The 90,075-nt window shown below is 70.5% G+C and carries 72 protein-coding genes (1 of these 72 cut by a window edge); 32 read left to right on the top strand and 40 right to left on the bottom strand.

From position 1 onward, the window contains the following. Positions 1 to 120, bottom strand: a 120-nt coding sequence (locus BLP38_RS14365) for a hypothetical protein (protein WP_172824713.1), incomplete at its 3' end; no start/stop codon positions are given. A gap of 101 nt (positions 121 to 221) precedes the next feature. Between BLP38_RS14365 and BLP38_RS14165 the strand changes: the two genes are divergently transcribed. After that, on the top strand, positions 222 to 1,391 hold the full coding sequence (locus BLP38_RS14165; RefSeq protein WP_091359332.1) for a diacylglycerol/lipid kinase family protein: 1,170 nt from the start codon (positions 222 to 224) through the stop codon (positions 1,389 to 1,391). A gap of 74 nt (positions 1,392 to 1,465) precedes the next feature. Then, complete coding sequence (locus BLP38_RS14160) at positions 1,466 to 2,830, top strand: cryptochrome/photolyase family protein (RefSeq protein WP_091359329.1); 1,365 nt, start codon at positions 1,466 to 1,468, stop codon at positions 2,828 to 2,830. A 111-nt stretch (positions 2,831 to 2,941) separates the two neighbouring features. On the opposite strand, the gene BLP38_RS14155 is transcribed toward BLP38_RS14160, so the two are convergent. The 4 genes from BLP38_RS14155 to BLP38_RS14140 all read right to left on the bottom strand — a co-directional run bounded on the left by BLP38_RS14155 (position 2,942) and on the right by BLP38_RS14140 (position 8,203). Further along, positions 2,942 to 4,279 carry an ABC transporter substrate-binding protein gene (locus tag BLP38_RS14155; protein WP_091359325.1) on the bottom strand — a complete coding sequence of 446 codons (1,338 nt, stop codon included), beginning with the start codon at positions 4,277 to 4,279 and terminating at the stop codon, positions 2,942 to 2,944. A gap of 80 nt (positions 4,280 to 4,359) precedes the next feature. Then, positions 4,360 to 5,259 (bottom strand): carbohydrate ABC transporter permease, encoded by a 900-nt coding sequence (locus BLP38_RS14150; protein ID WP_091359321.1) that lies wholly within the window; start codon positions 5,257 to 5,259, stop codon positions 4,360 to 4,362. Then, complete coding sequence (locus BLP38_RS14145; protein ID WP_091359318.1) at positions 5,256 to 6,191, bottom strand: carbohydrate ABC transporter permease; 936 nt, start codon at positions 6,189 to 6,191, stop codon at positions 5,256 to 5,258. Before BLP38_RS14145 ends, BLP38_RS14150 begins: the two co-directional genes overlap by 4 nt. Continuing rightward, a complete protein-coding gene (locus BLP38_RS14140; RefSeq protein ID WP_091359315.1) occupies positions 6,188 to 8,203 on the bottom strand; it encodes a beta-galactosidase in 2,016 nt (671 codons plus the stop codon). Before BLP38_RS14140 ends, BLP38_RS14145 begins: the two co-directional genes overlap by 4 nt. A 225-nt stretch (positions 8,204 to 8,428) precedes the next feature. On the opposite strand from BLP38_RS14140, the gene BLP38_RS14135 reads away from it, so the two are divergent. The 3 genes from BLP38_RS14135 (at position 8,429) to BLP38_RS14125 (ending at position 13,225) form a co-directional block, all read left to right on the top strand. Further along, positions 8,429 to 9,463 (top strand): LacI family DNA-binding transcriptional regulator, encoded by a 1,035-nt coding sequence (locus tag BLP38_RS14135; protein ID WP_091359311.1) that lies wholly within the window; start codon positions 8,429 to 8,431, stop codon positions 9,461 to 9,463. A gap of 182 nt (positions 9,464 to 9,645) precedes the next feature. After that, the gene (locus tag BLP38_RS14130) at positions 9,646 to 12,129 is read left to right on the top strand and encodes an alpha/beta hydrolase-fold protein (RefSeq protein WP_091359307.1); all 2,484 of its coding nucleotides are present in this window, start codon (positions 9,646 to 9,648) and stop codon (positions 12,127 to 12,129) included. Between the two features lie 52 nt (positions 12,130 to 12,181). Continuing rightward, complete coding sequence (locus tag BLP38_RS14125) at positions 12,182 to 13,225, top strand: LLM class flavin-dependent oxidoreductase (RefSeq protein ID WP_091359304.1); 1,044 nt, start codon at positions 12,182 to 12,184, stop codon at positions 13,223 to 13,225. A 118-nt stretch (positions 13,226 to 13,343) separates the two neighbouring features. Here the strand turns inward: BLP38_RS14125 and pheA are convergent, their stop codons facing one another. Further along, positions 13,344 to 14,306, bottom strand: a complete 963-nt coding sequence (gene pheA, locus BLP38_RS14120; RefSeq protein WP_091359300.1) for a prephenate dehydratase — start codon at positions 14,304 to 14,306, stop codon at positions 13,344 to 13,346. Further along, positions 14,303 to 15,235, bottom strand: a complete 933-nt coding sequence (locus BLP38_RS14115) for an EamA family transporter (RefSeq protein WP_231916527.1) — start codon at positions 15,233 to 15,235, stop codon at positions 14,303 to 14,305. Before BLP38_RS14115 ends, pheA begins: the two co-directional genes overlap by 4 nt. Before the next feature lie 64 nt (positions 15,236 to 15,299). Here BLP38_RS14115 and BLP38_RS14110 point away from each other — a divergent pair, with 64 nt between their 5' ends. The 3 genes from BLP38_RS14110 (at position 15,300) to galE (ending at position 19,001) form a co-directional block, all read left to right on the top strand. Continuing rightward, on the top strand, positions 15,300 to 16,235 hold the full coding sequence (locus BLP38_RS14110; RefSeq protein ID WP_091359296.1) for a LysR family transcriptional regulator: 936 nt from the start codon (positions 15,300 to 15,302) through the stop codon (positions 16,233 to 16,235). Positions 16,236 to 16,298: 63 nt separating this feature from the next. After that, positions 16,299 to 17,939 carry a phosphoglucomutase (alpha-D-glucose-1,6-bisphosphate-dependent) gene (gene pgm / locus BLP38_RS14105; RefSeq protein WP_091359293.1) on the top strand — a complete coding sequence of 547 codons (1,641 nt, stop codon included), beginning with the start codon at positions 16,299 to 16,301 and terminating at the stop codon, positions 17,937 to 17,939. A gap of 84 nt (positions 17,940 to 18,023) precedes the next feature. Then, complete coding sequence (gene galE / locus BLP38_RS14100) at positions 18,024 to 19,001, top strand: UDP-glucose 4-epimerase GalE (protein ID WP_091359289.1); 978 nt, start codon at positions 18,024 to 18,026, stop codon at positions 18,999 to 19,001. A gap of 83 nt (positions 19,002 to 19,084) precedes the next feature. Here galE and BLP38_RS14095 read toward each other — a convergent pair whose 3' ends face one another. After that, the gene (locus BLP38_RS14095; RefSeq protein ID WP_091359946.1) at positions 19,085 to 20,023 is read right to left on the bottom strand and encodes a LacI family DNA-binding transcriptional regulator; all 939 of its coding nucleotides are present in this window, start codon (positions 20,021 to 20,023) and stop codon (positions 19,085 to 19,087) included. 120 nt (positions 20,024 to 20,143) lie between these two features. Here BLP38_RS14095 and galT point away from each other — a divergent pair, with 120 nt between their 5' ends. The 3 genes from galT (at position 20,144) to BLP38_RS14080 (ending at position 24,245) form a co-directional block, all read left to right on the top strand. After that, the gene (gene galT, locus BLP38_RS14090; RefSeq protein WP_091359284.1) at positions 20,144 to 21,328 is read left to right on the top strand and encodes a galactose-1-phosphate uridylyltransferase; all 1,185 of its coding nucleotides are present in this window, start codon (positions 20,144 to 20,146) and stop codon (positions 21,326 to 21,328) included. Continuing rightward, on the top strand, positions 21,325 to 22,503 hold the full coding sequence (gene galK, locus BLP38_RS14085) for a galactokinase (RefSeq protein WP_091359280.1): 1,179 nt from the start codon (positions 21,325 to 21,327) through the stop codon (positions 22,501 to 22,503). The genes galT and galK overlap by 4 nt, the downstream gene beginning before the upstream one ends. A gap of 80 nt (positions 22,504 to 22,583) precedes the next feature. Beyond that, on the top strand, positions 22,584 to 24,245 hold the full coding sequence (locus tag BLP38_RS14080) for an ABC transporter ATP-binding protein (protein WP_091359276.1): 1,662 nt from the start codon (positions 22,584 to 22,586) through the stop codon (positions 24,243 to 24,245). A 270-nt stretch (positions 24,246 to 24,515) separates the two neighbouring features. Here the strand turns inward: BLP38_RS14080 and BLP38_RS14075 are convergent, their stop codons facing one another. The 3 genes from BLP38_RS14075 to BLP38_RS14065 form a co-directional block, all read right to left on the bottom strand. Next, positions 24,516 to 25,475, bottom strand: coding sequence for an ABC transporter permease (locus BLP38_RS14075; protein ID WP_091359274.1), 960 nt, complete (start codon positions 25,473 to 25,475; stop codon positions 24,516 to 24,518). After that, positions 25,472 to 26,476 carry an ABC transporter permease gene (locus BLP38_RS14070; RefSeq protein ID WP_091359270.1) on the bottom strand — a complete coding sequence of 335 codons (1,005 nt, stop codon included), beginning with the start codon at positions 26,474 to 26,476 and terminating at the stop codon, positions 25,472 to 25,474. The genes BLP38_RS14075 and BLP38_RS14070 overlap by 4 nt, the downstream gene beginning before the upstream one ends. 85 nt (positions 26,477 to 26,561) lie before the next feature. After that, positions 26,562 to 28,232: an ABC transporter substrate-binding protein gene (locus BLP38_RS14065; protein ID WP_172824712.1), complete on the bottom strand. Its 1,671-nt coding sequence runs from the start codon at positions 28,230 to 28,232 to the stop codon at positions 26,562 to 26,564. 148 nt (positions 28,233 to 28,380) lie between these two features. On the opposite strand from BLP38_RS14065, the gene BLP38_RS14060 reads away from it, so the two are divergent. The 3 genes from BLP38_RS14060 to BLP38_RS14050 all read left to right on the top strand — a co-directional run bounded on the left by BLP38_RS14060 (position 28,381) and on the right by BLP38_RS14050 (position 30,392). Further along, positions 28,381 to 29,244, top strand: coding sequence for a spermidine synthase (locus BLP38_RS14060; protein WP_091359266.1), 864 nt, complete (start codon positions 28,381 to 28,383; stop codon positions 29,242 to 29,244). An 88-nt stretch (positions 29,245 to 29,332) separates the two neighbouring features. Then, entirely contained in the window at positions 29,333 to 29,860 is a 528-nt protein-coding gene (locus BLP38_RS14055; RefSeq protein WP_091359263.1) for a hypothetical protein, read from the top strand. A 43-nt stretch (positions 29,861 to 29,903) separates the two neighbouring features. Next, a complete protein-coding gene (locus tag BLP38_RS14050; RefSeq protein WP_091359260.1) occupies positions 29,904 to 30,392 on the top strand; it encodes a SprT-like domain-containing protein in 489 nt (162 codons plus the stop codon). On the opposite strand, the gene BLP38_RS14045 is transcribed toward BLP38_RS14050, so the two are convergent. Both BLP38_RS14045 and BLP38_RS14040 read right to left on the bottom strand, forming a co-directional pair. After that, a complete protein-coding gene (locus BLP38_RS14045; protein ID WP_091359256.1) occupies positions 30,379 to 31,038 on the bottom strand; it encodes a 2-phosphosulfolactate phosphatase in 660 nt (219 codons plus the stop codon). The genes BLP38_RS14050 and BLP38_RS14045 overlap by 14 nt on opposite strands. Further along, positions 31,035 to 33,494, bottom strand: a complete 2,460-nt coding sequence (locus BLP38_RS14040) for a beta-glucosidase (RefSeq protein ID WP_091359253.1) — start codon at positions 33,492 to 33,494, stop codon at positions 31,035 to 31,037. Before BLP38_RS14040 ends, BLP38_RS14045 begins: the two co-directional genes overlap by 4 nt. 91 nt (positions 33,495 to 33,585) lie before the next feature. On the opposite strand from BLP38_RS14040, the gene BLP38_RS14035 reads away from it, so the two are divergent. Then, complete coding sequence (locus BLP38_RS14035) at positions 33,586 to 34,092, top strand: hypothetical protein (RefSeq protein ID WP_091359250.1); 507 nt, start codon at positions 33,586 to 33,588, stop codon at positions 34,090 to 34,092. A 51-nt stretch (positions 34,093 to 34,143) separates the two neighbouring features. Here the strand turns inward: BLP38_RS14035 and BLP38_RS14030 are convergent, their stop codons facing one another. From BLP38_RS14030 to BLP38_RS14005, 6 genes are all read right to left on the bottom strand, one after another. Further along, complete coding sequence (locus tag BLP38_RS14030; protein WP_091359246.1) at positions 34,144 to 35,610, bottom strand: ABC transporter permease; 1,467 nt, start codon at positions 35,608 to 35,610, stop codon at positions 34,144 to 34,146. Further along, positions 35,607 to 36,368 (bottom strand): ABC transporter ATP-binding protein, encoded by a 762-nt coding sequence (locus tag BLP38_RS14025; RefSeq protein WP_091359243.1) that lies wholly within the window; start codon positions 36,366 to 36,368, stop codon positions 35,607 to 35,609. The genes BLP38_RS14030 and BLP38_RS14025 overlap by 4 nt, the downstream gene beginning before the upstream one ends. A gap of 89 nt (positions 36,369 to 36,457) precedes the next feature. Further along, positions 36,458 to 37,039, bottom strand: coding sequence for a response regulator (locus BLP38_RS14020; protein WP_231916620.1), 582 nt, complete (start codon positions 37,037 to 37,039; stop codon positions 36,458 to 36,460). Positions 37,040 to 37,095: 56 nt separating this feature from the next. Further along, positions 37,096 to 38,295, bottom strand: a complete 1,200-nt coding sequence (locus tag BLP38_RS14015; protein WP_091359238.1) for a sensor histidine kinase — start codon at positions 38,293 to 38,295, stop codon at positions 37,096 to 37,098. 71 nt (positions 38,296 to 38,366) lie between these two features. Then, the gene (locus BLP38_RS14010; protein ID WP_091359235.1) at positions 38,367 to 39,311 is read right to left on the bottom strand and encodes a diacylglycerol/lipid kinase family protein; all 945 of its coding nucleotides are present in this window, start codon (positions 39,309 to 39,311) and stop codon (positions 38,367 to 38,369) included. A gap of 301 nt (positions 39,312 to 39,612) precedes the next feature. After that, on the bottom strand, positions 39,613 to 40,071 hold the full coding sequence (locus tag BLP38_RS14005) for an Lrp/AsnC family transcriptional regulator (protein ID WP_091359232.1): 459 nt from the start codon (positions 40,069 to 40,071) through the stop codon (positions 39,613 to 39,615). A gap of 117 nt (positions 40,072 to 40,188) precedes the next feature. Here BLP38_RS14005 and BLP38_RS14000 point away from each other — a divergent pair, with 117 nt between their 5' ends. Then, positions 40,189 to 41,598, top strand: a complete 1,410-nt coding sequence (locus tag BLP38_RS14000) for a DUF6421 family protein (RefSeq protein ID WP_091359229.1) — start codon at positions 40,189 to 40,191, stop codon at positions 41,596 to 41,598. A gap of 71 nt (positions 41,599 to 41,669) precedes the next feature. On the opposite strand, the gene BLP38_RS13995 is transcribed toward BLP38_RS14000, so the two are convergent. Continuing rightward, a complete protein-coding gene (locus BLP38_RS13995) occupies positions 41,670 to 43,091 on the bottom strand; it encodes an MFS transporter (protein ID WP_091359226.1) in 1,422 nt (473 codons plus the stop codon). A 65-nt stretch (positions 43,092 to 43,156) separates the two neighbouring features. On the opposite strand from BLP38_RS13995, the gene BLP38_RS13990 reads away from it, so the two are divergent. Further along, positions 43,157 to 44,224, top strand: coding sequence for a threonine aldolase family protein (locus BLP38_RS13990; protein WP_091359223.1), 1,068 nt, complete (start codon positions 43,157 to 43,159; stop codon positions 44,222 to 44,224). A gap of 37 nt (positions 44,225 to 44,261) precedes the next feature. Here the strand turns inward: BLP38_RS13990 and BLP38_RS13985 are convergent, their stop codons facing one another. After that, positions 44,262 to 44,888 carry an NUDIX hydrolase family protein gene (locus BLP38_RS13985; RefSeq protein ID WP_091359221.1) on the bottom strand — a complete coding sequence of 209 codons (627 nt, stop codon included), beginning with the start codon at positions 44,886 to 44,888 and terminating at the stop codon, positions 44,262 to 44,264. Positions 44,889 to 44,987: 99 nt separating this feature from the next. Here BLP38_RS13985 and BLP38_RS13980 point away from each other — a divergent pair, with 99 nt between their 5' ends. From BLP38_RS13980 to BLP38_RS13965, 4 genes are all read left to right on the top strand, one after another. Further along, positions 44,988 to 45,647 (top strand): alpha/beta hydrolase, encoded by a 660-nt coding sequence (locus BLP38_RS13980; protein WP_172824711.1) that lies wholly within the window; start codon positions 44,988 to 44,990, stop codon positions 45,645 to 45,647. Between the two features lie 280 nt (positions 45,648 to 45,927). Continuing rightward, positions 45,928 to 47,604 carry an ABC-F family ATP-binding cassette domain-containing protein gene (locus tag BLP38_RS13975; RefSeq protein ID WP_091359218.1) on the top strand — a complete coding sequence of 559 codons (1,677 nt, stop codon included), beginning with the start codon at positions 45,928 to 45,930 and terminating at the stop codon, positions 47,602 to 47,604. A 59-nt stretch (positions 47,605 to 47,663) separates the two neighbouring features. Beyond that, positions 47,664 to 52,430: an ATP-dependent helicase gene (locus BLP38_RS13970; protein ID WP_091359216.1), complete on the top strand. Its 4,767-nt coding sequence runs from the start codon at positions 47,664 to 47,666 to the stop codon at positions 52,428 to 52,430. A gap of 14 nt (positions 52,431 to 52,444) precedes the next feature. Then, positions 52,445 to 53,218, top strand: a complete 774-nt coding sequence (locus tag BLP38_RS13965) for a DNA-formamidopyrimidine glycosylase family protein (RefSeq protein WP_091359213.1) — start codon at positions 52,445 to 52,447, stop codon at positions 53,216 to 53,218. 12 nt (positions 53,219 to 53,230) lie between these two features. On the opposite strand, the gene BLP38_RS13960 is transcribed toward BLP38_RS13965, so the two are convergent. Continuing rightward, positions 53,231 to 53,533, bottom strand: coding sequence for a putative quinol monooxygenase (locus BLP38_RS13960; protein WP_231916526.1), 303 nt, complete (start codon positions 53,531 to 53,533; stop codon positions 53,231 to 53,233). Beyond that, a complete protein-coding gene (locus BLP38_RS13955; RefSeq protein ID WP_231916525.1) occupies positions 53,533 to 54,198 on the bottom strand; it encodes a YitT family protein in 666 nt (221 codons plus the stop codon). Before BLP38_RS13955 ends, BLP38_RS13960 begins: the two co-directional genes overlap by 1 nt. Before the next feature lie 98 nt (positions 54,199 to 54,296). Here BLP38_RS13955 and BLP38_RS13950 point away from each other — a divergent pair, with 98 nt between their 5' ends. The 4 genes from BLP38_RS13950 (at position 54,297) to BLP38_RS13935 (ending at position 56,831) form a co-directional block, all read left to right on the top strand. Then, positions 54,297 to 54,704 (top strand): transferase, encoded by a 408-nt coding sequence (locus BLP38_RS13950; RefSeq protein WP_091359210.1) that lies wholly within the window; start codon positions 54,297 to 54,299, stop codon positions 54,702 to 54,704. Positions 54,705 to 54,785: 81 nt separating this feature from the next. Further along, complete coding sequence (locus BLP38_RS13945; protein ID WP_091359207.1) at positions 54,786 to 55,298, top strand: thermonuclease family protein; 513 nt, start codon at positions 54,786 to 54,788, stop codon at positions 55,296 to 55,298. 48 nt (positions 55,299 to 55,346) lie between these two features. After that, the gene (locus tag BLP38_RS13940; RefSeq protein ID WP_091359203.1) at positions 55,347 to 56,063 is read left to right on the top strand and encodes a LysR family substrate-binding domain-containing protein; all 717 of its coding nucleotides are present in this window, start codon (positions 55,347 to 55,349) and stop codon (positions 56,061 to 56,063) included. 42 nt (positions 56,064 to 56,105) lie between these two features. Next, positions 56,106 to 56,831, top strand: coding sequence for a glutamine amidotransferase-related protein (locus tag BLP38_RS13935; protein WP_091359199.1), 726 nt, complete (start codon positions 56,106 to 56,108; stop codon positions 56,829 to 56,831). Between the two features lie 4 nt (positions 56,832 to 56,835). Here the strand turns inward: BLP38_RS13935 and BLP38_RS13930 are convergent, their stop codons facing one another. After that, positions 56,836 to 57,657, bottom strand: coding sequence for a tryptophan-rich sensory protein (locus BLP38_RS13930; RefSeq protein ID WP_331710085.1), 822 nt, complete (start codon positions 57,655 to 57,657; stop codon positions 56,836 to 56,838). Positions 57,658 to 57,896: 239 nt separating this feature from the next. Between BLP38_RS13930 and BLP38_RS13925 the strand changes: the two genes are divergently transcribed. Then, a complete protein-coding gene (locus BLP38_RS13925) occupies positions 57,897 to 59,213 on the top strand; it encodes an HNH endonuclease signature motif containing protein (RefSeq protein WP_091359195.1) in 1,317 nt (438 codons plus the stop codon). 190 nt (positions 59,214 to 59,403) lie between these two features. Here BLP38_RS13925 and treZ read toward each other — a convergent pair whose 3' ends face one another. The 6 genes from treZ to BLP38_RS13895 all read right to left on the bottom strand — a co-directional run bounded on the left by treZ (position 59,404) and on the right by BLP38_RS13895 (position 68,009). Then, positions 59,404 to 61,122 (bottom strand): malto-oligosyltrehalose trehalohydrolase, encoded by a 1,719-nt coding sequence (treZ, locus tag BLP38_RS13920; protein ID WP_091359191.1) that lies wholly within the window; start codon positions 61,120 to 61,122, stop codon positions 59,404 to 59,406. Then, positions 61,119 to 63,467 (bottom strand): malto-oligosyltrehalose synthase, encoded by a 2,349-nt coding sequence (treY, locus tag BLP38_RS13915; protein WP_091359187.1) that lies wholly within the window; start codon positions 63,465 to 63,467, stop codon positions 61,119 to 61,121. Before treY ends, treZ begins: the two co-directional genes overlap by 4 nt. After that, positions 63,467 to 65,677 carry a glycogen debranching protein GlgX gene (glgX, locus tag BLP38_RS13910; protein ID WP_091359184.1) on the bottom strand — a complete coding sequence of 737 codons (2,211 nt, stop codon included), beginning with the start codon at positions 65,675 to 65,677 and terminating at the stop codon, positions 63,467 to 63,469. The genes treY and glgX overlap by 1 nt, the downstream gene beginning before the upstream one ends. A 69-nt stretch (positions 65,678 to 65,746) precedes the next feature. Then, entirely contained in the window at positions 65,747 to 66,214 is a 468-nt protein-coding gene (locus BLP38_RS13905; RefSeq protein WP_231916524.1) for a glutaminase, read from the bottom strand. Between the two features lie 2 nt (positions 66,215 to 66,216). Next, a complete protein-coding gene (locus BLP38_RS13900; protein WP_091359179.1) occupies positions 66,217 to 66,900 on the bottom strand; it encodes a GTP pyrophosphokinase in 684 nt (227 codons plus the stop codon). A 47-nt stretch (positions 66,901 to 66,947) separates the two neighbouring features. Next, positions 66,948 to 68,009 carry a LacI family DNA-binding transcriptional regulator gene (locus tag BLP38_RS13895; RefSeq protein ID WP_269457019.1) on the bottom strand — a complete coding sequence of 354 codons (1,062 nt, stop codon included), beginning with the start codon at positions 68,007 to 68,009 and terminating at the stop codon, positions 66,948 to 66,950. Positions 68,010 to 68,125: 116 nt separating this feature from the next. On the opposite strand from BLP38_RS13895, the gene BLP38_RS13890 reads away from it, so the two are divergent. The 4 genes from BLP38_RS13890 to BLP38_RS13875 are packed head-to-tail and all read left to right on the top strand — an operon-like array spanning position 68,126 to position 73,595. After that, positions 68,126 to 69,397, top strand: coding sequence for an ABC transporter substrate-binding protein (locus tag BLP38_RS13890; RefSeq protein WP_091359171.1), 1,272 nt, complete (start codon positions 68,126 to 68,128; stop codon positions 69,395 to 69,397). A 16-nt stretch (positions 69,398 to 69,413) separates the two neighbouring features. Then, a complete protein-coding gene (locus tag BLP38_RS13885; protein ID WP_172824709.1) occupies positions 69,414 to 70,412 on the top strand; it encodes a carbohydrate ABC transporter permease in 999 nt (332 codons plus the stop codon). A gap of 8 nt (positions 70,413 to 70,420) precedes the next feature. Continuing rightward, the gene (locus BLP38_RS13880; protein WP_091359161.1) at positions 70,421 to 71,296 is read left to right on the top strand and encodes a carbohydrate ABC transporter permease; all 876 of its coding nucleotides are present in this window, start codon (positions 70,421 to 70,423) and stop codon (positions 71,294 to 71,296) included. A gap of 1 nt (position 71,297) precedes the next feature. Beyond that, complete coding sequence (locus BLP38_RS13875) at positions 71,298 to 73,595, top strand: glycoside hydrolase family 3 N-terminal domain-containing protein (protein WP_091359157.1); 2,298 nt, start codon at positions 71,298 to 71,300, stop codon at positions 73,593 to 73,595. Here BLP38_RS13875 and BLP38_RS13870 read toward each other — a convergent pair. Genes BLP38_RS13870 through BLP38_RS13860 form a run of 3 tightly spaced genes read right to left on the bottom strand, consistent with a single transcriptional unit; the run spans position 73,585 to position 80,317 of the window. Next, positions 73,585 to 76,038, bottom strand: a complete 2,454-nt coding sequence (locus tag BLP38_RS13870; protein WP_091359154.1) for a glycoside hydrolase family 3 C-terminal domain-containing protein — start codon at positions 76,036 to 76,038, stop codon at positions 73,585 to 73,587. The two genes, BLP38_RS13875 and BLP38_RS13870, sit on opposite strands and share 11 nt — an antisense overlap. Continuing rightward, positions 76,035 to 78,311 (bottom strand): alpha-xylosidase, encoded by a 2,277-nt coding sequence (gene yicI / locus BLP38_RS13865; RefSeq protein ID WP_091359151.1) that lies wholly within the window; start codon positions 78,309 to 78,311, stop codon positions 76,035 to 76,037. Before yicI ends, BLP38_RS13870 begins: the two co-directional genes overlap by 4 nt. After that, the gene (locus BLP38_RS13860; RefSeq protein WP_091359146.1) at positions 78,308 to 80,317 is read right to left on the bottom strand and encodes a beta-galactosidase; all 2,010 of its coding nucleotides are present in this window, start codon (positions 80,315 to 80,317) and stop codon (positions 78,308 to 78,310) included. Before BLP38_RS13860 ends, yicI begins: the two co-directional genes overlap by 4 nt. Before the next feature lie 182 nt (positions 80,318 to 80,499). Here BLP38_RS13860 and BLP38_RS13855 point away from each other — a divergent pair, with 182 nt between their 5' ends. Then, positions 80,500 to 81,492 carry a LacI family DNA-binding transcriptional regulator gene (locus BLP38_RS13855; RefSeq protein ID WP_091359143.1) on the top strand — a complete coding sequence of 331 codons (993 nt, stop codon included), beginning with the start codon at positions 80,500 to 80,502 and terminating at the stop codon, positions 81,490 to 81,492. A gap of 3 nt (positions 81,493 to 81,495) precedes the next feature. Further along, on the top strand, positions 81,496 to 82,110 hold the full coding sequence (locus BLP38_RS13850; RefSeq protein WP_091359140.1) for a YesL family protein: 615 nt from the start codon (positions 81,496 to 81,498) through the stop codon (positions 82,108 to 82,110). Between the two features lie 61 nt (positions 82,111 to 82,171). Here BLP38_RS13850 and BLP38_RS13845 read toward each other — a convergent pair whose 3' ends face one another. The 7 genes from BLP38_RS13845 to xylA form a co-directional block, all read right to left on the bottom strand. Beyond that, the gene (locus tag BLP38_RS13845; protein ID WP_091359138.1) at positions 82,172 to 83,923 is read right to left on the bottom strand and encodes an extracellular solute-binding protein; all 1,752 of its coding nucleotides are present in this window, start codon (positions 83,921 to 83,923) and stop codon (positions 82,172 to 82,174) included. Positions 83,924 to 83,960: 37 nt separating this feature from the next. Beyond that, entirely contained in the window at positions 83,961 to 84,896 is a 936-nt protein-coding gene (locus BLP38_RS13840) for a carbohydrate ABC transporter permease (protein WP_091359133.1), read from the bottom strand. A gap of 15 nt (positions 84,897 to 84,911) precedes the next feature. Further along, positions 84,912 to 85,895, bottom strand: a complete 984-nt coding sequence (locus tag BLP38_RS13835) for an ABC transporter permease (RefSeq protein WP_091359131.1) — start codon at positions 85,893 to 85,895, stop codon at positions 84,912 to 84,914. A gap of 198 nt (positions 85,896 to 86,093) precedes the next feature. Then, positions 86,094 to 87,197, bottom strand: coding sequence for a Gfo/Idh/MocA family protein (locus tag BLP38_RS13830; protein WP_091359128.1), 1,104 nt, complete (start codon positions 87,195 to 87,197; stop codon positions 86,094 to 86,096). Next, complete coding sequence (locus BLP38_RS13825) at positions 87,176 to 87,874, bottom strand: ThuA domain-containing protein (RefSeq protein WP_091359125.1); 699 nt, start codon at positions 87,872 to 87,874, stop codon at positions 87,176 to 87,178. The genes BLP38_RS13830 and BLP38_RS13825 overlap by 22 nt, the downstream gene beginning before the upstream one ends. Then, complete coding sequence (locus tag BLP38_RS13820) at positions 87,871 to 89,271, bottom strand: xylulokinase (RefSeq protein ID WP_172824708.1); 1,401 nt, start codon at positions 89,269 to 89,271, stop codon at positions 87,871 to 87,873. The genes BLP38_RS13825 and BLP38_RS13820 overlap by 4 nt, the downstream gene beginning before the upstream one ends. Before the next feature lies 1 nt (position 89,272). After that, positions 89,273 to 90,075, bottom strand: partial view of a xylose isomerase gene (gene xylA / locus BLP38_RS13815; protein WP_091359122.1) — the 3' portion only. 385 nt of this gene lie beyond the right edge of the window; the window shows 803 of its 1,188 coding nt (coding positions 386-1,188); its start codon lies off the right edge, out of view — the gene reads right to left on this strand; its stop codon occupies positions 89,273 to 89,275.

The following is a 90,075-nucleotide window of genomic DNA, read 5'->3' as shown; positions in this document are numbered from 1 at the left end:
GGTGCGACGCTCGCGGTCGGCGGCCAGTGCCTCGTCGACCGTGTCGGGCGACTCGCCGCGAGCCTCCTGCGAACGCTTCACGAGGGCGGGGTCGTCACGGAGGAGGGCGAGATCGATCACCCGTCGAGTCTAGTCGCGGCCTCCCCACCCCCGCCCTGGTGCGGAAGGGACGCGAGCGCAAGGGTCTCCGAGAGGCGGATGCCGAGCCCTATCCTGTACGCATGGCGACCGATCCCGGCACGACGCACCGCTCCGACGACGCGCACGACCCGGCTACCGCAGCCGAACCCGACGGGGTGATCCGCGAGCCCGAGGACGTCTCCGCCGACACACGGGACGACGAGACCGGAGAGGCACGCCGCGTCGATCGCAGCGGGTCGCCGGAGCCGATGCCCGATGTGGAGGGCCGGCCGAGCCCCAAAGCCGCCCTCGTCTACAACCCGATCAAGGTCGACGGCGACGAGCTGCGCGAGCAGGTGGCCCGTGCGGCGAAGGATGCCGGCTGGTCCGAGCCGCTCTTCTACGAGACGACGGTCGACGACCTCGGCGACGACGTCGCACGCCAGGCGCTGGCGGAAGGTGTCAACGCCGTGCTCGTCGCCGGCGGCGACGGCACGGTCCGGGCCGTCAGCGAGGCGATGACCGGCTCGAGCGTCCCTCTCACGATCGTCCCGAGCGGCACCGGAAACCTCCTCGCCCGCAACCTGCAGCTCCCCCTCGCCGACCCGGCCGCGATGATCGCGGCGACCTTCGACGGCGACACCCTCGCGATCGACGTGGGTCTCGCGCAGCTGCGGCGGCCCGACGGCGAGACGGCGGAGCACGCATTCGTCGTCATGGGCGGTATGGGCCTCGACGCCGCGATGATCGCCAACACCAACAGCGACCTCAAGAAGAAGGTCGGCTGGGTCGCCTACGTCGACGGTGCGGCCCGCTCGATCGCGCAGGCCAAGCCGTTCCCCGTCGTCTACCAGGTGCCCGGTCATCGCATCCACCGCGCCGACGTGCAGAGCGTCCTGTTCGCCAACTGCGGCTCGCTGCAAGCGGGGCTCGAACTCATCCCCGAGGCATCCATCACCGACGGCGAACTCGACGTCGCCATCCTGCAACCGCGCTCGGCCCTCGGCTGGCTGCTGGTCTGGCGCCGCCTCGCGTGGGACAACAGCGTGCTGCGCAAGTTCCGCGCCGGCCGCAAGATCCTCGCCGTGCGCACCGCCGACAACTCCGTCCGCTACTCGCGCGGCAAGGGCATCGACCTCGCCGCCGAAGAGGCGCACCCCGTGCAGCTCGACGGCGACGAGTTCGGCGAGGCGACGCGCATCGCGGTGCGCGTCGTCGCCGGCGGCCTCACCCTCGCGATCCCCCGCGGGCACTCGGTCGAGGCCGTCTGACCCGACCCGCTGAGCGATCCGGCGTCGGATTGCAAGGGGCGGAATCGCGGAGCCGCGACGGTCAGGATGAGGGGATGCCGTCCCCTTCGATCGTCTGGTTCCGCGACGACCTCCGCCTCGCCGACCATCCCGCGCTCCGCGCCGCACTCGATCGCGGCGAGCCGGTGATCGGGGTGTACGTGCTCGATGAAGAGAGCGACGGCATCCGTCCCCTCGGCGGCGCAGCTCGCTGGTGGCTGCATCACTCGCTCGCCTCCCTCGCCGAGCGACTCGCCGACCGCGGCTCGCGGCTGATCCTGCGCCGCGGCCCCGCCCACCGCGTCATCCGCGAGGTGGCGGCGGATGCCGACGCGGGCGCGGTGTTCTGGAACCGCCGGTACGGCGGCCCCGAGCGGGAGATCGACGCGGCGCTCAAGTCGGACCTGCGGGAGGGTGACGTGGAGGTCGCGTCGTTCGCGGCATCCCTCCTCTTCGAACCGTGGACGATCGCGACCGGAGCCGGCAAGCACTTCTCCGTCTACAGCCCGTTCTGGCGCGCCTGCCTCGGGCAGCCGGCGCCGCGCGCTCCCCTGCCCGAGCCCCGCGAGGTACCGGGGCCGTCGCGGTACCCGACCTCGGACGACCTCGACGACTGGGAGCTGCTGCCGACGAAGCCGGACTGGGCGCAGGGCCTCCGCGACACGTGGGAGCCGGGCGAGCCGGCGGCGCAGCGGCGACTGAAGGAGTTCCTCGAGGAGGACCTCGGACACTACGACGACGCCCGCGACCGGCCGTCCGCCGGCGCGACCTCCCTGTTGTCGCCGCGGCTGCGCTGGGGCGAGCTCAGCCCCCACACGGTGTGGCATGCCGCCGTCGAGACGCCGGGCGCCTCCGGATTCCTCTCCGAGATCGGGTGGCGCGAATTCGCCTGGCACACGCTGTACCACTTCCCGGATCTCGCGACGAAGAACCTCCGCCCCGAGTTCGACGCGTTCCCGTGGCCGCGGCTCAAGCCGACGGCGCTGCAGGCGTGGCAGAAAGGACAGACCGGCTACGCGATGGTCGACGCCGGGATGCGGGAGCTCTGGGAGACCGGGTACATGCACAACCGGGTGCGGATGATCACGGCATCCTTCCTCATCAAGAACCTGATGATCGACTGGCGCCGCGGCGAGGAATGGTTCTGGGACTGCCTGGTCGATGCCGACGGAGCGAGCAACACCTTCAACTGGCAATGGGTGGCGGGCTCCGGCGCAGACGCGGCTCCCTACTTCCGCGTCTTCAACCCCGAGTTGCAGGCCGACAAGTTCGACAAGCGCCGCGAGTACATCGGGCAGTGGGCACCGGAGTACACGGATGCCGACGGCCAGCCGCCCATGCCGATGGTCGCCCTGAAGGCGACGCGGCAGAACGCGCTCGCCGCCTACGAGAAGGTCAAGCAGGCCTCACGTCAGGCGTGACACCGCACACGCGACCGCGCCGCGGATCGGAGCCCGAAGGCCCGACCCGCGGCGCGGATGCGTGGTGTCAGTGAATCGTGGTGTCAGTGAATGACGGGTGTCAGCGAGTGGTCACTCGGCGACGGGGATGGACTGCGCCTTGAGGGCGTCGACCGTCTTGGTCTGCGCGGACTCGAGCGCCTCGAGCAGCGTTCCCTGGCCGCTGGCGGCCTTCTGGAAGCCGTCCGACACGTCGGCGTACGTCTGCGTCATGGTCGGGCCCCACACGAAGTCGGGGTTGACCTCGGAGGCAGCCTGGGCGAAGACGTCGTAGATCTTCTGTCCGCCGTAGAACTCCACACCCTCCTGCAGCGAGGGGAGCTTCAGCCCCTCGGTGGTGGCGGGGTAGATGTTCGCCGACTTGTTGAGAGCCGTGAGCGCCTCTTCGGACGTGTTCAGCCACAGCGCGAACTTCGCGGCCTCGTACGGGTGCTCGGTGCCCTTGAAGACGGCGACCGACGAGCCGCCCCAGTTGCCCGAGGCCTTCTCGCCTGCAGCCCACTGCGGGGAGGGAGCGACCGACCACTTGCCGGTGGTGTCAGGAGCACCGGACGAGATGGAGTTGGCGCCCCACACGGCCGAGTTCCAGCTCCAGACCTTGCCCGAGTTGTAGGCGTTGTTCCACTCCTCGGTCCAGGCCGGGTAGGTGGAGACGAGGTCCTCGTCGATCAGGTCCTGCCAGTAGTCGGCGACCTTCTTGGACTCGTCGCCCGTCAGGTTGACCTTCCACTCCTGGCCGTCGTTGGCGAACCAGTCGCCACCGGTCTGCCAGACGAGGCCGGCGAACTGGTTGATGTCGGCGGTCGAGAAGTTGGTGATGTAGCCACCGGTCTTGCGGACCTCCTTGGCGGCTTCCTTGTACTCGTCCCACGTCGTCGGAACGGCGATGTTGTTCTGCTCGAACAGGTCGGAGCGGTAGAACAGCGCCATGGGGCCCGAGTCCTGCGGGATGCCGTAGACGCCGTCGGAGCCGAGGGTGACCTGGTTCCAGGTCCACGGGATGAACTCGTCCTTCGCGGCGACGACGTCCTCGCACGCGGACAGGTCCTCGAGACCGTCCTGGACGCGGAAGCTCGACAGCGCGTCGTACTCGATCTGGCCGAGGTCGGGGGCGTTACCCGCCTCGAGCTGGCTGAAGAAGCTCGCGTACGTGCCGGAGTTGCCGTTGGGGCCCGTCTGGACCTTGACCTGGATGTCGGGGTTCTCGTCGTTCCACATCTTCGCGGCGTCCTCGATGCCCGGGATCCACGACGTGAAGTCGAGGGTGACCTTGCCGTCGGAGGGGGCGCACGCGGCGGGGTCCGCTGCCCCGTCGCCGCTGCCGCCACCGTTGCCGCCGGCGCAGCCGGCGAGGGTGAACGCAGTGAGCAGTGCGACGCCGGCGACGACTGCCTTCTTGGTGTGCTGCATGGGATTTCCAATCTGATCGTTGATCGGGTGACAGGTACTGGTATTGCAGGGATGCCGAGGGGTCCGCCCTCGGCAGGAGCTCACTTCACGGAACCGGTGCCGAGTCCGTTGCGCCAGAAGCGCTGAAGCAAGAGGAAGGCGATGATGAGCGGCACGATCGACAGGAAGGCGCCGACCAGGACGTAGGTGCGCAGCTCGGGGATCTGGTTGAGCTGCGTGTTCCACGTGTAGAGCCCGTAGGTGACGGGGAACAGGTCCTGGCTGCGGAGCATGATCAGCGGCAGGAAGAAGTTGTTCCAGATGGACACGAACTGGAAGAGGAACACCGTCACGAGAGCCGGCGCCATGAGCCGCGTCGAGACCGTGAAGAACGTTCTGACCTCACCCGAACCGTCGAGGCGCGCGGCCTCGATGAGCTCGTCGGGCACCGACGACGACGCGTAGATGCGCGCGAGGTAGACGCCGAAGGGACTCACGATGCTCGGCAGGAGGACCGCCCAGAACGTGTTGGTCAGGTTCACCTGGCTGAACAGGAGGAACAGGGGCAGTGCGAGCGCGGTCGCCGGGACGAGCACGCCACCGAGGACGATGTTGAAGAACGCCTCACGACCACGGAACCGGTACTTGCCGAGGGCATAGCCCGCCATGCCGGCGAACACGGTCGCCAGCAGAGCGCCGAGACCCGCGTACCCCAGGCTGTTGAGCAGCCAGCGGAAGTAGATCCCGTTGTTGTAGGAGATGAGGTCGCCGATGTTGGCGAACAGGTTCCAGTCGGCGAACCACAGCGGGTTGGTCGTCAGCAGCTGACCACGGTCCTTCGAGGAGGCGATGAACAGCCACCAGATCGGCACGAGGAAGTACAGCGTGAAGATCCCCATGATGAGCAGGGCTGCGCCGCGCGAGAGGATTGACTCCCGCGGACCGCGGGTCTTCGGGAGGTCGGTCGCCAGGGCGCCGTTGGTACGGGTGAGGAGGCTCATTGCTCGGCCTTCCGCTGGGTGAGCTTCAAGAACGCGAACGACAGGACGCAGGTGGCGAGCGCCAGCACGACCGAGAAGGCCGCCGCGAGGTACGGGTTCGGCACCGAGCTGGTCGCGTAGATCGTCATGTTCGGCGTGAACGTGGACGAGACCGCCGTGCTGAACGAGCGGAAGACCTGCGGCTCGGCCAGCAGCTGCAGCGTGCCGATGATCGAGAACACGGCCGTGAGGATGATGGCGGGGGCCACCATCGGGATCTTGATCGACCAGGCGATGCGGATCTGCCCGGCACCGTCGAGGCGCGCGGCCTCGTAGACCTCGGCGGGGATCGCGAGGAGGGCCGAGTAGATGATGAGCATGTTGTAGCCCACGAAGACCCACGTCACGACGTTGGCGATCGACCAGAGGACCATCTCGGGCGAGAGGAAGTCGACCGAGTTCGTCAGGCCCGTGAACGGCGACAGGTTCGGCGAGTACAGGAAGCCCCACATGATCGCCGCGATGACACCGGGAACGGCGTAGGGCGCGAAGAAGGCGAGACGGAAGAACCGCTTGCCCTTGAGGACCGGCGAGTCCAGCAGCAGCGCGAACAGCAGCGCGAGGCCCAGCATGACCGGCACCTGGACGACCCCGAACAGCAGCACCCGACCGACGGACTCCCAGAACGGCGCGTTCTGGAACACCTGGATGTACTGCGTCAGTCCGCCGAACACCTCGGTGGGCTCGCCGTAGAGACCGTCGCGCTGGACGACCAGCAGCGACTGCCAGATGGCATAGCCGATCGGCAGCAGATAGAAGAGGGCGAAGAGGATACCGAACGGTCCCAGGAAGACCGCGATCGCCCCCTTGTGCGGGGTCTTGGCCCGCGGGATCCGCTTCGCGCGCGGCGGCTTGGCCGACGAACGCGTCACGAGGACTTCCGTGGCGGTCATGCAGCCGCCTCCTCTCTGATGATGCGCACCGCGCCGGCGGGCACGGTGGCGCGACCGGCGACGGGCGTGCCGGTCACGAGGTCCACGCCGTCGGAGTCGACGTGGACATCGGTCTCGCCGTGGTTGATCACGAAGAGATAGGACGCGAGCTCCCCGCGTCGGCGGACGATCTCGAGGTCGCGCGAACGGGGCTCGACGACGGCGGCCGGAGCGACTCCGGCCTCGTCGGCGAGACGCGTGACCAGGTCACGGTAGTCGGCGTCGCTGGGAACGGTGGCGAGGTACCACGCGGCACCCTCGCCCCAGGCGTTGCGGGTGAGCGCCGGCATCCCCGCGGCGGGGCCGTCGGTGAAGGATGCCTGGGCCTCGGCCGTGGTGGTGCGGGACCGCTCGGACCACAGCCGTGCCGTCGATCCGTCGCTCAGGGTCAGCGACACCTCGGACGCGACGGGGGCGAACTCCTCGATGTGCAGGCCGAGGGCCTCGCGGAGCGGACCCGCGTAGCCGCCGGTGTAGACCCGGTCGTTCTCGTCGACGATGGCGGTCGAGAAGGTGACGAGTGCGGTGCCGCCGGCGGCGATCCACGCGGTCAGGACCGCGGCATCCGCTTCGGTCATGAGGTGGACGCCCGGGACGACGACCATGCGGTAGCCGGAGAGGTCCGAGCCGGGGGCCACGACGTCGACGGTGAGGCCGTTCGCGTGCAGGGCACGGTACGAGGCGTGCACCTGCTCGAGGTAGCCGAACGCCTGGCTCGGGCGGGTCTCGCTCTGGGTCGCCCACCAGGACTCCCACGAGAAGAGGAACGCGATGTCGGACTCGACGCGGGAGCCTGCGACCTCGCCGAGGCGGTCGACGATCCCGCCGAGCTCGACGACCTCGCGCCACACGGCGGAGTCGGTGCCGGCGTGGGGAAGCATCGCGGAGTGGAACTTCTCGCTCCCCTGCACCGAGGCGCGCCACTGGAAGAAGCAGACGCCGTCGGCGCCGCGTGCGACGTGGGTCAGCGAGTTGCGGATCATCTCACCGGCAGCCTTGGGCTTGTTCAGCGGCTGCCAGTTGACGGCGCCGGTCGAGTGCTCCATGAGGATCCACGGAGACCCCTGCGCGAGACCGCGCGAGAGGTCCGCGGCGAACGCGAGTTCGGACCGCGGGTCGCCGAGTCGGTGGTCGAGGTAGTGATCGTTCGCGATGACGTCCATCTCGCCCGCCCACGACCAGTAGTCGAGGTTCTCGATGTGCGCGGTCACCATGAAGTTCGTGGTGATCGCGATCTCGCTGTGGGCGCGGATGGCCTCCGCCTCGGCACGGTAGTGCGCGAGAAGGGCGTCGCTGCTGAAGCGGTGGAAGTCGAGCATCTGCCCCGGGTTGCGGCTGGACAGGGTCGCCTTGGGAGTGAGGATCTCGTCCCACTCGTAGTAGGTCTGGCTCCAGAACGCGGTGCCCCACGCTCGGTTCACGGCCTCGACGGTGCCGTAACGGGCCTGCAGCCAGACGCGGAACGCGGCGGCGCTCTCGTCGCAGTGGCAGAGCGCGTTGTGGCAGCCGAGCTCGTTCGACACGTGCCAGAGCGCGATCGCGGGGTGCGAGCCGTAGCGGGCGGCGACGGCGTCCACGAGCGCGAGGGCGGCCTGGCGGTAGACGGGCGAACTCGGGCACCACGCCTGACGCCCACCCGGGTAGCGGCGCGTGCCGTCCTCGACCACGGGGAGGATCTCGGGGTGGGCGGTCGTCAGCCAGGCGGGGGTGGAGGCGGTACCGGTGCCGAGGTTGATGCGGATGCCGGCCGCGTGCAGCCGGCCGATGATGTCGTCGAGGCGGGCGAAGTCGTACTGACCGGCACGGGGCTCGATGTGCGCCCAGCCGAAGATGTTGATCGCGACCAGGTCGACTCCGGCTTCGCGCATGAGCGCGATGTCCTCATCCCAGACGTCGGGCGTCCACTGTTCGGGGTTGTAATCACAACCGAACGCGATGCCGTCGTGCGCGAAGGGGCGGGCGGGGACCGACATGTTCTCCTCTTGGATCCTGTGAACGTGCACAGGATCAAGCGGTGTTCCTCCGCGTTGAGGCTCTGTGAACGTGTACAGAGTAGGCAGAGCGAATCCCCGATGTCAACACGGGTGGGCGCGACACCCGTTCTCCCGCGAATCGGCGGCAGAGGCGGTATCCCTGGACCTGCGACTCGCTTACCAGCGGGCGCACGGAGCGTGTGTGCGTGCACATACGATGAGCGCGTGAGCAACGACCGCACGGATGTCATCGGCCGGCGCCGTCGCGCGACCGTCAAGGATGTGGCCACCGAAGCCGGGGTCTCGCGCGGAACGGTGAGCCGCGTGCTGAACGGCCAGCCCTACGTCTCGAACGAGGCGCGTGAGGCCATCGAGGCCGCGATCGCCAAGGTGGGCTTCGTCCCCAACCGTGCCGCGCGCAGCCTCGTCATGCAGAGCTCGCAAGCCATCGGCCTGATCGTCCACGAGCCCCACTCGCTCTTCGTCGAGGATCCGAACATCGGCTCGATCCTTCTCGGCGCGAATGCGGCGCTGTCCGAGGCGGACTACCAGCTGTCGTTCATGATCGCCGACACCACCCGCGACATCGAACGCCTCGCCCGATACCTGAGTGGCGGCCTGATCGACGGCGTCATCATCGTCTCGGCACGCGTGGGCGACCCGATCACCCGTGCGGTCGCCGACCTCGGCCTGCCCGCCGCTTTCGTCGGCCACCCCCGCGACATCGGCGACGCCGCCTACGTCGCGATCGACAACCGCGGGGCCGCGCGCGAGATCACGAACCGGCTCGCGGCCACGGGACGTCGGCGCATCGGGATGATCGCCTCCGCCCTCGACCGCGACTCGGGCTCGGACCGTCTCGCCGGTTTCGTCGACGCCCTCGGCAACAGATTCGACCCGCAGCTCGTCGAGCGGGTGCCCCTGTACTCCTACTCCGACGGGCAGGAGGGCATGCGTGCACTGCTCGAGCGTGCACCCGACATCGACGGCGTCTTCGCGTCGAGCGACGCCGTCGCCGCCGGAGCGATGGACGTCCTGCAGGCAGCCGGCCGTGTCGTACCGGAGGACGTCGGCATCGTCGGATTCGACGACAGCTCCTGGGCCCTCCGGTGCGATCCGCCGCTGTCGACCGTGCACCAGCCCGCCGGCGAGCTCGGTCGGGCGGCAGCGGAGTCCGTGCTGCGCCAGCTTCGCGGTGAGGACCCCGGCACGAGCGGACGCGTGCTCGAATGTCCCGTGGTCTGGCGCGACTCCGCCTGACGCCTGATGGCCTGACGCCCGACGCGTGCACATATGCGCACGTCGTGCGCTGTGCGTTGACATCGCGGATGATGCGGTGCCACTCTGTGTGCACGTTCACAGCGGATCCATCACCACCTCCGTGAACGTGCACAGTCACACCGGGCAGCGACGCCCGGCATCCCACAAGGAAGTAGGAGTCCGTGAATTCTCACGTCCCTCGACGGCGCCGTCTGGCCGCCATCACCGCCGCGGCAGCCGTCGCGACGTCGCTCTGCATCGCCACCCCCGCGCTGGCCGCTCCCTCGGCCCAGCCGATCTCCCCCGCAGCCAGCGCCACGACATCGCCGGGTACCAGCGTGTCGCTCGACCTCGGGGGCACCTGGAAGTTCGCGAAGGGCGACGACCCGTCCTACGCCTCGCCGGACTTCGACGACTCGTCCTGGCAGGACATCACCGTCCCCGGCGACGGCACCCCCTTCGACGACTACGACGGGTTCGGCTGGTACCGCCTGACCTTCACCTTGCCTCCGGATGCCGCGGGCACGAACCTCGTCGCATCGCTCGGCTTCCTCGACGACGTCGACGAGGCCTACCTCAACGGCACGCGGATCGGCGGTTCGGGCACGATGCCGCCGGCTGCCAGCAGCCAGTGGTTCGAGAAGCGTCTCTACCCCGTTCCGGCCGACGCACCGAACTTCGGCGGCGAGAACACCCTCGCGGTGCGCCTGTACGACATGAACGGCGGCGGCGGCTGGTACGAAGGACCCGTCGGGATCTACTCGAAGGATGCCGTCCGCGCGAACGTCTACGGCATCACCGGGCCCCGCGCCTCGGCCGCGCAGTCGGCCGCCGTGGCGGATGTCCTCGAGGCGCAGAAGACCGCTCTCGCGGCCGGCGATGTCGACGCGTACCTGAAGACGCTCGACAAGAGCTACTTCCACGACGGCCGGTCGAAGGACCGGCGCGCCCGCGAGCTGCGCGACTGGATGAAGGAGTCGGGCTCCCTCACCCTCACCGACAGCGAGGTCGAGGTCGTCACCGGCGAGGACGGCGCCCTCGTCGTCGACACCAACCGGACGATCACGGGCACGCGTGACGGCGAGCCGTACACCTTCCAGCCGGCATCCCAGCAGTTCCTCCACATCGACGGGACCACGCTCCGCGAGACCGGCAACGATTCCCGGTTCTTCCGCGAGACGGTGGATTCCGACCTCGAGGGTCAGCCGCGCGAGTTCGCGACCTACCTGCCCCCGTCCTACCTGAGCGAGCCGAACCGCGAATACCCGGTCGTCTATCTGCTGCACGGCATCAACGGCGGCAGCCGCGAGTGGGAACCGCGCGACATCGACGACGTCCTCGACGGCCTCTGGAAGCAGGGCCTCGCCGAATCGATCGTCATCATGCCCGACGGCGAATCGCTCTGGTATTCCGACCAGCCGAACGGCGGCACGCCGTGGCGCAGCATGTTCCTCACCGAGATGGTGCCCCTCGTCGACAAGGAGTACCGCACCCTCGAGGGCCGCGACTTCCGCGCCCTGACGGGTGTGTCGATGGGTGGCTTCGGCGCCTGGTCGCTCGGACTCTCGAACCCCGGGATGTTCTCCTCCATCGCTTCGCACATCGGTTCGCTGAGCTACTCCGGCTCCGCCCTTCCCACGCCGCTCAAGCAGGCCGGCGACATGACCGCGAAGCAGCTGAAGAAGTTCGACCTCTACTTCGACGCGTGCGAGTTCGACGAGTACCGCTTCGATGACGCCGCACGCTCGATGAACACGATCCTCACCGACAAGGGCGTGCCCCACACGTGGGCCGTCTACCCCGAGGGCCGACACAACGACGCCTGCTGGATGCCGCACCTGAAGGACTCGTTCGGCATGCACTCGACGCACTTCCGCGAGGCGGGCCTGCGCGAGGACTTCGTGAAGCCCGAGATCAGCGTCCCGGCATCCACCACCGTCAGCTTCGGATCGACCTTCGACGCTCTCGCCGGCGTGACCGCGCGCGACGCGGTCGACGGCGACCTCACCGCCGAGCTGTCGGTCCGCGGCACGGTCGACACGAAGAAGCTCGGCACGTACACCCTCCGCTACGTCGTGAAGGATGCCGCAGGCAACCGCGCGCGCGTCGACCGCACGGTCACGGTGGCGCCCGCCGCTCTGACCGTCGGCACGCCGACGGTGTCGGGCTCGGCGAAGGTCGGCGCGACGCTGACGACGAAGCCCGGCACGTGGACGAAGGGCACAGCGTTCGCGTACCAGTGGATGCGCGACGGCTCGCCGATCCGCGGTGCGGTCACCGCGACGCACCGGCTGACGGCCGCCGACGCCGGAACCCGCATCTCGGTGCGGGTGACCGGCACCCAGTCGGGGTACACGACCGCGGCGAAGACCTCGGCTGCGACGACGAAGGTCGCGAAGGGCACCCTCCGCGCGTCGACGCCGACCGTCACCGGCTCGGCCAAGGTCGGCAAGACGCTGACCGCCCGTGCCGGCGCGTGGACCGAGGGAACGCGGCTGTCGTACCAGTGGCTGAACAACGGCAGGGCGATCGCCGGCGCGACCAAGGCGTCGTACTCGGTCGCCCGGGGCGACCGTGGTGACCGCCTGTCGGTGCGCATCACGGGCAGCCTCAGCGGCTACGACACGGTGAGCCGGACCTCCGGCGCCGTGCGCATCGCCCGCTGAATCGAAGGCGGCGCGGAATGCGCCGCCCGCGGCCGGGGTTGCAGTGTTCGTTATGAGCATCGCGACCCCGGCCCTTTCCGTTCTCGACCTCGTCCCCGTCCGCACGGGGCAGACCAGCAGCCAGGCGATCGCCGCCTCGATCGCCCTCGCACAGCGCGCAGACGACCTCGGCTACCAGCGCTACTGGTTCGCGGAACACCACAACATGCCGGCCGTCGCCTCGACGACACCCCCGGTTCTCATCGCCGCGACCGCCTCGCGGACCCGCCGCATCCGGGTCGGCTCCGGCGGCGTCATGCTCCCCAACCACTCCCCCCTCGTCGTCGCCGAGCAGTTCGCGGCGCTCGAAGCCCTCGCGCCCGGTCGCATCGACCTCGGCATCGGGCGCGCGCCCGGGTCGGACCCGGTCATCACGCAGCTGCTGCGCCAGTCGGGGACCACGAGCGACGTGGAGCGCTTCCCGAACCACGTCACCGACATCCGCTCGCTGGTGTCGGCGGAGGGCGCGACGCTGCGGTTCACCTCGGGCGGCACCTACACCGTGACCGCCACACCCGCCTCGACGAGCGCGCCCGAGGTGTGGTTGCTCGGATCGAGCGACTACTCCGCCCAGCTCGCCGCCGGCATGGGCCTGCCGTACGTCTTCGCCAACCACTTCTCGGGCGACGGCCTCGAGCGCGCGCTCGACCTGTACCGCGGGCAGTTCCAGCCGTCCGAGACGCTCGCGGCACCCCGGACCTTCGTCACGGCCAACGCGGTCGTCGCAGACACCGACGACGAGGCGCGCGCCGCGGCCCTCCCGCAGGCACGCATGATGGCGCGGCTGCGCGGCGGCAAGCCGCTGACGGCCCTCGAGACTGTCGAGCAGGCAGCCGCCGCAGAGGCATCCGATTCCCTCGCCGCCCCCGTCTTCGACGCGATGATGTCGCGCTGGTTCGTCGGGACCGGGCCGGAGGTCCGCACGCGCCTCGCCGAGTTCGCTGCTCGTCACGGCGTCGACGAGGTCATGGTCTCGCCCGTCGCCGGTGCGACCGAGGCGGAGCCGATGGATGCCGCGCCCTCGCGGATCCGCACGCTGGAGCTCCTCGCCGCCTGACGCAGTCGTCGCGGGCCGCGGGCCCCCGACGGTAACTCCTCGAAATCGAGCCCGAAAAACGGACGCAACCGGTTCCGCGAGCAGCGGGCCGCGGGTCTTTGAGGAGTTGCGGACCGGCTCAGGCCTCGGGCTCGCCCGAGACGAGACCTCGCAGCCAGTCGCGCGCCTCGACGAACACCTCGTCGGAGTACCGCTCCGGGTAGCGGACGATCGCGCGGTCGGCGCGCGGGTACGACCCGAGGTAGAGGACGCGCGGCGAGAAACGGCGCAGGCCCAGGAGGGCGTCGGCCATGCGCTCGTCCTCGATGTGTCCATCGGCGTCGATGACGAATCGGTAGCGACCGAGCTCGTCGCCGATCGGGCGCGAGGCCAGCAGCGACAGGTTGATCCCGCGGGTGGCGAACTGCTCGAGGAGCTCGAGCAGGGCACCCGGGTGATCCTCGGGGAGCTCGACGATGAGCGAGGTCTTGTCCGCCCCGGTCGGTGCGGGCGGCGGCGCAGTACGGCTCACGAGCACGAAGCGCGTCACGGCGTGCGCGTTGTCGCCGATCTTCTCGGCGAGGAGCTCGAGGTCGTGGAGGGAGAGGATGCCGGGCGGCGCGATCGCGGCATCCGCGGTGATCGTGCCATCGACGATGCCGACGGCCGCCGCGACGTTGCTGGTCGCCGGGATGTGCGAGTGCTCCGGCAGCGCGCTGGTCAGCCACGTGAGGCACTGCGCGTACGCGACGGGGTGAGCGGCGATGACCGAGACGTCCTCGAGGCGGACGCCCGGCTTCGCGACCAGCACGAACTCGACGGGGACGAGGTACTCCCCCACGATCCGCAGACCCGCAACGGTGGCGAGCGCGTCCTGCGTGGTCGAGACGCCGCCGTCGACGGAGTTCTCGATCGCGATCATCGCCGCATCCGATCGGCCCTCGATCACGTCGGCGAGAGCCTCGCCGACGTTGCGGACGGGTCGCCAGTTCTGGTCGCGCGCTTCTGGGACCTGCGCGAGGGCGGCTTCGGTGAAGGTGCCTGCGGGGCCGAGGAAGCTGTACGTGCGACGGGTGGGGGAAGCCGGGGGCTCGGATGTCACGCGGACAGCCTAGTGGGCACCCCCATGAGCTCGACCGCCGGCGACACCCGCTGACGACGGCGGATGCCGCTGACCAGCACCCCCGCGACGAGCACCGCCCCGCCGACCACCTCCCCGACGCTCGGGGCCTCGCCGCGCAGCAGTGCGGCAGAGGCCATCGCGACAACGGGTGCGAGCAGGATCCACGGCACGACCGCCGCCGACGGGTTTCGGCCGAGCAGTCCGTTGAAGACGGCGTAGGCGAACAGCGTGCAGAGCCCCGCCGTGTACAGCGTCGAGATGACGGCCTGCGGACCGATGGCGGCGAGGCCCGCGCCGATCGCGGCGGGACCGTCGATCACGAACGACAGGGCGAGCGCGGGCACGGGGACCACGAGCGACGACCACACCGTCAGCGAGAGCGTCCCGCCCCGGCCGATGCCGGTGACGACGCCCGCGCGGCGCGAGATCACATTGCCGACCGCCCACGACAGCGCGGCGGCGAGCGCGAGGCAGACGGCCAGGACGGGGGCATCCCCGCCGCGGAAGGTCGCGACGACCGCGAGGCCGACGACCCCCAGCCCCACCCCGACGATCTGCATCGCCGAGGGCCGCTCGCGCAGTGTGATCGCCGCGATCACGATCGTGAACACCGCCTGCGCCTGCATCAGGAGCGCCGCGAGGCCCGGGCTCAGCCCCAGGGCGAGCGAGGTGTAGAGCAGGGCGAACTGCCCGAGGCTCATGAACAGGCCGACTCCGACGATCACGCGCCACCCGGTCTGGGGCCTCGGCACGACGAGGACGGCGAGCGCGACGACGGCGAACCGGATCGCCGCGAACAGCAGGGGCGGGATGCCGCTCATCCCCCAGTCGATGACGACGAAGTTCAGGCCCCACAGCGAGGCGACGAGAGCGGCGAGGAGCATGTCACGGCGGGTCACGTGATCCATTCAGCCCGCGGCATCCATGAAGGACAAGCGATCATTCTTTGGGGCAAATCGGTAGCATCGCTACATGATCGATCTCGAGGCCGTCGTCTCCCTTCGCGCCGTCGCCACGGAGGGGAGCGTCGCGGCCGCCGCGACCGCCCTCGGTTTCACGCCGTCGGCCGTGTCGCAGCAGATCAAGCGGCTCGAGCGCGACACCGGCGTGGCCCTGCTGGAACGAGTCGGCCGAGGTGTCGTGCTCACGGAGTCCGCGACGCGCCTCGTGGTATCCGCGACGCCGATCCTCGCCGACCTCGAACGCGTCCGCGCCGATCTGCACGGGAGCGGCGAGCCCGACCGCGTCAGCGGGGAGATCCGCATCGGCGCGTTCTCGACGGTCGTCCGCGGAGTCATGGTGCCCCTCATCGCGGACCTCGGCCGGCGGCATCCGGACCTGCGGGCACCCCTGCGCGAGAGCGAGCCCTGGGAGACGATCGCCCTCGTGGCGTCCGGTCAGCGGGACCTCGGCATCGTGCACCGCTGGGGGAACGTCGCCCTTTCGATCCCCGACCACCTCGTCGAGACCCCGCTGTTCACGGATGTCGCCGACGTGATCCTTCACCGCGATCACCCGCTGGCAGGCCGCTCCGAGCTGCGTCCGGACGAGATCGGCGGCGAGCCGTGGGTCGCGACCTTCGACTCGACCATCTGCCGGCAGTGGCTCCGGCGGCTGTTCGACGGCGTCGGCGGCGCTCCCCGCATCGTGCACGAGTCGATGGAGTTCGAGAACCACCTCGAGATCGCCCGCGCCGGGATCGCGGTCGCCCTGGTGCCCCGGCTCGGCCGGCCTCCCCTGGGCCCGGACCTCGTTGCGATCCCCACCGTGTCGCCGGAGTCCATCCGCGAGGTGTCGGCGATCCACCGCCGCACGATGTCGGACTCCCCCGCCCTGCGGACGGTCCTCGACGCGCTCACCGCACGCACGGAGTCGATGGCGACGGATGCCGGGCGGCTGCCCGCCTGAACAAGCGATGCGGATCCGCGACACGCAGGCGCTCCCGCCCGACTTCCCTGGCAGACTGGGCGGATGAGCCGCGCAGGACAGCCCGCCGAATCCTCTGACCTGATCGATGTCGACGCGCTGATCAGCGCGTACTACGACCTCTCCCCCGATCCGGCGGTCCCCGCCCAGCGGGTCGCGTTCGGCACGAGCGGCCACCGCGGCTCCTCGCTCTCGCGGAGCTTCAACGAGGTCCACATCCTCGCCACGACGCAGGCGATCGTCGACTACCGCGCGGCGCAGGGCATCTCGGGTCCCCTCTTCCTGGGGCGCGACACGCACGGCCTCTCGCTTCCGGCGGAGCACACCGCGATCGAGGTCCTCGTGGCGAACGGCGTCGACGTCCGCGTCGACAGCCGCGACTCGTGGGTGCCGACGCCGGCGCTGAGCCACGCGATCCTCACCTACAACAAGGGACGGGACGAGGCGGATGCCGGTCGTGCCGACGGCATCGTCGTCACCCCGTCGCACAACCCGCCGCGCGACGGCGGCTTCAAGTACAACCCGCCGCACGGCGGCCCGGCCGACACCGATGCCACCGGCTGGATCGCCGACCGTGCGAACGAGCTCATCGAGGCCGGCCTCGAGGGCGTCAAGCGGGTCCGCCACGCCGACATCGACGACGCGACGCTCGGCGAGTACGACTTCCGCGAGGGCTACGTCGCCGACCTCGCGTCGATCATCGACGTCGAGGCGATCGCCCGCGCGGGCGTGCGGATCGGCGCCGACCCGCTCGGCGGCGCCTCGGTCGAGTACTGGGCCCTCATCGGCGAGCGCTACGGCCTCGACCTGACGGTCGTGAACCCCGAGGTCGACCCGACGTGGCGGTTCATGACGCTCGACTGGGACGAGAAGATCCGCATGGATCCGTCGTCGCCCTCGGCGATGGCCGCGCTCGTCGCCCGGCGCGACGAGTACGACATCCTGACGGGCAACGACGCCGACGCCGACCGCCACGGCATCGTGACGCCCGATGCGGGTCTCATGAACCCGAACCACTTCCTCGCCGTCGCGATCGACTACCTGTACGCGCACCGCGAGGGGTGGCCGAAGGATGCCGCGATCGGCAAGACCCTCGTCTCGTCGATGATCATCGACCGCGTCGCCGCCTCGCTCGGCCGGACCCTCCTCGAGGTCCCCGTCGGCTTCAAGTGGTTCGTCCCGGGGCTCCTCGACGGCTCCGTCGCCTTCGGCGGCGAGGAGTCCGCCGGCGCGTCGTTCCTCCGCAAGGACGGCAGCGTGTGGACGACCGACAAGGACGGCATCCTCCTCTGCCTGCTCGCGGCCGAGATCCTCGCCGTCACGGGCAAGACCCCGTCGCAGCGGTACGCCGAGCTCGAGGCCGAGTTCGGGGCATCCGCTTATCAGCGCGTGGACGCGCCTGCCTCACCCGAGCAGAAGGCGGCTCTCTCGATGCTGTCGGGCGACGCCGTCACGGCGAGCGAGCTCGCCGGCGACCCGGTGACCGCCAAGCTGTCGCACGCCCCGGGCAACGGTGCCGCGATCGGCGGCCTCAAGGTGCAGACAGAGTTCGCCTGGTTCGCGGCGCGCCCCTCGGGCACCGAGGACGTCTACAAGCTGTACGCCGAGAGTCTCAAGGGGCCGGAGCACCTCGCGCAGGTGCAGGAGGAGGCCCGCAAGGTCGTCGCGGCAGCGCTGGGTTCCTGAGGCTCGCGGCGCTGGGCTCCTAGGCTCGCAGCGCTCGGTTCCTGACGTCCGGGCCGCCGGTCCCGCGCCAGTAGGCTCGGGATCATGAGTTGGCTCGTCACCGGAGGCGCCGGGTACATCGGCGCCCACATCGTCCGCGCTCTCGCCGAGGCGGGTCTCGACCCGGTCGTCCTCGACGACCTCTCGAGCGGGGACGCCTCGTTCGTGCCCGAGGGGGTGCCCTTCGTTCAGGGCACGATCCTCGACCGGGAGCTCGTCGCGAACACCCTGCGCGAGCACGGCGCCGAAGGCGTCATCCACGTCGCCGGGTTCAAGTACGCGGGCGTCTCGGTCCAGCGGCCCCTGCACACGTACGAGCAGAACGTCGAGGGGACGCGCGTCGTCCTCGCCGCGATGGCGGATGCCGGTGTCTCGAACATCGTCTTCTCCTCCAGCGCCGCCGTCTACGGGACTCCCGACGTGCCGCTCGTGACCGAGGACCTGCCGAAGCGTCCCGCCTCGCCCTACGGCGAGTCGAAGCTCATCGGCGAGTGGCTGCTCGCTGCGCAGGGCGTCGCGACGGCGGCATCCGCTGCGCCCCTGCGCCACACCTCGCTCCGATACTTCAACGTCGTCGGCTCGGGCGATGCGTCGGTATGGGACAAGAGCCCGCACAACCTGTTCCCGATCGTGTTCGAGATGCTGATCGACGGCAAGACGCCGCGCATCAACGGCGACGACTACAACACCCCCGACGGCACGAACGTCCGCGACTACGTGCACGTGTCGGACATCGCCGCCGCGCACGCCGTCGCGGCGCAGCGCCTTCGTGCGGGCGAGCCGGTCGAGCCGGCGTACAACCTGGGTTCGCAGAACGGCCTGTCGGTCCGCGAGATCATGGATGCCGTCGCCCGCGTCACCGGCATCGAGTTCACCCCCGAGGTGGGCCCGCGCCGCGCCGGCGATCCCGACCGGATCGTTGCGACCGGCGAGCTCGCCGCCCGCGACCTCGACTGGAAGATGCGGTACACCCTCGACGAGATGGTGCAGAGCGGCTGGGAGGCCCGCCGCGCCGCCGGCTGATCCCGCCCCGTCGTCCCGACCCCACCCTGCCTGCGCACCGCGCGGGCAGGGTGGGGTCGGTCGTTGCGGGCGGGTTCGGCGCGTCAGCCCGACGCGCGGGCGATGAGCGTCGTCGGGACGACGGTCCGCGTCGCGGGCGCGCCGTCGAGCGTCGCCGCGAGGGCGGCGACGGCGGCCTCGCCGAGGGCGTCGAAGTCCTGCCGGACGGTGGTGAGCGGCGGGCGGTAGTCGGCGGCATCCGCGACATCGTCGAACCCGATGACGGCGACGTCGTCGCGGTCGGCCTCGGCGAGCGCCCGCAGCACGCCGAGCGCCATCTGGTCGTTCGCGGCGAACACGGCGTCCACCGCGGGGTCCGCTGCGAGCGCCCGACCCGCCGCGTGACCGGATGCCGCGCCCCAGTCCCCGCGCACGGATTCGGGCACGGCCGCGCCGTCGTGCGCCGCGCGCCACCCGCGCTCGCGCTCGGCCGCAGCGAACGACCCGGCGGGACCGGCGACGTGCGCGACCGTGCGACGCCCGGCATCCCGCAGCCGACGCGTAGCCGCCTCGGCGCCGCCCGCGTGATCGGACTGGACCGTGGCGAACGCACCGCCGGGCGAGTCGACGGCCACGAGTGCGAGGCCCGCGGGCGGCGCGACGCCTTCGGCGATCGCGGTCGCCTCGTTGAGCACGACGGCGCCGTCGACGCCGAGGTCGTGCAGCCGGTCGAACGCGGCACCGACGTCGGCGCGGCCCGCAAGCGCGACGAGGGTGACGGCGAGGTCTCGTCGGGCGGCGGCGGATGCCACGGCTTCGAGCATCCGCGAGTTGCCGACCGTCGACAGGGTGGCGACGATAACGCCGATCGTGCCGGAGCGCCCGGTGCGCAGAGCCCGGGCGGCGCGGTGGGGCCGGTAACCGAGGTCGGCCATGGCGGCCTCGACACGGATCCGCGTCTCGGGGTCGACCCGCGGGCTGGCGTTGACGACCCGAGAAACGGTCTGCCCCGAGACGCCCGCGGCCGCGGCCACGTCGGCCATCGAGATGCGTCGCTGCACGGCATCCTCCCCTGCCCCGGACTTCGCCTCGCGAATGCGTGCTCGACTCCGGAGACTCGCGTGATGTTGACGATAACATAGCCGTTCGGCTACCGTGTTGACGTGAACACACCGGAGAACGGCACGCACGCGCCCGCCGAGACGAGTGACCTCGGCGCCGGCGTCGTCAAGCGCAGCACCCGCCTGGCCGACGGCCGCGAGCTGATCTACTTCGACGACCCGGGCACGACGCTCGGCGTCGACCGCGCCGTCGACGCCCGCGACCTCGGCGCGCGGCCCGAGACCGCCACCATGCGGCAGGACGTCCTGACGGGCGACTGGGTCTCGATCGCCGCGAACCGCCAGAACCGCGCTTTCCTGCCCCCTGCCGAACTCGACCCGCTCGCACCGCAGACCGCGACCAACCCCTCCGAGATCCCCTCGGTGTACGACGTCGCCGTCTTCGAGAACAAGTCGCCCTCGTTCGGTCCCGCCCTCGCCGAGGCCACGGACGACGTGCCCGCCGGCATCGACCCGCCGCGCGGACTCGACGACCTCGCGCACCTCGGTCTCGGTCGCACCCGCACGAGCGTCGGCCGCACCGAGGTCGTCTGCTTCTCGCCCGAGCGCACCGGGTCGTTCGGCACGCAGACCGTGACGCGCGCCCGCACCGTCATCGAGGCGTGGGCCGACCGCACCGCAGCCCTCTCGGCGCTGCCCGGCATCGAGCAGGTCTTCCCGTTCGAGAACCGCGGCGAGGCCATCGGAGTGACGCTGCAGCACCCGCACGGGCAGATCTACGCCTACCCCTACGTCACCCCGCGGACGACCCGCCTGCTCGACTCGATCGATCGGACCGCCCCCGATCTGTTCCAGCGCATCCTCGAGTTCGAGCAGGCCGGGCCCCGCGTGCTGCTGCGCGGCGAGCACTGGACCGCGTTCGTGCCGTTCGCCGCGCGCTGGCCGATCGAGATCCACATGCTCCCGCATCGCCACGTCGCCGACTTCGCGGGCCTGACCGACGAGGAGAAGGACGAGCTCGCTCCGCTCTACCTGCGTCTGCTCCGCGGCGTCGACGCGCTGTACGAGTCCGAGACGCCGTACATCGCCGCCTGGCACCAGGCGCCGGTCCACGTCGGCCGGGAGACGGTGCGCCTGAGCCTGCAGCTCACGAGCCCGCGCCGCGCCGCCGACAAGCTCAAGTTCCTCGCCGGATCCGAGGCCGCCATGGGCGCCTGGATCGGCGACGTCCCCCCGGAGGACGCCGCCGCGCGCCTCCGCACCGCCATCGAAGGAGTCACGCTGTGACCGCTGCCGCCGAGGCCCGGAGCCTCTTCGCCACCCTCACCGGATCCGAGCCGGTCGGACTCTGGTCGGCTCCCGGCCGCGTGAACCTGATCGGCGAGCACACCGACTACAACGACGGCTTCGTCTTCCCGTTCGCGACGCCGCACCGCACGTACGTCGCGCTCGGAAGACGCGCGGACGGCCGCATCCGCGTCGTCTCGACCTTCGACGAGGCACCGGTCGAGGTCGCCCTCGCCGACCTCGACGCGCTCTTCCCCGAGCGCCGCGACGAGGTCGTCGAGTGGGCCCGCTATCCGCTCGGTGTCGCGTGGGCGCTGCTGCAGGCGACCGGGACGGATGCGGCATCCGTCACAGGTGTCGACCTCGCCTTCGCCTCGGACGTGCCCGTCGGCGCAGGGCTGTCGTCGTCGGCGGCCATCGAGGGCGCGACCGGTTCGGCGCTGAACGACGTGTGGGGCCTGGGCCTCGACCGCGTCGCGCTCGCCCAGGCCGGCCGCCGCGCCGAGAACGAGGCCGTCGGGGCCCCGACCGGGATCATGGACCAGATGGCGTCGATGCTCGGTGAGACGGATGCCGGGACCTTCCTCGACTGCCGGAGCCTCGACGCCCAGGTGGTCGAACTCGGCTTCGACGCGGCGGGCCTCGAGCTCATGGTGATCGACACCCGCGTCGCCCACGCCCACTCGACCGGCGGCTACGGCGAGCGCCGAGCGGCGTGCGAGCGCGGCGCTCAGGCGATGGACGTCCCCGCGCTCCGCGACGTGAGCGTGGATCAGCTCCCCCGCGTCGAGGAGCTCGTCGACGAGCAGACCTACCGCCGCGTGCGTCACGTCGTGACCGAGAACCAGCGCGTGCTCGACACCGTCCGCACGCTCCGCGAGCAGGGCCCGCGTGCCATCGGCGACCTGCTGTACGCCTCGCACGCCTCGATGCGCGACGACTTCGAGATCTCGGTGCCCGAGCTCGACCTCGCCGTCGAGACCGCCCGTGCGAACGGCGCGATCGGCGCCCGCATGACCGGCGGCGGCTTCGGCGGCTCGGCGATCGCGCTCATCGAGCGCGACGCCGTACCCGCGGTGCGCGAGGCGGTGCTCGCGGCCTTCGCCGCCGCAGGCCGCACCGAGCCGCACGTCTTCACGGTCCGGCCCTCCGAGGGCGCCCGCCGCGACGGCTGAGACACCGCGGGTCGTTACGGCTGGGTAAAGCCGGGCGATCCACCCGTGCGCAGGCGGCGGGCGGAGGGCAGGATGGGGGAATGCCCTTCGAGACCTCCCCCGCCCCCGGCGCGCCCCTCCTGCAGGTCCGCGACCTCGCCGTCGAGTTCCAGACCATCGACGGCTCCGTGCGGGCGGTCGAGGGCGTCGACCTCGACCTCGCCGCCGGCGAGACCGTCGCGATCGTCGGCGAGTCCGGCTCGGGCAAGTCGACGACGGCGATGGCCGTGATCGGCCTGCTCGCCGGCAACGGCCGCGTCGCGCAGGGCAGCATCCGCCTCGACGGCCAAGAGCTCGTCGGGGCCTCCGAGTCGACGATGCGAGGCATCCGCGGCGCACAGATCGGACTCGTCCCGCAGGACCCGATGTCGAACCTCAACCCGACATCGAAGATCGGCACGCAGGTCGCCGAGACCCTGCTCGCCCACGGACTCGCGACCAGGAAGGACGTCGACCGCAAGGTCGTCGAGACCCTCGCCGCCGCGGGCCTGCCGAACGCCGAGGACCGCGCGAAGCAGTACCCGCACGAGTTCTCGGGCGGCATGCGCCAGCGCGCGCTCATCGCGATCGGGCTCGCCTGCAACCCCCGTCTGCTCATCGCCGACGAGCCCACGAGCGCGCTCGACGTGACTGTGCAGAAGACGATCCTCGATCAGCTCGGGCGCATGACCACCGAGCTCGGCACGTCGGTCCTGCTCATCACGCACGACCTCGGACTGGCCGCCGAGCGCGCCGCCCGCGTCGTCGTCATGCACCGCGGACGCATCGTCGAGCAGGGCCCGGCCCGGCAGATCCTCGAAGACCCGCAGCATCCCTACACGCAGTCCCTCGTGCAGGCGGCGCCGTCGGTCGCCGTCGCTCGGTTGCGTCCCGAGGCGTTCACCGAGCCGACTCCGGATGCCGCACCGAAGCCGGTCGACAACATCGTCGAGGTCGAGGGACTCACCAAGCTCTACAACGTCCGCGGCCAGAAGGAGGACTTCGCCGCCGTCAAGGACGTGTCGTTCTCGATCCCGCGCGGAGAGACCGTCGCGATCGTCGGCGAGTCGGGTTCCGGCAAGACGACGACGGCGCGGATGCTGCTGAAGGTCGTGGATCCCACGGAGGGCGTCATCCGCTACGACGGCACGGACGTGGCATCCCTCAAAGGACGACAGCTCCGCGAGTTCCGTCAGAAGGTGCAGCCGATCTTCCAGGACCCGTACTCGTCGCTGAACCCCATGTTCACGATCGAGCGGATCGTGCAGGAGCCGCTCGACTTCTACAACCGCGGGTCGGCGAAGGACCGCGCCGCGCGCGTGCGGAAGCTGCTCGACGACGTCGCCCTGCCCGCGTCGATGCTGCGCCGCTACCCGTCGGAGCTCTCCGGAGGCCAGCGCCAGCGCGTCGCGATCGCGCGCGCGCTCGCTCTGTCGCCGGAGCTCATCGTGTGCGACGAGCCCGTGTCGGCGCTCGACGTGCTCGTGCAGGACCAGATCCTGACCCTGCTCCGCGACCTGCAGACCGAGTACGGCCTCAGCTACCTCTTCATCTCGCACGACCTCGCCGTCGTTCGGTTGATCAGCGACTACGTCTGCGTCATGAAGGACGGCGCGCTCGTCGAGGCGGCCTCGAGCGAGGAGATCTTCACGAACCCGCGTGACCCGTACACGCGGAACCTGCTCTCCTCGATCCCCGGCAACGAACTCGACATCGCCGTCTGACCCGGGTTCCGCGCCGATACGCCCCGACGCGCGTTCCGTATTCAGTCTCGCGACGATCGGCGAGGACGTTTTCGCACGTCATCTCGTGCCCTTCGTCCCCTCTCCGCGCCGCGGAGACTGAATACGGAACACCGGCACACCCGCCCACTCGCCATCCCCGGGCAGCGAAGCGATCCCGGTAGGCCGGACAGTCGGGGAAGGGGCCCTGTCGTCCGACCCGCCGGGATCGCGGAGCGGTACCAGCGGTGTCAGCCGCGCTCCTGCAGAAGCTCAGCGCCCGCGCGTCCGAGGGTCCATTGCCTCGCGCAGCGCCTCGCCGAACAGCGTGAATCCGAGCGCCGTGATGGCGATGCAGATGCCGGGGAGGAACGCGAGCCACGGCGCGATGGCGAGTTCTGCCTGCGCGTAGGTGAGCATGCGGCCCCACTCCGCCGTCTCGGGGCGCCCGCCGCCGAGGCCGAGGAACGACAGCGCCGCGGCGTCGATGACGGCCGTCGCGAGCGACAGGGTGCCCTGCACGATGACGGGGCCCACCGCGTTCGGCAGGACGTGGGTCATCGTGATGCGCCCGCGACCGAGGCCCAGGGTCTGCGCCGACAGGACGTAGTCCGCCGAGCGCTGCTGCAGCATCGAGGCGCGGAGCAGGCGCGCGAAGATCGGCACCTGCGCGACACCGATCGCGATCATGACCGAGTTCTGGTTCTGACCGAGGATCGCGGCGATCGAGACGGCGAGCAGCAGGCTCGGCACCGACAGCAGGATGTCGACGAGTCGCATGATGACGTTGTCGACCCAGCCGCCGAACGTGCCGGCGATGAGGCCCAGCAGCATCCCTCCGATGAGGCCGTAGGCCGTCGAGACGACACCGATGAGGAGGGATGCCTGTGCTCCCCAGATGAGCTTCGACACCACGTCGCCGCCGAAGCGGTCGAGGCCGAGCGGGAACGCCGCGATCTCGCCGGGCCCGGGGATGTACGTCGGGGTGATCTCGCGCGCCCCGGGCAACGCCGTCTCGGGGTATGGGGCGAGCAGCGGGGCGAGGAGGGCGACCACCACGAACAGCAGCACGATGGCGAGGCCCACCCACGCGGTGGGGCTGCGCCGGAGCCGGCGGAAGACGTCGTGCCAGAAACCGCCGCGCGGGGCGCCGCCGGTGCCCGCGGTGAGGACGGCGACGGTCGAGTCGTCGGCGGCGCTGCCGCCTGCGGCGGGGGGAAGGACGGTGCTCATGAGACCCTCACTCTCGGGTCGATCAGGCTGTACGAGACGTCGACGAGCAGGTTGATGAGCGCGTAGACGATCGCGATGAAGATGATGAAGCCCTGCAGCACCGCGAAGTCGCGGTTGAAGATCGCACTGGAGAGGAACGACCCGATACCGGGGAACGCGAAGACCGTCTCGGTGAGGATCGCCCCCGACAGCAGCAGGCCCGCCTGCAGACCGATCGTCGTGATGACCGGCAGCATGGCGTTCCGCAGGATGAATCGGTTGCGCAGCAGCGCACCGGGAACGCCCTTGGCCTTGCCCGTGCGGACGTAGTCGGCGTTCTGCACTTCGAGGACGGATGCCCGGGTGATGCGCACGATGATCGCGAGAGGGATCGTGCCGAGGGCGATGGCCGGCAGGATCAGGTGCAGGATCGCGTCCCACGCGGCGTCGAATTCGCCCGTGATCAGCCCGTCGAGCACGTAGAAGTTCGTGTAGTGGGTGGCCTCGATGCGAGGGTCCTGACGTCCGTCCGACGGGAGCCAGCCGAGCTGGACGGCGAACACGTATTTCAGGATGAAGGCCAGGAAGAACACCGGCACGACGATCCCCAGCAGGCTGAAGACGACGGCGGTGCTGTCGGCTGCCTTGCCGTGGCGGCGCGCGGCCCAGTAGCCGAGCGGCACGCCGACGCCGACGGCGATGATCAGCGCCGCGACCGAGAGCTCGATGGTCGCCGGGAAGCGTCGGAAAAACTCGTCGAGCACCGGCTGGCTCGTGCGCAGCGAGGTGCCGAAGTCGCCCGACAGCAGTCGCCCGATCCAGGTGAAGTACTGCTCGATCAGAGGACGGTTGAATCCGTAGAGCTCGTTGATCCGAGCGACGGCTTCGGGGGTGGCCTTCTCGCCCAGGAGCGCCTGGGCGGGACCGCCGGGAAGGGTTCGGACCCACCAGAAGAGCAGGATGCTCAGGCCGAGGAGGGTGGGGATCAGCAGCAGGAGCCTATTGCCGATGGTTCGCAGCACGGGTGTCGCTTTCGTGGAGGTCGGTGCGGGGCGGGAGGTCATCCCGCCCCGCACCGGTCAGGCAGCAGGCGCTGCCTCGATCGGCTTACTTCGTGAGGACGATCTGGCTGAACACCTCATCGTTCACGGGGCTCGCCGGGTAGCTCTCGACGCGGGAGTCGAAGGCCAGCGTGGGAGCCGGGTGGGCCAGCGGGACGCCGGGGATGAACTTCGCGACCTCCTCGTTGATCTCCGAGTAGAGCTTCGTCTGCTCGTCGAGGTCCGCGATGCCGCGGGCGTCGGTGAGGTCCTGGAAGAGCTCGGGGTTGTCGAAGCCCCACTCCGCCGACTTCTGTCCGAAGAAGACGCCGAGGAAGTTGTCGGTGTCGTTGTAGTCACCGGTCCAGCCCAGCAGGTGGATGCCGTGGTCCGTGCCGCCCGTGATGAGGTCGAGGTACTCGCCCCACTCGTTCGACTTCGGCGTGGCCTCGACGCCGACGTCCTTCAGCTGGGACGACAGAACCGTGAAGATCTGCTCGGGGTCCGGCATGTAGGGACGCGAGACGTTGACCGGGTAGTTGAAGGTCAGCTTCAGCGGGTTGGCCTCGGTGTAGCCGGCCTCGGCGAGGAGCGACTTGGCCTTCTCGGGGTCGTAGTCGTAGGTCGTGACGTCGGCGTTCCAGCCGTTGACGCTCGGCGGCATGAACTGCGTCGCCTTCTCGGTGCCCTCGGGGAGGACCTGCGAGATCAGGGCGTCCTTGTCGACCGCGTACGAGAGCGCCTCGCGGACCTTCGGGTCCTGGAGTTCCTTGACCGCCTGGTTGAAGGCGAGGTACAGGATCGTGAAGGGCGGGCGGGACACCATCGTGAAGCCGGCGTCCTCGAGCGCGCCGGTGTCGGCGGGACCCACGAGGTCGTAGCCGTCGATCGAGCCGGACTCGAGGGCCTGGCGACGCGCGGTGGGGTCGTCGATCGTGCGGAAGATGATCTTGTCGATCTGGCCCTTGTCGCCCCAGTAGTCGGCGTAGGAGCTCAGGGTGACCTGCTCGCCGCGGGACCACTCGTCGAACTTGTAGGGGCCGGTGCCGGCCGGGTGGCCGGTGGCGTATTCGCTGAGGGTCGGAGCCTCGGCGGTCCCGCCCACCTCGTCGGCCTTGTACTCCTCGAGCGCCTTCGGCGACTGCATCCCGAAGGCCGGCAGCGACAGTGCGGCGACGAAGCCGGCGAAGGGCTTCTTGAGGGCGATCGTGACGGACGAGTCGCCGTCGGGCGTGCACGAGTCGTACACGGCCGCGTCGGGGCTCGACGCGTAGCCCTTGAAGAGCTTGTTGTAGTAGTACCCGAGCGCCTCGCTGGCGGCCAGGCCCTCCCAGTTGTACCAACGGTCGAAGTTGACGCAGACGGCCTCGGCGTTGAACGGGGTGCCGTCGTGGAACGTCACGTCCTTCTTGAGGGCGAACGTGTAGCTCAGCGCGTCGTCGGACGTCTCCCACGACTCGGCGAGGAGCGGGGCGGGGTCGGCCGTACCGGGCTCGGTGCCCACGAGGCCTTCGAAGATCTGGCGCGAGACGCGGAACGTCTCGCCGTCCTGGGCGAAGGCGGGGTCGAGGCTCGCGGGGTCGGACGACGCCGCGAAGACGAACGTGCCGTCGACGTCCGCGGGTCCTTCCGCGTTGTCGTCGCCGCCTCGCTGACTGGCGCACGCGCTGAGCGCGAGCGCACCGATGACGAGGGCCGCGGCGCCCGCGACCACCCGCTTCCGGGAAATGGGGAGCATTGCTGTGCACCTTCCGATGGGGCTCGTCGGCGGCGCGCCAGGAGGCGGCGCTGCCGAAGGGATGCGGCTGACGCTACCGTCCACACTGCCGGTAAGCGGTTACAGCTGTATCTCGATCGTGTTTCTTCCTGCGGGCTACCGTAGTCGGATGGCCCGCTCCCGCGCCCCCCTCGACCCGCCTGTCGCCAGACTGTCCGACGGGAGGCAGGCGCGCATCATCCCCGGCCGGTTCGCCGGCGGGTGGGAATTGGTCGTCGAGACCACCCCGCAGTCGCACGTCGATCTCGACGATCCGTCGCATCTCCACTTCGAGTACGTCGCCCGTATGGGCGCCGTCATCGATCAGATGGGGATGCCGGGAGAACCCCTCACCGCGGTGCATCTCGGCGCGGGCGCCATGACCCTCCCCCGGTACGTCGAGCACACCCGACCGGGGTCGCGGCAGCAGGTCATCGAGCTCGAGCAGGCGCTCGTCGACCTCGTCCGGGAGCACCTCCCCCTCCCGCGCACGGGCCAGCTGCGCGTGCGGATCGGCGACGCCCGCGACGTCGCGGCGCGCCTCCCCCCCGGCATCGTCGGCCAGGTGGACCTCGTCGTCTCGGACGTGTTCGCCGGCGCGCAGACGCCCGCCCACATCACGAGCGTCGAGTACTACCGGATCCTCGCGGGGCTCCTCGCGCCGACCGGCATCCTGCTCGTCAACATCGCCGACGGCAGCGGGCTCGCCTTCGCCCGCAGGCAGGTCGCGACCGTCCGCTCCGTCCTCGAGCACGTCGTCGTCCTCGCCGAGGTGCGGACGCTCAAGAGCGGGCGGTTCGGGAACATCGTCATCGCGGCCTCACCCTCCGAGCTGCCGATGGAGTGGCTGCCGCGTCTGATGGCGGCCGGACCCCATCCCGCGAAGGTCGCCCACGGCGCCGAACTCGAGGCGTTCGCGCGCGATGCGCGGATCATGACGGATGCCGATTCCACCCCGTCCCCGAAACCTGCGGCATCCGTCTTCGACCGCTGAGGCCACGACGCGCGGCGCGCCCTCAGCGCATTCCGGGCGAGCCGCGGCGACACTGGAGACACACGTTGCAGGGTCGGAAGGAACAGCTGTGGGCTTCATCAAGGGATACGACCCGGAGACTCTCCGAGAGATCGTCGACCTCGACGAATGCCAGGCCCGCCTCGCCGACCTCGGCGAGCAGCGGAGCCTCGCGGCGATGCTCGAGAAGGTGTGGCTGCTGAAGGTCCTCGGACGCCTCGACGACGCTCTCGTCGTCTCGGAGGAGTCCGTGCGCGTGGCCCGCATGGCCGGCACACGCAAGGACCTGCTGCGCGCCCGGATGCTGCACGCGAGCGTGCAGCAGTTCCGCGGCGCATACGCCGCCGCGATCCACGAGCTCAACACGTGCGTCGAGGAGGCCGAAGGCCAGGGCTGGTCGGCGGTCGCTGCCTTCGGATGCCAGCACCGTGGCAAGGTCCACTTCGACGCGGGCGACGATGCCGCAGCACGCGCCGACTTCAAGAAGGCGCTGTTCCTGCGGCAGGAGGCGGGCGCTCCCGAGGATCAGCTCGAGTCGACGCTGCTCGCCATCGACGCCGTCGACCGTCGCCGCAACAGCACGACGGTCGCCGGCTGAGACCTTCGACCCGAGTGTCGTACCTGCGTCCTATCGTGCTGGCATGAGCGACCTCATCGACGTGCGCCGCGAGGCCGAGACGCTGCTGCGGCAGTTGCTCGACGACTCGTGGAGCTTCGCCTTCGACAACGCCAAACGGCGCGCCGGCGCGTGCGACTACCTGCGCAAGCGCATCACCCTCTCGCGATACCTGGCCGCGCGCTACGACGCCGAGACCAACCGTCAGACGATCCTGCACGAGATCGCCCACGCGATCGCGGGCGCAGCCGCCGGGCACGGCGCGGAATGGAAGCGCATCGCGCGCTCACTCGGATACACCGGCGGCGTCACCCATCGCGGCGAGACGGCGACGGAGCTCGCTCCCTGGGTCGGCGTGTGCCCCGCCGGACACGTCGCATACCGCCACCGCAAGGCGACGCGGGCGACGTCGTGTGCGCGCTGCGCGCCGACGTTCGACGAGCGCTACCTGATCACCTGGCGGCGCCGCGAGATCACCGCTGCGACCCGGCGCGAGGCCCTCACGCCGCGCTGACCACCTCGTAGGCCTGCCACACGCCGTCACGGAGGACGGGGACCGTCTCGTCCGCGTCGTGAACCGCGGCGGCGAGCACCTCGTCGCGGCGACCGGCGTCGAGCAGTTCCTGGCCGGAGCCACTCGCCGTGAGGAGATGGCGGACCGCCGACCGGAGACCCCGGAACGCTTCGGATGCCGCCGCGGCCTCCGGCGACGAGTGATCCAGACCGATCGTCTCGAGCGCGGCGAACACCGCGCCCGCGCCGAGCTGGTCCTCGACGGAGAAGCGCAGGACCGCGGCATCCCCCGGTCCGTGCAGTTCGCCGGCGGCGACGATGCTCACGCTCGTCCGCGCCGCGCGACGGTTCTGCTCCGCGAGGACCGCCTGTGCGACGGCGGTCGCATTGCGGAGGCTCCCGAGGAAGACGGTCGCGCCCGTCTCTGCTGCGGCAGTCGCGACTGCCGCCCCGTTGCGCGACACGGCGTGGGCGGCCTCGTCGTGCGTCACCGTCTCGCCGGCGGCGACGCGTGCCGAGACCGTCGACGAGAAACGCAGGACATCGACGACGACGACCACATCGGCGGGTGCGAGACGGGTCAGCCCGTCCCGCCCCCAGTCGAAGCGCAGCTGATAGCGGGACTGATCGAACGGGCTCGCGGTCATCCCTCCAGCGTACGAGCGTCGACGACCGGCTTCAGCGACATGACGAGCCCGAGGACGTTCCGGGCCGTCCGCTGGAGTTCACCCCGCGTGATCCCTTCCTCACGGGCGAGGGAGTCGAGGATCGTCGTGTCGGCCTGCGCTTGGGGAGCGGCATCCCGTTTCACACCTCCGGGCATGAGGACGTCGACCTGTGCGCGGACGCGGTAGGCGTTGTCCTCGAGGGCGGGGAAGTCGGGATCGACGGCGTTCTCGATCCACCAGTCGGTGATGACGACGCCCTCGTAGCGCCATTCCTCGCGGAGGATGACGGTCGCGAGGTCGTAGTGATAGTGCGCCCACACGCCGTTGATCTGGTTGTACGAGGTCATGATCGCGCGGGGCGCGGCCTCGCGGACGCAGATCTCGAACCCGCGCAGGTAGATCTCGCGGAGCGCCCGCTCCGAGACGCGCGAGTCGTTGCGGGTGCGGTTGGTCTCCTGGTTGTTCGCGGCGAAGTGCTTGGGGCACGCCGACAGGCCCGTGCGCTGCACTCCGCGCACCACCGCTGCCGCGATCCGGCCGGTCACGACCGGGTCCTCGCTGAAGTACTCGAAGTTCCGCCCGCACAGCGGGTCGCGATGGATGTTCATGCCGGGGCTCAGCAGGACGTCGGAGCCCTTCCGGCGCATCTCCTCTCCGTGAAGTGCGGCGAGCTCCTCGATGAGGGCCGTGTTCCAGGTCGAGGCGAGCGCCGTCCCCGACGGGAGCAGCGACGCGTACGCCGACAGACGGATGCCGCTCGGTCCGTCCGTCGTGGTGACGGGCGACACGCCCTTCGCGCGAAGCGACTCGGAGACCCCGCCGAGCACCCCCGCGTTGCCGGGCGCGCCCAGCGGGCTGTCCATCGTGACGTCGCCCCGCGCCAGGAGCGACAGTTCCTCATCGGTGAGCTGGGCGACGAAGTCGTCGAGGGATGCCGCGCCGCGAGCGACGGCGGCGAGGTCGATGCCCCGGTCCCCGGTCTGCGCGAGCTCCGCCGGCAGCGATCCGAGAACGCGCTCGGCACGGGAGACGGTGCGGATGGGGACGCTCTCGTGGGCGACGACGGCCGAGCCGTCGTCCGCGCGGCCCACGGTGAGCCGCTCGAACGCGTGGACGGGCGCGGCGACCTCGGTCGCGGTGCGCACGACGCGCGTTTCGGGCACCTCGAACGCGGCGACGCGCGCCGCCGAGCGGACGTCGGTTCCGACGAACACGGGGTACGCGCCCGCTTCCAGGACCCAGGCGCTCCGCGTCCCCGTCGCGCCGCCGTCGTCGTAGGAGGCGAGGTCGTCGAGCCGGACGTCGAGGTGGACGGTCTCGCTCGCGCCGGGGGCGAGCAGGCCGGTCTTGCCGAAGGCCGCGAGGTGGCGCGCGGGCTTGCCGAGGGCGCCGTCGGGCGCGCCGGTGTAGACCTGCACGACCTCCTTGCCGGGACGTGCGCCGGTGTTGGTCACGGTGACGTCGAGTCGGACCGTCTCGGCATCCGTCGTCGCCTCGGTCGCCAGCGCGAACGTCGTGTACGAGAGTCCGTGCCCGAAGGGGAAGAGCACCCGGTCGGGGGCGAAGGTCTCGAAGTAGCGATAGCCGACGAAGACGTCCTCGGCGTAGACGTTGACGTCGAGGTGGCCGAAGTTCGGCGCACTCGGATAGTCCTCGTAGGTGAGGGCGATCGTGTCGGTGAGCTTGCCGCTCGGGGTCTGCTCGCCCGACAGCACGCCCGCGACGGCGCGCGCACCCTCCATTCCGCCCTGCCACGCGAAGAGCACCGCGCCGATCCGATCGCCGTAGTCGACGACCCACGAGAGGTCCATGACATTGCCGGCATCCACGACGACGACCGTGTGGGCGAAGTGCGAGGTGACGGAGTCGAGGAGCGTCCGCTCGTCGGCCGTCAGGTAGTAGCTGCCGGGTTCGAGGATGCTGTCGCGCGCCTCGCCCGCGGCGCGTCCGATCGCGACGACGGCGGTGTCGGCACGGGAAGCCGCAGCTGCGACATCGGCGTCGGCGACGGCCATCTCGGGGAAGTGGTGCGGCCACTCGCCCCAGGTGGCGGCGAAGGCGGGGCGGTTCGCCGCCGACCAGGTCGAGTACCGCGTCGCGAGCTCGTCGTCGACCCGGACGCCCGCGTCGCGGAGACCGGCGAGGAGGTTCCAGATGTAAGGCACCTTCACGTCGCCGCCGGAGCCGTAGCCGACCGCGAACCAGTCGATCTGCACGCGCCCGAACACGGCGACCGCACGCTCACCGAGCGGCAGGGTCCCGTCGTTGGTGAGGAGGACGACGCCCTCGGTGGCCGCGACCCGCGCCGCCTCGGCCAGAGCCGGGTCGAGGGTGGGGTCGGTGTCGAGCAGCATCGAGGAGATCTGCGCGACCGACTCGACGGGGGCGAGGGTGTGCGAGCGGTCGCCGGATTCGATGGCGGGTTCGAGGGGCATAGCGGTCTTTCCGGAGGGTCGACGATGACGTCGCGGGAGTGGGAGCGCTCCCAACGTATCGAGTGCCGAAGAGGAATGCGAGAGTGGTCCGATGCGGATCCTCCTGAAGCTCGAGCTCGACTGCACCGCGGATGCCGCTTGGCGGGCCCTCCACTCGCCTCGCGCCGTCACCGAGCTCTACGGCCCTCTGCTCGACATGGCCCCGATGGCCGGCGAGCTCCCGACCTCGTTCGAGCCGGGGACCGACGTGCCGGTCGAGATCCGCGCCCTCGGCATCATCCCCGCCGGCCAGCAGCTCATCCACGCGAGCGACCGGTACACCGAGGACACGAACGGTCCGGTGCGGATCTTCCGGGACAGCGGCATCCCGCTGACCGGTGCACTCGCCGCCCTCGACGTCTGGGACCACCAGATGGCGGTGAGCCCGCTACCGGGGGATCCCACGCGGACGCTCTGGCGCGATCGGCTCACGATCGGCGGAGCCGCGGCCCTGCCCCTGTGGCCCGTCCTGTGGGCGGCGTGGCAGTACCGCGGCATGCGCCTGCGCGCCCTGGCGCCCACCTGGTCGTACGACCCGCCGGCTGCCGAAGCCGACTGACGGACGGATGCCGCGCCTCCCCGCGCCCGTGGCAGGGAGGCGCGGCACCGGTCACTCGGCGAGCGCCTCGACGGGAGCCGTGCGCGTCGCGATCCGGGTCGGAGCGACCGCTGCCCCGAGGGTGAGTGCCGCGGTCGCGACGATCACGATCGCGACGGGGACCAGCGGGATCGCCGGGGCGACGAACGTCGGCGACAGCCACAGCGGCGGCATGGCGACGGATCCGAGGAGCGACTGCGCCGCGACCCAGCCGTACAGGATGCCGAGCGCCAGGCCGAACAGGAGCGCCGTGACGGTGACGTGCGCCGCTTCGATGAGCACCATGCGGCGGATCTGCGCGGAGGTGAGCCCGAGAGCGCGCAGGAGACCGAGCTCCCGCTTGCGCTGCACGATGCCGATCGTGAGGAGGTTCACGAGACCGACGGCGGCGATCACGGCGCTGACGGCGACGAGGCACATCATGACCGTCGAGAAGACGTCCATCATCTCGTTGAAGCTCGCATCCGGCTCGCCGCCCGCCGATGCCGCTACGAGGGACTTCGCCGACTCGGCGGCGACGGCGAACATCACGACGAGCGCGACGCCCATGACCACGCCGATCGCCATGCGGCTCGACCGCTCCGGATAGCGGACCGCGTTCTCCGCGGCCAGGCGCGCGGTCACGGACCTTCCGAACAGACGCCCGGTGGCTTTCAGGAGCGGCGGCATGACTGATACCGCGCTGATCGATACGGCGGTGAAGGAGAAGAGTCCGCCGAAGAACGCGACGAGCACGCCGGCGGGGCTCAGGAGGCCGAGGAGGAGTCCACCGACCAGGAGCACGACACCGATCGCGCCGAGGACCACCGCGCCCGTCCTGCGTCCGCGCTTCGCGGCGATCTCCTCACGCGAACGCTCGACCGAGCCGCCCAGCGCCTCGAGAGGTGTCACCGCCAGCACCCGGCGAGACCCCGACCACGCGGCGATCCAGGTCGTGAGCGCGACGGCGATCGCCGGCAGGAGCAGCACGGGCTGCAGCGGCGACCACTCCGAGGTGACCCCGAGGGCGCGGTTCAGTACGGGGACGGCCACGACCACCCCGGCCGTCGTCACCACGAGGCCGAGGACCGCACCGATGGCACCCACGACGAGTCCCTGGGTCGCGACCTCGCTGCGCTGCGAGCGCGCGGTCGCGCCGATGAGACGCATGAGCGCGATGCGGCGGGTGCGCCCGGCGATGATCGTCGAGAACGTGTTGGCGGTGACGATCGCGGCGACGTAGACCGCGACGGCGAGCAGGATGCCGCTGAGCAGCGCCAGCACGACCACCATCGTGCCGGACGAGCCGTACTCCGGGTTCGACCCGAGCACGACGGCGAGATAGCCGGTCGCCGACAGGAGCACGACGCCGAACGCCGTCGAGATGGCCGAGACGAGGACCGTCGCCCCCATGCCACGCTCTCGCAGCCAGGCGAAGCGGGACGACCGCGGGGCTTCGGGGACGATGGTGTTCACCACCGATGGGGCGATCGCGGTCATGCGGTCACCTCCGTGCTGAGCATGTGAGCGGAGATCTGCTCGGCGGTCTGACGGGGCTTGTCGGCGACGATGCGCCCGTCTCCGAGGAACAGGACGCGGTCGGCGTACGACGCGGCTACGGGGTCGTGGGTGACCATGGCGATCGACTGACCGTGCTCGCGGCTGGCGGCGGCAAGCAGCGAGAGCACCTCGCGGCCCGACCGCGAGTCGAGGTTTCCGGTGGGCTCGTCGGCGAAGACGAGGTCGGGGGCGGTCGCGAGGGCGCGCGCGATCGCGACGCGCTGCTGTTGGCCGCCCGAGAGCTGGTGCGGACGGTGGCCGAGGCGCGGGCCGAGGCCGAGGGTCGCGACGAGTCCGTCGATGCGCGCCTTCTCCTGCGAAGTGGGCCGGCGTCCGTCGAGGTCGAACGGCAGCGTGATGTTGCTGATCGCGTCGAGGGTCGGGACGAGGTTGAAGGACTGGAAGACGAAGCCGACCCGCCGGCGGCGGAGGATCGTGAGCTCGACGTCGGAGAGCCCGGTGATCTCGGTGTCGCCGATCCAGACCGAGCCGGAGGCGGGCGCGTCGAGGCCGGCCATGATGTGCATGAGCGTCGACTTGCCCGAGCCGGACGGGCCCATGATGGCGGTGAACTCGCCACGACGGATGCCGACGGTGACGTCGTCGAGCGCGCGGACGGCGTTCTCGCCGCCGCCGTAGGTCTTCGTGAGGTTCTGGACGCGGGCGGCGAGGCCCATCTCGGTGGTCGTGATCTGCATGTCTCCGACGCTACGGAGAGGCCCCGGTGCGCCGCGTCGGTCGCTCGTCGCGACCTCCTACATCGGGAGGATGATCCCGTGTGCGCCGATCAGGCGAGTCCGTGCTCGAAGGCGAAGACGACCAGCTGCACGCGGTCGCGGAGCGATAGCTTCGCGAGGATGCGCGAGACGTGCGTCTTGACCGTCGCCTCTGAGAGGAACTCCCGTGCGGCGATCTCGGCGTTCGAGAGGCCCCGTGCGGCGAGGGCGAAGATCTCGCGCTCGCGGTCCGTGAGCTCACCGAACGTCGGCGGGACGGCGCGCACGGGTTCGTTCAGCTGCGCGAAGAGCTCCCGCGTCGCGGCGGCCGCGATGACCGACGAGCCCGCGTGCACCGTGCGGATCGCGGCGAGGAGGAACTCGGGATCGGCGTCCTTCAGCAGGAACCCGCTCGCCCCGCGCTGGATAGCCCGGGCCGCGGCCTCGTCGAGGTCGAAGGTCGTCAGCATGACCACCTTGGGCGGATCGGCGTCGGCGAGCAGGGCCTCGGTCGCGGCGAGCCCGTCCATCACCGGCATCCGGATGTCCATGAGGACGACGTCGGGGCGCGTCTGGCGGACGACCTCGATCGCCTGCGCGCCGTCGGAGGCCTCGCCGACGACCTCGAGGTCGGGTTGCGAGGCGACGACCATCCGGATGCCGGCACGGAACAGGGCCTGGTCGTCGACGAGGACGACGCGGATGACGCTCACCGAGCGCTCCTCTCGAGGGGGTCGGGGTTCTCGGACGCGGATCCGGTGGGCAGCGAGGCCTCGACGGTGAAGACGCCGTCTGCGGCCGCGGCATCCAATCGACCGCCGATCAGTTGCGCGCGCTCGCGCATGCCGATCAGACCGTGGCCGCCGGTGCGCCGCTCCGCTCCCTCGGGGACGGGGGCGACCTCGTTGCGGACGCGCAGCTCGACACGATCCGGGTGCCACGCGAGCGAGACGTCGACGCCGGTGGCGGCGCCGTGTCGGAGCGCGTTAGTAAGGGCTTCCTGCAGGATGCGGTAGACCGACAGCTGCACGGATGCTGCGACCTCGCCGCGCGGCGCCGGGTCGACGTCCACCCGCAGCTCGACGCCCGCCGCGCGCACCTGGGCGTAGAGCTGCTCGAGGTCGGCGAGCGTCGGCTGCGGCCCCTCGGCCTGCGAGTGGCGGAGCTGGGTGAGCAGCAGGCGCACGTCCGAAAGGGCGGAGCGCGCAGTGGACGAGATGGTGCCGAGCGCCGCGGCCTGGGCGTCGGGGTCGGATGCCGCGGCGTATCGCGCGCCGTCCGACTGGGCGATGATGACCGCGAGCGAATGCGCGACGATGTCGTGCATGTCGCGGGCGATGCGGGTGCGTTCCTGCTCGGCGACCGTCTGCTCCTCGGCGCGCGACTGCGCGGCGCGGTTGGCGCGGGCGCGCATCGCGGTGCGGACGAGGGCGCCGGCGGTCCACGAGAGACCGAGTGCGAACAGCGCCGCCAGCAGGACGAAGATCAGCGTCGGGACGTCGGAGAGCGAGCCGCTCCCGAGGAACGCCCAGCGGAAGAGGTAGATCGTGATCGTGCCCGAGCCGACGACCACCGAGGCGAGACCGAGCCAGAACACCAGCCTCGTACCGTAGGCGGCGGTCGCGAAGAGCACCGCGAAGATCGCGATGTCGGCGAACCCGGGACCGCGTCCGAGCCCCATCTGCACGATCGCGCCACTCCAGGCGACGGCGAGCGCAAGACCCGGCGAGAACCGGCGGAGTCCGAGTGCGCCGGAGAGGAGCAGCACGACCGGTATCGCTCCCCATCCGCCGATGTCGTACGACGAACTGGTCGACGTGCCCAGCTCGTACGGAAGCGACACCAGCGCGAACAGCACCGCGACCGACGCGTCGACGGCGACCTGGTACGGGCGGAGCGAGCGGAACACCCTTGAACGCTACGCGGTCAGGGTGAGCCGAGGCATCCGTCTGGGGATGTATCCGCCCCCAGATCTATCCGTCACTCCCGCGCGGGCAGGTAGACCCGCAGGCCCTCGCGGACCGCGCGCACCCGCAGACGGAAGCCGTCCTGCCCCACCTCTTCGAGCTCGCCGTCGTGCACCCAGATGTCGGGGGCACTGCCGGCACGGACCTCGATCTCGAAGTCCTCGTCGAGGATGCGTTCGATGTCGGATGCCGGGGGCATCACGCGGAGTGCGCGCAGGATCGTGACGGTCTTCTCCCCGAACGCGAGCGACGCGATGGCCCGCGCCCGCGTCCCGCGAGCGTGGTGCACGCGGACGTCGATGACGGGCTCGTCGAGCGTCGCACGCTGCATCGTAGCGATGCGATCGGGGTCGTTGGGTCCGACGCCGGCGAACACCGACCAGACCGAGGCGCGCTTGCCGCCGCGGGCGATGTCGACCGCGTGAGCATCGTGCATCTCTCTCCAGGCGGCAACGGCGCCGCCCCACCACTTGCCCAGGCTCGTGCGACGCTCGCGCTCGGCGAGGAACTCGGGGTACGCCCCGAGCGAGACGGCGTTCAGCACCGTGATCGGGTCAGCTCCGTTCACCGAGGCCTCGGCGACCGCGACGGGCCGGATGTTCGCCGCCGCATAGGCGTCGAGTCCAGCATCGACGTCGGGGATGCCGGCCGACCGGGCGAAGTGATTGAAGGTGCCGTTCGGCAGGACGAGGAGGGTCAGGTCGTGGCGGCGCGCGAGGTGCGCCGCTCGCGAGACCGACCCGTCGCCGCCGAGGATCGCGAGCACGCGGGGCGGTTCCTCCTCGGCCATGGCCTCGGCCACGACGTCATCGAGAGTCTCGTCCTCGGCGAGTTCGCGGATGGTGGCCCCCGGCATCCGGCGACGCACGTCGGGAACCCGGTCGGGCCGTCCCAGCGAGGCGCCGGATCGACTGTTCGCGACGACGAGGACCTCGCGGCCGATGGGGGTGTCGCTCATGCCTCCACGCTAGGCAGGGCGAGCCGGTCCCGCCTCCTCTTGACAGCGCGCGGGAGTCAGCCGGGCGGCACGCGCCTGCGCGCGCGTGCCGGACGGGACGCGCGCGCAGGCCGGCGTCCCCGCCGAATCACCACTGACGTGCCGAATCACCACCCCGTGGCGCGCATTCGAGTGGTGACTCGGCAGTCGAGTGGTGACTCGGCGCGGGGATGCCGGGGCGCGGGCACCGGCACCGCCCGCGGGATCGGGGCGCGGCACGGGCGCATGGCGCACGGGGCGCGGCACGGGATGCCGGCGGGCGTCAGGCGGGCGAGATCGGACGGTGCTCGAAGAAGGTCTGCAGCACGACCGTCGTGCGGGTGTTCACGGACGCGGCGGAACGGATGTCGCGGATCAGCCGCTCGAGATCGCGCGGAGTCGCGACGCGGACGAACAGCATGTAGGCCGCGTCGCCCGCGATGGAGTGGCACGCCTCGATCTCGTCGAGGTGCGCGATGAGTTCGGGAGCGTTGTCGGGCTGGCCGGGGTCGAGCGGCGTGATCTCGACGAACGCCGCGAGGGGCTTGCCCGCGATCTCGGGATCGATGACGGCGCGGTAGCCGGCGATCAGCCCCCTCGCCTCGAGCCGTCGGACGCGCGCCTGCGTCGCCGACACCGACAGCCCCGCGACGGCGGAGAGCTCCGCGAGCGTCGCCCTCGCGTTGGCCGAGAGCGCAGCGATGATCGCGGAATCGGCGGGGTCGGTCTCGTCTGCGGGCACGCTCCGACGCTACCGCAGCCAGGTTGCACACGAGATCCTTACGGCCCTACGCTGAAATCACCGGAAATCTTCCCGTTAAGCGCCGGGAAACCGTCAAGAACCGATCGGAGGTCCACCATGAGCACCGTCACCACATCGACGATCATCGGAATGCCCGAGGTCGTCGAAGACGCCCGCGTGGCCGAGACCTCCGAAGCCTGGGCGCTGCTGCGGGATGCCGCGACCGCCCTGCAGGACCTGCAGACCACCGACGGCTCGGTACCCGACCCCGCCGACCACGACGCGGCCCGCGCGCACGTCGAGGCGATCACCGCCGGCATCCGTGCCCTCTCCCCCGCCTTCCCGCACGACGCCGCCTACCTCGAGGCGAGCGTCGCCGACTTCGACCGGTGGGCGTCCGATGACTTCGCGGTGCCCGATTTCCTCGACTCGCTCATGGCCTTCCAGCCGCAGCAGAACCGCATCGACGGCCTCCGACACCTCGTCGTGTTCCCGATGTACACGCAGAACGGCACCCGCGACCGCAAGGTCGAGGCCGTCCTCGTCGAGACGATCTGGCCGGAGTTCATCGCCGAGCTCGAGCAGACCTACACGAACCGTCTGTTCGTCTCGTTCCGCCTGCTCGACTTCACCCCCGGTTACGACACGAACTCGGCCGTCCTCTTCCCCGAGACGGTCGCCATGCGCGAGGTGCCGACCTTCACGTGGGGCGCGATCTTCCAGGACCGCGAGGCCGCACGCTACCGCCGCGTCGTGCGGGCGGCATCCGAGATCACCCGCCTCGAGCTGCCCGAGGCCGCCGCCCGTCTGCTCGACGACCAGCGCTTGGCAGAGAAGACGTTCGTCATGTGGGACCTCATCCACGACCGCACCCACATGCGCGGCGACCTGCCGTTCGACCCGTTCATGATCAAGCAGCGGATGCCGTTCTTCCTGTACTCGCTCGAGGAGCTGCGCTGCGACCTGACGGCGTTCCGCGAGTGCGTCGCGATCGAGAAGGACCTGTCGGCGAAGCCGACGCGGACGGATGCCGAAGGCGAGATGCTCGAGCACGCCGGCCTCGTGCAGTACGCGGTCATCTTCGACCGCATCTTCCGTTTCGCGATCACCGGCACCCGCGTCCGAAACTACGACGGGCTCGGCGGTCAGCTGCTGTTCGCCTGGCTGCACCGGCGCGGGGTCCTGCACTGGACCGACACCTCGCTCGCGTTCGAGTGGGACCGCGTCGCCGACGCCGTCATCGCGCTGAGCGACGCGATCGACCGGCTCTACTGGGAGTCGATCGACCGCCCGAAGGTGGCGCACTGGCTCGCCGCCTACGACCTCGTGCGCACGACCGTGACGCCCCACCCCGCGTCGCAGTGGGCCCGCGGGCTGTCCGACGAGATCCTCGCCGGCCCGCCCAAGGGGTACACCGACGCGGTCCTCGACGACGAATTCCCGCTGTCGATGTTCTTCGAGGCCCTCGAGAAGAAGATGCGTCCCGTCATCGCCGGCGTCGCCGGCATCCGCGCTTCCGACGCCTAGGCGTTCGGGAGCCGCTTCGGCGTCCGAGCTCTGGGGAGACTCGGGCGCCGAAGCCGTTCCGACCCATGGCATCAGTCGGCGGCGACGCCCCCTGCCGCTTCGCGCGACGATGAAGGGATGCCGGTGGCCGGGGCCGCGGCATCCGCTTCTGCCGTCTCGGGAGCGTCGCGGTACTCGGCCGAGAGCGTCCGGTACGACCGGGTGAGGAACGCGGCGAGCGCCGCGGCCACCATGATGAGTCCGCCGACGAGGAAGATCAGCGCGATCCCCCGCATTTCACCCTCGCCGAGCAGCCAGGACCACGTCCGCTCACCCTCGTCGGTGCGCAGGTACGGGATGATCCAGAACTCCGCGATCGGCGCGATGGCGAACGAGGTGATCGGACCGGTCGACACCTCGAGCGCGGTGGCCGCTCCGAAGACGCGGCCCTGGCGTTCGAACGGGACGACCTTCTGGATGACCGTCTGCTCGGCCGACTCGATCACCGGCACGAGAGTCATGTACGCCCAGATCCCGACCGCGTAGAGCCACCACCACTCCCGCAGCGTGAAGACCGCACCGAGCAGACCCATGACGGCGACCGCGAGCAACAGGGTGCGGATGGGGTTCTTGCCCAGCCCCTTGGCCGCGACGATGCCACCGCCGATGAGGAACCCCGTCGCCGTCACCGCGAGGACGACGCCCCACATCTTCACGTCGAACAGTTCCAGACCGTACGGGTCCATCAACGCCATGTAGAGGCCGCCGATGAGGTTGTTGAAGGTCGAGAAGAGGATGAGGGCGAACAGGCCCGGCACCGCCCGGATGGCTGCAGCCGCCCCCCGGATGTCGAGGATCTTCGAGCCCGGATCGGGCGTCGGCGCATCTTCGGGGATGCGCACGAAGAGCAGGTGGACGAGCGGCACGGCGGTGAAGGCGATCGCGACGGCGAGGGTCCAGCCCATGCCGACGAGTCCGATCGCAAGACCCGAGAGGGCGCTCGTCACGATGAAGGCGATGCCCTGCACCGTCCCGACGAGGCCGTTGGCGTTCGCGTGGCGCTCGGTCGGCACGAGGAGGGTGACCGTCGTCGACAGGGCGATGTTGCGCAGGTTCTCGACGACGGCGCCGGTCAGGATGATGCCGGAGAAGAGCCAGAACCACGGTCCGCCGAGGTCGAGGATCTCGGACTCCGGCTGGGACACGTAGATCGCACCGGCCGCGAGGAAGGCCGCGAGCGTGAAGACTCCGGAGAACACCATGACGGCGTGCTTGCGGAAGCGGTCGACGAGCGTGCCGAAGACCATGCCGAAGATCGCCAGCAGCAGCATGTAAGCGCCGCCGATGATCCCCGTGGCCAGGACGGACGTGGTCTCGAGGTACACCCAGAAGGTGAGGGCGAACCACAGGAAACTCGTCGTGACGTTCGCGACGGCCGTGTTCACCAGGACGTGCAGGAACGTGCGCATCCCGCCCGGAGGAACGGTGCGCGACGACGGTGTCGCTTCACTCATGCGGCGAGGGTATCGCCGGGCTCCGACACGGGGAAGCCCACCGGCGTGAGACCTAGGCTTAGGGGGTGACGACGCTCCACGACCCGACGATCCGTTCCTTCGCCAGCGACAACTACTCCGGGGTCCACCCCGAGGTGCTCGCGGCCATCGCCGCCGCGAACGACGGCCACCAGGTCGCGTACGGCGAGGACGTGTACACCGCACGCCTGCAGGAGGTCTTCGCGCGTCACTTCGGCGAGGACGCGCAGGCGTACCCCGTCTTCAACGGGACCGGCGCGAACGTCACCGGCCTGCAGTCGATGCTCCCCCGCTGGGGCGCCGTGGTCGCGGCATCCACCGCTCACATCAACGTCGACGAGGGCGGAGCTCCCGAGAAGGTTGCGGGCATCAAGATCCTCAACGTGCCGACCGACGACGGCAAGCTCACTCCCGAGCTCGTCGACATGGAGGCCTGGGGCTGGGGCGACGAGCACCGCGCGCAGCCGCTCGTCGTCTCGATCACGCAGTCCACCGAGCTCGGCACCCTCTACACGCCTAACGAGATCCGCGCCCTCGCCGACCACGCGCACGCCCGCGGCATGCGCCTGCACCTCGACGGCGCACGCCTGTCGAACGCGGCCGCGGCCCTCGACCTGCCGATCCGCTCCTTCACGAAGGACGCCGGCGTCGACCTCGTCAGCGCGGGAGGCACGAAGAACGGCGCGCTCGCGGCCGAAGCGATCGTCGTGCTCGACCCGGCGGCATCCCAGGGGCTCCCCTACCTGCGCAAGCTCAACATGCAGCTCTCGTCGAAGATGCGCTTCGTCTCGGCGCAGCTGATCGCACTCTACGAGGACGACCTCTACCTGCGGAACGCCCGCCACGCGAACGCGATGGCGGCGCGACTTCGCGGGGCGATCGAGGCCGGTCTGGCGGACGGTTCGATCACCGGCGTGCGTTTCAGCCAGCCGACGCAGGCGAACGGCGTCTTCGCGACGCTGCCCGACGGCGTCGCCGACCAGCTCCGCGAGTCGTTCCGCTTCTACGACTGGGATGCCTCGAAGAACGAGGTGCGTTGGATGTGCTCCTTCGACACCACGGAGGCCGACGTCGACGCGTTCGTCGCGGCGCTGTCGCGCCTCACGCGCGGCTGACGGTCGCGCGGCGGCGCGGGTCGCGCGCGGGGCTGGGTCAGCGCAGGGCGCCGACCGAGGCGAGTGCCTGCCGGACGAGGGTCGAGCGGCCGCCCTCCATCTCGGCGGCGAGGGCGTCGGACGACGCCTCCTCGGGCGACATCCAGGTGACTTCGAGGGCGTCCTGACGCGGCTCGCACGTGCCGGTCACCGGCACGACGAACGCGAGCGAGACGGCGTGCTGCCGGTCGTCGTGGAACGCGCTCACGCCGGGGATCGGGAAGTACTCAGCGACCGTGAACGGGGCGGGCTGCGGCGGCAGCAGCGGGAAGGCCATCGGGCCGAGGTCGTTCTCGAGGTGACGAAACAGCGCGTCGCGTACGGTCTCGCCGTAGCGGACGCGCCCTGACACGATGGTGCGGGAGATCTCGCCCATCGGCGTCGCGCGCAGCAGGATGCCGACGTCGGTCACCGCGCCCATACCGTCCAGACGCACCGGCACGGCCTCGACGTACAGCATCGGCAGGCGGCGACGCGCCTCGGCGAGCTCGACGTCGCTCAGCCACGCCGGGTTGCCGGCGGAGCCCGGACGCCCCATCGAGGACCCCAGCCCGCGCAGCGGATCGCGCGAGGCGCCCTCGTCGCCCTGCTCGTTCGGGTCGGGGTCGGGAGTGCGGACGGCCATGCCTCATGTATACCCGAGCGGATGCCGCGGCGCCCCGCCCGCGGTCTCCCCGCCCGCGGTCTCCTCGCCCGTGTCGGAGGGCTGGGGCAGGATGGACGCATGGTGGCCGCCTCCCCGCTCGATCCCGACGCCGTCCTGTGGTCCGCATCCGCCGAGGAACGCGGCGGCCGTCCGCTGCTGGTGCTGCTCCACGGCTACGGGTCGAACGAAGCGGACCTGTTCAGCCTGGTGCCGCACCTGCCCGACGAGTTCGTCGTGGCCGCCGTCCGCGCGCCCCTCGCGCCGCGCTTCCCGATGCCCGGATACTCCTGGTTCACGATCGACGGCGTCGAGAGTCGCGACCACGGCGAGGTCATCGCGTCGACCTCCGCCGTCTGGGAGTGGGTCGACGAGGTGCGGAGGGATGCGGCATCCGTCGGCCTTCTCGGGTTCTCGCAGGGCGGGGTCATCGCCCTGCAGATGCTGCGGATGCGACCGCAGGCCGCCGCGTTCGCGGTCAGCCTCGCCGGGTACGCCTTCCCCGAACCTGCGGACGGGGATGCCGAGCTGGCCGAGGTGCGCCCGCCGGTGTTCTGGGGCCGCGGCGCGCGCGACGAGGTGATCCCGCCGCGCTTCGTCGATCACACGGCGCAGTGGCTGCCGAGCCACACCGACCTGAGTGGACGCGTCTATCCGAACCTCGCGCACAGCGTCTCGGCCGAGCAGCTCGGCGACGTGCGCGTGTTCCTCGAGAAGCAGCTGACGCGTCTGCGCGGCTGACGCCCTGGCATCCGCTCGGCATCGTCGCTACCATGGTCGGCGTCCTGTCCCGAGTGTGAGGAAGAGCCGTTGAAGGCTGTCGACGCGATCGCGCTGTGATCCCGCGCTGACCCGTCGACCCTCTCCGAGGACGATGCGACGGTCCGCCCGGTGATCGATTCACCGACCGGCGCGGACCGTCCCCCTTCGACCGCAGCACACCGTGCTGCCCGGCCGCACCGAGCGCTGCGGACCGGTTCGTCGACGCCGGCGTCCGCGCACCCCCAAAAGGGAGGCGCACATGCCCACCACCTCTACCTCCGCGGTCACCCTCGACCGCCTCTCCTTCGCCTGGCCCGACGGCACCGTCGCGCTGAGCGACGTCACCGGAGCCTTCAGCGGCGGTCGCACCGGCCTCGTCGGCCGGAACGGGTCCGGCAAGTCCACACTGCTGAAGCTCATCGCCGGGACTCTCGAACCGGCATCCGGATCGATCACGACGGCGGGACGGGTCGACCTGCTGCCCCAGCAGCTCACGCTCGACGTGTCGCGGCGCGTCGCAGACGTGCTCGGCATCGGGTCCGTCCTCGACGCGGTGCGCGCGATCGAGCGCGGCGACGTCGACGAGCGCCACTTCGACACGGTCGGCGACGACTGGGACATCGAGGCTCGAGCGACGGCGGCGCTCGCCGAGGTCGGGCTGCCGGACGGAGCTCTCGATCGCCGCGTCGGCGAGCTCTCGGGCGGTGAGGCGGTGCTCGCGGCGCTCATCGGCGTCCGCCTGCGCGGCGCCGAGATCGCCCTCCTCGACGAGCCGACGAACAACCTCGACCGCGACGCGCGTCGCCGTGTGCACGAGCTCGTGCGGACGTGGCGCGGGACGCTGGTCGTGGTGAGTCACGACATCGCTCTGCTCGAGGAACTCGACGACACCGCTGAGCTGTACGGCTCCGAGCTGTCGGTCTTCGGCGGCCCGTACTCGGCGTGGCGGTCCTGGCTCGAGACGGAGCAGGCCGCCGCTGCACAGGCCGAGACGGCGGCGCGGCAGGTGCTACGGCGCGAGAAGCGGGACCGCCAGCAGGTCGAATCGGCGATCGCCACGCGCGATGCGCACGGCAAGAAGCTCGCCGCACGGAAGGCGGCGCCGAAGATCGTGTTGGGCGCCATGAAGCGCTCCGCGCAGGTGACGGCGGGCAGGCTCCGCGTCGAGGCGAACGAGAAGGTGGATGCCGCGCGCGCCGCGGTCGACACCGCCGGACGACGCGTGCGCGACGACGACACGGTGCGCATCGATCTGCCCGATCCGGACGTCGGCACCGGCCGCCGGATCGCGACGATCGGCGACGGCGAGCGCTCCTGGATCATCCAGGGGCCCGAGCGGGTGGCGCTGATCGGACCGAACGGCGCCGGCAAGACGACGCTGCTCGAGCGGCTCGTCGCGTCGGCGGGGGCAGCGGATCGCGTGCCGAGTGCAGGTTCAGACGACGGTGCAGGGTCGACGCCGGGGCCGGATGCGGCATCCGCCCTGCACTGGGCGCGCGAGGATGCCCGGGCAGAGGCGCACACCGGCCGGATCGGGTACTTGTCGCAGCGGGTGGACGGGCTGGCGGAGGCAGCGTCGGTGCTCGACAACATCCGGGCGGCGGCACCCGGAGTGGGCGACGTCGAGCTGCGGAACCGGCTGGCGAGGTTCCTCATCCGCGGCGACACGGTGCACCGGCCCGTCACGGCGCTCTCAGGCGGTGAGCGGTTCCGCGTGGCGCTCGCCCGCCTGCTTCTGGCCGACCCGCCGCCGCACCTGCTGGTACTCGACGAGCCGACGAACAACCTCGACCTCGACACGGTCGACCAGCTCGTCGAGGCCCTCTCGGCCTACCGGGGGGCGGTGCTCGTCGTCAGCCACGACGACGCGTTCCTCGCGCGGATCGGGGCGGGGCTCACGCTCGAACTCCGGGACGGACGGATGACGGAGGTCTGACCGACGGGCCGGGGCGCAAGCCCCGGCCCGATGTCGGTGGTCCGCGCGATGATGGGAGCATGGCGGACGTCCTCGAGCGGTTCAGCCCTGCGACGCAGGACTGGTTCCGCAGCGCCTTCCACGCGCCCACGGCCGCGCAGGCCGGCGCGTGGCAGGCGATCTCGGCCGGCAAGCACGCGCTGGTGGTCGCCCCGACCGGTTCCGGCAAGACACTCTCGGCGTTCCTCTGGGCACTCGACCGCATCTTCCGGGACCGCGTCGCCGACAAGCCGGCCGCCGAGGGCGAGAAGCCCGCGCGCGGCAAGAAGAAGCGAGCGGATGCCGCGCCTCCGCGCACGCGCGTCCTCTACGTCTCGCCGCTCAAGGCCCTCGGCGTCGACGTCGAGCGCAACCTCCGCTCTCCGCTGGTGGGCATCGGGCAGTCCGCCCGCAGGCTCGGGATGCCGGCGCCCGATGTGACGGTCGGGGTCCGGTCGGGTGACACGCCCTCCGCCGACCGGCGACGCCTGCTCGCCGATCCGCCGGACATCCTCATCACGACGCCCGAGTCGCTCTATCTGATGCTGACCTCGCAGGCGGCCGAGACGCTCCGCGGCATCCACACCGTCATCGTCGACGAGGTCCACGCCGTCGCGGCGACCAAGCGCGGTGCGCACCTCGCCGTCAGCCTCGAGCGGCTCGACGCCTTGCTCGACACCCCGGCGCAGCGCATCGGCCTCTCGGCGACGGTGCGTCCGATCGACGAGGTCGCCCGCTTCCTGGGCGGCGCAGCTCCCGTCGACATCGTGGCGCCGAAGGCGACGAAGGCATTCGACCTCTCCGTCGTCGTGCCGATCGACGACCTCACCAACCCGCCCCCGCCGCCTGGCGCGCCGGAAGAGGATGAGCCGGTCGCGGTCGATGCCGACGACGACGATGGCGACGGCGGCAACTGGTACACGCCGCCGCAGTCGTCGGAGATGACCGGATCGGTCTGGCCGCACGTCGAAGAAGCGATCGTCGACCGCATCCTCGCCCACCGGTCCACGATCGTCTTCTCGAACTCGCGGCGCCTCGCCGAGCGCCTGACGGGACGGCTGAACGAGATCTACGCCGAGCGTGTCGGCATCGACGTGCCGGATCAAACGGTGCCGGCCGCCATGAGGGTCCCGGCAGCAGAGGCTCCGGGCGGCGCGAATGCGCCGTCTGGAGGAGCGGTCAGGGCGGCGCAGGCGGGAGCGTCGGCGGGCGTCGAGGCGATCCTCGCGAAGGCCCACCACGGCTCGGTGTCGAAGGAGCAGCGTGCGCAGGTCGAGGACGAGCTGAAGTCCGGGGCGCTGCGCTGCGTCGTCGCGACGAGCAGCCTCGAGCTCGGCATCGACATGGGCGCCGTCGACCTCGTGATCCAGGTCGAGGCGCCGCCCTCGGCGGCATCCGGTCTGCAACGCGTCGGTCGCGCCGGTCACCAGGTCGGCGAGGTCAGCCGCGCGGCCCTGTTCCCCAAGCACCGCGGCGACGTCCTGCACACGGCCGTCGTGACCGAGCGGATGCTCGCGGGGCAGATCGAGGCCATCTCGGTGCCGCAGAACCCGCTCGACATCCTCGCCCAGCACACGATCGCCGCCTCCGCCGTGGCCGTGCTCGACGTCGAGGGCTGGTTCGAGACCGTCAAGCGCTCGGCCCCGTTCCGCTCGCTTCCCCGCTCGGCGTACGAGGCGACCCTCGACCTGCTCGCGGGGCGGTATCCCTCCGACGCCTTCGCCGAGCTGCGGCCGCGCGTCGTGTGGGATCGGGATGCCGGGACCATCACCGGCCGGCCCGGCGCGCAGCGCATCGCGGTCACCAGCGGCGGCACGATCCCCGACCGGGGGCTGTTCGGCGTCTTCATCTCGGGCGAGGCCCGCAACGCCCGCGTCGGCGAGCTCGACGAGGAGATGGTCTACGAGTCCCGCGTGGGCGACGTGTTCACCCTCGGCACCACCAGCTGGCGGATCGTCGAGATCACCCACGACCGCGTCAACGTCCTCCCCGCCTACGGGCAGCCGGGCAAGCTCCCGTTCTGGCACGGTGACGGACTCGGCCGTCCCGCCGAGCTCGGCGAGGCGCTCGGCAAGTTCTCACGCGAGCTGTCGACGTCGAAGCCCGAGAAGGCCACTGCACGGCTGCGGGAGTCCGGCCTCGACGACAACGCCATCGGCAACCTGCTCGCCTACATCGGCGAACAGCGCGAAGCCACCGGCAGCCTGCCGACCGACAAGACGCTCACCGTGGAGCGTTCACGCGACGAGGTCGGCGACTGGCGCGTCATCCTGCATTCCCCGTACGGCATGCACGTACACGCACCGTGGGCGCTGGCCGTCAACGCGCGGATCCGGGAACGCCTCGGTGTCGAAGGAGCCGCCGTCGCGAGTGACGACGGGATCATCGCGCGGGTGCCGGACACGGATGCCGAGCCGCCGGGAGCCGAGCTGTTCGTCTTCGACGCCGACGAGCTCGAGCAGCTCGTCACTTCGGAGGTCGGCGGGTCTGCACTGTTCGCCTCGCGGTTCCGCGAGTGCGCCGCACGCGCGCTGCTGCTGCCGCGACTGAACCCCAACAAGCGGTCGCCGCTGTGGCAGCAGCGGCAGCGTTCCGCGCAGTTGCTCGAGGTCGCGAAGGAACACCCGACCTTCCCGATCATCCTCGAGACGCTCCGCGAGGTGCTGCAGGACGTCTACGACCTGCCTGCCCTCCTGCGCATCGCGCGGAGCATCGCCGACCGCCGCATCCGTCTCGTCGAGACGACGACCAGCTCGCCCTCGCCATACGCGCGCGACCTGCTCTTCGGATATGTCGGCGCGTTCATGTACGAGGGCGACTCGCCCCTCGCGGAGCGGCGGGCGGCCGCGCTGTCGGTCGACCCGGCCCTGCTGAGCGAACTGCTCGGCAAGATCGAGATGCGCGAGCTGCTCGACCCGGGCGTCATCGAGCAGTACGAGCGTGAGCTCCAGCGCCTCGACCCCACAAGGCGGGTGCGCGGTGTCGAGGGCGTCGCCGACCTGCTGCGGCTGCTCGGGCCCCTGTCGGTCGCCGAGGTCGCCGAGCGGCTCGAAGGCGCCGCGGCGGACCCCGACGCGCCGGCGCCCGCTGCGACCGATACGGATGCCGCCGCGCTCCTCGACGAGCTCGTCGAGACCCGCCGCGCGATCCGCGTCACGTTCGGCGGCGCGGCCCGCATCGCCGGGATCGAGGATGCGGGTCGTCTGCGCGACGCGCTCGGGGCGGCGTTGCCCGTCGGCATCCCGACCGCCTTCCTCGAACCGGTCGCCGATCCGCTCGCCGACCTCGTCGCCCGGTACGCCCGCACTCACGGTCCGTTTCGGACCGCCGACGTCGCGACGCGCCTCGGCGTGGGCGGCGCCGTCGCCCGTCAGACGCTGCAGCGACTCGAAGCTCAGGGCCGGCTCGCGAGCGGGTTCTTCCTGCCCGCGGACTCCGCCCACCCCGACGACCTCGAGTGGTGCGACAGCGAGGTGCTGCGCCGCATCCGGATGCGCTCGCTCGCCGCGATCCGCGGAAGCGTCGAGCCCGTCGAACCGCAGGCGCTGGGACGATTCCTGCCCGTCTGGCAGCACCTGACGCGTCCGCTCGAAGGCGTCGACGGGGTGCTCGCCGTCGTCGAGCAACTGGCCGGCGTGCCGCTTCCCGCGAGCGCATGGGAGTCGCTCATCCTGCCGTCGCGGGTGCGGAACTACTCCCCCGCTCTGCTCGACGAGCTGACCGCGACGGGCGAGGTGCTGTGGTCGGGACACGGCTCGCTGCCCGGGCGCGACGGGTGGATCGCACTGCACCCCGCAGACGTCGCCACCCTCACACTCCCGACGCCCGAGGACGAGCCGACGCCGTTCGAGCAGTCGATCCTCGAGGCGCTCGGAGCCGGTGGCGCGTACTTCGCGGGACAGCTGGCCGGCATGGTCGACGCGCCGAACGAGCAATCCGTCATCGACGCGCTCTGGAACCTGACCTGGTCGGGACGCGTCACGAACGACACCTTCGCCCCCGTCCGGGGACTCCTCGCCGGCGGATCGCAGGCGCACCGTGTGACGCGGCGGACGCCCCGCACCCGGATGTTCCGCGGCACGCCGATCGCGGCCGCCGCACGGCCCGCACCGCAGCGCCCCGCGATGGTCGGCGGCCGCTGGTCGCTCCTGCCCATTCCCGACGACGACGCGACCCTCCGGGCGACCGCGACGGCGGGCATGCTCCTCGAGCGCTACGGCGTCGTGACGCGCGGTTCGGTGCAGGCCGAGGGCGTGCCCGGCGGCTTCGCGCAGGTGTATCGGATCCTGGCGGGATTCGAGGATGCCGGACACTGCCGACGCGGCTACTTCGTCGAGAAGCTCGGCGCCGCCCAGTTCGCCACCTCCGCGACCGTCGACAGGCTCCGCGAGTTCGCGTCGGTGCCCGAGCCCGCTCCGCTCACCGCGCGCACGCTCGCCGCCACCGATCCCGCGAACCCCTATGGCGCGGCGCTGAACTGGCCGTCGATCGAGGGCGTGAACCACCGCCCGGGCCGCAAGGCCGGCGGACTGGTCGTGCTCGTCGACGGCACGCTCGTGCTGTACCTCGAGCGGGGCGGGCGCACCGCCCTCGCCTTCACCGACGACGAGGACGTCCTGGTCGCCGCCGCGCGGAGCCTCGTCGAGACCTCGCGTGCCCGCGGACTCGACACCCTCACGATCGAGCAGGTCAGCGGCGCCTTCGTCTACACGACCGCCGCCGGCCGCGCCCTCCGAGACGCCGGCTTCGTCGAATCGCCCAAGGGCCTCACCCTGCGGCGCGGCGCACGGGAGCCGCAGCGTGCCTGAGCCGGAGGCGACCCATGCCTGAGGGTGACACCGTCTTCCGCGCCGCGCGGAAGCTGCACGAGGCGCTCGCAGGCCACGAAGTGACGCGTTTCGAGGTGCGTGTGCCGCGGAGCGCCACGGTCGACCTGCGCGGCGAGACCGTCCGCGAAGTCGTGCCGCGGGGCAAGCACCTCCTGATGCGCATCGGGGCGCAGACCCTGCACTCGCACCTCAAGATGGAGGGCCGCTGGCACGTCTACCGCCCGGGTCAGAAGTGGCGCGCCCCCGCGTTCCAGGCCCGCGCGATCGTCGGGACGAGACCCGCGGATGCCGTCGGCTTCGAGCTCGCGATGGTTGAGGTCCTCCCCACCGCCGACGAGGAGCGCGTCGTCGGCCACCTCGGACCCGATCCGCTCGCCGCCGACTGGGATGCGGCGAAGGCCGTGGCCAACGTCGCGGCGGACGAGCGCGCGATCCATGTCGCGCTGCTCGACCAGCGGAATGTCGCCGGGTTCGGCAACGAATACGCCAACGAGCTGCTGTTCGTGCGCGGCATCCGCCCCACCGCGCTCGCAAAGGACGTCGACATTGCGGGTCTCATCGACACGGGCGTGCGCATGATTCGCGCCAACCGGGACCGGCAGGGACGCACGTTCACCGGCGACAACCGCCCGGGCAAGCAGACCTGGGTCTACGGGCGCGGCGGTAAGCCGTGTCGGCGCTGCGGCACGCTCATCCAGGGGTCGGAGCTCGGTGCCCGCGCGACAAGCGAGCGCGTCGTATTCTGGTGCCCCGTCTGCCAGCCGTGAGCGGCTGACGCGTCACTCCTCGGGCGGGAGACCTTCGATGCGGTACCGGCGCTCGATGCCCGCCGTCGCGCGACCCCATTCGCTCTCGGCCGCGCGCCGCTGATGCTCCCGGAACGCGTGCGCATCGGTGAAGAGCTCCTCCACCGACCACGCGCGGCCGCCCCCGAGCGGCGTTATTTCGAAGAGCAGACAACCCGGTTCCGCGCGGGTGCGAGCGATGTGCGCGTCGAGGTGGCGACGCACGGCATCCGCTTCGTCCTTCGTGGCGCAGATCATGCGTCCCGAGAGGCGTACACCGCCGATGTCGACCATCATCAGTGGCCGATGTACCGGCCCGGCCGGTGGTTCAGTGCGAGGACGAGGTTCAGCACGACGGCCCCGGCAGCGCTGAGGAGGACGTTCGGCCACGGAACGACGAGGAGGGCGAGAAGGATGACGAGGACATCGAAGACCATCATGGTCCACCCCACGCGGATGCCGGTCGCATCCTGGATGACGAGGGCTACGACATTGATACCGCCGAGGCTCGCGCCGTGGCGAAACACGATGAGCAGACCGATGCCGGCGAGGAGGTTGCCGGCGACGGTGCCGAAGATCGGATCGATCCGTTCGACGAGGAAGAAATGCTCGATGACGACGGAGAAGCCCGACACCGCCCCGATGCACACCATGGTGCGGAGCGCGAAGTTCCACCCGCGCTTCCAGACGGCAAGGACGCCGAACGGAAGGTTCACCACTGCGAACAGCGCCCAGAACGGCCATTCGAGGGCGTAGTTCAGCAGCAGCGACAGGCCCGCCGTGCCGCCGGTGACGGCCGTGCTGAGGTGCAGCAGGAACAGGCCGAGCGAGACGGTGAACGTTCCCGTCGCGAGTCCGACGACGTCATCCAGCCAGCTGTGCGGCGCGGCCTTCTGATCGAAGACGAGCGACGGTCCGGTCTCGGGAGCGGCGGAGTCGATCGGATCTGCGGGGGCTGTCACCGAATCAGGTTACCCAGCCGCGGTCAACCCCGTGATTTCGGGCGCCGTTCGGGAATGAAATGCCTTGTGGGACGTTGTATCCGCCAAGGAGGATTCCCGTGGGCAAGAACTACATCGACATCGAGAACGACCGAGGCGAGACGCTGCGCTACCGCAAGCACGCCAACGGGCGTGGCTTGATCGCGAACGGCGCCAAGGTGCACCCGAGCGCGATCGTCGAAGCAGGCACCTACGTCGAACCCGGGGCGCAGATCGCGGCGGGAGCCCGAATCGGCCGCGGCGTGTGGATCGAACCGGATGCCGTCATCGGCCCGAACGCAGAGATCGCCCCGCACGCGCACATCGGCCCTGGAGCGGCTATCGGTGCCGGCGCGAAGATCGGCGTCCGCTGCTTCGTCGGCGCGGGAGCGCGCGTCGCCAATGAGTCGCTGATCGGCGACGACGAGAGCATTCCCGACGGCGAACGCGTCGCCACCGACCGACGCGGACTGCGGCTGGCGGCCTGACCCGCTCCTCGCAGACTCACGAAGGCCCGATTCCCCTCAGGGAGTCGGGCCTTCGTCTGTGGTCGGGGTTAGCCTCGGCGGATGACCACGCCCAGCCGATCGACCCGTGCCGTCGTCGCGGGGTTCGTCGGTGCGCTTCTGCTCGCGGGGATCTGGGTGGCGGCATCCGCTCTGCGCGAGGCGCCCGGCGACAAGATCCCGGCGGGTGCCGTCGCCGTGTCCGTCGAGCGCGTCGTCGACGGAGACACGCTCGTGACGGCGGACGGCGCGCGGGTCCGCCTGATCGGCATCGACGCTCCTGAGGTGCGCCCCGAGCCGGAATGCGGGGCGGATGCCGCGACCGCCCGGCTGCGCGAGCTCGCTCCCGAGGGAGCCCGACTCTGGATGCTCGCGGACCGGGAGGACCTCGACCGGTTCGAGCGTGAACTGCGCTACCTGTGGACCGACGGCGGCACGTTCGTCAATGACCTCCTCGTTGCCGAGGGGCATGCCGAGACCCTCCGCATCCCGCCCAACACCCGATACGCCGATCGCTTCGCCGAGAGCGAGGCCGCCGCCCGAGCCCGCGGTACCGGACGATGGGGTGCCTGTTGAGCCGCGGCATCCCGGGGCATCCCGCGGCGCGCGGCTACGCTGACAGGCATGGCGACACGAGGCGGACCCCAGCGCAGGGGTGGTCGTCCGTCGCCGGCGAAAGCGCGTTCCGGGGGTTCGAAGCCGCCGCAGAAGCGGAAGCCCGCACCCGCGCCGCCGACGCCCGCGCCGCCGTCCGGCCCCTTCCGTCTCGGCGCGATCTCGGGGGCTACGCCGGGCAAGTGGATCGACATCTGGAAGACGCGGATGCCGCAGAATCCCCTCGAGCTCGTCACCCTCTCGGTGGCGGACCAACGGACAGCCTTGACCGATGACGACGTGGACGCCGCGATCGTCCGCCTGCCGATCGAACGCGACGGCCTCAACGTCATCCCCCTGTACGAAGAGACGACGGTCGTGGTGTGCGCCGCGGACTCCCACCTGACCGCTGCGGACGAGTTGACTGCCGACGACCTCCGCGGCGAGGTGCGGATCGTGCCTCTCGACGACGTGCTGTCGTTCGAGGTCTCAGGGACCGACGCACCCCGGTTCGCGGCGCCGGCGACCACCGGCGACGCGATCGAGACCGTCGCCGCAGGCGTCGGGATCGTGCTCGTCCCCATGTCGCTCGCGCGACTGCATCACCGCAAGGACGTAGCGTTCCGTCCACTCGCGGATGCGCCGGCCTCGGCCGTCGCGCTCGCCTGGCGCGCCCAGGGTGCGAGCGAGCTGGTCGACACGTTCGTGGGGATCGTGCGCGGTCGCACGTCGAACTCGTCGCGCTGACGCACGGCGTTCGGCCTCGGACCGGGCATTTAGACTTGTCGAATGGCTCCGCTCGTCTACCTGTGCGTTCGCCCGCAGGTGGATGCCGCGGACGGCGAGTACGCGTCGTTCCACGAAGCGATGGGGGTCGGCGAGAGCGGCCTCGAGCGGTGGAACCTCGTCGACGACGCCCTACCCGCCGACGCGTTCGAACGCTGGCGCGGCTTCGTGGTCGGCGGCAGCCCGTTCAACACGACGGATGCCGATGGCTCCAAGCCTGCGGAGCAGGTGCGGATCGAGACAGGACTCAGAGCCGTCGCGCAGGCTGCGGCAGCGGGGCGGACCACCGCGCTGTTCACGTGCTTCGGCATCGGTGTCGCCTCACGTGCCCTCGGCGGCGAGGTGACGCGGGAGTACCCGGAGGGGACGGGGCCCACCGGCATCCGTCTCACCGATGCGGGTCGGGAGGACCCGCTGTTCGGCGGGCTGACCACCGAGTTCACGGCCTTGACGGCTCACAAGGAAGCCATCGAACGCCTGCCCGAGGGAGCGGTGCTCCTGGCGACGAACGACGACTGCCCCGTGCAGGCCTACCGGTTCCGTGAGCGCCTCTATGCGACGCAGTTCCACCCCGAGCCGACCGGTATCGCCTTCACGGAGCGGATGACGATCTACCGCAACCACGGCTACTTCGACGCCGACGCGTACGACACCGTCGCTGCGCGGGTGCTGGCTGCAGACCTCGACGAACCGCAGCGGCTGCTGCGACGATTCGCCGAGATCTTCTGACCGCTCAGCTGCGCGCGAGAGCCAGTTCGCCGCGACGGCCGCGTGCCCAGAGGACGAGTGGGACGACGACGACGATCGCTGCCGCGATCCACGCCGTGATGGCGATCGGGGTGGACTCGGGCTCGGTAGCGAAGCGGCCGATGCCGATCCACAGGAGCCCCCACGCCGAGGCGAGGGCCGGGGCGAGGCGCCCGCCGGTGCGGATGGCGCTCGCGGCGGCGATCAGGACCACCGCGATGATGACGGCGATGCCCCACCCGGTGGCGGCGTCGCCCCACGACCTCGGGGCGACTTCTGCGGTGAGCCAGGCCGTCGTGTTCGCGACGGTGGCGAGGGTGACCCATCCGAGGTGGAGGCCGACGGTGACGTCGGTGAAGAACGTCTCGGCGAACGTTCGCGGCGGGTTGAGGACGAGGATGCGGATGGTCCAGCCGAGGGCGACGAGCAGCGCGACGATCGTCACGACGGTGACGAGGAGCGTCGTGTACTGAGCGGCCAGCAGCCACAGCCCGTTGAGGACGGCGGTGAGGGCGATCGGGTAGCCGACCTTGCGCTGACGATCGCTGGCGCGCTGCGAAGGGAGCGCCTGCCAGATCGTGTACGCGATCATGAAGAGGTAGATGACGCTCCAGATCGAGAACGCCTGGGCCGCGGGAGCGAGCACCGTCGAGGTGGCGGAGAGAGCGCCGCCCTGCAGGTCCTGCACGGGAGTCCCGCCGAGGACACCGGCTCCGAACAGCGCGGCGATCAGCATGAACGTCACCGCCGAGATCACGACGATCTGGCGGGTGAGGTCCGACGAACGGGATGCGAAGGAGCTCATCATGCCGTCACGGTACGTCCCGGGAGCGTGAGGCAGCGACCTCTTGACAGGGGCCGGGGCGGCGATTGAGTCGGGGGGGGGTCGGGCAGCCAGGGCGTGACGCGGTGGGCGTCGGGCGTCGGGCGTCGGGTGTCGGGCCACGATTAGCGGATGAGGGGTTTCTCATCTTGGAGTTGTCCATAACGGGTGATTTCGGTGATTTTCGGGGTCTGAATGTCGGTGGTTGGTGCGAGAGTGCAGGTATGACGGAACCCATGGAAACCCCCGATGGTGAGGCGTATCTCGCCGCCATCGCGGGGATCGTTGCGGACGTCGAAGACATCGGAGTCGAGTTCGCCCGGGTGAAGATTCGTGAGCTGCGCGCCCTGGCCGCCGCGCGGCGGCTGGCGGACGCGCAGGGCGCACCTCGGAACGCGAGAGTCCAGGTGCACGACATGGTGCTCCGGTCGATCTCCGCCGAGGTCGCCGGGGTGATGCGACTCACCGACCGGGCAGTGCAACGTCGGATCGGCGAAGCGCGAACAATCGTGGAAGGATTCCCGGCCGCGGTCGCTGCGTGGGAGGCCGGGCGGATCGTGCAGGGCCACGTGAAAGCGATCGTCGACGCCGGGTTGAACCTCCCCGGGGAGATGTGGGCGGAGTTCGAGAAGGTCGCGATCGAACGTTGCGACGGCGAGACGCCGAACCGTGTCCGGGGTGAGCTCGAGATCCTCGCGCACCGGATGCACCCCCGGACGTTCGCGGAACGACACGAAGAAGCAGCCGCCGGTCGGTGTGTGCGGCTCATGCCCGGGCGGGACGGCATGTCGGACCTGATCGCGACCCTCCCGACGGTGATCGCCGAGGGGATCCACGACCGGCTCACTCAACAGGCACGGGCGATCATCGACACGCGGGACGAGCGTGCGATCGGCTCGGAAATCGTCGCGACCGACGCGCGCTCGACCGACCAGGTTCGCGCCGACGTGTTCGCCGACCTCCTCCTCGCGGGCACCCCGGCATTGGACGACACCCGTGACACGACCGCCGGCCCGCTCGGCGCGATCCGCGCGAGGGTGCAGCTACTCGTCCCCGCTGTGACCTTGACCGGTGCGGACAATGGGCCGTGCGATCTCGCCGGCCGGTCCCCTATCGACCCCGCTACCGCCCGCGCGCTCGCTGGGTCGACGCACGTCTGGGAGCGCCTGTTCCACGACCCTGCGACCGGGGTGACCGTCGCGACCGACTCATACCGCGTGCCCTCGGGAATGCGACGGTTCCTGCAAGCCCGCGATCAGCACTGCCGGTTCCCCGGATGCCGGGTCGCGGCAATCCGGTGCGAGATCGACCACACTCACGACCACGCCCTCGGCGGCAAGACAGAACTCACGAACCTCGCCCACCTGTGCCAACGGCACCACTCGATGAAGCAGTTCACCGCCTGGCGGGTGCGACAACTCCAGGGTGGTGTCCTCGAATGGACCTCACCCCTCGGCAGGACCTACAGAGAAGACGCACCCACCCCGGCCGTCGCCTTCACCCCTGCCGCAGCACACCCCGGCGACCCCGCACCGTTCTGAGAGGGCGCGAACACACGTGCGCCACCCGAGGACATCGCGCCACCGGAGGACATCGCGCCACCCGAGCTCGCGTCACGCCCCCGACGCGATGCGCACCGTCACCACGCACGCGCCCGGTCAGCACGCAGGCGCGATGCCGCCGTCGATGACCACCATCCGGACGACGAAAGCCGCACCGTCTCCGCGCGGATCACGCCCCGATGACCACCGAGGATTCCGGCGCCACGACCACCCGGTCACCCGCCGACGTCGGCTCGACGGACGCGATCCAGATGTCGCCGCCGGCCACCTCCCACGGCGCGGACGACAGGTTCACGAGCACCCGCGCCGCGCCGCGGTGCAGCACGTACCGCGGACCCGTCGGGGTGGTCTGCACCTCGGCATCCCGCCCACCGGGACCGGGATGCGTCAGCTCGGGCCGCGAGCGACGCAGCTCCGCCAGCCGGCGATACAGATCCAGCAACCGCGCGTGATCACCCTGCGACACCTCCGACCAGTCGAGCTTCGACCGCTCGAACGTCGCGGCGTCGTTGGGGTGCGGCACGACGCTCTCGTCCCAGCCCATCTTCACGAACTCCGCGATCCGGCCCTTCGCCGTCGCCTCGGCTAGCTCCGGCTCGGGGTGCGAGGTGAAGAACTGCCACGGCGTCGACGCGCCCCACTCCTCGCCCATGAACAGCATCGGCGTCCCCGGCGCGGTCAGCGTTAGCACGGCCGCGACCGCCAGCCGATCGGTCGATAGCGTCGCCGTCAGCCGGTCTCCGGCCGCACGGTTGCCGATCTGATCGTGATCCTGCGCGTAGGTCACCAGGCGCCAGGATGCCGCCTCGTCGGGCACCGGCTTGCCGTGATCCCGCTCGCGGAACGACGAGTACGTGCCGTTGTGGAAGAAGCCCTCCGTCCACACCTTCGGCAGCGCCTCAGGGTCGGCGAAGTCCTCGTAGTAGCCGACAGCCTCACCGGTCAGAGCGACGTGAACGGCGTGATGCCAGTCGTCCGACCACTGCGCCGTCAGGCCGTAGCCGCCCGCCTCGCGCGGCAGGAACATCACCGGGTCGTTCAGATCGCTCTCGGCGATCAGCGTCAGCGGCCGACCGACGTGAGCGCTCAGCGCGTCGGTCCGTTCCGCGATCTCCTGAAGGATGTGCACCGGCTGCTTTCCCGACTCGTGCAGCGCGTGCACGGCATCCAGCCGCAGGCCGTCGACGTGGAAGTCCCGCATCCACATCAGCGCGTTCTCGACGATGAACGACCGCACGGCCGCCTCGTCGAGGTTGAGGCTGTCGCCCCACGTGTTCCGCGACCCGTCGCGCAGGTACGGACCGTACTCGGGCAGGTAGTTGCCACTCGGTCCGAGGTGGTTGTAGACCACGTCCTGGATCACGGCGAGGCCCGCGGCGTGCGCGGCATCCACGAAGCGCTGATACGCCGCCGGACCGCCGTACGTCTCCTGCACCGCGTACCAGAGCACACCGTCGTAGCCCCAGTTGTGCGTGCCGTTGAAGGCGTTCACCGGCAGCAGCTCGATGTGCGTCACACCGATGTCGATGAGGTGGTCGAACCGGGCGATCGCGGCATCCAGCGTCCCCTCGGGGGTGAACGTCCCGAGGTGCAGCTCGTAGATCAGCCCGCCGGCCAGCTGTCGCCCGGTCCACGCCTCATCCGACCATGCGAAGGATGCCGGGTCGAACCACGCCGACGCCTCGTGCACCCCTCGCGGCTGCCGCCGCGACCGCGGGTCGGGACGGAGGTCATCCCCGTCACCCAGCACGAAACCGTACTCGTCGCCGTCCGCCAGCTCGACGTCGGCGCGCCACCAACCGTCTCCGGCGGCCGTCAGCGCGACGTCGTCCGCACCCGGACGGCGCAGCCGCACCCGTTCGACACGCGGAGCCCAGACCTCGATCACGATGCGTTCCCCTCGATGACATCCGCCGGCGCGAGGAGCGCGACGGGATAGGTGTCCAGCAGGTCGGCGAGCCGCAGGCGACCGCCGTCGAATCGACGCCCGGTGAGCACGTCGACCGTGGAGCCCGCGTGCGTCAGCACCTCGGTGTCACCCCAGCCGCCGCGAGCGGCGAGCCCGGCCGGCAGCCGCGTCGCCACCGCGACCGCACCGCCGCGGTCGAAGGCGACCGCGTGGTCCGCGGCCTCCCCCGCGACCGTGATCGGCGTGTACCGCGTGAACAGCTCCGGGTGGTCGCGCTTCAGGCGCAGGGCGCGCGAGACGACGAGCAGCTTCGCGGCGCCCGACGCGTCGACCGGCGGCATCCACCCCTCGTCGAGACGTGCGAGCAGGCGGCGGCGTTCCGCGAAGTCGACCTCGCGGCGGTTGTCGGGGTCGACGAGCGAATGGTCCCACAGCTCGGTGCCCTGGTAGACGTCCGGGACGCCCGGGCCCGCGAGCTGCAGCAGCTTCAGCGACAGCGAGTTCGACCGGCCGAGCGGCGTGATCTCGTCGACGAAGCCCTCGACGATCGCCCGCGCGTCGCCGAAAGCGGCATCGACGAGGTCGTGCATCTTCTCCTCGAACGCCTCATCGGGATCCGACCACGTCGTGCTGTTCCCCGCTTCGCGCGACGCCTTCTCGGCGTACGCATGCAGACGCTCGCGCGATGCGGGCCACGCGCCGACGATCGCCTGCCAGAGCAGGTTGTCGAACGGGCCGTCACCGGTCGAGGCGACCGCGCGGAGCTCGCCGAGGACCTCGGTCCACCGCTCCGGCATCTCGGCCAGCACCGACAGGCGCGTCCGGACGTCCTCGCTGCGCTTCGTGTCGTGCGTCGACAGCGACGTCATCGCCGTCGGCCATGAGGCCTGACGATGAGCGGATGCCGCATGGAACCCGTCGACGTCGACCGCGAACTCCGTCGGGTCGCCGCCCACCTCGGTGAGCGTGCCGAGCCGGGTCCAGCGGTAGAACGTCGTGTCCTCGACGCCCTTCGCCATGACGGGACCGGTCGACTGCATGAACCGTCGGGTGAACTCGCTGTCGGGGCCCGCGACCAGCCGCGCGGCGATCGTCGCAAAGACCTCAGCCAGCTCGGGACGACGCGACGACGCCAGCGCGACCGCCTCGTCGACCTCCTCGACTCCTGCGGGAAGGTAGGCGCGGTACACGGGGAACGCCGCGAGCAGCTCGGCGAGCGCGTCGAGCCACTGCTCGTCGGACGCACCGTTCCGCTCATCGGCGGGCACGAGAGCCGCGAGCCGCAGCACCTCGGCGTGCAGACCCTCGGTCGCCCACGCGAGCTTCGCCTCGTGCATCAAGTCGGCATAATCGGCCGCCGAACCGTCGCGCAGCTCCGTGTCGAGGGCGGTGAGACCCTGCTCACCCGCCGGGTCCACGAGCACGCGGTCGAGGACCGCCATCGCGTCGTAGCCGGTCGTGCCCTCGGTCGCCCACCACGACGGCAGCTCCTCGCCGTGCTCGAGGATCTTCTCCACCAGTACGTACGCGCCACCCGTGGCATCCGCCAACAGGTCGAGGTAGCCGCCCGGATCGGCCAGGCCGTCCGGGTGGTCGACGCGCAGCCCGTCGGCGAGGCCCTCGTCGATCCACCGGACGATCTCGACGTGGCTCGCGTCGAACACGGCCGGGTCCTCGACGCGGACGCCCGCGAGCGTCGTCACGGCGAAGAAGCGACGGTAGTTGAGCTCCGCGTCGCCGCGACGCCAGAACAGCAGCTCGTAGTGCTGTCGGGCGAGGACGTCGCGCACGTCGCCCTCGCCCGTGCCGTCCGCGAGCGGGAACTCGTGGTCGAAGTACCGGACGACGCCCGCCTCGGCGTCGATCGTGATCTCGTCCGCCTCGAGAGCGGCATCGAGCTCCGAGCCGAGCACGGGCAGCCGCAGCCGTCCGCCGAGCGCCCAGTTCACGTCGAACGCCGCCGCGTGCGGCGAGGCCTGTCCCCGGCGCAGGACGTCCCACCACCACGGGTTCTGCCGCGGATCCGACACGCCCTGATGGTTCGGCACGATGTCGATCAGGATGCCGAGCCCGGCCGCGCGGGCCGCGGCGGCGAACCGCGACAGCCCCTCGGGGCCGCCGCGCTCCGGGTCGACGACCGTCGGGTCGACGACGTCGTAGCCGTGGTCCGACCCGCTCGTCGCGGCCAGGATCGGCGACAGGTAGGCCCAGTCCACGCCGAGGTCCCGCAGGTAGTCGGTGAGCTCTGCCGCGGCATCCAGGTCGAATCCGGCCCGGATCTGCAGCCGGTACGTCGAACGCGGTGTCTTCTCGGGACCGGTCATCAGTGGGGAAGCTCGGTCTGGGGAGCCTGAGCCGGGATGATGTCGATCGTTCCCGTGAGAGCCGCGAGCGATGCCGCCACCGACGGGTCGGGTTCGATGGTCTCCCCCTCGTGGTCGCGGAGGACGACGAGCGCGCGACCGCCGACGGACACGGTGCCGCCCGGGTCGACGATCGGAGCATCCGCTGCCCCGCCTGCCGTGTCGACGATGATTTCCCACTTAGGGCTCGCCGACGCCGTCGGCACCGTGAACTCGACCGTCTCGTCGCCCGCGTTGAAGAAGACGAAGAAGTGCCGGTCGTGGATCTCCTCACCACGACGGTCGCGCTCGCGGATGCCGTCGCCGTTGAGGAACACGCCGACCGCGCGGCCGAAGCCGGAGTCCCAGTCCTCGGGCTGCATCTCCGAGCCGTCGGGACGGATCCACGCGATGTCGGGGAGCGGTGCCCCCTCTTCGCGGCGCACGGGACGCCCGTCGAAGAAGCGGCGGCGACGGAACGTGGGGTGGTCGCGACGCAGCCGCGCGAGCACCGAGGTGAACTCGATGAGCGGCTGGTCGATCGAGGTCCAGTCGATCCAGGTCAGCTCGTTGTCCTGCGCGTAGCCGTTGTTGTTGCCGTTCTGCGTACGGCCGAGCTCGTCGCCGTGCGAGATCATCGGCACGCCCTGGCTGAGCAGCATCGTCGCGAGGAAGTTGCGCTGCTGGCGAGCCCGCACCCGCAGGACGTCGGGGTCGTCTGTGGGGCCCTCGATGCCGTGGTTGTACGAGCGGTTGTGCGATTCGCCGTCGTTGTTGTCCTCGCCGTTGGCCTCGTTGTGCTTCTCGTTGTACGAGACGAGGTCGCGCAGGGTGAACCCGTCGTGCGCGGTGACGAAGTTGATGGATGCCACCGGCCACCGCCCGTCCTGCTCGTACAGGTCCGCCGAGCCCGTGAGGCGCAGCGCGAACTCGCCGAGTGTCGACGGCTCGCCGCGCCAGAAGTCGCGGACGGTGTCGCGGTACTTGCCGTTCCACTCGGTCCACTGGGGCGGGAAGTTGCCGACCTGGTACCCACCGGGGCCGATGTCCCACGGCTCGGCGATCAACTTCACCTGGCTGACGATCGGATCCTGCTGCACGAGCTCGAAGAACGCCGACAGCCGGTCGACGTCGTAGAACTCGCGGGCGAGGGTCGAGGCCAGGTCGAACCGGAAGCCGTCGACGTGCATCTCGAGCACCCAGTACCGGAGCGAGTCCATGATCAGCTGCAGCGTGTGCGGGTTGCCGACGTTCAGGCTGTTGCCGGTGCCGGTGTAGTCCGTGTAGTACCGCTTGTCGTCGTCCTCGAGCCGGTAGTACGCGAGGTTGTCGATGCCGCGCATCGAGAGCGTCGGGCCCATGTGGTTGCCCTCGGCGGTGTGGTTGTAGACGACGTCGAGGATGACCTCGATGCCCGCGGCGTGGAGAGCGCGGACCATCGCCTTGAACTCCTGCACCTGCTGGCCCACGCCGCCGGCGGCGGAGTACGTGTTCTGCGGCGCGAAGAAGGCGATCGTGTTGTAGCCCCAGTAGTTGGAGAGGTCCTTCTCCTGGAGCGTCGAGTCGTTCACGAACTGGTGCACGGGCATGAGCTCGAGCGCCGTGACGCCGATCTTCTTCAGGTGCTCGATGACGACGGGGTGCGCGATGGCGCTGTAGGTGCCGCGGATGTCCTCGGGGATGTCGGGGTGGGTCATCGTGAGGCCCTTGACGTGGGCCTCGTAGATGACGCTCTCGGCGTAGGGCGTCTTCGGCTGGCGGTCGCCCTGCCAGTCGAAGTACGGGTTCACGACGACGCCCTTCATCATGGCGGCGGCCGAGTCGTCGTCGTTCGTCGAGTCGGGATCGCCGAAGGTGTAGCTGAAGACGGACTGGTCCCACTCGATCTGGCCGTCGACCGCCTTCGCATAGGGGTCGAGGAGCAGCTTGTTCGGGTTGAACCGCTGACCGTTCTCGGGGTCGTACGGACCGTGCACGCGGTAGCCGTAGCGCTGCCCCGGCTGCACCGACGGCAGGTAGGCGTGCCAGACGAACGCGTCGACGTCGATGAGCTCGACGCGGGTCTCCTCGCCGTTCTCGTCGAACAGGCAGAGCTCGACCTTCTCAGCGCACTCGCTGAACAGAGCGAAGTTCGTCCCATTGCCGTCGAAGGTCGCTCCCAGGGGGTAAGCGGAACCGGGCCATACCTGCATGCGTACTCCTGAGATAGGTGGAAGGCCACACTATCCACGGGGTGTTTCCGGTCCCGGGCCCTTGACAGGTCAGCGCAGGGACAGCATGTCGTCGAGGTAGTCCGCGAGGGGTCGCGGCGGGCCGGTGTGGCTCCACGCGATGTGCGGCACGCCGTTCACGAGCGAGAGGATGCCCGAGCTCTCGCCGCGGTCGACGGCGTCGGCATCCATCTCGGTCCAGCCGAGGTGCAGCACCTCGCCCTCGGCGAACCCGCCCCGGGCGGCCGCGGCAGCCCGTTCCGACCGCGCCCGCTGCGCCTCGGCGGTGTACCCGCGGATCGCGTCGTGCCGCGCGCGGAGCACCTCCCCGGTCGCGAACACGCGCCCGTCGCCGAGCAGCAGCGCCCCGACATGCCACGCCTCTGTCACGGGCACGATCCGGGGCGCCCGCCCGATGCCCAGGATGCGACGGTTCGCCGCCCATTCCCCCAGCCGCTCGCGCGGCGAGCCGGCCAGGCGCTCGCGTGCCGCCTGCAGCAGGCCGGTGACGGATGCCACCGTCAGACGAGGTGCGTCGGCGACACCGCTCCGGCGCCGCGGATCTGCTGGTGCAGGCGGGTCATCCGGGCGTCGAGCTCGGCGGCGGCGTCGGCGGCGTCCTTCAGCTGTCCGAGCAGATTGTCGGGGACCTGACGCTCGTACTTGTAGTAGATCTTGTGCTCCAGGCTCGCCCAGAAGTCCATCGCGATCGTGCGGAACTGCACCTCGACCGGCACGTCCACGCGCCCGGTCGAGAGGTAGACCGGCACCTCGAGGATTGCGTGCAGACTCTTGTAGCCGTTGCCCTTGGGGGTCGCGATGTAGTCCTCGACCTCGCGCACGGTGATGTCGTCCTGCGCGCTCAGCAGGTCGAACAGGCGGTACACGTCGTTCACGAAACTGCAGGTGATGCGGATGCCGGCGATGTCGGTGATGTGCGCTCGAACGGAATCGAAATCGGGATCGATGCCGCGGCGCTGGATCTTCTCGACGAGACTGTCGGGCGACTTCACGCGGCTCGAGACGTGCTCGATCGGGTTGTAGTCGTGCATCTCGTGGAACTCCTCGCGGAGGATCGAGATCTTCGTCTCGATCTCCTGCAGCCCGAACCGGTACTCCATGAGGAAACGCTGGAACTCGTCGCGCATGCTGCGGAGGGAGGAGGCGGAGACCGTGATCTGCTGCTCTTCGAGCGGAGTGGACATGAGCCGACCGTATCGGGAACCGCCCAGAGCGTGCTGGGAGAGATTCCTCAATCGGGCGGAGGCGGCGCGGTCGTCGCCCGGGGCACGAGCGCCGTGGGCAGTCGCAGGTGGGTGGCGGCGGGCGCACCCCCGCCCATGAGCTCCAGCAGCATCGTGACCGCTTCGGCGCCGAGGCGCTGCATGGGCTGACGGACGGTCGTCAGCGCGGGCACCGCCTGCGAGGCATCCGGAACGTCGTCGAAACCCACGACCGAAAGATCGTCGGGCACCGACAGTCCGTGCTCGTGCGCGACGCGGATCACCGTGAGCGCCGAGACGTCGTTGGCGGCGAACACGGCGGTGGGTCGATCGGGGCGTCGCAGCAACCGCGTCGCCGCCTCGCGTGAGATGTCCTCGACGTAGCGTCCGACGCCGACGAGTCCCGGATCGAACGGGATGCGGGCGTCCTCGAGCGCCCGCCGATAGCCGCCCTCGCGCAGCATCGACGATCGCAGATCGGGACGCCCCGCGACGAAGCCGATGCGCCGGTGCCCGAGCGAGACGAGGTAGGCGACCGCGTGCCGGGCGCCGGCGAAGCTGTCGGACTCGACGGTGGGGAGATCCGCCGGTCCCGTGTGCGGATCGATCGCGACCACGGGAACCTCAGCCGTGACGTTCACGACCGTGGGCGTCACCATGATGACCCCGTCGACGAGGGTGCCGCTGAGCCGGCTGAGCGAACGCCGCTCCCACCCGTCGCTCGAGACCGCCCGCGACCCGCTGTAGGCGAGCAGGTCGAGGCGCGAGTCTCGCAGAGCCGCGCCCACCCCCTTGAGGACCTCGGCGGAGAAGGGCTCGAAGTCGGCGACGAGGACGCCCACGACACCGGTCTGACGCGCCCGCATGCTGCTCGCGACGAGGCTCGACTCGTAGCCGAGTTCCTCGACGGCGGTGAGTACTCGCTGCACCGTCGCCGGGGCGACGCCGTACCGACCGTTGACGGCTTTCGACACGGTCGCGACCGAGACGCCCGCCGCGGCGGCGACGTCGTGAATCGTGGCGCGGCTTCGCATGCGTCGAAGCGTAGCGCCATGGAAAACATTTTCGAAAACGTTTGACGCCGGCGGCAACAATTCCGACACTGGGGACCGAACCCCCGGCACGCACCGCCGGGACCACCTGCACCTCGACGAACGAGCGTGCACTCAATGAGGAGATCGGTGATCACATGAGGACCAGAAGGATCATGGCGGGGCTCGCGGCGGTAGCCGCAGCGACCCTCGCGCTCAGCGCCTGTTCGGGCGACAACGGCGGCGGCAGCGGCGACGGCACCGTCGAGATGACGCTGTGGCAGAACTCGACGACCGGCCCGGGCCAGCAGTTCTGGAAGGACGCGATCGCCGCCTTCGAGAAGGAGAACGACGGCGTCACGATCACCATGCAGTCCGTCCAGAACGAGGACATGGACGGCAAGCTGCAGACCGCCCTCAACGCGGGCGACCCGCCCGACATCTTCCTGCAGCGCGGCGGCGGCAAGATGACCGCGATGGCGAACGCGGGCCAGCTGATGGACCTGACGGACCTCATCTCCGACGACATCCGCGGTGAGATCTCCGAGGGCTCCTTCGCCGCCGAGACCTACCAGGACAAGGTCTGGGCGATGCCACTGTCGGTCCTCCCGGGCGGCTTCTTCTACAGCCAGGACGCCTTCGACGCGGCAGGCATCTCCGACACCCCCACGACGATCGACGACCTGAAGAGCTCCGTCGAAGCGCTGAAGGGCACCGGCATCGCGCCCATCGCCCTCGGCGCGAAGGATGCGTGGCCCGCCGCGCACTGGTACTACTTCTTCGCCATTCGCGAGTGCAGCCCGAAGGTGATCGAAGAGACGGGCGACTCGAAGGACTTCAGCGACGAGTGCTGGACGCGCGCGGCCGAGGACCTCACGGACTTCGCCGCGATCGAGCCCTTCAACGACGGCTTCCTCACCACCGCCGCACAGCAGGGCGCCGGCAGCTCGGCAGGCCTCGTCGCCAACCGCAAGGCCGCGATGGAGCTCATGGGTGCGTGGGACCCGGGCGTGATCGCCTCGCTGACGCCCGACGAGAAGCCGCTCCCCGACCTCGCCTGGTTCCCGTTCCCCGAGATCTCGGGCGGTGACGGCGAACCCGGTTCGATGATGGGTGGCGTCGACGGCTACTCATGCGCCGCACAGGCGCCCAAGGAGTGCGCCGACTTCCTGAACTTCATCGCCGGCTCCGAGCAGCAGACGAAGTACTACGAGGCGTTCCAGTCGCCGCCGGTCAACTCCGTCGCGCAGGAGGCCGTGACCGAGCCCTACCTGCAGCAGATCCTCGAGGCGTACAACAGCGCCCCGTTCGTCTCGCAGTGGCTCGACACCGTCCTCGGCCAGAACGTCGGCAACGCGCTGAACGTCGCCGTCGTCGACATGCTCGCCGGGGGCAGCGACCCGCAGAAGTTCATCGCCGCCGTGAACGCCGCCGGCGCGCAGGGCTGAAATGACCGTTCGCGAGATGTCCGTCTCGGACACCCCTGCTCTCGCGGCGCACGCCGGGGGCGGCGACTCGTCGCCCCCGGCCCGGCCGCGGTCCCGCCGCCGGCGGGGCCTCGGCTGGTCGGGGCGGCTGGAGGTCCTCCTCCTCGCCGGACCCGCCGTCGTGTTCTTCGTCGGGTTCGTGGTCCTGCCGGTCCTGATGGCCGCCTACTACGGCTTCTTCCGGTGGTCGGGGTTCGGGCCTGCCACCGACTTCGTCGGGCTGAAGAACTACATCACGATCTTCAGCGACCCGAACTTCCAGAGCGCTCTGCTGCACAACGCCTTCATCGTCGTCATGTCGCTCGTCCTGCAGGGGCCGATCGCGATCCTGTTGGCGCTGCTCCTCAACCGCAAGATGCGGGGACAGTCCGTCATCCGCGTCCTCATCTTCGTGCCCTACGTCATCGCCGAGGTCGTCGTCGGCACGGGGTTCAGCCTGCTGCTGTCGACGAACGGCGCCGCGAACGGCGTGCTCGAGAAGCTCGGCCTCGGCGGGCTCACACAGGACTGGCTCGCCGACCCGTCGATCGCGATCTGGACGCTCATGGCGATCCTCACCTGGAAGTACGTCGGCTTCGCCGTCATCCTCTTCCTCGCGGGACTCCAGGGGATCCCCGAGGAGCTCTACGAGGCGGCCGCCATCGACGGCGCGTCGTACTGGCAGATCCAGCGGCAAATCGCACTCCCCCTGCTCGCACCCACCCTGCGCATCTGGGCGTTCCTGTCGATCATCGGCGCCCTGCAGCTGTTCGACCTCGTCTACATCATCTGGGGCCAGTACGTCTCGTCGGTCGCCGGCACCAACACGATGGCGATCTACATGGTCGTGACCGGCCGCAACGCCGGCAACTTCGGCTACGGCAACGCGGTCGCCGTCGTCATCTTCGTCATCTCGCTCATCGTCGCGCTGATCTACCAGCGCTCCGTGCTCCGCCGCGACACCGCGGGGGCCATCACAGAGAGGGGCGTGCAGTGAGCGCCACCATGACCCTCGTCACGGCACCGCCCGCCGACGTCCGTCCGCGCCGTGCGCCGCGGGAGAAGCTGCCGTGGGGCTCCCCCGTCGTCTACTTCGTCGCCCTCGCGGTCATCGCGCTCATGCTCGGCCCGGTGATCTACATCATCATCGGAGGGTTCCGCTCGAACTCCGCGATCACGGTCGACCCAGCAGGGTTCCCCGACCCGTGGAACGTCGAGAACTACGTCGGCGTCATCACGAGCGGCCAGTTCTGGGGACAGGTCGGCAACTCGACGTTCGTCGCCCTCGCCACCACGATCGGCGCCGTCGCCCTCGGCATCGCCGCCAGCTACGTGATCGCCCGGTACAGCTTCACGGGTCGCGGATTCCTCTACGCCCTGTTCGCGTCGGGCCTCATGTTCCCGATCACCGTCGCGATCACGCCGCTGTACATCGTGATCCGGTCACTCGGGCTGATGAACACCCTGCCGGGCATCATCCTCCCGCAGATCGCGTTCGCCCTGCCGACGACGATCATCATCCTCGTCCCGTTCCTGCGGGCGATCCCCGACGAAATCCAGGAGGCCGCGTCGATCGACGGCTGCAGCCGCCTCGGCTTCTTCTGGCGGATGGTGCTGCCGTTGGCCGTACCCGGTGTCATCACCGTCGGCATCCTCGCCTTCATCGGCAGCTGGAACGCATACCTGCTGCCGCTGTTCATCCTCAACAACGAGTCGCAGTTCACCCTCCCGCTGGGCGTGCAGGCGTTCTCGTCGCAGTACTCCGTCGACACGGCGCGCGTGCTCGCGTTCACCTCGCTGTCGATGCTCCCCGCTCTGCTGTTCTTCAGCCTGTTCGAGCGGCGCATCGTCGGCGGTCTCACCGGAGCCGTGAAGGGCTGACATGACCGATCTCTCCTCGCGGGCCTCGGCCCGCGTGCACGATCTGCTCGCGCAGATGACCCTCGAAGAGAAGGCCGCGCAGCTCGTCGGATACTGGGTGGACCAGGGCGGCGAGGTCGTCGCTCCCCTGGCCGACGAGATGGTGACGACGACGAAATACGCGGATGCCACGGCTCACGGCCTCGGCCATCTCACCCGTGTCTACGGCACGCGTCCCGTCGACCCGGTCGAGCGGGCGGCCTGGCTCTGGGAGGAGCAGCGGCGCCTGCGCGCCGAAACCCGGCTCGGGATCCCCGCGATCGTCCACGAGGAGTGCCTCACCGGCCTCGCCGCGTGGAAGGCGGCGACGTATCCGACTCCGCTCGCGTGGGGCGCATCGTTCGATCCGGAGCTGGTCGCCGAGATGGGCGCCGCGATCGGCGATTCGATGCGCGAGCTGGGCATCCACCAGGGGCTCGCCCCCGTGCTTGACGTCATCCGCGACCCCCGCTGGGGACGCGTCGACGAGTGCATCGGCGAAGACCCGTACCTCGTCGGAACGGTCGGGACGGCCTATGTGCGAGGCCTCCAGTCGGCGGGGGTCGACGCGACTCTCAAGCACTTCGTCGGGTACTCCGGGTCGCAGGCGGCGCGCAACCATGCCCCCGTGCACGCCGGCCCCCGCGAAGTCGCCGACGTGCTGCTGCCGCCGTTCGAGATGGCGATCCGCGACGGCGGCGCGGCATCCGTCATGAACTCGTACGCCGAGATCGACGGCGAGCCCGTCGCGGCGAGCGCGCACTACCTCGACGAGGTGCTGCGCGGCCGGCTCGGGTTCTCGGGCCCGGTCGTGTCGGACTACTTCTCGGTCGCCTTCCTGCAGACCACCCACGGGGTGGCCGCGGACCTCGGTGAGGCGGCGGAGGTGGCCCTGCGCGCCGGCATCGACGTCGAGCTGCCGACGGGTGACGCGTTCGCCGCCCCGATGCTCGAGCGCATCCGCTCGGGTGGGATGGATGCCGCGCTGCTGGATGCCGCCGTGCTCCGCGTCCTGGCGCAGAAGGAGCGACTCGGTCTGCTCGACGAGACGTTCGAGACGCCGCCGGTCGAGGTCGACCTCGACGGGCCGCGTCACCGCGACCTCGCGCGCAGGCTCGCGGCCGAGTCGGTCGTGCTCGTGAGCAACGACGGGACGCTGCCGGCGGCATCCGCTCGTCGTATCGCCCTCATCGGGCCGAACGCCGACTCGGCGGAGGCGCTCATGGGCTGCTATTCGTTCGTCAACCATGTGCTCGCGCACCACCCGGGCACACCGCACGGGATCGAACTCCCGACCGTCCGCGACGCGTTCGTCGCCGAGTATCCGGATGCCGAGATCGCCTACGCACGCGGCTGCGGTGTCGAGGACGGCGACGAGTCCGGCATCGGCGACGCGGTCGACGCCGCAGCGGCGGCGGAGATCGCCGTCGTGGTCGTCGGCGACCGCGCCGGCCTGTTCGGCCGCGGGACCGTCGGCGAGGGCAACGACGTTGACGACCTCGAACTGCCCGGCGTGCAACGGCAGCTCGTCGAGCGCGTCGTCGCGACCGGCACCCCCGTCGTGCTCGTGATCTTGTCGGGCCGCCCGTACGCGATCGGGTGGGCCCTCGACGGCGAGCGCCCCGTCGCCGCCGCACTGCAGTCCTTCTTCCCCGGCGAGGAGGGCGCCGACCCGATCGCGGGAATCGTCTCGGGACGGCTGTCGCCGTCGGGCCGACTCCCCGTGACCCTGCCGCGGTCGGCGGGCGCCCAGCCCTACAGCTATCTGCACCCGCGGCTGGGCGGACCGATCGACGTGACGAGCGCCGACCCGACCCCGGTGCGTCCGTTCGGGCACGGGCTGACCTACACGACGTTCGTGCACGAGGATCTGCGGGCGGCCGCGTCGGTCGCCGCCGGCGACACCCTCGAGGTCTCGGTCTTTGTCCGCAACACCGGCGAGCGTGCGGGTACCGATGTCGTCCAGCTCTACGCGCACGACCCGGTCGCGAGCCTCACGCGCCCCGTCGCGCAGCTGATGGCCTACCACCGCCTCGAGCTCGAACCGGGCGAGAGCGCGCGCGTCGTGTTCGCGCTGCCGACGGCGCGCTTCGCGTTCACGGGGCGCGACGGCCGCCGCATCGTCGAGGCGGGACGGATCGACCTCTGGATCGGCTCGTCGTGCGAGGACCGCGAGAGCGTCGCCGCCGTCGAGGTGACCGGCGAGCACGTCGTCACACCCGACGACGCCCGGATCGTCCCCGTGCGCGTCGTGGCGGACGCCGAGCTCGTCAGTCCGTGACGGTGAGGATCGTGCTCACGTCGAGGGCGTCGGCCGACGGTCCCGCCGCGAGGCGGTAGCCCCCCGGTTGCACCCGCAGCGCCTCGCCGTCCCACACGGCGAGGCGCTCGACCGTGAAGCGCACCTTCGCCGTCTGCGTCTCGCCCGGCTCGACCCGCACGCGGGTGTATCCGAGCAGCAGCCGGCGCGGCGCCGCGATCGGCAGCTCCGGAGCCACGGAGTAGACCTGCACGAGCTCCTCCACGGCACGCTCCGACCGGTTCGCGAGCCGGACGCGCGCGGTGACGATCTGCTCGTCGGCGCGAGGATCGAGGGCGGGATGCCGCAGGGTGGGCGCGGGCGCCGTCACCGCTCCGGCATCCACGTCGACGGCCTCGTAGACGACGGCGCCGTAGCCGAGACCGTGGCCGAACGCGAAGGCGTACGGGGCGGGCTGATGCCGGTAGGTCGCCTGCTGGCGCTGCGTGTCGTAGTCGAAGAGGTCGCCCGCCTGGTCGGGGTGCGCCGGCCAGGACTGCGCGAGGCGTCCTGAGGGCTCGCGGTCGCCGCTCAGGACGTCGAGCAGGCCGTGGCCGAGTTCCTGCCCCGCGTGACTCGACCAGACGACGGTCGCCGCGTCGGCGGCATCCGCGAGGACGTACGGAAAGCTCGAGACGATCGTCAGCACGGACCGCGGGTTGGCGGAGCGCGCCGCCTGCCACAGGTCCGTCGCCGCGTCCGGCAGCAGCAGGTGAGGACGGTCGGCGGTCTCGCGGCCGGACAGGTGCGGGTCGTTGCCCACGGCGACGAGGACGACGTCGGCCGCCGCGGCGGCGCGCGCAACCTCCTCCAGCCCGCGGCGGACCGTCTCGACCTCGAAGCGCGTGGCGTCGTCGAGGATGAGCCCCTCGGCCACGAGCAGACCCACGTCGCGGACGACGCGCACCCACCGGCCCGAGCCGAGGTGCAGCAGCGACCAAGAGCCGTCCTCGTGCACGTGCCGGCGGAAGCTCTCCTGCACGACCCAGCCGCCCACCCGCTCGGCGTCGGCCCGCATGGGCCAGGCACCACCGGTGAGCAGGCGTCCGCTCGCGTGGGAACGGAGGGTCAGGATGCCGTCGCCCCAGTCCGTGACGTCGAACAGGCTCGCGTCGGTGCGGCCGGCCGCAACGGCGTCGACGACCCCCTCGGGCGCGGCGGTGACATAGCCCGACGCGGCCCGGAGCGCGACGGTGTCGGCGCCGGTCACGACCTCGACCGCGGCTGTCGGGTATCGCTCGCGCACACCCTGCGCGATGCCGACGGCGTAGGGCGTAGTGCCGGAGTACCAGTCGGTGAGGACGACATCCGCCATCGGTCCGACGACGGCGACCGACGCGGGCTCGGCGAACGGCAGCACCCCGGCGTCGTTCCGCAGCAGCACGACCTGACGGGCGACCGCCTCGCGGGCGAGCTCGCGCGCGGCGGGCGTGTCGATCTCGTCAGGTCCGATCGCGGCGTACGGATCGTCGCCGCCGTCGAACTCGCCGGTGCGGATGCGCATCTCGAGGAGCCGCAGGACCGCGGCATCCACGTCGTCGTCCGTCAGCAGACCCTGTGCGAGGGCGCCTCGGACGGCCTCGAGGCTCGGCGTCGGGTCGGGTCCGTCGTCGGTGAACGAGTCCATGCCGCTGCGCACGAGGGCGGCGGCGCCGTGGATCTTGTCGGGCTGCGCGCGCTGGATCGAGACGAGGAAGCTCGGTGCACCGGCATCCGACACGACGGCGATCGACTCGTCGCTCCAGCTGCGGGCTTCGGCCACCAGCTCGGGCTGCGTGTGCGCCGGCACGCCGTTCACGCGGTTGTAGGCGAGCATCATGCTGCCGGCGACCTTCTGCTCGATCGCCGGGCGGAACGCCGGCAGCTCCTCTTCGTGGAGCGTGCGCGGCGACATCTCGGACGACGTCGCGGACCGGTCGGTCTCGTTGCTGTAGGCGAGGAAGTGCTTGAGAGAGGGCACCGTCTTCCAGACGCGCGGGTGGTCGCCGCGGAGCCCGCGGCTGTAGGCCGCGCCGAGCTGACCCGTGTAGTGCGGGTCCTCGGAGTACCCCTCTTCATTGCGCCCCCAGGCGGGATGCCGGAGCGTGTTGACCACGGGCGCCCATACGTTGAGGTCGACGTCCGCCCCCGAGGCGCGCTTGGCCCGGACTTCCGTCGCGACGAGCTCGCCGACTCGGGTCACGAACTCGGGGTCCCACGTCGCCGCGAGCCCCACCGGCTGCGGGAAGACCGTCGCGACGCCCACCCACGCGAGACCGTGCAGCGCCTCGCATCCGGTGTGGAACGGGCGGATGCCGAGGCGCTCCACCGCCGGCATGGCCTGGTGGAGCATCGCGATGCGTTCCTCCCTCGAGAGCCGCTCGAGCAGGTCGCGCGAGCGCTCGGTCAGCGGCAGGTCGATCCGGCGAAAGGCGTCGACCGTCACTCGGCGATCTCCAGCGAGACCGTCCCGGCGCCGACGACCGACGCCGTCCGCTCGCCGACCTGCAGGCTCCACGGCGCACGCGCATCCGACGACTCCGCGACGATCCGTCCGCCCTCGCGGCGCACGCGGAACACCGTCGCCGCTGCGCCGTCGTGACCGGGGACGGCCGTCTCGCCGTCGTACCCCTCGGGCAGCTCGAAGCAACGCAGCGTCACCCCGTCGGCCCAGTCGTAGTCGGGCCTGTCCTCGCGCGCGCCCCACGGCAGCACCGTGCCGGGACGCACACGCAGGGGAACCGAGTCGTAGCCGTGTCGCTCGGACTGCCACGTGCGGCCTTCGACCGCGTCACCGGTGAGGAGCGAGGTCCACCGGCCTTCGGGCAGGTAGTACTCGACGCTGCCGTCCTCGGCGAACACGGGGGCGACCATGAGGGAGTCGCCCAGCATGTACTGGACGTCGGCGTCGTGCGTCGACCGGTCACCGGGGAACTCGAGCACGAGCGGGCGCATCATCGGGATGCCGGCGGTGTGGGCCTCCTCCGCGATCCGGGCGAGGTACGGCATGAGGCGCAGCTTCAGCCGCGTGAACCGGCGCGTCACCTCGACCGCCTCGTCGTCGAACGCCCACGGCACCCGCACCGTGCCCGAGCCGTGCAGGCGGGAGTGCGAGGAGAGCAGACCGAACGCGAGCCAGCGCTTGAAGACACCGGCATCCGGTGTGCCCTCGAAGCCGCCGATGTCGTGGCTCCAGTATCCGAACCCGCTCATCGCGAGCGACAGGCCGCCGCGGAGGGTCTCGGCCATCGACAGGAGCGTCGAGTCGTTGTCGCCGCCCCAGTGCACCGGGAACTGCTGGCCGCCCGCCGTCGCCGAGCGGGCGTAGAGGACCGCCTCGCCGACGCCGCGCTCCTCCTCGAGCACCCGGAAGACGATCTCGTTGTAGAGCTGGGGGTAGTAGTTGTGCATCCGCTGCGGGTCGGAGCCGTCGTGCCACACGACGCCCTCGGTCGGAATGCGCTCACCGAAGTCGGTCTTGAAGCTGTCCGCCCCCTGCCGCACGAGGCGGCGCAGATGCTCGGCGTACCAGTCGGCCGCCTCGGGGTTCGTGAAGTCGACGATCGCCATGCCGGCCTGCCACATGTCCCACTGCCAGACCCCGCCGTCGGTCGTCTTCAGCAGGTAGCCGCGCTCCGCGGCCTCGGCGAAGATCGCTGAGCGCTGCGCGATGTAGGGATTGATCCACAGCGAGACGTGCAGGCCGCGCTCGCGGAGCCGCGCGAGCTGTCCGTCGGGGTCGGGGAACATGCGCGGGTCCCACGTGAAGTCGGTCCACTGGAACTCCCGCATCCAGAAGCAGTCGAAGTGGAACACCGACAGCGGCAGGTCGCGCGCGGCCATCCCGTCGACGAACTCGGTGACGCTCGCCTCGTCGTAGGCGGCCGTGAAAGATGTCGTCAGCCACAGGCCGAACGACCACGCCGGCACGCGGGCGGGACGCCCGGTGAGCGCCGTGTAGCGCCGCAGCACGTCCTTCGGCTCGGGCCCGGCGATGACGTAGTAGTCGAGGGTCTCGCCGGGAACCGAGAACTGCACGCGCGAATTGATCTCGGACCCGACCTCGAACGAGACCGCGTCGGGGCTGTCGACGAAGACGCCGTAGCCCCGGCTCGTCAGGTAGAACGGCACCGACTTGTACGCCTGCTCGCTCGAGGTGCCGCCGTCGGCGTTCCACGTGTCGATCGACTGGCCGTTCTTCGTGAACGCTCCGAAGCGCTCTCCGAACCCGTAGACGCGCTCCCCCGGTTCGATCGACAGCTGCTGGTGCACCCAGGTTCCGTCGGGTCCCGTCATGTGGCCGATCGACCGCGGCAGCGACGTCGTGAGCACACGGTCGCCCTGTTCGAACGCGACCCGCCAGGCACCGTCGCGCGACACGCGGACGCGGAGGTCACCGGCATCCAGCACACCCTCGGCGTCGTCGGCCGTCACGGTCGGCGTGTATCCCTCCTCGCCCGTCACCGCGAAGTCGGGACCGCGGTGACGCCCGCCGGCATGCCGCTGCACCCGCACCTTGATGACCCCGGGGGCCGGCGCCGAGAACGTCGTCGTGATCATCGGCCGGTTGAGCGTGTCGCCGCGGTGGCGGATGGCGGCGGTCGGCGCGAAGACGGTGAGGGTGCCCGCCCCGGTGTCGACGCGCACGTCGTCCACGGCGCTCGCATAGAGGCCGGTCACTCCCGGCCGCATGAGCCAGTAGCCGTCGGTGAACTTCATGTCCTTCGCCTTTCTGTCACGACTCGCGCGTCCCCCCGGGGGATCGTCACGTGATCGTCGATCTCGTCATCCGTCAGCAGGTCGATCCAGGCTCCAGGGAGCGGGATCGTCGCGTCGCGTGCGCCGCGGTTCAGCAGGAAGAGCGCGTCGCCTCGGCGGACGGCCTCGACCCCGTCGGACGGGTCGGCGAGCGCGCCGGCGACACCTGCGGCATCCAGGGCCTCGGCGACGATCGCGTCGAGCAGATCGTCCGCCAGCACGGCGCCCACGTACCAAGCGGTCCCGTTCCGCGTGACGACCGGACGCCCCGCGAGATCCCCTGAAGCGAAACTCGCCAGAACGTCGGCACCGTCGGTGCGCAGCTTCTCGCCGAGGGTGTGAGCGAGCGATGCCGCCCACCGCCCGTCAGCAGAGGCGACGGCGACGCCGTCGTCGGGGAGCCCGGCCCACTCCTCGCCGCTGACGCCGAGCATCTCGCGCAGGAGCACGGGCGAGCGACCCGTGAGGATGTGCCCGTGCTCGTCGGCGACGCCGCTGAACGGGCCGACGACGACCTGGGCGCCGCGGGCTGCGGCCTCGGTCAGGCGGGCCGCGTCGTCGGGGCGAAGGACGTACCCATGCGGCAAGAGCACGACGTCGTAGGCGCTGAGGTCGGCACCGAATCGGACGACGTCGACGGGGATGCCGCGCCGCCACAACGGGCGGTACCACCGACGCATCTGATCGAGACCGTCGAAGCGGGCCGTCGGACGCGCAGGTTCGTCCGAGGCCCACCACGACGGCCAGTCGAAGAGCACCGCGGTGCGCGCGGCGACGCGGCCGCCCACCACGGGCCGAAGTCGCTCGAGCTCGCGACCCTGGCGGCAGACACCCTCGAAGACCTCCGTGTCGGCGCCGGCGTGGGGCAGCATCGCGGAGTGGAAGCGCTCGGCCCCGGCCGAGGACTGTCGCCACTGGAAGAAGCAGATACCGTCGGCACCGCGCGCGACCGCCTGCAGGGTGTCGAGGCGCGCCCGCGCGGGCGTCTTCGGGAGGTTGTGCGGGCGCCACTGGACGGCGCTGATCGCCTGTTCCATCAGTACCCACGGCCGGCCGTCGCCGAGACCGCGCATGAGGTCCTGCACGAAGGCCATGTCGAGCGGGCTGTCGGGGTCGGCGGGGTCGGGGTACTGGTCGTCGCTCACGACGTCGACGTCGTCCGCCCACGACCAGTAGTCGACGTGCGCGAACGCGCCCATGAAGTTGGTCGTGATCGGCTGGGTGGCCCCGGCGCCCCGGATGGTGTCGCGGAGCTCTCGGTAGCAGTCGCGGAGCTCGTCGGAGGTGAACCGGCGGAAGTCGAGCGACTGCGTCGGGTTGATGAGGTACGGCGCGCGGCGCGGCGGCAGGATCTCGGCGACGTCCGCATAGCGCTGCGCCCAGAACGCGGTGCCCCACGCGCGGTTGATCTCGTCGATCGAGCCGTACCGGCGCAGCAGCCATTCGCGGAAGGCCCGCGCCGCCTCGTCGCCGTGGTCGATCTGCCCGTACTCGTTGCCGACATGCCACATCCGGACGGCCGGGTGGTTCGCGTAGCGCGACGCGAGGTCCGCTGTGATCGCGCGCGCCGCCTCGCGGTACACCCGCGAGGACGGGGAGAACTGGTTGCGCGAGCCGGCGACCAGTCGCACGCCGTCACGGTCGACGGGAAGTGTCTCGGGATGCCGGACCCCGAGCCACGGCGGCGGTGAGGCCGTCGGCGTCGCGAGGTCGACGGCGATCCCGCCGGCGTGGAGCAGGTCCAGGACCTCGTCGAGCCAGGCGAACTCCCGCGCCCCGGGGGTCGGTTCGAGCTCCGCCCAGCTGAAGACGCCGACCGTGACGAGGTTCACGCCGGCGCGCTGCATGAGGGCGACGTCCTCGCGCCAGACCTCGGGCGACCACTGCTCGGGGTTGTAGTCTCCGCCGAAGAGGATGCCGCGCTCGGCCGACAGGGATGCGAAGGCCGAACGGGAGGCAGAGGTCATGACCGGACGGGCCTTTCAGCGGATGTGGACGACAGTGTCGAAGCGCTTCAACGATCTCAACCTATACTAGCGATCACGACCGTGTCCATCGGTCGGCAGGGCAGCGTTCGAGGCGTCAGACCAGCCGATACGCTCGATCCATCCGCGGTGTCGAGGTCGACATCGCCGGAGAAGGAGGGTCCATGACCACGATCGCCGACGTGGCTCAGGCCGCGGGGGTCTCGATCTCGACGGTGTCCTACGTGATGAGCGGCAAACGCACCATCTCGCAGGAGACGCGCGACCGCGTCGAGCAGGCGATGGCCGACCTCTCCTACAGCCCGCAGGCCAGCGCCCGTTCGCTCGCGTCACGATCGACGAGCATCTTGGGGCTCCAAGCCCCCATCCGCGCCGGCGTCGACGTCCACGTCGTCATGCAGGTCGTCGCGGGAGCCCTCAAAGAGGCACGTCTGCACCACCACGACATCCTGCTGCTCACGAGCGACGACGCCGCCGGAGTCGAACGCGCCGCACGGGCGGGCATGGTCGACGGTGTGCTGATCCTCGACGTCGAGACGAGCGATCCGCGCGTCGGCTCGCTCGCCGACCTCAGCATCCCGAGCGTCCTCATCGGCCTTCCCGACGCAGCCGACCAGCTCATCTGCGTCGATTTCGACTTCGAGGCCGCCGGCCGCCTCGCCGCCGAGCGTCTCGCTGAACGCGGCCACCGCACTGTCACCCTCCTCGGCGCTCCGCCGCAGGTGCAGGCGCGGCACACGTCGTACTCGGACCGCCTGACACGCGGGTTCCTCGCCCGCAGCCGCGAGGTGGGGCTCACGGCGACCGTCCTCCCCTGCCCCGCGGGGCCCGGTGCGACCGAGGTCGTCGACGCCGTGCTCGCGGAGTCTCCGGAGACGACGGCGTTGTTCGTGCACAACGAGGCGGCGCTGCCCTTCGTCGCGGCACGACTCATGGGTTCCGCCTCCGCCGGACTCGTCGAGATCGTCGCCCTGAGCCCTGCCGAACTGGCGCTCCACGTGCCGGGGGTCTCGGACGTCATCGATCTCCCCGCCGAAGAGCTCGGCGCGGCCGGCGCCCGTACCCTGCTCGCCGCGATCCGCGGCGAGCGGCCGCTCGGCCCTGAGCTCCTCGCGCCTCGATTCGCGCTCGCACCGACGGAACCGGCGACGGTCTGAGACATGAAGATCGATCCCGAGAATCGCGCCGTCCAAGGTCTGTCGTCGTTCCTCGAGTTCGTCGCCCTCAACATCCTCTTCCTCCTGTGCTGCGTACCGATCGTGACGATCGGAGCATCGACGAGTGCGCTCCTGGAGGTCACGCGACGCTACGCCGATGAGGAGGGCGGCCGCCCCCTGCGCGACTTCCTGCCGGCGCTGGTGCGGAACTTCCTGCCCGCAACCGGGCTCAGCCTCATCCTGCTGACCGCGAGCGTCGCGCTCGCCTTCAGCGGCGTCTTCTGGCTGTCGGCACCCGAGCCGCTCCTCACCGGCCTCGCCGCCCTCGCGTTCGCCGGAGCGGCGTACGCCGTCGCCGCCTTCATCCACGCCATGGGGCTCGTCGCCGCCTACCGGGCGCCGTTCCGGCAGACGCTGAAGAACGCCCTGCTCCTACCCGCTGCGGAACCGCTGCGCACGCTCGCCCTCCTCTTGATCCCCGTCACCGTCGTGTGCCTCGTCATCGTCTTCCCGCCCACCCTGTTCCTGGTGGCCACGATCGGATTCTCCGTCGGCGCCTACGGCTGCGCGTTCCTCTTCCGGAGCATCTACCGGCGCCGCTCCGGCACCGCCGCCTGAGACGCAACGGCAAGGGCCCCGCCGGATCACCGACGGGGCCCTTCCTACGTGCGGGGTGCGGTCAGTCGCCGAACTCCGCCGCGACCGCCTTGCGGGCGGCATCCTGCGATTCGGCGTTGGCCATGTCGACCTCGAGGACCTTGTCGTAGCCCAGGCCCTTCGCGGTCTCCTGCATCGAGGCCAGCAGCGAGTCGAACTGCGCATCGCTCTCGGCGAAGACCATCTGCCACGAGGTCTGGACGATGGTCGCCTTGACCTGGTTGCGGAGCGTCTCGATCTCGGAGGAGTCGGTCGGTGCGGTGAAGCTCGCGCCGGCGCCGACCATGAGCTGGTCGTTGTCCCGGAGGTAGTCCATCGTCGTCGGAGCACCCATCTTCGCGGTCCAGTCGTCGGTGAGCGGGTTGCTCGTCTCCGCCTGGTAGCTCGGCCACATCTTGTAGCTGTAGGGGAAGCCGGTGTTCGGATCGGTGTCGATCGGCAGCACGGCGCTGATGTTCAGCTGCGAGGCGCCGTCGATGTAGGTGCCGCCACCCCATTCGGCCGGAACCTCGGCGTCACCCTCGAAGAAGACCTTGTGGCCCAGGTCGGTGAGCGCGGGCTCCTTGTCGGCGTTGAGCTCCCACGTGAGACCCTCGGGGCCGGCGGCGCCCTGCGTCTGGCTGTTGTTGGCGAGCGCACCCTCGGGCGAGAAGAGCCAGTCGACGAACGCCGCGATGCGCTCGGGGTCCTCGGCCTTGGCGCCGATCGCGAACACCTGCTTGCCGCCGTAAGCCTCGGCGCCGTACGAGAAGACCTTCATGTCGTCCATGGGGGCCATCATGAAGCCGCGACCCTCGTCGACGTTCTTGTCGGTGTTGTACGCGGCCTGTCCGAGCCACGGCCAGAACGAGAAGAGCACCTGACCGTTCTGGTACTTGTTCCACAGGGTGTCGTAGTTCTGCGTCGTCGAGTCGGGGTCGAGGATGCCGAGCTCGTTCGCCTCGTGGAAGAAGCGCAGCGCGCGGACGTACTGCCCGTCCTCGTCGAGGATGCCCTCGAACTCGGAGCCGTCACCCTTGGCGAGCGCGAAGCCGACCTCGTCGAAGCCGAAGTAGGTGGTGGGCTGCTTGGCGTTGTTCAGCATGTTGCCGTCCCAGTCCTTGAACAGCGAGACCGCGTAGGTCTTCTGCCCGTTGGGGGCGGTGGGCTCGGCATCCTGCATCTTCTTCAACACCGGGAGGAGGTCTTCGAGCGTGCCGATCTCGGGGTAGCCGGCCTCCTTGTAGAGGTCCCAGCGCAGGTACGGGCCGAACGTCGGGTCCAGGCCCTCGGAGGGCTCGGTGGGCTTCAGGGAGGAGACCTGCGACGGGAAGGCGTACGTGCCGTCGGCGCCCTCGTTGATCTTGTCGACGGCGGCGTCGAAGCGGCCGACGTTCTTCATGGCCGGGTAGAAGCTCGCCGAATCGAGGAGCAGACCGCCCTCGCGGAGCTCCTCGAGGCGCTGACCCTTGTCGGTGATGATGAGGTCGCCGAGGTCGCCCGCTGTGACGCGCGTGTTGAAGAGGGTGTCGCCGCCGCCGGCGACGTTGGGGGCGATGATGTTCAGCTTCATGTTGAACTTCTTCTCGACGAGGTCGCCGAACCACCCCTCCTGCATCCCCATGTAGTTGGCGAGGCCGTCGAAGACGTCGATCGTGATGGGCTCGTCCCACGAGGTCGGGAACGCGGTGATCTCCTCGCGTTTCTCGGTGGGAGCCGGGCCGGTGCAGGCGCTCAGCAGCCCGACCGTCGCCAGAGCGGCGACGGCGCCGATGGCCTTGCGTGATAGCTTCATTGCTTTCCTCTCGGTGGTGTGACCGTGATGGTCGGGTTCAGCCCTTGACCGCGCCGAGCATGATGCCCTTGACGAAGAAGCGCTGGAACAGCGGGTAGACGAAGATGATGGGCAGGATGACGATGACCGAGATCGTCATCCGGATCGAGGTCGGCGTCTGACTCGTGGCCGCGTCGACGATCGAGCTGATGTTGCCGCCGTTCTGCATGGCCTGAGCCAGGCTGTTGGCCTGGTTGATGAACATGTAGAGCAGGTACTGCAGGGTGTAGAGGCTCTGATCGGTGATGTAGATGAGGGTGTCCTGGAAGCTGTTCCACTGCGCGACGGCCGAGAAGATGGCCACGGTCGCGAGGATCGGCGTCATGTTGGGCAGGTACACCCGGAAGAAGATCTGCAGGATGTTCGCGCCGTCCATCTCGGCGGCCTCCTGCAGTTCGCTGGGCATCGCCTCGACGTACGTCTTCACGAGGATGATGAAGAACGGCTGCACGACGAACGGCAGCACGTAGACCCAGAAGTTGTTCGTCAATCCGAGGTTCCGGATGATGATGAACACCGGGATGAGGCCCGCGCTGAAGTACATCGTGATGATGACGAAGCGGTACCAGAACCGGCGCCCCCACATCCGACTCTGGGTGAACATGAACCCGAGGAAGGCGGACGCGAGGACGGCTGCGACCGTGCCGAGGACCGTGCGGCCGACCGAGACGATCGCGGCCTGCGTGAGCCCGCCGAGCTGGAAGACCTGCTCGTAGTTGGAGAGGTGGATGCCGGTGGGCAGCCACCGGACCTGGCCGAGCGCGGCGAGGTCGTTCGAGCTGATCGAGTTGATGATCAGGTAGTAGAACGGGTAGGCGCAGACGAAGGCGAGCGCCAGGAACACCGAGTAGTTGACGATCGCGAAGACGACGCGGCCCGACAGATCGGCGTCGCGCCGCACGGCGCGGCGGCGGGTGGGAGTCGTGGTGACCATGTGCGAGCTCCTGCCTCAGACGATGGATTCGCCGCGGACGCGCTTGGCGATGCCGTTGACGGTGAACAGGAGGATGACGGAGATGAGGCTCTTGAGCATGCCGATCGCCGTCGCCATGGACAGGTTGTTGCCCGTCATGCCGATGTTGTAGACGTACAGGTCGAGGACCTGGATGTACTCCTTGTTGAAGGCGTTCTGGAAGACGAAGTACTGCTCCATGCCGTTGTTGAGCAGGTTCGCGATCGACAGGAGCAGCAGGACGAGGTAGGTCGGCATGAGCTGCGGCACCGTGATGTACCACATCTTCTGGAATCGCCCTGCGCCGTCGATCTCCGCCGACTCGTACAGCGATTGATCGATGCCGGCGATCGCAGCGAGGTAGATGATCGCGCCCCAGCCGAGCCCCTTCCAGACCGACCACAGAGTCATCGTGAGCCAGACGTTCTGATCGGTGTCGAGGAACTTCACCGGCGTCGTGATGAGACCCGCGTCGCTCAGCACGCCGTTGACGAGCCCCGAGCTCGAGAAGAGCGAGAAGGCGATCATGTAGACGAGGACCCATGAGATGAAGTTCGGGAGGGTCGTCAGCGTCTGGACGGCGTTGCGGAACCAGGGCGCCCGGATCTCGTTGAGGAAGATCGCGAACGCCAGCGGCAGGACCGAGGTGGCGATGCCGAGGAAGCTGATCGCCAGCGTGTTGGCGAGGACCTGCCCGACCTGCGCGACCTGCGTCGGCGAGCTCACGAGGAGCTGGAACCACTGCAGCCCGACGAAGTCGCTGCCGGCGAGCCCGAGCGCCGGGCGGTAGTCGTACAGCGAGTAGATCCAGCCGTAGAGCGGGAAGTAGGAGAAGAGGAAGACGAGCACCAGGAAAGGGACGATGCACAGGAACATCCGGAACGAGCGGCGGTTCTTGGAGACCCGGCGTTCCGCGCGCGGAGGCGTCTTCTCTTCGATCGTGGTAGCCGCAACCTCGGTGACGATCGCTTGCTGTGTCATCGGTCGCGCCGTTCGAGGCGCTCACGCGTGTGCCGGGTCATCTCACTCCTTCGTGATCGAAGCGCTTCCGCGACGGGCGTCGAACCGCTTCGATATGAAGATAACGCGCGGGGGCGGACCCGTCAAACATCCGTTCCGGTCACACGCGAACGCCGCCCCGGCCTGTCGGCGGGGCGGCGTTCGCGAGGGCAGGGCGGATCAGTCGCCGAGGCGCGTCCAGTCCGCAGCAGCGGTGAGCGGGACCAGGGACGGCCGCTCCACCGTCGTGCCGATCTCGAGACGTCGCCCCTCGGCGGAGGAGCGCAGGAGGCTCTCCATGACGTCGAGGACGTGGAGCGCGACCGCGCCGCCGGCTCGACCGGCTCCTCCGGACGAGACCGCGTCGATCAGACCGATCCCCCGGCCGGAACTCTCGTAGCCTGCCGAGGCCGGAACCGGCCGCCAGTCGCCCTCGCCGAGCGCCGCGAGGCGGACCTCGCCGTCGAACATGTTCGGATCGGGCACCGACAGCGAGCCCCGCTCGCCGTGCACCTCGATCGGCGGGGCGGCGGTTCTCACGGCGTCGAAGCTCGTGACGAGGGTCGACACCGCCCCGCCCGCGTGCTCGAGCAGCCCGCTCACATGCGTGTCGACCTCGACCTGGATCCGCTCGCCGGCACGCGGTCCCGTCGCGATGGTGCGCTCGGCGCGGGCCCGGCGGGCGGCCCCGGTGACGGCGACGACCGGTCCCAACAGGTGGACGAGGCTCGTCAGGTAGTACGGCCCCATATCGAACAGCGGTCCCCCGCCGGGTGCGTAGTAGAACCCGGGGGCGGGATGCCACAGCTCGTGACCCGGCGACACCCACGTCGCGCTGGCCGCGACCGGCCGCCCGATCGCCCCGTCGTCGATGAGGCGACGGGCGGTCTGGATGCCGGTGCCGAGCACCGTGTCGGGCGCGGCCGAGACGTGCACGCCGGCAGCGGTCGCGGCATCCATCACCGCCTGCCCTTCTGCGACGCTCAGTGCGAGCGGCTTCTCGCCGTGGACCGATTTTCCTGCGGCGATCGCGGCGTGCGCGACCTGCGCGTGCGCGGCGGGCACGGTCAGGTTGACGACGGTCTGCACCTCGGAGACGGCCATGAGTTGGTCGACCGTCAGCGCTCGCGCGCCGGGGATGCCGGCGGCGACCTCCGCCGTGCGATCGGGCCGCAGGTCGGCGACCGCGGCGACCCGGATCGACGAGCTCTGCGCGAACAGGTCGAGGTACTGACTCGAGATGACGCCGAGACCGACGATCCCTACGGCGTGCGGGCTGCCCACAGCAGGCCCCTTTCGACGATGGTGCGGATGTTCGGATCGGCGAGGACCTCGGGCGTGTGGCCCGGCGTCGCGACGAAGACGCGCCCCTCGCCCCACAGCCGGGTCCAGACCGCGGGACTCACGATCGGCCGGCGCCAGGGGTGGTACTCCTGCGTGGGGTGCGTCGTGGTCGCGAGGACGTCGATGAGGTCGTCGTGGAGCACCCAGTACTGCTCGGTGTGCAGCGTGAAGTCCTCGATGCCGGCCGTGATCTCGTGGTCGCGCCCGAGACCCGTGATCTGGACCGTGTAGTCGAGGTAGTTGTCGCGCTCGTCTCCCGGTCTGTCCTCGGGGTGGCGCCCGGGATGGGTCGCGAATTGACCCCCGACGAGCTGCAGGTAGTCGGAGCTGTTCCGGTACGAATCCGCGATGCCGCCGTGCCACCCGGCCAGTCCCGCCCCCGCCTCGACCGCCGCTCGCAGACCGCGGACGGCATCGTCCGAGATCGACGACATGGTCACCGCCTGCACGATGAGGTCGACCCCCGACATCCGCTCGGCGTCGGCGTAGACGTCGTTCGACTCCTCGATGGCGACCTCGAAGCCGTTCTGCTCGAGGAACGGCACGAACATGTCCGTCGCGGCGATCGGGTGGTGTCCGTCCCACCCGCCGCGGACGATGAGCGCGCGACGGGTCATCGGGCCTCCTCCGCCCGCCTCGAGGCCACGGCGTCGTAGCGCTCGCGAACCTCCGGACGGGGGTCGGATGCCGCCTCCCGGTCCATCGCGACGGCCCAAGCCGGCCACGCACCCGCCAGCACTGCCGCCGCCTGACGCGCCGCGCCCTGCGCGACGTACTCCCCGGGAGCGGGGACCGCCACGGGCACGTCGAACACCTGCGCAGCGACGGCGGCGACCGCCGCATTCCGGGCCGCACCGCCGACGAGCAGCACGCGCTCGGCGGTGACTCCGAGGCCCCGGATCGCGTCGAGGCCGGTCGCGAGTCCCGCGAGCATGCCCTCGATTGCGGCCCGGGCGAGATTCTCGCGCGTCGTGTTCACGAGCGACAGCCCGTCGATCGACGCGCGCGCGGTCGGCAGATTGGGCGTCCGCTCCCCCTCGAACCACGGCACGAGCACGACGCCGCCGGCGCCGGGTTCGGCTGCCGCGGCGAGCTCGGTGAGACCGTCGTGGTCGACGCCGAGCAGACGGGCGGTCGCGTCGAGCACCCGCGCGGCGTTGAGCGTCGCGACGAGCGGCAGGAACCGGCCGGTCGCGTCGGCGAAGCCCGCCGCCGTGCCGGTCGGATCGATCGTGCGGGTGTCGCTGACGGCGAAGACCGTGCCCGACGTGCCGATCGACACGACGACGTCGCCCGCCGTCGCCCCGACACCGAGAGCGGCTCCCGCGTTATCGCCCGCACCAGGGCCGACGCGGCGACCGCCGGCATCCGTCACCCACTCGAGGGGACCGAGCACCCGCGGCAGGATCGCGTCGTGGCCGAGCGCGGCCGCGAGCAGCTCGCGGTCGTACTCGCCCGACGCGGGGTCCCAATAGCCGGTGCCCGAGGCGTCCGAGCGGTCGGTGACGAGCTCGTCGAGGTCCGGGCGCTCCGGCCCGAAGCCCCGCAGGCGCCACGTCAGCCAGTCGTGCGGCAGCGCGACGGCGGCGACCCGGGCGGCGTTGCCGGGCTCCGCGTCCCGCAACCACCGCAGCTTGGTGACCGTGAACGACGCGACCGGCACGAGTCCCGTGCGCTGCGCGAGTTCCTCGGCGCCGAACTCGATCGTGAGATCGGATGCCGCCTGCCCCGAGCGCGTGTCGTTCCACAGCAGCGCGTCGCGCACCACGGCGCCCGAGGCGTCAAGCGCGACCATGCCGTGCTGCTGGCCCCCGATCGACCACGCCGCGACGTCGTCGAGGCCTCCGGCATCCGCGATCGCGCCCTGCAGGGCCGACCACCAGGCCTCGGGATCGACCGACGTGCCGTCGGGGTGCGACGCGCGACCGGAGCGGACGATCGCTCCGGTCGCGGCGTCGACGATGACGACCTTGCAGGACTGCGTCGAGGAGTCGACGCCCATCACGAGCGTCACGTCAGCGCGCGCCCAGCAGGTGCTCGGTCGCCAGCTGCTGCAGGCGGACGAACCCGGCGCCCTTGCCGCCGAGGTAGGCACCGGCGTCGAAGTCCTCGTAGGCCGACCGGTCGGCGAGGAAGTCGTCGTAGCTCTCGCCGGGGTTCAGCGTCGGAGTCGACAGGTCGTCGACCTTCGCCGCGGCGAGCGCCTCCTGCACCTCGGGGTCGGCGCGGAACGCCTGCGCGCGCTCCTTGAGGAGGAGGTAGGTGCGCATGTTCGCGGCGGCGGATTCCCAGACGCCGGTCTCGTCCTCGGTGCGGCTCGGCTTGTAGTCGAAGTGACGCGGGCCGTCGTACGCCGGGACGCCGCCGGGGCCGCCGTTCTCGAGCAGGTCGACGAGCGAGAACGCGTTGTGCAGGTCGCCGTGACCGAACACGAGGTCCTGGTCGTACTTGATGCCGCGCTGGCCGTTGAGATCGATGTGGAAGAGCTTGCCGTGGTACAGCGCCTGGGCGATGCCGGCGGTGAAGTTCAGGCCCGCCATCTGCTCGTGGCCGACCTCGGGGTTCACGCCGAACAGCTCGGAGCGCTCGAGCGAGTCGATGAACGCGATCGCGTGGCCGAGCGTGGGCAGCAGGATGTCGCCGCGGGGCTCGTTCGGCTTCGGCTCGATCGCGAAGCGGATGTCGTAGCCCTTGTCGGTGACGTAGTCGCCGAGCAGGTTCACGGCCTCGCGGTAGCGCTCGAGCGCCTGGCGGACGTCCTTGGCGGAGTCGTACTCGGCGCCCTCGCGGCCGCCCCACATGACGAACGTCTTGGCGC

It is taken from the genome of Microbacterium sp. LKL04 (assembly GCF_900102005.1).
Lineage (GTDB): Bacteria > Actinomycetota > Actinomycetes > Actinomycetales > Microbacteriaceae > Microbacterium.
The sequence above is the reverse complement of the archived record's forward strand: the minus strand, read 5'-3'. Positions and strand labels throughout refer to the sequence as shown.

Bases quoted from the DNA above. Each gene is read 5' to 3' on its own strand.
- BLP38_RS14165 (WP_091359332.1), top strand. From the start codon at position 222: ATGGCGACCGATCCCGGCACGACGCACCGCTCCGACGACGCGCACGAC.
- BLP38_RS14160 (WP_091359329.1), top strand. From the start codon at position 1,466: ATGCCGTCCCCTTCGATCGTCTGGTTCCGCGACGACCTCCGCCTCGCC.
- BLP38_RS14155 (WP_091359325.1), bottom strand. From the start codon at position 4,279: ATGCAGCACACCAAGAAGGCAGTCGTCGCCGGCGTCGCACTGCTCACT.
- BLP38_RS14150 (WP_091359321.1), bottom strand. From the start codon at position 5,259: ATGAGCCTCCTCACCCGTACCAACGGCGCCCTGGCGACCGACCTCCCG.
- BLP38_RS14145 (WP_091359318.1), bottom strand. From the start codon at position 6,191: ATGACCGCCACGGAAGTCCTCGTGACGCGTTCGTCGGCCAAGCCGCCG.
- BLP38_RS14140 (WP_091359315.1), bottom strand. From the start codon at position 8,203: ATGTCGGTCCCCGCCCGCCCCTTCGCGCACGACGGCATCGCGTTCGGT.
- BLP38_RS14125 (WP_091359304.1), top strand. From the start codon at position 12,182: ATGAGCATCGCGACCCCGGCCCTTTCCGTTCTCGACCTCGTCCCCGTC.
- BLP38_RS14115 (WP_231916527.1), bottom strand. From the start codon at position 15,235: ATGGATCACGTGACCCGCCGTGACATGCTCCTCGCCGCTCTCGTCGCC.
- BLP38_RS14110 (WP_091359296.1), top strand. From the start codon at position 15,300: ATGATCGATCTCGAGGCCGTCGTCTCCCTTCGCGCCGTCGCCACGGAG.
- pgm (WP_091359293.1), top strand. From the start codon at position 16,299: ATGAGCCGCGCAGGACAGCCCGCCGAATCCTCTGACCTGATCGATGTC.
- galE (WP_091359289.1), top strand. From the start codon at position 18,024: ATGAGTTGGCTCGTCACCGGAGGCGCCGGGTACATCGGCGCCCACATC.
- BLP38_RS14095 (WP_091359946.1), bottom strand. From the start codon at position 20,023: ATGGCCGACGTGGCCGCGGCCGCGGGCGTCTCGGGGCAGACCGTTTCT.
- BLP38_RS14080 (WP_091359276.1), top strand. From the start codon at position 22,584: ATGCCCTTCGAGACCTCCCCCGCCCCCGGCGCGCCCCTCCTGCAGGTC.
- BLP38_RS14075 (WP_091359274.1), bottom strand. From the start codon at position 25,475: ATGAGCACCGTCCTTCCCCCCGCCGCAGGCGGCAGCGCCGCCGACGAC.
- BLP38_RS14065 (WP_172824712.1), bottom strand. From the start codon at position 28,232: ATGCTCCCCATTTCCCGGAAGCGGGTGGTCGCGGGCGCCGCGGCCCTC.
- BLP38_RS14060 (WP_091359266.1), top strand. From the start codon at position 28,381: ATGGCCCGCTCCCGCGCCCCCCTCGACCCGCCTGTCGCCAGACTGTCC.
- BLP38_RS14050 (WP_091359260.1), top strand. From the start codon at position 29,904: ATGAGCGACCTCATCGACGTGCGCCGCGAGGCCGAGACGCTGCTGCGG.
- BLP38_RS14045 (WP_091359256.1), bottom strand. From the start codon at position 31,038: ATGACCGCGAGCCCGTTCGATCAGTCCCGCTATCAGCTGCGCTTCGAC.
- BLP38_RS14040 (WP_091359253.1), bottom strand. From the start codon at position 33,494: ATGCCCCTCGAACCCGCCATCGAATCCGGCGACCGCTCGCACACCCTC.
- BLP38_RS14035 (WP_091359250.1), top strand. From the start codon at position 33,586: ATGCGGATCCTCCTGAAGCTCGAGCTCGACTGCACCGCGGATGCCGCT.
- BLP38_RS14030 (WP_091359246.1), bottom strand. From the start codon at position 35,610: ATGACCGCGATCGCCCCATCGGTGGTGAACACCATCGTCCCCGAAGCC.
- BLP38_RS14025 (WP_091359243.1), bottom strand. From the start codon at position 36,368: ATGCAGATCACGACCACCGAGATGGGCCTCGCCGCCCGCGTCCAGAAC.
- BLP38_RS14020 (WP_231916620.1), bottom strand. From the start codon at position 37,039: ATGGTCGTCGCCTCGCAACCCGACCTCGAGGTCGTCGGCGAGGCCTCC.
- BLP38_RS14010 (WP_091359235.1), bottom strand. From the start codon at position 39,311: ATGAGCGACACCCCCATCGGCCGCGAGGTCCTCGTCGTCGCGAACAGT.
- BLP38_RS14000 (WP_091359229.1), top strand. From the start codon at position 40,189: ATGAGCACCGTCACCACATCGACGATCATCGGAATGCCCGAGGTCGTC.
- BLP38_RS13995 (WP_091359226.1), bottom strand. From the start codon at position 43,091: ATGAGTGAAGCGACACCGTCGTCGCGCACCGTTCCTCCGGGCGGGATG.
- BLP38_RS13985 (WP_091359221.1), bottom strand. From the start codon at position 44,888: ATGGCCGTCCGCACTCCCGACCCCGACCCGAACGAGCAGGGCGACGAG.
- BLP38_RS13980 (WP_172824711.1), top strand. From the start codon at position 44,988: ATGGTGGCCGCCTCCCCGCTCGATCCCGACGCCGTCCTGTGGTCCGCA.
- BLP38_RS13975 (WP_091359218.1), top strand. From the start codon at position 45,928: ATGCCCACCACCTCTACCTCCGCGGTCACCCTCGACCGCCTCTCCTTC.
- BLP38_RS13970 (WP_091359216.1), top strand. From the start codon at position 47,664: ATGGCGGACGTCCTCGAGCGGTTCAGCCCTGCGACGCAGGACTGGTTC.
- BLP38_RS13965 (WP_091359213.1), top strand. From the start codon at position 52,445: ATGCCTGAGGGTGACACCGTCTTCCGCGCCGCGCGGAAGCTGCACGAG.
- BLP38_RS13960 (WP_231916526.1), bottom strand. From the start codon at position 53,533: ATGATGGTCGACATCGGCGGTGTACGCCTCTCGGGACGCATGATCTGC.
- BLP38_RS13945 (WP_091359207.1), top strand. From the start codon at position 54,786: ATGACCACGCCCAGCCGATCGACCCGTGCCGTCGTCGCGGGGTTCGTC.
- BLP38_RS13940 (WP_091359203.1), top strand. From the start codon at position 55,347: ATGGCGACACGAGGCGGACCCCAGCGCAGGGGTGGTCGTCCGTCGCCG.
- BLP38_RS13935 (WP_091359199.1), top strand. From the start codon at position 56,106: ATGGCTCCGCTCGTCTACCTGTGCGTTCGCCCGCAGGTGGATGCCGCG.
- BLP38_RS13930 (WP_331710085.1), bottom strand. From the start codon at position 57,657: ATGATGAGCTCCTTCGCATCCCGTTCGTCGGACCTCACCCGCCAGATC.
- BLP38_RS13925 (WP_091359195.1), top strand. From the start codon at position 57,897: ATGACGGAACCCATGGAAACCCCCGATGGTGAGGCGTATCTCGCCGCC.
- treY (WP_091359187.1), bottom strand. From the start codon at position 63,467: ATGACCGGTCCCGAGAAGACACCGCGTTCGACGTACCGGCTGCAGATC.
- glgX (WP_091359184.1), bottom strand. From the start codon at position 65,677: ATGCAGGTATGGCCCGGTTCCGCTTACCCCCTGGGAGCGACCTTCGAC.
- BLP38_RS13900 (WP_091359179.1), bottom strand. From the start codon at position 66,900: ATGTCCACTCCGCTCGAAGAGCAGCAGATCACGGTCTCCGCCTCCTCC.
- BLP38_RS13890 (WP_091359171.1), top strand. From the start codon at position 68,126: ATGGCGGGGCTCGCGGCGGTAGCCGCAGCGACCCTCGCGCTCAGCGCC.
- BLP38_RS13885 (WP_172824709.1), top strand. From the start codon at position 69,414: ATGTCCGTCTCGGACACCCCTGCTCTCGCGGCGCACGCCGGGGGCGGC.
- BLP38_RS13880 (WP_091359161.1), top strand. From the start codon at position 70,421: ATGACCCTCGTCACGGCACCGCCCGCCGACGTCCGTCCGCGCCGTGCG.
- BLP38_RS13875 (WP_091359157.1), top strand. From the start codon at position 71,298: ATGACCGATCTCTCCTCGCGGGCCTCGGCCCGCGTGCACGATCTGCTC.
- yicI (WP_091359151.1), bottom strand. From the start codon at position 78,311: ATGAAGTTCACCGACGGCTACTGGCTCATGCGGCCGGGAGTGACCGGC.
- BLP38_RS13860 (WP_091359146.1), bottom strand. From the start codon at position 80,317: ATGACCTCTGCCTCCCGTTCGGCCTTCGCATCCCTGTCGGCCGAGCGC.
- BLP38_RS13855 (WP_091359143.1), top strand. From the start codon at position 80,500: ATGACCACGATCGCCGACGTGGCTCAGGCCGCGGGGGTCTCGATCTCG.
- BLP38_RS13850 (WP_091359140.1), top strand. From the start codon at position 81,496: ATGAAGATCGATCCCGAGAATCGCGCCGTCCAAGGTCTGTCGTCGTTC.
- BLP38_RS13845 (WP_091359138.1), bottom strand. From the start codon at position 83,923: ATGAAGCTATCACGCAAGGCCATCGGCGCCGTCGCCGCTCTGGCGACG.
- BLP38_RS13840 (WP_091359133.1), bottom strand. From the start codon at position 84,896: ATGGTCACCACGACTCCCACCCGCCGCCGCGCCGTGCGGCGCGACGCC.
- BLP38_RS13835 (WP_091359131.1), bottom strand. From the start codon at position 85,895: ATGACACAGCAAGCGATCGTCACCGAGGTTGCGGCTACCACGATCGAA.
- BLP38_RS13825 (WP_091359125.1), bottom strand. From the start codon at position 87,874: ATGACCCGTCGCGCGCTCATCGTCCGCGGCGGGTGGGACGGACACCAC.